102 protein-coding genes (2 of these 102 running past the window's edge) are annotated in these 115343 nt (G+C 49.9%); 70 read left to right on the top strand and 32 right to left on the bottom strand.

The genetic code is table 11. From position 1 onward, the window contains the following. Window positions 1-385, bottom strand: partial view of a glycoside hydrolase family 2 protein gene (locus WFK81_RS03600; RefSeq protein WP_336785064.1) — the 5' portion only. 1379 nt of this gene lie to the left of the window's left edge; only the first 385 of its 1764 coding nucleotides appear in the window; its start codon is at window positions 383-385; the stop codon falls past the left edge of the window. A 222-nt stretch (window positions 386-607) separates the two neighbouring features. On the opposite strand from WFK81_RS03600, the gene WFK81_RS03595 reads away from it, so the two are divergent. The 3 genes from WFK81_RS03595 (at window position 608) to WFK81_RS03585 (ending at window position 2602) form a co-directional block, all read left to right on the top strand. Continuing rightward, window positions 608-1096, top strand: coding sequence for a DinB family protein (locus WFK81_RS03595; RefSeq protein WP_336785479.1), 489 nt, complete (start codon window positions 608-610; stop codon window positions 1094-1096). Beyond that, complete coding sequence (locus WFK81_RS03590; RefSeq protein ID WP_336785063.1) at window positions 1089-1652, top strand: AAA family ATPase; 564 nt, start codon at window positions 1089-1091, stop codon at window positions 1650-1652. Before WFK81_RS03595 ends, WFK81_RS03590 begins: the two co-directional genes overlap by 8 nt. Window positions 1653-1744: 92 nt before the next feature. Further along, a complete protein-coding gene (locus WFK81_RS03585) occupies window positions 1745-2602 on the top strand; it encodes a sugar phosphate isomerase/epimerase family protein (protein ID WP_336785062.1) in 858 nt (285 codons plus the stop codon). 108 nt (window positions 2603-2710) lie between these two features. On the opposite strand, the gene WFK81_RS03580 is transcribed toward WFK81_RS03585, so the two are convergent. Continuing rightward, complete coding sequence (locus WFK81_RS03580; protein WP_336785061.1) at window positions 2711-3478, bottom strand: DeoR/GlpR family DNA-binding transcription regulator; 768 nt, start codon at window positions 3476-3478, stop codon at window positions 2711-2713. A gap of 224 nt (window positions 3479-3702) precedes the next feature. Between WFK81_RS03580 and WFK81_RS03575 the strand changes: the two genes are divergently transcribed. The 3 genes from WFK81_RS03575 (at window position 3703) to WFK81_RS03565 (ending at window position 6442) form a co-directional block, all read left to right on the top strand. Beyond that, window positions 3703-4746, top strand: a complete 1044-nt coding sequence (locus WFK81_RS03575; protein ID WP_336785060.1) for an oxidoreductase — start codon at window positions 3703-3705, stop codon at window positions 4744-4746. Window positions 4747-4905: 159 nt separating this feature from the next. Then, on the top strand, window positions 4906-5895 hold the full coding sequence (locus WFK81_RS03570; protein WP_336785478.1) for a cation diffusion facilitator family transporter: 990 nt from the start codon (window positions 4906-4908) through the stop codon (window positions 5893-5895). A 100-nt stretch (window positions 5896-5995) separates the two neighbouring features. Then, window positions 5996-6442, top strand: coding sequence for an Lrp/AsnC family transcriptional regulator (locus tag WFK81_RS03565; protein ID WP_336785059.1), 447 nt, complete (start codon window positions 5996-5998; stop codon window positions 6440-6442). Between the two features lie 73 nt (window positions 6443-6515). Here the strand turns inward: WFK81_RS03565 and WFK81_RS03560 are convergent, their stop codons facing one another. Next, window positions 6516-8051, bottom strand: a complete 1536-nt coding sequence (locus WFK81_RS03560) for an acetamidase/formamidase family protein (protein WP_336785058.1) — start codon at window positions 8049-8051, stop codon at window positions 6516-6518. A 317-nt stretch (window positions 8052-8368) separates the two neighbouring features. Between WFK81_RS03560 and WFK81_RS03555 the strand changes: the two genes are divergently transcribed. The 12 genes from WFK81_RS03555 to WFK81_RS03500 all read left to right on the top strand — a co-directional run bounded on the left by WFK81_RS03555 (window position 8369) and on the right by WFK81_RS03500 (window position 26234). Continuing rightward, complete coding sequence (locus WFK81_RS03555) at window positions 8369-9313, top strand: glycoside hydrolase family 43 protein (protein ID WP_336785057.1); 945 nt, start codon at window positions 8369-8371, stop codon at window positions 9311-9313. 133 nt (window positions 9314-9446) lie between these two features. Beyond that, window positions 9447-10046 (top strand): TetR/AcrR family transcriptional regulator, encoded by a 600-nt coding sequence (locus WFK81_RS03550; RefSeq protein ID WP_127491779.1) that lies wholly within the window; start codon window positions 9447-9449, stop codon window positions 10044-10046. 72 nt (window positions 10047-10118) lie between these two features. Beyond that, window positions 10119-11321, top strand: coding sequence for an MFS transporter (locus tag WFK81_RS03545; protein ID WP_336785056.1), 1203 nt, complete (start codon window positions 10119-10121; stop codon window positions 11319-11321). A 133-nt stretch (window positions 11322-11454) separates the two neighbouring features. Then, complete coding sequence (locus WFK81_RS03540) at window positions 11455-13962, top strand: GH39 family glycosyl hydrolase (protein ID WP_336785055.1); 2508 nt, start codon at window positions 11455-11457, stop codon at window positions 13960-13962. 205 nt (window positions 13963-14167) lie between these two features. Continuing rightward, window positions 14168-15415, top strand: coding sequence for a PTS sugar transporter subunit IIC (locus tag WFK81_RS03535; RefSeq protein ID WP_336785054.1), 1248 nt, complete (start codon window positions 14168-14170; stop codon window positions 15413-15415). A 37-nt stretch (window positions 15416-15452) separates the two neighbouring features. Further along, complete coding sequence (locus tag WFK81_RS03530; RefSeq protein WP_336785053.1) at window positions 15453-17735, top strand: beta-glucosidase family protein; 2283 nt, start codon at window positions 15453-15455, stop codon at window positions 17733-17735. Between the two features lie 153 nt (window positions 17736-17888). Further along, complete coding sequence (locus tag WFK81_RS03525) at window positions 17889-18530, top strand: class I SAM-dependent DNA methyltransferase (RefSeq protein WP_336785052.1); 642 nt, start codon at window positions 17889-17891, stop codon at window positions 18528-18530. Between the two features lie 44 nt (window positions 18531-18574). Further along, a complete protein-coding gene (locus tag WFK81_RS03520; protein ID WP_336785051.1) occupies window positions 18575-19492 on the top strand; it encodes a PLP-dependent cysteine synthase family protein in 918 nt (305 codons plus the stop codon). 16 nt (window positions 19493-19508) lie between these two features. Beyond that, window positions 19509-20645, top strand: coding sequence for a bifunctional cystathionine gamma-lyase/homocysteine desulfhydrase (locus WFK81_RS03515; RefSeq protein WP_336785050.1), 1137 nt, complete (start codon window positions 19509-19511; stop codon window positions 20643-20645). A gap of 936 nt (window positions 20646-21581) precedes the next feature. Then, window positions 21582-23399, top strand: a complete 1818-nt coding sequence (locus tag WFK81_RS03510; protein ID WP_336785049.1) for a sensor histidine kinase — start codon at window positions 21582-21584, stop codon at window positions 23397-23399. A 5-nt stretch (window positions 23400-23404) separates the two neighbouring features. Continuing rightward, window positions 23405-24928, top strand: a complete 1524-nt coding sequence (locus WFK81_RS03505) for a response regulator (protein WP_336785048.1) — start codon at window positions 23405-23407, stop codon at window positions 24926-24928. Continuing rightward, complete coding sequence (locus WFK81_RS03500; protein ID WP_336785047.1) at window positions 24921-26234, top strand: ABC transporter substrate-binding protein; 1314 nt, start codon at window positions 24921-24923, stop codon at window positions 26232-26234. The genes WFK81_RS03505 and WFK81_RS03500 overlap by 8 nt, the downstream gene beginning before the upstream one ends. 55 nt (window positions 26235-26289) lie before the next feature. On the opposite strand, the gene WFK81_RS03495 is transcribed toward WFK81_RS03500, so the two are convergent. From WFK81_RS03495 to WFK81_RS03485, 3 genes are all read right to left on the bottom strand, one after another. Continuing rightward, on the bottom strand, window positions 26290-27120 hold the full coding sequence (locus tag WFK81_RS03495; RefSeq protein WP_336785046.1) for a carbohydrate ABC transporter permease: 831 nt from the start codon (window positions 27118-27120) through the stop codon (window positions 26290-26292). Continuing rightward, the gene (locus tag WFK81_RS03490; protein WP_015846648.1) at window positions 27120-28001 is read right to left on the bottom strand and encodes a carbohydrate ABC transporter permease; all 882 of its coding nucleotides are present in this window, start codon (window positions 27999-28001) and stop codon (window positions 27120-27122) included. The genes WFK81_RS03495 and WFK81_RS03490 overlap by 1 nt, the downstream gene beginning before the upstream one ends. Before the next feature lie 199 nt (window positions 28002-28200). Next, window positions 28201-29586 carry an ABC transporter substrate-binding protein gene (locus WFK81_RS03485; RefSeq protein ID WP_336785045.1) on the bottom strand — a complete coding sequence of 462 codons (1386 nt, stop codon included), beginning with the start codon at window positions 29584-29586 and terminating at the stop codon, window positions 28201-28203. A 356-nt stretch (window positions 29587-29942) separates the two neighbouring features. Between WFK81_RS03485 and WFK81_RS03480 the strand changes: the two genes are divergently transcribed. Continuing rightward, complete coding sequence (locus WFK81_RS03480) at window positions 29943-31484, top strand: alpha-L-rhamnosidase-related protein (protein WP_336785044.1); 1542 nt, start codon at window positions 29943-29945, stop codon at window positions 31482-31484. Window positions 31485-32573: 1089 nt separating this feature from the next. On the opposite strand, the gene WFK81_RS03475 is transcribed toward WFK81_RS03480, so the two are convergent. Continuing rightward, entirely contained in the window at window positions 32574-35585 is a 3012-nt protein-coding gene (locus tag WFK81_RS03475) for a glycosyl hydrolase (RefSeq protein ID WP_336785043.1), read from the bottom strand. A gap of 513 nt (window positions 35586-36098) precedes the next feature. On the opposite strand from WFK81_RS03475, the gene WFK81_RS03470 reads away from it, so the two are divergent. Continuing rightward, window positions 36099-37112: a LacI family DNA-binding transcriptional regulator gene (locus WFK81_RS03470; RefSeq protein WP_336785477.1), complete on the top strand. Its 1014-nt coding sequence runs from the start codon at window positions 36099-36101 to the stop codon at window positions 37110-37112. A gap of 89 nt (window positions 37113-37201) precedes the next feature. On the opposite strand, the gene WFK81_RS03465 is transcribed toward WFK81_RS03470, so the two are convergent. The 6 genes from WFK81_RS03465 to WFK81_RS03440 form a co-directional block, all read right to left on the bottom strand. Then, window positions 37202-37981 carry an ABC transporter permease gene (locus WFK81_RS03465; protein WP_336785042.1) on the bottom strand — a complete coding sequence of 260 codons (780 nt, stop codon included), beginning with the start codon at window positions 37979-37981 and terminating at the stop codon, window positions 37202-37204. Further along, on the bottom strand, window positions 37978-38790 hold the full coding sequence (locus tag WFK81_RS03460; RefSeq protein ID WP_336785041.1) for an ABC transporter ATP-binding protein: 813 nt from the start codon (window positions 38788-38790) through the stop codon (window positions 37978-37980). The genes WFK81_RS03465 and WFK81_RS03460 overlap by 4 nt, the downstream gene beginning before the upstream one ends. Before the next feature lie 13 nt (window positions 38791-38803). After that, window positions 38804-39841 carry an ABC transporter substrate-binding protein gene (locus tag WFK81_RS03455; protein ID WP_336785039.1) on the bottom strand — a complete coding sequence of 346 codons (1038 nt, stop codon included), beginning with the start codon at window positions 39839-39841 and terminating at the stop codon, window positions 38804-38806. Between the two features lie 11 nt (window positions 39842-39852). After that, window positions 39853-41313: an aryl-sulfate sulfotransferase gene (locus tag WFK81_RS03450; RefSeq protein ID WP_336785038.1), complete on the bottom strand. Its 1461-nt coding sequence runs from the start codon at window positions 41311-41313 to the stop codon at window positions 39853-39855. 68 nt (window positions 41314-41381) lie between these two features. Next, a complete protein-coding gene (locus tag WFK81_RS03445) occupies window positions 41382-41885 on the bottom strand; it encodes a MarR family winged helix-turn-helix transcriptional regulator (protein ID WP_336785037.1) in 504 nt (167 codons plus the stop codon). 288 nt (window positions 41886-42173) lie between these two features. Beyond that, window positions 42174-43019, bottom strand: a complete 846-nt coding sequence (locus WFK81_RS03440; protein ID WP_336785036.1) for a helix-turn-helix domain-containing protein — start codon at window positions 43017-43019, stop codon at window positions 42174-42176. A 182-nt stretch (window positions 43020-43201) separates the two neighbouring features. Between WFK81_RS03440 and WFK81_RS03435 the strand changes: the two genes are divergently transcribed. Then, window positions 43202-45247: a beta-galactosidase gene (locus WFK81_RS03435; RefSeq protein WP_336785035.1), complete on the top strand. Its 2046-nt coding sequence runs from the start codon at window positions 43202-43204 to the stop codon at window positions 45245-45247. Between the two features lie 497 nt (window positions 45248-45744). On the opposite strand, the gene WFK81_RS03430 is transcribed toward WFK81_RS03435, so the two are convergent. From WFK81_RS03430 to WFK81_RS03415, 4 genes are all read right to left on the bottom strand, one after another. Further along, window positions 45745-45906 carry a hypothetical protein gene (locus WFK81_RS03430; RefSeq protein ID WP_336785034.1) on the bottom strand — a complete coding sequence of 54 codons (162 nt, stop codon included), beginning with the start codon at window positions 45904-45906 and terminating at the stop codon, window positions 45745-45747. 626 nt (window positions 45907-46532) lie between these two features. Then, the gene (locus WFK81_RS03425; RefSeq protein ID WP_336785033.1) at window positions 46533-47531 is read right to left on the bottom strand and encodes a Ger(x)C family spore germination protein; all 999 of its coding nucleotides are present in this window, start codon (window positions 47529-47531) and stop codon (window positions 46533-46535) included. Window positions 47532-47617: 86 nt separating this feature from the next. Beyond that, on the bottom strand, window positions 47618-48739 hold the full coding sequence (locus tag WFK81_RS03420; protein ID WP_336785032.1) for a GerAB/ArcD/ProY family transporter: 1122 nt from the start codon (window positions 48737-48739) through the stop codon (window positions 47618-47620). A gap of 4 nt (window positions 48740-48743) precedes the next feature. Then, the gene (locus WFK81_RS03415) at window positions 48744-50168 is read right to left on the bottom strand and encodes a spore germination protein (RefSeq protein WP_336785031.1); all 1425 of its coding nucleotides are present in this window, start codon (window positions 50166-50168) and stop codon (window positions 48744-48746) included. A 194-nt stretch (window positions 50169-50362) separates the two neighbouring features. Here WFK81_RS03415 and WFK81_RS03410 point away from each other — a divergent pair, with 194 nt between their 5' ends. The 3 genes from WFK81_RS03410 (at window position 50363) to WFK81_RS03405 (ending at window position 51863) form a co-directional block, all read left to right on the top strand. After that, entirely contained in the window at window positions 50363-50779 is a 417-nt protein-coding gene (locus WFK81_RS03410) for a hypothetical protein (RefSeq protein ID WP_336785030.1), read from the top strand. Between the two features lie 172 nt (window positions 50780-50951). Continuing rightward, window positions 50952-51185, top strand: a complete 234-nt coding sequence (locus WFK81_RS30935) for a chloride channel protein (RefSeq protein WP_442956026.1) — start codon at window positions 50952-50954, stop codon at window positions 51183-51185. Between the two features lie 291 nt (window positions 51186-51476). Beyond that, window positions 51477-51863 (top strand): hypothetical protein, encoded by a 387-nt coding sequence (locus WFK81_RS03405; protein WP_336785029.1) that lies wholly within the window; start codon window positions 51477-51479, stop codon window positions 51861-51863. 475 nt (window positions 51864-52338) lie between these two features. Here the strand turns inward: WFK81_RS03405 and WFK81_RS03400 are convergent, their stop codons facing one another. Beyond that, window positions 52339-53151: an aldo/keto reductase gene (locus tag WFK81_RS03400; protein ID WP_336785476.1), complete on the bottom strand. Its 813-nt coding sequence runs from the start codon at window positions 53149-53151 to the stop codon at window positions 52339-52341. 85 nt (window positions 53152-53236) lie between these two features. Here WFK81_RS03400 and WFK81_RS03395 point away from each other — a divergent pair, with 85 nt between their 5' ends. Then, window positions 53237-53677 (top strand): MerR family transcriptional regulator, encoded by a 441-nt coding sequence (locus WFK81_RS03395; RefSeq protein WP_336785028.1) that lies wholly within the window; start codon window positions 53237-53239, stop codon window positions 53675-53677. 309 nt (window positions 53678-53986) lie between these two features. On the opposite strand, the gene WFK81_RS03390 is transcribed toward WFK81_RS03395, so the two are convergent. Continuing rightward, entirely contained in the window at window positions 53987-54847 is an 861-nt protein-coding gene (locus WFK81_RS03390) for an SDR family NAD(P)-dependent oxidoreductase (RefSeq protein ID WP_336785027.1), read from the bottom strand. Window positions 54848-54996: 149 nt separating this feature from the next. Between WFK81_RS03390 and WFK81_RS03385 the strand changes: the two genes are divergently transcribed. Beyond that, on the top strand, window positions 54997-55890 hold the full coding sequence (locus WFK81_RS03385) for a LysR family transcriptional regulator (RefSeq protein WP_336785026.1): 894 nt from the start codon (window positions 54997-54999) through the stop codon (window positions 55888-55890). Between the two features lie 148 nt (window positions 55891-56038). Here WFK81_RS03385 and WFK81_RS03380 read toward each other — a convergent pair whose 3' ends face one another. Beyond that, a complete protein-coding gene (locus tag WFK81_RS03380) occupies window positions 56039-56497 on the bottom strand; it encodes a hypothetical protein (RefSeq protein ID WP_336785025.1) in 459 nt (152 codons plus the stop codon). Window positions 56498-56922: 425 nt separating this feature from the next. On the opposite strand from WFK81_RS03380, the gene WFK81_RS03375 reads away from it, so the two are divergent. The 6 genes from WFK81_RS03375 to WFK81_RS03345 all read left to right on the top strand — a co-directional run bounded on the left by WFK81_RS03375 (window position 56923) and on the right by WFK81_RS03345 (window position 62112). After that, the gene (locus tag WFK81_RS03375; RefSeq protein WP_336785024.1) at window positions 56923-57291 is read left to right on the top strand and encodes a UPF0158 family protein; all 369 of its coding nucleotides are present in this window, start codon (window positions 56923-56925) and stop codon (window positions 57289-57291) included. Next, window positions 57288-57845 (top strand): AAA family ATPase, encoded by a 558-nt coding sequence (locus WFK81_RS03370; protein ID WP_336785023.1) that lies wholly within the window; start codon window positions 57288-57290, stop codon window positions 57843-57845. Before WFK81_RS03375 ends, WFK81_RS03370 begins: the two co-directional genes overlap by 4 nt. Window positions 57846-57953: 108 nt before the next feature. Continuing rightward, window positions 57954-58598, top strand: a complete 645-nt coding sequence (locus WFK81_RS03365) for an HAD family hydrolase (protein WP_336785475.1) — start codon at window positions 57954-57956, stop codon at window positions 58596-58598. 316 nt (window positions 58599-58914) lie between these two features. Continuing rightward, the gene (locus WFK81_RS03360; protein WP_336785022.1) at window positions 58915-59571 is read left to right on the top strand and encodes a hypothetical protein; all 657 of its coding nucleotides are present in this window, start codon (window positions 58915-58917) and stop codon (window positions 59569-59571) included. A gap of 162 nt (window positions 59572-59733) precedes the next feature. Further along, complete coding sequence (locus tag WFK81_RS03355) at window positions 59734-60582, top strand: AraC family transcriptional regulator (protein ID WP_336785021.1); 849 nt, start codon at window positions 59734-59736, stop codon at window positions 60580-60582. Window positions 60583-61284: 702 nt separating this feature from the next. Next, entirely contained in the window at window positions 61285-62112 is an 828-nt protein-coding gene (locus WFK81_RS03345; protein WP_336785020.1) for a DUF6492 family protein, read from the top strand. 71 nt (window positions 62113-62183) lie between these two features. On the opposite strand, the gene WFK81_RS03340 is transcribed toward WFK81_RS03345, so the two are convergent. Continuing rightward, window positions 62184-63395, bottom strand: coding sequence for an alpha/beta hydrolase family protein (locus WFK81_RS03340; RefSeq protein ID WP_336785019.1), 1212 nt, complete (start codon window positions 63393-63395; stop codon window positions 62184-62186). Window positions 63396-63467: 72 nt separating this feature from the next. On the opposite strand from WFK81_RS03340, the gene WFK81_RS03335 reads away from it, so the two are divergent. From WFK81_RS03335 to WFK81_RS03315, 5 genes are all read left to right on the top strand, one after another. After that, window positions 63468-63599, top strand: coding sequence for a hypothetical protein (locus tag WFK81_RS03335; protein ID WP_336785018.1), 132 nt, complete (start codon window positions 63468-63470; stop codon window positions 63597-63599). A 378-nt stretch (window positions 63600-63977) separates the two neighbouring features. Then, window positions 63978-64709: a hypothetical protein gene (locus WFK81_RS03330; RefSeq protein ID WP_336785017.1), complete on the top strand. Its 732-nt coding sequence runs from the start codon at window positions 63978-63980 to the stop codon at window positions 64707-64709. A 12-nt stretch (window positions 64710-64721) separates the two neighbouring features. After that, window positions 64722-66410 carry a VWA domain-containing protein gene (locus WFK81_RS03325; protein ID WP_336785016.1) on the top strand — a complete coding sequence of 563 codons (1689 nt, stop codon included), beginning with the start codon at window positions 64722-64724 and terminating at the stop codon, window positions 66408-66410. A gap of 29 nt (window positions 66411-66439) precedes the next feature. Further along, the gene (locus tag WFK81_RS03320; RefSeq protein ID WP_336785015.1) at window positions 66440-67579 is read left to right on the top strand and encodes a toxic anion resistance protein; all 1140 of its coding nucleotides are present in this window, start codon (window positions 66440-66442) and stop codon (window positions 67577-67579) included. Between the two features lie 269 nt (window positions 67580-67848). Next, on the top strand, window positions 67849-68304 hold the full coding sequence (locus WFK81_RS03315; RefSeq protein WP_336785014.1) for a DinB family protein: 456 nt from the start codon (window positions 67849-67851) through the stop codon (window positions 68302-68304). Window positions 68305-68460: 156 nt separating this feature from the next. Here the strand turns inward: WFK81_RS03315 and WFK81_RS03310 are convergent, their stop codons facing one another. Further along, window positions 68461-68658 (bottom strand): hypothetical protein, encoded by a 198-nt coding sequence (locus tag WFK81_RS03310; RefSeq protein WP_336785013.1) that lies wholly within the window; start codon window positions 68656-68658, stop codon window positions 68461-68463. A 260-nt stretch (window positions 68659-68918) separates the two neighbouring features. On the opposite strand from WFK81_RS03310, the gene WFK81_RS03305 reads away from it, so the two are divergent. Continuing rightward, window positions 68919-70064, top strand: a complete 1146-nt coding sequence (locus WFK81_RS03305; RefSeq protein ID WP_336785012.1) for a copper amine oxidase N-terminal domain-containing protein — start codon at window positions 68919-68921, stop codon at window positions 70062-70064. Window positions 70065-70312: 248 nt separating this feature from the next. Continuing rightward, a complete protein-coding gene (locus tag WFK81_RS03300) occupies window positions 70313-70708 on the top strand; it encodes a hypothetical protein (RefSeq protein ID WP_336785011.1) in 396 nt (131 codons plus the stop codon). Between the two features lie 73 nt (window positions 70709-70781). On the opposite strand, the gene WFK81_RS03295 is transcribed toward WFK81_RS03300, so the two are convergent. Together WFK81_RS03295 and WFK81_RS03290 are read right to left on the bottom strand one after the other, a co-directional pair. Further along, complete coding sequence (locus WFK81_RS03295) at window positions 70782-71309, bottom strand: hypothetical protein (protein ID WP_336785010.1); 528 nt, start codon at window positions 71307-71309, stop codon at window positions 70782-70784. Then, the gene (locus WFK81_RS03290) at window positions 71309-71893 is read right to left on the bottom strand and encodes a helix-turn-helix transcriptional regulator (protein WP_336785009.1); all 585 of its coding nucleotides are present in this window, start codon (window positions 71891-71893) and stop codon (window positions 71309-71311) included. Before WFK81_RS03290 ends, WFK81_RS03295 begins: the two co-directional genes overlap by 1 nt. Window positions 71894-72390: 497 nt before the next feature. On the opposite strand from WFK81_RS03290, the gene WFK81_RS03285 reads away from it, so the two are divergent. The 4 genes from WFK81_RS03285 (at window position 72391) to WFK81_RS03270 (ending at window position 76571) form a co-directional block, all read left to right on the top strand. After that, the gene (locus WFK81_RS03285; RefSeq protein WP_336785008.1) at window positions 72391-72954 is read left to right on the top strand and encodes a histidine phosphatase family protein; all 564 of its coding nucleotides are present in this window, start codon (window positions 72391-72393) and stop codon (window positions 72952-72954) included. Between the two features lie 162 nt (window positions 72955-73116). Beyond that, window positions 73117-73581 carry an SMI1/KNR4 family protein gene (locus WFK81_RS03280; RefSeq protein ID WP_336785007.1) on the top strand — a complete coding sequence of 155 codons (465 nt, stop codon included), beginning with the start codon at window positions 73117-73119 and terminating at the stop codon, window positions 73579-73581. Window positions 73582-74213: 632 nt separating this feature from the next. After that, window positions 74214-75161 (top strand): WG repeat-containing protein, encoded by a 948-nt coding sequence (locus WFK81_RS03275; protein ID WP_336785006.1) that lies wholly within the window; start codon window positions 74214-74216, stop codon window positions 75159-75161. Window positions 75162-75986: 825 nt separating this feature from the next. After that, complete coding sequence (locus WFK81_RS03270) at window positions 75987-76571, top strand: NAD(P)H-dependent oxidoreductase (protein WP_336785005.1); 585 nt, start codon at window positions 75987-75989, stop codon at window positions 76569-76571. Window positions 76572-76606: 35 nt separating this feature from the next. On the opposite strand, the gene WFK81_RS03265 is transcribed toward WFK81_RS03270, so the two are convergent. Further along, entirely contained in the window at window positions 76607-77479 is an 873-nt protein-coding gene (locus WFK81_RS03265; RefSeq protein WP_336785004.1) for a LysR family transcriptional regulator, read from the bottom strand. 208 nt (window positions 77480-77687) lie between these two features. On the opposite strand from WFK81_RS03265, the gene WFK81_RS03260 reads away from it, so the two are divergent. Continuing rightward, window positions 77688-78719, top strand: a complete 1032-nt coding sequence (locus tag WFK81_RS03260) for an NADH:flavin oxidoreductase/NADH oxidase (RefSeq protein ID WP_336785003.1) — start codon at window positions 77688-77690, stop codon at window positions 78717-78719. A 46-nt stretch (window positions 78720-78765) separates the two neighbouring features. Here the strand turns inward: WFK81_RS03260 and WFK81_RS03255 are convergent, their stop codons facing one another. Then, window positions 78766-79668, bottom strand: a complete 903-nt coding sequence (locus WFK81_RS03255) for a LysR family transcriptional regulator (RefSeq protein ID WP_336785002.1) — start codon at window positions 79666-79668, stop codon at window positions 78766-78768. 202 nt (window positions 79669-79870) lie between these two features. Here WFK81_RS03255 and WFK81_RS03250 point away from each other — a divergent pair, with 202 nt between their 5' ends. Together WFK81_RS03250 and WFK81_RS03245 are read left to right on the top strand one after the other, a co-directional pair. Beyond that, complete coding sequence (locus WFK81_RS03250; protein ID WP_336785001.1) at window positions 79871-80338, top strand: DinB family protein; 468 nt, start codon at window positions 79871-79873, stop codon at window positions 80336-80338. A gap of 39 nt (window positions 80339-80377) precedes the next feature. Beyond that, window positions 80378-80782, top strand: a complete 405-nt coding sequence (locus WFK81_RS03245; RefSeq protein ID WP_336785474.1) for a nuclear transport factor 2 family protein — start codon at window positions 80378-80380, stop codon at window positions 80780-80782. A 72-nt stretch (window positions 80783-80854) separates the two neighbouring features. On the opposite strand, the gene dhaK is transcribed toward WFK81_RS03245, so the two are convergent. Next, window positions 80855-82615, bottom strand: coding sequence for a dihydroxyacetone kinase subunit DhaK (dhaK, locus tag WFK81_RS03240; RefSeq protein ID WP_336785000.1), 1761 nt, complete (start codon window positions 82613-82615; stop codon window positions 80855-80857). A gap of 1 nt (window position 82616) precedes the next feature. Continuing rightward, on the bottom strand, window positions 82617-83753 hold the full coding sequence (locus tag WFK81_RS03235) for a glycerol dehydrogenase (protein ID WP_336784999.1): 1137 nt from the start codon (window positions 83751-83753) through the stop codon (window positions 82617-82619). A 240-nt stretch (window positions 83754-83993) separates the two neighbouring features. Between WFK81_RS03235 and WFK81_RS03230 the strand changes: the two genes are divergently transcribed. Then, a complete protein-coding gene (locus WFK81_RS03230; RefSeq protein ID WP_336784998.1) occupies window positions 83994-85019 on the top strand; it encodes a PocR ligand-binding domain-containing protein in 1026 nt (341 codons plus the stop codon). A 31-nt stretch (window positions 85020-85050) separates the two neighbouring features. On the opposite strand, the gene WFK81_RS03225 is transcribed toward WFK81_RS03230, so the two are convergent. Continuing rightward, complete coding sequence (locus WFK81_RS03225; RefSeq protein WP_336784997.1) at window positions 85051-85920, bottom strand: helix-turn-helix transcriptional regulator; 870 nt, start codon at window positions 85918-85920, stop codon at window positions 85051-85053. A gap of 126 nt (window positions 85921-86046) precedes the next feature. Here WFK81_RS03225 and WFK81_RS03220 point away from each other — a divergent pair, with 126 nt between their 5' ends. The 8 genes from WFK81_RS03220 to WFK81_RS03185 all read left to right on the top strand — a co-directional run bounded on the left by WFK81_RS03220 (window position 86047) and on the right by WFK81_RS03185 (window position 96048). Beyond that, entirely contained in the window at window positions 86047-87093 is a 1047-nt protein-coding gene (locus WFK81_RS03220) for a Gfo/Idh/MocA family protein (protein ID WP_336784996.1), read from the top strand. A gap of 18 nt (window positions 87094-87111) precedes the next feature. Then, complete coding sequence (locus WFK81_RS03215) at window positions 87112-87843, top strand: ThuA domain-containing protein (protein ID WP_336784995.1); 732 nt, start codon at window positions 87112-87114, stop codon at window positions 87841-87843. 205 nt (window positions 87844-88048) lie between these two features. After that, window positions 88049-89056: a LacI family DNA-binding transcriptional regulator gene (locus WFK81_RS03210; protein WP_336784994.1), complete on the top strand. Its 1008-nt coding sequence runs from the start codon at window positions 88049-88051 to the stop codon at window positions 89054-89056. 80 nt (window positions 89057-89136) lie between these two features. Beyond that, window positions 89137-90912: a sensor histidine kinase gene (locus WFK81_RS03205; RefSeq protein ID WP_336784993.1), complete on the top strand. Its 1776-nt coding sequence runs from the start codon at window positions 89137-89139 to the stop codon at window positions 90910-90912. Continuing rightward, on the top strand, window positions 90890-92494 hold the full coding sequence (locus WFK81_RS03200; RefSeq protein WP_336784992.1) for a response regulator transcription factor: 1605 nt from the start codon (window positions 90890-90892) through the stop codon (window positions 92492-92494). The genes WFK81_RS03205 and WFK81_RS03200 overlap by 23 nt, the downstream gene beginning before the upstream one ends. A 75-nt stretch (window positions 92495-92569) precedes the next feature. After that, window positions 92570-93484 (top strand): ABC transporter permease, encoded by a 915-nt coding sequence (locus tag WFK81_RS03195; protein ID WP_127491635.1) that lies wholly within the window; start codon window positions 92570-92572, stop codon window positions 93482-93484. A 10-nt stretch (window positions 93485-93494) separates the two neighbouring features. Next, window positions 93495-94376, top strand: coding sequence for a carbohydrate ABC transporter permease (locus tag WFK81_RS03190; RefSeq protein ID WP_127491633.1), 882 nt, complete (start codon window positions 93495-93497; stop codon window positions 94374-94376). 64 nt (window positions 94377-94440) lie between these two features. Beyond that, the gene (locus WFK81_RS03185) at window positions 94441-96048 is read left to right on the top strand and encodes an ABC transporter substrate-binding protein (RefSeq protein ID WP_336784991.1); all 1608 of its coding nucleotides are present in this window, start codon (window positions 94441-94443) and stop codon (window positions 96046-96048) included. A gap of 95 nt (window positions 96049-96143) precedes the next feature. On the opposite strand, the gene WFK81_RS03180 is transcribed toward WFK81_RS03185, so the two are convergent. Next, window positions 96144-97526, bottom strand: coding sequence for a HEAT repeat domain-containing protein (locus tag WFK81_RS03180; RefSeq protein ID WP_336784990.1), 1383 nt, complete (start codon window positions 97524-97526; stop codon window positions 96144-96146). 189 nt (window positions 97527-97715) lie between these two features. Here WFK81_RS03180 and WFK81_RS03175 point away from each other — a divergent pair, with 189 nt between their 5' ends. From WFK81_RS03175 to WFK81_RS03120, 12 genes are all read left to right on the top strand, one after another. Continuing rightward, window positions 97716-98546, top strand: coding sequence for an AraC family transcriptional regulator (locus tag WFK81_RS03175; protein WP_336784989.1), 831 nt, complete (start codon window positions 97716-97718; stop codon window positions 98544-98546). An 82-nt stretch (window positions 98547-98628) separates the two neighbouring features. Next, window positions 98629-99327, top strand: coding sequence for an SDR family oxidoreductase (locus WFK81_RS03170; RefSeq protein ID WP_336784988.1), 699 nt, complete (start codon window positions 98629-98631; stop codon window positions 99325-99327). A gap of 169 nt (window positions 99328-99496) precedes the next feature. Next, window positions 99497-100648 (top strand): GntR family transcriptional regulator, encoded by a 1152-nt coding sequence (locus tag WFK81_RS03165; protein WP_336784987.1) that lies wholly within the window; start codon window positions 99497-99499, stop codon window positions 100646-100648. Window positions 100649-100781: 133 nt separating this feature from the next. Further along, window positions 100782-101336, top strand: coding sequence for a CBO0543 family protein (locus WFK81_RS03160; protein ID WP_336784986.1), 555 nt, complete (start codon window positions 100782-100784; stop codon window positions 101334-101336). Window positions 101337-101364: 28 nt separating this feature from the next. Beyond that, entirely contained in the window at window positions 101365-101883 is a 519-nt protein-coding gene (locus WFK81_RS03155; RefSeq protein ID WP_336784985.1) for a CBO0543 family protein, read from the top strand. A 192-nt stretch (window positions 101884-102075) separates the two neighbouring features. Beyond that, window positions 102076-103371: a glycoside hydrolase family 125 protein gene (locus tag WFK81_RS03150; RefSeq protein ID WP_336784984.1), complete on the top strand. Its 1296-nt coding sequence runs from the start codon at window positions 102076-102078 to the stop codon at window positions 103369-103371. Window positions 103372-103453: 82 nt separating this feature from the next. Next, the gene (locus WFK81_RS03145; RefSeq protein ID WP_336784983.1) at window positions 103454-104800 is read left to right on the top strand and encodes an ABC transporter substrate-binding protein; all 1347 of its coding nucleotides are present in this window, start codon (window positions 103454-103456) and stop codon (window positions 104798-104800) included. 107 nt (window positions 104801-104907) lie between these two features. After that, window positions 104908-105795 (top strand): carbohydrate ABC transporter permease, encoded by an 888-nt coding sequence (locus WFK81_RS03140; RefSeq protein ID WP_336784982.1) that lies wholly within the window; start codon window positions 104908-104910, stop codon window positions 105793-105795. Between the two features lie 12 nt (window positions 105796-105807). Then, window positions 105808-106731, top strand: coding sequence for a carbohydrate ABC transporter permease (locus WFK81_RS03135; RefSeq protein ID WP_336784981.1), 924 nt, complete (start codon window positions 105808-105810; stop codon window positions 106729-106731). A gap of 5 nt (window positions 106732-106736) precedes the next feature. Beyond that, a complete protein-coding gene (locus WFK81_RS03130; RefSeq protein WP_336784980.1) occupies window positions 106737-107894 on the top strand; it encodes a glycoside hydrolase family 76 protein in 1158 nt (385 codons plus the stop codon). Window positions 107895-107921: 27 nt separating this feature from the next. After that, the gene (locus WFK81_RS03125) at window positions 107922-108986 is read left to right on the top strand and encodes a glycoside hydrolase family 76 protein (RefSeq protein ID WP_336785473.1); all 1065 of its coding nucleotides are present in this window, start codon (window positions 107922-107924) and stop codon (window positions 108984-108986) included. Beyond that, window positions 108986-110044, top strand: a complete 1059-nt coding sequence (locus WFK81_RS03120; protein ID WP_336784979.1) for a glycoside hydrolase family 76 protein — start codon at window positions 108986-108988, stop codon at window positions 110042-110044. Before WFK81_RS03125 ends, WFK81_RS03120 begins: the two co-directional genes overlap by 1 nt. Here WFK81_RS03120 and WFK81_RS03115 read toward each other — a convergent pair. Continuing rightward, window positions 110037-110915: a helix-turn-helix transcriptional regulator gene (locus WFK81_RS03115; protein WP_336784978.1), complete on the bottom strand. Its 879-nt coding sequence runs from the start codon at window positions 110913-110915 to the stop codon at window positions 110037-110039. The genes WFK81_RS03120 and WFK81_RS03115 overlap by 8 nt on opposite strands. Before the next feature lie 178 nt (window positions 110916-111093). Here WFK81_RS03115 and WFK81_RS03110 point away from each other — a divergent pair, with 178 nt between their 5' ends. The 3 genes from WFK81_RS03110 (at window position 111094) to WFK81_RS03100 (ending at window position 114724) form a co-directional block, all read left to right on the top strand. Then, a complete protein-coding gene (locus tag WFK81_RS03110; RefSeq protein WP_336784977.1) occupies window positions 111094-112971 on the top strand; it encodes a beta-L-arabinofuranosidase domain-containing protein in 1878 nt (625 codons plus the stop codon). Between the two features lie 31 nt (window positions 112972-113002). Further along, window positions 113003-114001, top strand: a complete 999-nt coding sequence (locus tag WFK81_RS03105) for an aldose 1-epimerase (RefSeq protein ID WP_336784976.1) — start codon at window positions 113003-113005, stop codon at window positions 113999-114001. A gap of 567 nt (window positions 114002-114568) precedes the next feature. Continuing rightward, complete coding sequence (locus WFK81_RS03100; RefSeq protein ID WP_336784975.1) at window positions 114569-114724, top strand: hypothetical protein; 156 nt, start codon at window positions 114569-114571, stop codon at window positions 114722-114724. Window positions 114725-114999: 275 nt separating this feature from the next. On the opposite strand, the gene WFK81_RS03095 is transcribed toward WFK81_RS03100, so the two are convergent. Beyond that, window positions 115000-115343, bottom strand: partial view of a hypothetical protein gene (locus WFK81_RS03095; protein WP_336784974.1) — the 3' portion only. The gene runs 16 nt beyond the window's last position; only the last 344 of its 360 coding nucleotides appear in the window; its start codon lies beyond the right edge, outside the window — the gene reads right to left on this strand; the stop codon is at window positions 115000-115002.

The following is a 115343-nucleotide window of genomic DNA, read 5'->3' as shown; positions in this document are numbered from 1 at the left end:
CATCCGTAATATCGAAGGAGAATGCCGCATATCCGCCTTTATGCGAACCGATATAAACGCCGTTTACCCACAGCTTAGCCAAATAATCAACGGCCTGGAAATGAAGGATAACGCGTTTGTCTCCCGTTTGGGCCGGGATTGCAACGTTCCGCTCATACCATACGCATGGATGGAATGTCTCCTCGCCGATGCCGCTCGCTTTGGTCTCATATGTAAACGGGACTTGAATCGTCCGGTCCGCATCCAGCTTGCTGTACCATTTGCCGCGTTCGCCTTCAAACGAATCGTCGAAGCGGAAGCCCCATTCGCCGTTTAACAATTGCCATTCGTCGCGTACCCACTGCGGACGCGGATAATCCTTCACATACTTGTGCGAACTAGCCATAATCTTCTTTTCTCTCCTTTTAGTTAACCGTTAGGTTAATTTAATGATGAAATTAAGATGATTCTAGTTCATATTATGTGGAAAAGTCTTCCTTATGTCAATATTAAGGTTAATTTATTAATTATATAGTTAACTAATAATCCGATTTCGTTAGATAGATAATATTTTACAAAATATGCTAGTATAAAAAGGTGCTATCTCAAAGCGGGAGGAGTTAGAGTGATGATGAAACAACTTATTGTTGGGGATGCCGAACATGAACTGACGAATACGAGACGTATTCTGGAGCGCTTGCCTGACGAGCATATGGCTTGGAAGCCGCATGAAAAATCGATGACGCTGGGAGGGCTTGCCACGCATTTGATCAACCTGTTGAACTGGCAAGCCGCTATCTTACTTTCCCCGGAACTTGATATGTCTACTGTATCGGGGCGTCGGGAGGCTTTGCAAAAGCGCGAAGACGTGCTGGCTGAATATGACGCAAACGCAGCCAAGATTATCGGCTTGATAGCCGAATGCGACGAGAATAAATTAAGCGAAGAATGGACGCTGCGAAACGGTGACTATATAATTCTGCGGCAACCGCGGGCCATGGCGCTTCGCTCCTTTGGATTAAGTCACATGATTCATCACCGTGCCCAGCTTGGGGTATATTTGCGGCTCTTGGATATTCCGGTACCCGGCCTCTATGGCCCTTCGGCGGATGAATAAACCGTTGGTGATTATAGTGAACGGATTCCCGGGCGCCGGCAAAACAACGCTCGCAGAGCGGCTGTCCGAGGATTTGAAGCTTCCCTTGCTGTCAAGGGACGGGATCTACGAGACTCTGTTTGATGCTTTGGATTGCGATACCCATGGCTCTCCGCCGCTTTTGGCGCCGGCCGCGTTTACCTTTCTTTATTCCTTCGCAGGAACGCTGCTGGCTGCCGGACAATCGCTTGTTATCGAAGGCTTCTTCGGCCGTCCGGAATTAAGAAGCGCGGAGTTTCTTAAGCTGAAGGGGGAGTATGACTTCGAGCCCTTCCAAATCATGTGCAGAGCGGATGGGCAGGTGCTTCTGGAACGCTATTATGCGCGTATGGGATCAGCGGACCGGCACAAGGGCCATAATGACAAGGAATGGATCGAACAGCAGGGCAACAAAGAGCGGCTGTTAAACGAGAAGCTTGCGCCATTGTCTATTGGCGGAACGGTCGTTGAGATCGATACGGCAGCCGGGTTTGATTATGCAGATTTACGGAAGCGGATTCGCTCCATACTGAAATAGCAGGATTAGACGAGTTGATAGCAGGATCGTTACTGCCTCTCCTTCCGGCGATTCCCTATACTAGACTATATGTTTATTTAGGAGGAGAGCGTGTGAAGGAATTGTTGGATCCGAAGCTTGACGTGCAGATGTCATGGTGGGGAATGTCGGGCCTCGCTGCCGCGGAGGGGCGCAGTGTTGAGGAACAGGTAGAGATGATTGCGGAAGCGGGCTTTGACGGTATCAACGGATTTATCCCGGCTGCGCAGGACGAGGACAAATGGAGACGTCTTCTGGAGCGTTACGATTTGTCCTTTAGCGTGAATGCGTACCCTAAGACGGCTCAGGATATGGATCAATTTCTAGCGAAGGCGAAAGAATACGGCGGCATTCAGCATATTAACGCGCAAGTTCTGACGCCTTTCCTCATCAACGAGCCGGCCGTTCAGCTGCTCAGCTCCATGGATGCCTTATCGCGTCATGCCGGAATTCCTTTATTTATCGAGACGCACCGCGGTACGATTACCCAGGATTTGCTGCGAACGGTGGATTATATCAACGTGCTGCAGTCGCTTCGTTTGACGATTGATCTGTCGCATTATGTAGTGGCCGGCGAGCTTCATACGGTGTCCGATGAGGCGGAGCAGCTGATCCAGACCGTTCTGACCCGCAGCGCGGCTTTCCATGCGAGGGTATCTAACGGCGAGCAGGTGCAGATTGACGTAGGAAACAACGGCGAGCATCCGATGCTGCGGCATTTCGAACGCTGGTGGAGTTCGGGCATGAAGAGTTGGCTGTCGCAAGCGGGAGCGGGGGATGTGCTGCCTTTTGTAGTAGAACTAGGTCCGCCTTCCTATGCGATAACAACGGATGAATACGCCGGACGTACCCATGAAATAAGCGACCGTTGGGAGCAATCGAAGCTCTTTATGAGAACGGCCAGAAGGCTTTGGTCGGAAATAGGAAGATAGAACAAAGGGATCATCACGATGAAGTGACGATCCCTTTGTTAGGATTTGGCGAATACATACTCGTTTGTCAGAAAGCGGCTGTGCGATAATGCACAGCCGCTTTCTAGCTCATTTAGACAATGGGGAAGCGACAATCACCTGAATATTGTGGTCTTGCAGCAACTTATCGAAAGGAGCGGGCGGATTGGCGTCCGTAATTAGCAGATCGATAGCATCAAATGGGCATACGCGGTGAAACAGGTTCCTTTCAAACTTGGCCGAGTCGGCCAGAAGAATGACCTGATTGGCCCGTTTGATCATTTCCCGCTTGAGATACGCTTCCTCCTCCGTCGGGGCGAATAAACCCTCGGCTGTAATGCCGCATGTGCCGAGAAAAAGCTTGTCTACCCGGATGTCATTCAGCATCTCGACCGTACGCGGCCCAAAGGCGTACCGGTGCCAGGTATTCAGCATCCCGCCAAGCAAATGCGTAGCGATTTGCGGCTTGTCGCAGAGCACGCCGGCAACATCGATCGAGTTCGTGACAACCACATTTTCCGCGGTGGACATAAATTCGGCGACATATTGCGTTGTGGTTCCGGTATCCAGCATGACATACTCTCCGTCCCGGATAAGGGAGGCGGCCGTCATCGCGATGGAACGCTTGCTTCCTGCCTCGGTTAATCTGTCTTTGTAGCTGCTCACCGATTTGGTCATGGACGAGAGAATCGCTCCGCCGCGTACGCGGACAATCAGACCGTCCGCTTCCATCTTGACCAGATCGCGCCTCGCCGTATCGTAGGATACTTCGTACAGGGAACAGATATCCTCCATGCTAATATTTCGGTTCAGCTTCATATAATCAACGATTGATTTAATCCGTTCCTCTTGCGTCATCTTTTGCCCACCTTATTTGTCCATTCTTCTTCCATTATAAGCAACGGTACTTTTTAATGACAAGCAAAATGCGGAGAATGTGCATGTTTCGCTTGCAATTAATTCGTAAATGTAATTATTGTAATTAAATATATAAGTATAACAATTAAAATATCATTGAAATGGCGCATATCATCTTTTATACTGGTGGAGAATGAACAGAGAACGGAGAGGGAGTGCAAATGATGAGCAATGTGAAAGTTGGATTGGTTGGCTTCGGATTATCGGGGCAAGTTTTCCATGCTCCAATCATACAGTCAGTTGAAGGGATGGAGATCGCAAAAGTCGTGTCCGGAAATCCCGAAAAGGTAGGGCAACACTTGCCGAATGCGGAAGTTATCGCCTCGCTGGAGGAACTCTTGGCCGATGATAACATCGACCTCGTGGTCATTACATCGCCTAACCGGACGCATTATACCTTTGCGAAGCAAGCTTTGCTTGCGGGCAAGCATGTTGTTGTCGAGAAGCCTTTTGTCATCTCGTCGGAAGAAGCGGATGATCTGATCGAGACGGCAAGGCAGCAAAGCAAGCTGCTTAGCGTCTATCAGAACCGGAGATGGGATAACGACTTTCTCACCGTCAAAGGCCTGATCGAGGCTGGAGAGATGGGGGACATTGCATCCTACGAAGCGCATTATGACCGTTACCGTCCGGAAGTATCCAATAGATGGAGAGAAACGGCAGGCCCCGGTTCGGGAATGCTGTATGACCTAGGCTCGCATTTGATCGACCAGGCATTGCATTTGTTCGGCAATCCGGATACTGTATATGCCGATCTTATGGCGCAAAGGGCAGGTTCGGAGGTCACCGATTATTTCCACCTGATCCTAAGCTACGGAACGAAAAGAGTTATTCTGCACAGCGGTTCGCTTGTGATGCGGCATGGTCCAAAGTTCCAGGTGCATGGCAGCAAGGGCAGCTTTATCAAATACGGCCTGGATTCGCAGGAGGATATGCTGCGCAAAGGCGGCCTGCCGGGCCAGCCGGGTTGGGGTTTGGATCAGGAAGAGCGGTACGGTGAGCTTACGGTAACGGTTGACGGCAACGCCGAGACCGGCAAGGTGAAGACGCTGCAGGGCAGTTATGAACGCTTCTACGAGGGAATGTTTCAAGCGATAACGGCGAATAAGCCTGTACCCGTTGCGGCCGATGATGCCAGAAACACCATTAAAATCATTGAGCTGGCCATTCAAAGCAGCACGGAGAAGAGGGCTTTGCCTTTCCAATAAAAGCAGAAGTGCCTGGCAAGGGTGGCGATAGCCGTTTCGCCTTGTGCCAGGCATTTTTTTGTGAATATGATGAAACCACTTTTTTACAAGTTCGTATTGTAGTAAAGTAATTTTACCTATACTAGGAAGATGAGCAAACAATGGAGGGAACTTTGTAAAGTGGAATCGGACAGGAATAAGGACAGTTTTTGGAGTTTATTGAAAAAAGGGAATACGTCTTCGGCAACGGCGGCAGTCGGGAATACGGCAGTGGCTATCGTAAAAGGCGTAGCTGCAGTGATGACGGGCAGCGGCGCGATGTTCGCGTCCACCATGCACTCCATTGCGGATGCGGTGAACCAGGGCTTCGTATTTGCGGGCAGCGTGCTTGCCGAGAAAAAACCGACGCCAAGATTTCCGACCGGATTCGGCCGGGTCATTAACCTGTTTTGCATGATTGCGGTTATTGTCGTTACGGTTATGGCTTACGAAACGATCAGAGAGGGTTTTCACTTGTTGGCCCACCCGTCGGAATCGCATGGCTTCTGGATAAACTTTATTATCTTACTAATCTCCATTGGCGTTGACGGCTTTGTTTTACATAAAGCGATGAAAGAAATTGTGCATGAATCGCGTACAGAGGCGAAAGGTCTCTCTATTGTGGCGGCAGCGTTCAAAAATGTCGGACGGGCCGCACCTCCAACGCGTCTCGTATTTTATGAAGATTTAGTTGCTACGACTGGCGCTTTTCTTGCGCTCATTGCCGTCGTTGTTACTTCGCTTACGAGCTTTACGCTGCTGGATGGCGTATCGACCATACTGATTGGTATTCTGATGGTCGCGGTGGCGTTCCGCGTAGGCTACGATAACATGGTTGGCCTGATTGGCGTGGCTGCTCCTCGCGAAGTTGAAGACAAGGTTGCGAAGCTGATTTTCTCCCATGGGGAAGTAACCGATATTTATTCGATGCGTATTTTGCAGGAAGGCCGCTATTACCACGTTGAAGGTCTGATCGAGCTGAAGCCTGGGATGACGCTTGCGGAAGCCGATGATATCAAGTTCAAGGTGAGAGACACGCTCCTGCTTGATCCGGCGATCGCCGACGTTACGATAGGCATTATCGAAGATAATGGAGTCCGCAACTGGCAGCCGCAAAAGGCTGGCGTATAAAACAAACGAAGGTGCTGTCCTAAGGGCAGCGCCTTTTTCTATGCCCCTCACTGGAGATAGGCAAGTTCGATCTGTTACAATAACGACAAGAGGTGAAGGCATGCTGGATTCCATCGATAATCATATTTTGCAGAGGCTGTCGCAGAACAGCCGGATTTCATATACCGATCTGGCCAAAGAGGTAGGCTTGTCGGGGGTTGCGGTGAAGGAGCGAATCGACAGGCTTGTGAACCAGGGCATTATCGAGCAGTTCTCGATTGTCATCAACGCGGAAAGATTGGGCAAAAAGATATCCGCCTACCTGGAACTGGAGGTCGAGCCTGCGCATCTGGACGAGATTCTGGAATCGCTCAAGGCCAACGAGCGCGTTGTTGTTCTCTACGAGATGACCGGACCTTGCCTGCTTCACGTTCATTATCTGGTGGAGGATATGGAAGAGGTGGACCGATTCATGCATGAGTCAATCTATTCGTTAAAAGGGATATTGCGCGTTGAGAATCAGATTCTCCTCAAGCGCCATAAGAATCAGGACGGCCTTAATATTTAAACTGCCGTGACACGAAGAAACGCCGGGTGGCAGCCTGGCGTTTCTTTTTTGTTATTTAGGATTGGATGATAGCTTAATTGGTTTTGGACAGCTTGGATTGATAGAAGCTTGCGGAATAGTCGCTGATGACCGCTTTTCCGCCTGACAGCTGTACGGGAGCGGTCAGCTTAATCTTTTCGCCGTTATAGGTTGCGGTTGTTTGGCCGATGGTCATGGCCAGCTTATTGCCGTTATAGCTAATCGTTATCGTTTGCGTTGGCGTATTCCAGCCCACCTTGGCCCCAAAGCTTTCGAAGGCGCTTCGCAGTCCGACAGTCTTCTGCTCCGCTTCGCCGAACTGGCCTTTTGTAATGACGGCGTGAACGCCCCAGTTGCCGTCAACGACCTGCGTAATTCCAAAGTCGGTGGACACGGACATCAGGGAGTAGGCCTCGTCCTCCGTCAGATCCATTCCTTTCATCAGAAAATCCTTTGTTTTATGCGCAGCGTCCTTCATGGCCTTGTCGATCGAGGAATTGTTGTAGATATCCTTCTGGGCGTTTTCTCCGAGCTCTGCCAGGTAGTTGGCGTAGCTGAAGCCGTGTACGACCCATTCGTTCTCGTTCTCAAGGAGCGGGTAGCTTAGATTGTTAAGCTTTTTGTTCAAATCCGCTTTCTTATGCAAAATCACTTGAATGTCGCCGGTCACGGATGTCTCGATAGCCGTTCCGTTAATTTCCGCATCTCCTTGGCCGGCATGCGGATCGCCAACCTGCAGCAGCGCGCCGGGTACGGATACCGGATAATACATCGTAGCGCCTTCCGTTACGCGCCAGTCGTCAACGTTGCCGCCGAAGTAGGACGGAGGAACGGAGTCAACAACGTCCGCTTCCTTCGGAGCAACGCCCATCGTGCCGAAATGGAGCCTGACCGGAACCTTAACGCCTTCCAGTACGTTGAAGTTTTCTTCGACGGTATCGTGGTCGACAATAACGCCCGGATAATCGATGGTTGGATGCACCTTGCCGTCGGGATCGGTCTGCGGTGTCCACTTGAAGCTGTACAGCGCCGTAGCATAGTCGCTAGCGCCGTCCGAACTCATCTCATAGATCGTGACCACTTCCCGTTTCTTTGGTTCTTCCGCCATATCCCCGTACAAGTAGCCCCAGTTGGCGGCAGCGTTGACGCCAAAGGTTTTGCCTGCGTACTTCTCATTTCCGTTCGGACGGAGCTTCATGTCCAAGATTTTTACTTCCAGCACGTCGCCCGGTTCCGCTCCTTCAACCGCGATTGGTCCGGTCATAATATGTACGCCGGGTCCCCGCAGCGCTTCGTTCTTCTCGACTTGATCCCAGTGGAAAATATCCTCCACGCCCGCATCGCCTTTAATCATTCTCTCGTAATCATCGCCGGAATGATGGGTAATAGCCTCGACCGTTACGATATCGCCGGAGTTCACGGTAAGGACCGGATCTCCTTTCCCGATATTGCCCCAGCGTACATTCTCTGAATTCGCGGCAAGGTAATGCGTCTTTGGCTTGGTGTCAGCATTTGCGACATATAACGGCGAGCCAAACACCATCAAAGCAGATAAAGCGGTACATACCTTCCATGAAAAACGGTTTCTCATACTCATGTCTCCCTTTTTTTTCTTCTGTGTAAGTTTTCCTAACATGTTAGTGAGACTGAGTATAGCAGAAGAATATGGGATTAACAATATAAAGTTTTTGTCTAATCTAAGTTTGATAATTTAAGTGAATTGTATTTTTCCGTTTAAAAAGTTAATTGGCAGTCTCCGAAAGAGAAAAATCCTGATCGTTATGGCGATCCGAAATAAAGCACAATAGGTCAGTTCATAGCATGATAAGGGCTTATCAAGCCGCCTCTAGTACCGGATAATTGAAGCAAGAGCATGATACGAAGCAATTTTTTGAGGGGGACTAGATCATGTCAGTAGAACAAGGAAAAAATCAGCCTTACGAGGCTTATCTGTTTGTGCATTTTACCGGCGAGCATGAGAATGGCGAGCAGGTTTATTTTTCGGTCAGCCGGGACGGACTCCATTGGAATGATCTGAATGACAGCCAGCCGGTATTGCAATCCGGCATCGGCGAGAAGGGTGTGCGGGACCCGTTTATTATCCGCTCTCCGCTTGATAACAAGTTTTATATTATTGCGACGGATCTACGTATTGCGAATGACAAAGGCTGGGATACGGCGCAGCATCGCGGCAGCCGCTCGATTATCGTCTGGGAGTCTCCGGACCTGGTGAACTGGTCGAAGGAGAGAAGCGTGGAGATGGATCTTCCGGATGCGGGCTGCGTCTGGGCTCCGGAGACGATCTTTGACGAGGAAGCGGGAGAGCATCTGATGTTCTGGGCCTCAATGACGAAAGAAGGCGATCAGGAGCCCAAACAGATTATTTACAGCTCCAGGACGAAAGACTTTATTTCCTTCACGAAGCCGGAAAAATATATCGAACGCGGCAATCACGTGATCGATACGACGATTATCCGGGAGGGAAGCACGTATTACCGTTATTCGAAGGACGAGACAACCAAATGCATAACGGTCGAGAGCAGCGATTCCTTAGCCGCTTCCTCCTTCAAGGAGCTGCATTCGCCTGTATTGGACGAGCTGTTCGGAGTGGAAGGGCCGGAAATATTCAAGTTCAACGACCGGAACGAATGGTGCCTGATGGTCGATCAGTATGCCGCCGGCAAGGGTTATCTGCCGCTTGTTACGGAAGACTTGTCCAGCGGACAGTTCCGTATTCTGAATTCGGAAGAGTATAACCTAGGGGCTGCGAAGAAGAGGCATGGATCGTTCCTGAATCTGACCGGAGCCGAATACGAGGCCTTGGCGGCAGTTTGGGGCACGCCCGGACAATAAGAGGGAAGCTTGGCATGGAGCCGTCCGTGCCAAGCTTTTTTATGTTGGAGTTGCCTTTATATTCTTTATCCATTACAATACTGAATAAATGTTCAGTATCGAAAATCGGGAGTTTAAGCGAGGTGAGTCGGGCGTGAACAAGAAGCAGCAGCAAACCGAGCATACAAAGAGAAAGATAGCGGATGCGGCGCGGAATTTGTTCGTGCAGAAGGGCTATAAAGCAACCTCCATCGAAGATATCGTCAAAGCGACAGGCTGCAGCGCCGGCAATATCTATTATCATTTCAAGAGCAAGGAAGGGCTGTTCCTGCATCTTATTGACGATTGGAACACGGAGTGGGAGGAAACTTGGCTGGCGAAGGAGCCGCAGTACAAGACCACCATCGAAAAACTGTACGGCATGGCCGAGCATCTGGCGCATGACCAGCTGAATCATCCGCTTACCAAAGCCGTTGACGAGTTCTTTAACAACGCCGAGAAAAATCCGGAAGTCGAGGAGCGCATTAACGAGATGGTTAAAGGTTATATTGACTTTAACCGGGATTTGCTGCAGCGGGGGATCGACAGCGGCGAATTCCAATCCTCGAACGTGACCGGACTTGCGATTATATTGGATAGTCTGATGTACGGCCTGAATCAGCACACGCGAAGAATGGAACGGGAGGAAGCTCTGGCGGCTTACCGGCTGGCTATGGACGTGTTTTTGCACGGCATTGCCACACCGGCCCGCTAGGCCTTTTTTTCTGCAATAATCTAGAATGAATATTCAGTATTCGAACAGCTAGGAAATCGGGGGAATCATAAAATGACTTTATTGCTTAAAAATCGGGGTGCTCTGCTTATCCTGATGTTTAATTTGTTGCTAGTGTTCACGGGGATCGGGCTTGTTATCCCGATTATGCCGAAATTTATGGAGACGCTTGGCATTACGGGAGGGATTGTTGGCCTGCTAGTGGCGGCGTTCTCGCTGACGCAGCTCCTATTCTCGCCTCTTGCCGGGCGGTTGTCCGACAAATTCGGCAGGAAGAGGATGATCGTTATCGGCATGCTTGTGTTCGCCGTCTCCGAAGCGATGTTCGGGTTGGCGGAATCCTCGGTCCTATTATTCGTATCCAGGCTGCTTGGCGGGATTAGCGCCGCTATGATTATGCCGGCCGTTATGGCTTACGCGGCCGACATTACAACCAAGGAAGAGCGTGCCTCCGGCATGGGCTTTATTAATGCGGCCATTACGACCGGCTTTATTATCGGTCCCGGCATTGGCGGTTACATTGCCGAGTTCGGCATTCGGGCGCCGTTTTACGCTGCCGGCGCAGCGGGGGTCCTTGCAGCCGTGATCAATCTGATTATCCTTCCGGAGTCGAAGCCCGTGCAGGAAGAGGAAACGGAAATCTCGGCGTCCGGGAAGGAACAACGCGGCTTTCTCACGCAGCTCCGCTATTCGTATCGCGAGCCGTATTTCCTGGCCTTAATTATCGTTTTTGTCATGTCGTTCGGGCTGGCAAACTTCGAGACGGTATTCGGATTGTTCGTCGATCACAAATTCGGCTATGAGCCGAAGGATATCGCCTTTATTATTACGTTTGGCTCCATTGCCGGCGCGGTCGTTCAGGTTACGATCTTCAGCTGGATTCTGAGGACGTTTGGCGAGCGGAGAGTTATCTCCGTTTGTCTCCTGTTTGCCGGCTTGTTTATCGCATTGACGCTATTTGTTCATAAGTTCTGGCTGGTGTTTGCCGTGACGTTTATTATCTTCCTCGCGATCGATATATTGCGCCCGGCGATCAGTACGCAAATGTCGATGGTGGCGAAGGACCAGCAGGGCTATGTGGCGGGCTTGAATTCGGCCTTTACGAGCCTTGGCAATATTGCCGGACCAATTATCGCCGGATTCCTGTTCGATGCGGATATTAATTACCCTTATACGCTTGCTTGCGTCGTTCTGCTTCTATGCTTCGTTTTGACGTTGAGTGAAAGAAAACGCAGCCTGCAGGAAGCCCGGACGTAATCGGGGAGGGCTTGATCAGCTGATGTCGGTTTTTTTAACCGATGTCAGCTTTTTTATTTTAACGTCTAAATAAAAGCGAATTGATTTTCCGTTCCCCTTTGTCCCATAATAATAGCGGAAAGGGGAACGGAAGATGCGTTACCACTACGAGTTTGTCGAGACCCAGGACGATTTGCCGGTCCGGCTGTTTGTGAACAGCGTAAAGGACATCCGTTTTCATTGGCATAAAGAGATCGAGCTGGTCTACGTTCTGCAGGGCGCCGTTACCGTCTATGTCGATCAGCAACAATACCGCTTGGCTGAGGATGATATTATCGCGATCAACAGCATGTCCGTGCATAAGCTTGAATGCACGAACCTGGACAATGTCCTGCTGACGTTGCAGTTCGGCCCCGAGCTGCTGGATGACGAGGGGACCTTGTTTGCGTGCAATTCCATGAGCCAGACGGAATACACCAGGTACCGCTATGACCGGCTCCGCCGTTGCCTTGCCCGGATGGTTTGGGAATCGAACAAGAAAGGGCCCGGCCACCGCAATTATTCCATGGGAAGCCTGCAGACGCTCATTGGCCACCTGACGCGGTATTTCACGGCGGGAACCGGCGGCGGACCTCAGGAAAAAGGAAAAAACTATGACTATATGCGGCTTAACCGCATAATCCAATATGTAGACAAGCATTATAACGAGAAAATCACGCTTCAGACGATTGCCGACCAGGAGCACCTGAGCCTTCATTATTTTTCGCATTTTTTCAGCGATAAAATCGGCATTCCGTTTCAAAAGTATTTGACGCTTATCCGTCTGGAGAAAGCGGCAGCGCAGCTATCCGATACGGATAAAAGCATTACGCAAATTGCGCTGGATTGCGGCTTTGCGAACGTGAAGCTGTTCAACCAATACTTCAAAGGGAAATACGGAAGCACGCCGGGCTCTTACCGGGATACTCTTTCAAACGCCAAGATGCCGGACCCGGCTAGAAAGCCGCTGACGACGGAAGAGTCGTCAAGCGGCGACTACTACGAGACGGATACGATCTCGGCGATGGAGTCCTTGTACCGGTATTTGAACGACAGGGAGGGCAGTCCTCCGGTAGAGCATGATATGCCTTCCGACCAGCGGGATGTGGTCGACGTTCAGGCGGATGCCGGCATCCGGGAGGAGGCTTTCCTTAAGCATTGGAACCGGGTCACAACCGCCGGCCGCGCGGTGGAAGGGCTACGGGAGGACTGGCGCCGGCAGTTTGCCGGCATGCAGGGGGAGTTTCCGTTCACCCATATCCGGTTTCACGGCATCTTTAACGATGAGATGATGGTGTATTCGGAGGATGAGGACGGCAAGCCGGTCTATAACTGGGCTTATGTAGACAAGCTGTACGATTTCCTGCTGCAGTCGGGCATTCATATTTTTGTCGAGCTTAGCTTTATGCCCGCGCTTCTGCGCCGTTCGAACGAGACGATCTTCTGGTGGAAGGGCGGCATCTCTCCGCCGGCTGACCAGGAGAAATGGAACGGACTTGTCCGCGAATTCGTCAGGCATTGCGTGAATCGCTATGGTCATGCGGAAGTGAAGAAGTGGTACTTCGAAGTGTGGAACGAGCCGGATTTAACCGATGTCTGCTGGTCGGGGACGAAGGAAGAGTATTTCGCGTTCTATGAAGCGACGGCAAATACGATCAAGTCCGTCTCGCCGGAACTTACCGTAGGAGGGCCGGCGCTAGGCTACGGCTCTTTATGGAACGACAGCTGGGCGGAGCAGTTCATCGCGTATTGCCGCGACAGGGAAGTGCCGCTCGACTTTTTCTCGTTCCACGTGTATTCGGAGTATCCGTTCCAGAAGAAAGAGATTGGCAAGCTGACGACCATTATGCCGCCTTCTTATTTTTTGGACAGCATCAACCTGTTGAAGGAGAAAATCGGCTACGGTCAGCCGCATACGCCCGAGCTTCATATTACGGAATGGAACTTCTCGCTGTATGACCGCAATTTGCTGCATGATACGATGTTTATGGCGCCGTTTATCATTCATCATGCGCTGGCGACATTGGGAACGGTGGATTCCATTGCTTATTGGTCTTTTACGGACGTATTCGAGGAAAGCCAAGTGCTGCCTTCGATGTTTTACGGAGGGTTTGGGCTCATAAATCGGGAAGGGCTTCACAAGCCCGGCTATTATGCATTCCGACTGTTATCCAGGCTGGGCAGCCGGATAATCGCGCAAGGGGACGGCTATATCGTTACGAGGAACGAGAATGAAGACGTGCAAATTTTGCTGTACCATTATGTTCACGTCGATTCGTTATACGCGAGCGGGGACAGGACCGGCTTAACCGAGCTGAACCGGTATTCGGTCTTTGAGGAGAAGGGGCATAAGCGGTTCCGGATTGCCCTGGAAGGCTTGTCGGGCAGCTACAAGCGGACCCGGCATGTCCTGGACCGGGAGCATGGTTCGGTATTCGACGAATGGATTCGTCTAGGCTCGCCGGCTTTTCCTACGGAGGAAGAGCTGAAGTACCTGCATAGCAGAAGCGGACCGGATATGCGGACGGACAGGCTGGAGTTGAATGAGGAGGGCTATGCGGAAGAGGCGGTTGTGCCTCCGCATGGGGTTCAGCTGATTATGCTGGAGAAGCAGTATCGATAAGGAGCGAATTACGCCCCCGGGAATTACCCGGGGGTGTTTTTTGTCGTATACGGAAGGCTTCCGGAGAACAAGCTGGGAGTAATGAAGGGGATACGGCAAGAAACAGACCTGATCCCGGCAAATAAGAACGCGAAAGCGGTTTGGATTGATTTTATACTAATAAAGCGGTTTCATAGACCGACTACAACGCAAGGGGGAGACAGAGATGGACCGGTTCATGAATTGGATGACCAAGAGGTTTGCTCCGAAGGTAGAGGCCTTCACCAAAAATATTTGGGTAGACTCGATCCAATCGGCGATTATGGTAATCCTGCCTATGATCTTTATCGGCTCGCTCGTGACGCTCATTTCGATTCTGAATAATTACATCCCGGGCATGCCGGATTTGACGCCATTTACGACTTTCAGCTTTGGACTGATCGGTATATTTATTGCCTTTCTTACGCCCTATTTCGTTATGCACAAGAAAGATCGTCACAATATCAAGCTGATTGCCGGCGCAACGGGCATATCGCTGTTCCTGATGCTGCTTAAGCCAACCGTCGGCGATGACGGGACGATTAAGTTCATTCTGGAGAGGTTTGGCCCGTCCGGCATGATTACCGCGCTGCTCGTTGGAGTTGGCGTAGCGGCGGTTATGAATTTGTTCCACCGCTTCTCGTTATTCAAGAAGGATACGAAGCTGCCGGATTTTATCGTCGAGTGGTTTGATTTTCTGGTTCCGATTGCTTTATTGCTCGCGATTGGCTGGGTGCTGATCTATCAGCTGCACTTCGATATTTTCGAGATGATCGTCTCGGTGTTTGATCCACTTAACGCGATCAGCCAAAGCCTTCTTGGCTTCGTACTGTTCAACTTTATCGGGGTTGTCCTCTTTTCGTTTGGCGTTAGCCCGTGGGTCATGTCGCCGCTCTGGTATGCGATCTGGTTCCCGGCTATCCAGGAGAACGCCGCCCTGGTTGCCAAAGGACTTGATCCGATCAACATTAATACGTTCGAAACGTTCTTCTCCGGCTGGGTAGGCGTGGGTGGTCTTGGCGCAACGCTGCCGCTTGTCGTGCTGTTCCTGTTCGCCAAATCGCAAAAGCTGAAATCCATTGGCAAAGCAACCATCGTGCCTTCGCTCTTCAACATTAACGAACCGGTTGTGTACGGTGCGCCTGTTGCCTTCAACCCGATTCTGATGGTCCCGATGTGGATCAACGGCATCGTTATTCCGGTCATCGTCTATTTGGCGCTTGATTGGGGACTTGCCGCTATTCCGGCGCAGGTATTCCAGCTTTGGTATACGCCGCTTGGCTTGTCCACTTACCTGATCTCCGGATTCAACGGGTTAATTCTGCTCGCCTTTGTATTAATCATTATGTTTATTATCTGGTTCCCGTTCTATAAGGTTTACGATCTGCAGGAGCTGAAGAAAGAGCAGCATGCGGAAGAGATCCCAAACGTTTAAACAAATTTGCACAGCAAGAAAAGGAGGTTTTCTACTCATGAAAACATCAGCGGAATTATTGTCTTTATTGACCTTGGAAGAAAAAGCTTCCCTTGTTGCAGGCTCAAATATGTGGATGACGAAAGGCATCGAACGTCTCGGCATTCCCGCGATTCATATGTACGACGGCACCAACGGCATTCGTAAAACGAACAGCGACGAAGAGATGGGGGTTACCGGGCAAAACATTCCAGCCACCTGTTATCCGACAGGCTCGGCTATCGGTTCGTCCTGGAGCACGGAGCTGCTGCATGAGGTTGGCGTTGCGCTCGGCAAGGAAGGCCGGTCGATGGGCGTTGAGCTTCTGCTGGGCCCTGGCATTAACATGAAGCGCACGCCGCTTGGCGGGCGCAACTTCGAATATTACTCCGAAGACCCTTGCTTGTCCGGGGAGCTTGGAGCCTCCTTTATTAACGGCCTGCAAAGCGAAGGCGTCGGCGCGTCGGTGAAGCATTTTGCCTGCAACAATCAGGAGTTCGAGAAGATGGTTACGAGCTCCGAGGTAGACGAGCGGACGCTGCGGGAAATTTACCTCAGCGCGTTCGAGCGGATCGTCAAGAAGGCGAAGCCTTGGACGCTCATGTGCTCCTACAATCTGCTTAACGGTTCTTATGCGAGCGAGAACGAGCATCTGCTTCATGATATTTTGCGCCGGGAGTGGGGTTACGACGGGGTAGTCATCTCCGACTGGACAGCCGTTAACGACCGGCTTCGGGGCCTCAAGGCGGGTCTCGATCTCGAGATGCCGGGACCTGCCGATTATAATGCGAAAGCAATCGTTGAAGCGGTCAAAAAAGGCACTCTGGACGAAGCCGTTCTGGATAGCAGCGTTCGCCGCATTCTTGATCTGGTCGCCAAAACAACCGCGGGCTCGGAGCAGGCAGCCGAGGCAGCGGACTATCATGAGCTTGCGCGTAAAGCCGCCGCGGAAAGCATCGTGCTGCTGAAAAACGATAACGGCATTCTTCCGCTGGACCGGGAAACGCTTGGCAGCGTCGCGGTAATCGGCCGGTTCGCGAAGCAGCCGAGAATCCAAGGCGCCGGCAGCGCGAACGTTACGCCAACACGCGTAGATATTCCGTTTGATGAACTTGAGTCGCTTGCAGGATCCTCGGTCAAGCTGTCTTATGCCGAGGGCTATCCGCAGGAGGATATTGTTGATGACCGTCTTATCGCGGAGAGCGTAGCGATTGCGGCGGCTTCCGAAGCAGCCATCCTGTTCGTGGGCCAGCCTGAATTCGCGGAATCGGAAATGCATGATCTGAAAGGCATTGAACTGCCTGCTCATCAAGTGAAGCTGATTCAAGCGGTAGCCGCGGTTCAGCCCCGCTGTATCGTGGTGACCAGCAGCGGCAGTGCTTTGGCGATGCGGGCATGGGTGCAGCAGGTTCCGGGCGTTATCCACTCTTGGCTTGGCGGTCAAGGCAGCGGCAAAGCGATCGCCGATATTTTGCTTGGCGCAGCGAATCCTTCCGGCAAGCTGTCGGAGACGTTCCCGGTGAAGCTGTCGGACAACCCGTCCCATATGCGGATCCGCGGCGAGAACGGCAAGCTGCATTACCGGGAAGGTCTGTTCATCGGGTACCGCTATTACGATAAAAAAGAGCTGGCGCCCGAGTTCCCGTTCGGCCACGGCTTGTCGTACACTTCATTCGCTTACTCCGGATTGAAGACCGTTCAGCAGCCGGACGGCCAAGTAGAGGTAACGTTTAAGGTTGCCAATACCGGTTCGGTGTCAGGCAAGGAAGTCGTGCAGCTGTACGTCCATGACGAAGAATGCAAATGGACGCGGCCGGAGAAGGAATTAAAGGCTTTTGCTAAGATTGAGCTGGCGCCGGGCGAGGCGAAGGAAGTCTCTTTTGTGTTGGAGGAACGCGACTTTGCTTATTACAACACGAAGTTCGGCAAATGGGTAGCCGAGACCGGGTACTTCCTGATCTCCGTTGGCAGCTCGTCGCGGGATATCCGGCTGCGCGGACGTCTGCATTGCGACTTTGGCGAAGAGAAGGCAACCTTCCATCAGTTTAGTTTATTTATCGACTGGCTGAACGATCCTGTGGCGAAGAAGGTACTCGAGCGTTTCTTGGACGAGATGAACGCGCATATCGTGGACAAAATTCAGCTGAACGACGAGTTTGTCGGCTTCTGGGACGACTTCCCCGTCGTGAAGTTGATTCAGATGTTTGGCCAGAGCTGGCTTGGCGAACGCTCCCCAAATGAAGTCATTGAAGAGCTGATCGGACAGATTGAAGAGGAGCGCATGGCGCTCGGAAGCAAGTAAAGGAAGGGCCGCATTGCCGTTTATGGCGATGCGGTTTTCTTTTATGACTAAATCCGATTAATAAGGTTGGAAAAAAGAGAACAAGTTGAGCCCGGCTACATATGCTGATAGCAAGCAACACATTGTGGCAGCACGAGAGGGGCATGCGTACAGATGGGCAGAGAATTTACAGCGCTGTTTGACGAATGGTCGGAATCTTATGATCGGACGGTTGCCGGGGAAGATGTGGAGTATCGTGAAGTGTTTGCGGGATATGACCGCATCCTTGAAGCGGTAGCGGAGAGGGTTAGCGGCACGATTGTAGAGTTTGGAGTGGGCACGGGCAATTTGACGGAGAAATTGCTCAAGCGGAGCAATAAGGTGTACGGCATTGAGCCCTCGGAAGGCATGCGCCGTGAGGTGTCGAAGCGAGGACTGCCGATCCGGCTTCTGGATGGCGATTTTCTGGAGTTTCCGGAGCTGCCGGAGCCGATCGATGCGATTGTCAGCACCTATGCTTTTCATCATTTGACGGATACGGAGAAGGACCAGGCGATTGCCCTGTATAGTCAATTGCTTGCCCCAGGCGGGCGCGTAGTGTTTGCGGATACCTCCTTTGCAAATGCGGAAGAGCGCCAAGAGATTGAACAATCTGCGCTTGAAGCGGGATTTCTAAATTTATATCAGGATTTGCGCACGGAGTATTATACGTCTCTCGATGTCTTGAATAAGCTGTTCACGAATCACGGTTTTACGGTCGGCTTCACCCGGCTCAACCGTTATGTCTGGCTGCTGGAAGCGGTCAAGCTGGGCTGAACCGATTGCACCCCAGACGGGAACAGCAGAGGAGAGATGCTTGCATGGCTATTTATCGCAATGTCCGTGAGCTGATCGGAAATACACCTATCGTAGAACTGACGCGTTTTTCGTTACCTGAAGGGGTCCGGTTATTTGCCAAGCTGGAGCTGATGAATCCCGGGGGAAGCGTTAAGGACCGCTTAGGTCTGGCACTGCTGCGCGATGCGGCTGAGCGGGGCGAGCTGAAGCCTGGAGGAACCATTATAGAACCAACGGCAGGCAATACGGGGATTGGTCTAGCGCTTGCCGCTGTTGGCACGGACTATAAAGTCATATTTGTTGTACCCGAGAAATTCAGCATCGAGAAGCAGACGCTGATGCGCGCGCTTGGAGCGGAGGTCGTCAATACACCTACCAAGGACGGAATGCTTGGGGCGATTCGCAAAGCGGAGGAGCTGGTGTCGTCTATTCCGGGAGCGTATTCACCTGCGCAATTCTCGAATCCGGCGAACCCTTCGGCTTATTATGACACGCTTGGTCCGGAGCTGTGGCAGGAGCTGGACGGTAGAGTGGATGTCTTTGTGGCGGGAGCGGGAACGGGCGGTACGTTTATGGGGACGGCACGGTATTTGAAGGAGAAGAATCCGGCCGTAAAGACGGCAATCGTCGAGCCGGAGGGCTCGATATTGGCTGGCGGCAAGTCCGGACCGCACCGGACCGAAGGCATCGGCGTGGAGAAGCTGGCTCCGTTTATGGATCCCTCCTACTTCGATGCGATTCATACCATTACCGACGACATTGCGTTTGCCCGGGTGAAGGAGCTGGCAAGGCTGGAAGGCTTGCTTGTCGGCAGCTCCTCCGGCGCGGCGCTTGAAGCTGCTCTCAGGGAAGCGGAGCTTGCGCCATCGGGAAGCCATATCGTGACGATATTCCCGGACGGAAGCGAGCGTTATCTGAGCAAGCAGATTTACGGGGGATAGAGGAGGCGGCTTGACTTTGAAGCGATTAACGAAGCTGATTCACGGCGGTACGCCGGTTGACCCGCACACCGGCGCGGTAAACGTACCGATCTACCAGACGAGCACGTATAAGCAGGATGATGTTGGCGTGCACCGCGGTTATGAATATTCCCGTACGGGCAATCCGACAAGGCATGCGCTGGAGGAGCTCATCAAGGAGCTCGAAGGAGGAGCGCGCGGTCTTGCGTTCAGCTCCGGCATGGCGGCGATTCATACGGTGTTGTCGCGCCTGGACAGCGGGGATCATCTGCTTGTGACCGACGATGTGTATGGCGGGACGTTCCGAATTGTTACCCGGGTGCTTGCGCGACTTGGCATTGAGGCCACTTTTGTGGACACGGCAGATCTGGATGCATTAGGTGAGGCTGTTCGGCCGAATACAAAAGCCTTGCTCGTCGAGACGCCAACCAATCCGCTGCTGAAGCTGACGGATATCGCGGCTGTCTCCGCGTGGGCGAAGTCTCACGGGTTGCTATTTATTGTAGACAATACGTTTGGCACGCCGTATTGGCAGACGCCGCTTGCGTTAGGCGCGGACGTTGTTGTCCATTCGGCGACCAAATATTTGGGCGGGCATAGCGACGTTGTTGCGGGGCTCGTTGTTACGGCGGACGAGAAGCTCGGCGAAGAGCTCCATTATATTCAGAATGCCGTTGGCGGCGTGCTTGGTCCACATGATTCCTGGCTGTTGATCCGCGGCATGAAGACGCTGGGTCTTCGTATGGAAGCCCATGAAGCCAGTGCGCGCGAGATCGCAAGGTTTCTGGCAGAGCATCCGGCTGTCCGGAAGGTCTACTACCCCGGCTTGCCGGACCATCCGCAGCATGAGCTGGCGAAGCGGCAGGCGCTTGGCTTCGGCGGGATGATCTCGTTTGATGTGGGAAGCACCGAGAAAGCAGCGGAGGTGCTGCGGAAAGTTCAGTACTTTACGCTAGCCGAAAGCCTCGGCGCCGTGGAAAGCCTCATCTCCGTTCCGGCCCGGATGACGCATGCGTCCATCCCGAAGGAACGGAGAGAGCAGCTCGGCATCACCGACGGGTTGATCCGCATCTCGGTCGGCATCGAGGACCGCGAGGATCTGATCTCCGATTTAGCCCAGAGCCTGGAAGGCTAGCAAAGCGGGATCCGCTCCGATCGTACCGATCTGCTTTAACCCGCTCGCAGCACGAAACTTTCCTCTATATCGACGCATTGTCTCCGACCCCTAACTAACTAGAGTTCCGTCTGATCAACGGTCTTAACGATGCGCCGCATCGTTAAGACCAGCGCAACTGGCCAGCCCGGGCACCTTAACGATGTCGCACATCGTTAAGCGCATCAATAACAACGAAAAACCAGCCACGAAGGCTGGTTTTCGAATCCTTAACGATGCGCCGCATCGTTAAGCCCAGCGTAACTGGCTAGCCCGGACACCTTAACGATGTCGCAGATCGTTAAGCGCATCAAAAATAGCAAAAAACAAGCCCCTGAGGCTGTTTTTCGAATCCTTAACGATGCGCCGCATCGTTAAGCCCATTAAAATGGGCCAGCCCGTGCGCCTTAACGATGCCGCACATCGTTAAGCGCACCAAAAACAGTGAAAAAAGAGCCCGTGGGGCTGTTTTTCGGAACCTTAACGATGCGCCGCATCGTTAAGCCCAGCGCAACTGTCCAGCCCGGGACCTTAACGATGTCGCACATCGTTAAGGTCCCTATAGGCAAACCAACCAATACTAGCAAAAGAGGCTGTGCAGATCTTACCTGCACAGCCTCTTTTGCTATGCGGCCCCTCCCACAAGGATTTTCTTGGTTATTGTTCTTTATCTGACAGGTTAATGGCAAACGGAGTGTTTGTATGATTCTGGAGAAGTGCTAACGTTCGCTTTTGCTCTGGGATTCCTACTATGATTACTCTAATTGAGGGGAATCCCAGAGCAACGGCGATCGGAAGAACATACAAACACGCAGTTTGCTCTTTAACCTAGGTAAGCTCAGATAAATACAATCCAAAAAATCCTGACACCCCACCTAAAAAAATGCGCCGTGATAAACGTCCCAAATTTCGTTTACAATGAAGGAAACATCTTATCGGGCCGGATCGGCGGCCAAGGAGCCAAAGCGGATGCGATCCTTTTCCTTATCCTCGCTTCTAAGGCAGTACCGTCCCCGCAGACTTCGCACCCGAATTCTGCTGGCCGTAGTGTTATTGTCGGTGCCGCCGCTAATCATTCTAGGATATATTTCCTTTAATATTTCGAAAAATACGATCGTGCATAACCATCTGGACAACAACAAGCATAATCTGCAGGCGGCAAGCGAAGTGGCGGATCTTCTGTTCCGGAACGTCATTAACATGCACCGGCTCATTCTGGCCAACGATCAGCTTCGCGACGAGCTGAAGGCAAGCGCGGCGGACGAAAGCCACGTGCTTGATATCCGGACCGCCAACCGGCTGCAAAATCTCGTTGTACGCAACTTGATCGATACCCGTCACATCGACTCTATCTGCTTGTTCGACCGGGGCTTCCACTCCGTTTGTTACGGCAGCGTGGAAGCGAACGCGGGAATCTATGACGATGAGACAAGCCGGTCGGTGATTGGCCAGACGGATTGGTACAAGCGCGCGGAAGCGGCGAACGGCCGGGAAGTATTTTTCAGCTACAACGTGCTTCAGTCCATCAATTCGGGGAATGCCGGGACCTCGTTCTCCAGCGTGAAGCTGCTTCGCGATCCGGCGAGCTTCCGCGTCATCGGGCTGCTTATTATTAATTTGAAGAAAACGATATTCGAGCAGGCGATGGGAGACGACGGGGATTTTATCGTGCTGGATACATCCGGCAAGCTGTCCCGCAGCGTCTATGCCCAGAATGCTTCGATTGAGCATCTGATCGACCGCGAGGTTGGCGAGGACAGCGTCCTGCGCGAGCTGCATCAGCATGGCTATTTGACGGTTGGCTACCGAAACGCAACGACCAATTGGACCTTTCTTCATATCGTCAAAACCGACGTACTGCTGCAGGATTCGAACCGGATCGGTACGGTTACAATGCTTATTGCGGGCTTTATCGCGCTTATTGCGATTATTTTGTCCATGTTTGTATCGGGAAGCATTACCCGGCCGCTCTTGCAGCTGAAAAAAATGATGGTGGACTGGTCCAAGGGCTCAGGCGCCTCGGTTCAGGTTATCTCCTTCGAAGAAGACGAAGTTGGGGCGATTGGCGAGACGTTTCGCAAAATCTCCTCCGAGAACAAACAGCTCAGCGAAAGGCTTATTCATTCGCAGCTAAAGGAGAGGGAAGCGGAGCTGAGGACGCTGCAGGCGCAGATTAAGCCTCATTTTCTCTATAACACGCTGGATTCGATCTATTGGATGGCTATACTGCAAAACAACACGGATATCGCGAAGATGACGGTTGCTTTATCGGAGAGCTTCAAAATCAGCTTGAACAAAGGGAAGGAAACGATTCCGGTGTTCAAGGAGCTCCAGCATATCGAGCATTACATGACGATACAGAATCTCCGCTATAAGTCGCGGTTCCATTATATCGTTGATGTCGATCAAGGACTGATGAGCATCGAGATTCTGAAGCTGATCCTGCAGCCGCTTGTCGAGAACGCCATCTACCACGGCCTGGAGCCTAAGGTTGGGGAAGGAACGATCCGGCTGACGGGCAGAATGGAGGATGGCGCCGCTGTCTTTACCGTGGAGGACGACGGCGTTGGGATGGAAGACATCCAGGCAACGGAAACCGGGTACGGGTTAGTCAATGTCAGGGAACGAATCATGCTCTACTATGGTCACAGAAGCTCGTTAACGGTTCGCAGCGAACCGGGGAAAGGAACAATCGTCGAGATCCGGTTCCGGCCAAATGAAATCAGAGAGGGTTGAGAGTCATGTTAAAAGCCGTTATTTTCGACGATGAATATATCGTTACGCAAGGGCTTCAAATGATGGTGGACTGGTCCCGTTACGGCATTGAGCTGGCGGGTACGGCCGCCGACGGTCTCTCCGCTCTGCAGATGGTCCGGGAGCTTCAGCCCGATATCGTGATGACGGATATCCGCATGCCCGGCTTAACCGGATTGCAGCTGATTGAAGAGATCGCGAAGGAAATGCCGGATACCGCGTGTATCGTGTTCAGCGGCTTTAACGAGTTCGAATATATCCGCAAGGCGCTAAAGCTTGGCGTTATTGATTATTTGGATAAGCCCATTACGCTTGAAAAAATCGACGAAGCGATCGGCCGGACCATTGCCCGCATCGGCCATCAGCAGGAGCATACGCAGCTAAAAACCCAAGTAGCCGCCAACAAGGAAGCTTTGCTGGAGAAGGCAACGCTTGATTTGCTGCTGCTTGGGGAGCAAGCCGTTGCGGATTGGAAGGAGGCCTTCGGGGAAGCTGACGCCAAGCGGGTGAAAGGCGTCACCGTGCTTGCAGCCACGGGCAAAACGGAGCGGCTCGAGGAGCATCCGTCGTACCGATTGATTTCTTTCTCATACGGAAAAGAGTGGGTGACCGTCGTTTTTCATTACGATTTGCCGGCAGAGCAGCTATGGGAACAATTGACGCTCCGTTCACCGCAAATGGAGGAGTCGATTGGCTCCGGGCAGACCTATGCCGATGCGGCAGATGCGGCCAAAAGCTATAATGAAGCGGTACGCGCTCTTAGGTACGCCGTTTTCCTGGAGGAGAAAGGCTGGACCCGGTTCGAGCATGCGGAGGACAGCTTTCCGCACGGCTTAACCGAGTGCGAAGAGGATATTGTCTTCAATATGCGAACAGGCAATAAGGACGGCTTGCTGCGCTTATTGGATGAATACAAGCATTGCATGGAGGCTGAACGGCTTAGTCCCGAGTCAGTCGAGCAGGAGGTTCTCAAGCTGGCTTATATCGGGTATCAGGTAGCCAAGGAATCCGGCGGGGATATGAAGCAGCAGGCAACTGTAGCCTACAGGGAACTTGGCGAGATGTCATCCAGGGACCGGATGTTTGAATGGCTCCAAGAGCAGATGGAGATGTTCCTTCATTTCATGAAGGAGGATAAGCATGCCGCGAAGCATAATGCGGTGGAGAAGGCGCTTGCTTTTATCGAGAAGCATTACCTGGAGTCGTTCACCCTGCAGGAGGTGGCCGAGCATGTCGGCATGAATGCCACCTATCTCAGCCTGCTGTTTAAAGAAAAGGTGGGAACCTCGTATATCAAATACGTTACCAAGCTGCGGATGGAGCAGGCGAAGATGCTGCTGCACAAAGGCATGCTTGTCAACGATGTGAGCAAGAAGGTAGGCTATTATAATTACAGGCATTTTACGGAGCTGTTCAAGAAATACGCGGGCGTAACGCCGGGGCAATTCCGTGAAGGGCATGTCGGCGGCAAAACGCACGAGCAAGCGCAGGAGGTGGGGGAGCATGAATAGGCCGGCTGCGGCAATGGGCCTAATAACCGCGTTATGCGTATTTCTTGTATCCTGCTCGAGCGGCGGCTCGTACGGAACCAATGAAGATGAACAAATTACCGATCCGACCCGGGTTATTCATTATGTATCGTCGGATCTCGAAGAGCAGCAGCCCCGGATTATCAGCGAGCAGGCTCGCGAATACGAGAAGCAGCATCCCAACATTAAATACGAATTCGAGAACGTCAACACCTCGGACCTCGTTCAGAAAATCCAGCTGCTGGCGGCAAGCAACGATCTGCCGGAGGTCTTCTCCTACGAATCGGGCAGGCCGCTTGAGCAGCTGGCGGATAACGGATTTATTTTGGATATCGAGAAGGTGTTCCGCGAGCTTGGCCTGCAAAACGAATTAAACCCGGCAGCCGTGAAGCTGCTTAAGTCGATGGTCCGGGATAAAGGGCTGTACGCTCTGCCGCTTGAGATCAACATCGAGGGTTTCTGGTATAACAAAAAGTTGTTCGCCAAGTATGGCCTGGCGGTTCCGGAGACCTGGGATGATCTCCTTCGCGCGGCGGAGGTATTGCAGTCGCATGGCGTTCAGCCCTTCTCGCTGGCGGGCGGCAATAAATGGCCGATCACTCGGCTCATTAACAGCTATGTCATCCGGGTATACGGCTATGACGCGATGCAGCGGGTAGCACGCAAGGAGCTGAAGGTAACGGATCCGGGCTTTGTTAAAGCGGCCGATACGGTTCAGCGGATGGCTCAGCTCGGTTATTTCGGCAGGCATGTGAACACAACCGAGACGGACGAAGCGACAACGATGTTCCTCGAAGGAAAAACCGCCATGTATTATACGGGAAGCTGGAGCCTCAGGGATTTTAACAGCACGATTAGAAACAAGATTGGAACGGATGCCATCGGATTGTTTAACATTCCTTTGGTGAAAGGCGGAGCGGGGACCAAGGATGATTGGCTGATGAACGCGGGGTTAACCACTTCTCTATCGGCGGCAGCGTATGACGATACGATGAAGGATTGGCTGAAGGCGGTGTTTACCGGCTACGGGGACAAGGCCATGCAGGAATACGGCGTGATCACCGGCTTTAATGTGCAGAACATGCCTGACGATGTACCTAAGCTGACGCAAATGACGCAGGAGACGATCGACAGCGTTAAGAACGGCGCTTTATGGTTTGAGGCTTTATTTGATGCCGATACGCAGACGGTTGCCTGGAATAATGCCCAACTGCTAATTGCAAACAAGGATTATACAGGGAAGATGTACATGCAAGACTTGCAGGCTGCATTAGACAAGCAGCAATAGGCTGGAATGGGGAAACCCGCAGACCTGAAACGGTTTGCGGGTTTCTTTGCGCTTGTCATCCTTTGACCGCGCCGGCCGTCATGCCGGCAACGATTTTTTTGTTGAAGAAGATAAACAGAATAAGCGGCGGAAGAGAGATCAAGATAATATCAGCGAACAGCAGATTCCAGGACGTATTGTACATGCTGGTGAAGTTGTACAGGGTCAGCTGGATCGTGGCGTTTTTTGCCCCAGGGAAGAAGTAGAGCGGATTCACGAAGTCGTTGTAAATGCCAACCGACGACAGCACGATAACCGTTGAGGTTACCGGCATGAGAAGCGGCAGAATCATCTGGAAAAACATTCGCATGCTTCCGCAGCCGTCCACGATAGCCGCTTCGTCAATTTCCCGTGGGATCGTCGCCATAAAGCTGCGGTACAGCATAACGGCGAACGAAATGCCAAGCGCAACCTCGACCAGGACAATCCCGGACATCGTCTTGAACAGATGTATGGAGTCCAGCACCCAGATCGTTGGTACAACGGCGGGAGGAATCATAAGGCCGGCCAACACAAGAAACTGAATGATGCCCGACCAGCGGTCATTGCGGCGCTGCAGCACGTAACCGGTCATTGCGCTGACCACCACGAGGATAGCGATCGACAGCAGCGTGATAAGCGTACTGTTCACGAAGGACCGGATCACCATATGATCTTGCGCGATAAGAACTTCTTTATAGTTCGACCATTGAAGGGACGTTGGCCAGCTTAGATCAAGCTGGGCGGCGTCCTTTTTGTTTTTCAGCGAGTTGATTATGACAAAACAGAACGGGACCCAGAAAATAATGACGGACAAGACAATCGCAATAACCTCGAAAACAATGCGTTTCGTGCCTTTCAGCTTCATTACAGATCAACCTCCCTTTTGGACAGAAGCTTAAGCAGAGGGAAGGCCAGCAGGGATACGCCGATAAAGAGAATCACGTTGCCCGCCGTCGAGAGGCCGTAGAAGCCGCCTTGATATTGTTTATAAATGATAGAAGCGATCAAGTCCGTGCTGAAGCCCGGCCCGCCTTTGGTCATCGCCCATACGAGGTCGAAGGAACGGAGGCCCCCGATAAAGGCAAGAATAATAACCGAGTTCATCGCGGGTGCCACAAGCGGGTTCGTAATATGCTTGAACCGGTCCCAGGCGTTGCCGCCGTCGATCTGAAGCGCTTCGTAATATTCTTCGGGAATGGACATAATGCCCGCGATAAAAATAACAGTAGCCATGCCGACGCCCTTCCACACATCAACAAAGGCGACGGACAGGAGGGCGATACTCGTGTCGCCAAGCCAGTCGGGACCAACGATGCCCGCAAGCGCCAGGCTTTTATTAATCAGGCCTTGAGTCGGATGCATCATGCTGCTGAACGCAATGCCTACGGCAATGGTAGAGAGCAGCGTCGGAAAGAAAACAACGGAACGAAGATAACCTTTGATCCGGAGGCCGGATGTCAACGCCACCCCCAGCAAAAGTCCGAATACGACCTTGAGGCCGCAGGTTACAACCGCATAGATCAAGGTGTTGCGGAAGCCGATATTAAGCGACGATTCCGAGAAAAACGTCTTATAGTTGTCCAGGCCGATGAAATCCCAGTCCACCAGATCCCATCTCGTCATGCTGAAGAAGAAGGACATGATGGTGGGCAAGAGGAACAGCACGAAATAAATAATGCCCGCGGGCAGCAAAAATTTGTACGTATAAAACCTTTTGGAAGCCTTTGTTAGGGAAGCCTTCTGCATGGTGAATCTCTCCCATCTTACTATCTTTGCAAAAAGCCCTGTCCTGCCTTAAGGAGCAGGGCAGGGCTGCTGTTGTTACCACATCAGAAAATATAAGTATTTCGAACTCGAAATACTCATTTTCTGATTGGCGATAAAAACTACCTTTGAAACGCGGTCGCTCCTCTTCGGATGACTTCGATATAAGTTTTTATCACTATCACCAGCCTTGAATGCCAAGCTGCTTCGCTTGTTTCTCGACGTCTTTGTCGTACGCCTTGGCATTGTCCTCCGGCGACTTCATGCCTGCGCCGACTTCAACCGTCAGCTGCGGCAGGCTTGGTCCTTTGAGCGGGGACAGGAACTCAAGGGCCGGCGCGTTGTTGCCGTTATCGAAGTAAGGCATCATTTCTTTTACGCCGGCGTAAGCATCATCCGGCAGCGTTGCGCCTTTGATCACATAAGGACCTTCAGGTTTTGCTTTTGTTGCCAGGAGAGCCATGCCCTCGGGCGAAGCGAAGAAGTTGATCCATTTTTTCGCGGCTTCCACGTTTTTGCCATCCTTGTAGATCGCGATTCCGGCTGGCATCCATACGGTCAGAGCGGTTTTGTCCGCGCTGTCGGCAGGTTGGGCGAATACGCCGATATCGTCGATTTTGTCCGGATACGTTGCAAAGATGTTCGAGAGAGCGAAGGTCAGCATCGGGTACTGAACGCCGGTGCCGTCAACGAGCATTTTGAGCGCCTGATCATACGTGGTGGCGAGGTAATCTTTGTTCATGTAATCCTTCATCTCGGCAAGCTTTTGGAAGCTGCGCAGAGCCGCAGGCGTATCGGCGAACTTTGCTTTGTTATTGGTGAAATCGTCGGCAAACGTTGGAGCGTCCGCCGTTACGTTAGCATAGTCGGCCAGCACGATCAGCTGGGAGGTCCAGCTGTCCTTGTAGGAGCCGATGACCGCTGTTTTGCCTGCTGCTTTAATTTTCTCGTTATTGGCTTTCAGCTCATCCCAGGTTTTTGGAACGGACAGGCCAAGCTCCGCATACACCTTTTTGTTATAGAGCCAAGCGCCTGCCTGCGAAGCGCCGCTTGGTGCCGCATACGTTTTGCCGTCAACGCTGACGGTTGGCAGGAAGGAGTCCACCACGTTTTGCATAAACGGTTCGCTTGTCAGGTCAAGGAAATATTTCTCGGGCTGCAGCGCTTTGAACAAGGAACCGGAGTTGTAGAAGCTCAGATCGTCCATTTCGCCGGTTGCCAGTCTTGTTTTTACGAGGTTGTCGCCTTCGTCGCCGCCGGGACGGAGGTCGAATTCGGTCTTGATGTTGTAGCGCTTCTCGATTTCGTCGGCTACCGCTTTAATGCCTTCCGTAGAAGTCTGGTTGTCGATCATCAGCTTCAGCGTAACCGGCTTCTCGTAGCGTTCGGAAGAGGCGTCGCTTGTTGCCGCCGGCGATTCGGCTGCCGCGGTCTGGCTTGCTTCCGGGGATTTGGTCGCATTAGCGTTTTGGCCGTTATTATTGTTGCTGCCGCATGCCGTCAAAGCGGATGTAAGAAGTACGGCTCCTGTCAGGGCCAGAATCGTTTTCTTTTTAGATTGTGCCATTCAGATATACCCTCCTTGTTATGTTCGAGCGTAATCAAGCTGTTTCGTTTCGCTAGCGGTTCGGGTTTCCGGAGCCCTGTGGACCTAAGTGTAAAGGCTTTCATGACGACTTGATAAGCGCTGTTTTTTTTGGCTCATGTCGGATTTTTTTTGACAGCGCAGTAACGGCGCGGGGTTTCGCCGGGCGATCCAAATTAATCGTACGCGGAACCCAAAAATCGCTGACGTTGGCAGGCCTGGAATCTAAAAAAATCGGATGCTTATCCAAAAAGGTTGGCCCTTGTTGGATACCATGTAAGCGCATACGATTATAGGTAGAAGAAATTAAGACAGCAGGATACGGGAGGGATTTATAGATGCTAATCAATCAAACGATGGTCGATAAAGCGGAAGCGTTAATACCTGAATTAATGACAAGCGTGGTTGAGCCAAAATCCGTTGTTGAAATCGTGGCGGATGAGGAGGCTTTTCAAGGCTGGCGGGTTGAGCAGGCGGAGGATCAGGCGTGGAAGGAGCGGGTGCTCGGAAAAGGAGAAAGCTTTACTCTGGACTTTGGCGATCACCTTGTTGGTTATGTGAGCTTGAAGGTGAAGCCCGTCGGAAGCCCGCCGGATGCGCCGTTAAAGCTGAAGCTGACGATTGGGGAGATGCCATGCGAGATTGCGGAGCCTTTTGAGTCGTACGACGGATGGCTGAGCAGCTCCTGGCTGCAGGAGGAGACCATCTTTATTGATGTGCTTCCTGCAGAGATTAAGCTACCTAGACGGTATACGTTCCGTTATATCAAGGTGGATGTTCTGGATACGTCGAAAAAATATAACGTGTCATTCGAGCAGGTAGAGTGCACGGCGGTTACATCCGGCGATGTTGCCCGCGTTGCGCCGCTGCCGGATAGTGTATCAGGTGAATGGGCGGAGATGGACCGGATTGCGGTCAAGACGCTGCAGGACTGCATGCAGACCGTATTTGAGGACGGGCCGAAGCGGGACCGCAGGCTGTGGATCGGTGATTTAAGGCTGCAGGCGCAGGCGAATTATTTGACGTTTAACAACCATGATTTGGTTAAGCGCTGCTTGTATTTGTTTGCCGGCATGCGGCTTCCGGACGGTGCGGTGGGAGCTTGCGTGTTTGAGAAGCCTCATGCCCATGCGGATGATACTCGGCTTTACGATTATGCGCTGTTTTTTGTGGCTTGCCTGTACGACTATTATGAGGCATCCGGGGACAGGGAAACGCTTGAAGAGCTGTGGCCGATTGCCATGGAGCAGCTGGAGATTGGCGTGGAGAGGCTGGATGAGCGGGGAATCGTGCGTGATGACGAGACCTGGTGGAGCTTTATCGACTGGCATCCGGAGCTGAATAAGCAGGCGCCATCGCAAGGCGTATTGATCTATTGCCTGAAGCGCGGCTTGGAGCTGGCCCGTATTCTTGGTCTGGCAGACAAGCAGCAGTATATAGAAGAACAGATTGCACGAACGGCCGAGGCAGCCGTTACTCAATTATGGGATGAGGACGCGGGCTTCTTCGTCAGCGGCTCCGATCGCCAGATTTCTTGGGCGTCGCAGATATGGCTAGTCCTTGCGGACGTATTGCCGGCGGAGGATAACGCAGCGTTATTGGAGCGCCTGTTTGAGGAGCAGCCGGCGATCGGAATGACGACGCCATATATGTATCACCATCTGATCGAGGCCTTGTTCTCGGTTGGCAGCAGGGAGAAAGCCAATCGGCAGATGCAGGCTTATTGGGGCGAGATGATTAAGGACGGGGCGGATACGTTCTGGGAGCTGTACAATCCGAAGGACAAAAAGCTGTCGCCGTACGGCAGCAACCTGATCAACAGCTACTGCCACGCATGGAGCTGCACGCCAACTTACTTTATCAGGAAGTATCTGATTTAGTTGAGCAGCACCACGGCGTTTGAGACTCGCTAGATTGGAAGGCTGTAAGCTCCAAAGGTGGTTAACGGCGGTCAAACTAGCTAGAATGAAGGACTGTAAGCTCCAAAGGGAGCTTACAGTCAAGCAGAAGCGGAGGAACCCGGCCCAACTGTTGGCTGTAAGCGCCAAAGGATGCTAACGGCGGTCAAACTAGCTTAGAATGAAGGACTGTAAGCTCCAAAGGGAGCTTACAAGGCTGCGGAGGCTGAGGAACCCGGCCCAACTGTTGGCTGTAAGCGCCAAAGGATGCTAACGGCAGTCAAACTAGCTTAGAATGAAGGACTGTAAGCTCCAAAGGGAGCTTACAAGGCTGCGGAGGCTGAGGAACCCGGCCCAACTGTTGGCTGTAAACGCCAAAGGAGGTTAACGGCGGTCAAACTAGCTAGTTTTAAGGGCTGTAAGCTCCAAAGGGAGCTTACAAGGCTGTGGAAGCAGAGGAACCCGGCCCAACTGTTGGCTGTAAGCGCCAAAGGATGCTAACGGCGGTTAAACTAGCTAGATTGAAGGACTGTAAGCTCCAAAGGGAGCTTACAAGGCTGCGGAGGCTGAGGAACCCGGCCCAACTGTTGGCTGTAAGCGCCAAAGGATGCTAACGGCGGTCAAACTAGCTAGATTGAAGGACTGTAAGCGCCAAAGGGGGCTAACGGAGGTCAAATTAGCTGGATTGAAGGACTGTAAGCTCCAAAGGGAGCTTACAAGGCTGCGGAGGCTGAGGAACCCGGCCCAACTGTTGGCTGTAAGCGCCAAAGGGGGCTAACGGTGGTCAAACTAGCTAGAATAAAGGACTGTAAGCTCCAAAGGGAGCTTACAGCCCAGCAGAAGCGGAGGAACCCGGCCCAACTGTTGGCTGTAAGCGCCAAAGGATGCTAACGGCGGTCAAACTAGCTAGAATGAAGGACTGTAAGCTCCAAAGGGAGCTTACAGCTTGAATTCTGGTGGGGTGCGACTACAGTGCAAAGTCTGAAAGGCTGAAACCCGCCTTTCAGCACCAAACAGAAAAAGACCGCTTCGCGGCCGGGCACAAGATGCCCGGAGCGAACGGTCTTTTCTTTATTTGTACGGTACCGTCACGGTAGACTGCTGGCCGTTGGCGCTGCTCGCATTGACGCGAAGCGAGGATGTGCCGTTGCCAATCGCGCTCCACACCTTGATTGTGATAGTGCCGTTGTTCATGTTCGCGAAGGAGCCGGTTGCCGAGGTTGGTCCGCCGCCCTGCGTGTAATCCTCCCAGCCGGTAACGTCATTGGTTGCGAAGTAGCCGTAGGTTTCTACTCTCGTGGAACTTCCGTTGCCGTTAAAATCATAGGTGACTTGTACTTGAACGCCATTGCCAACGCTTGCACCCGAATCTAGGAACAGGTGGAAGGCGGTTGATTTGGTTGCATCATACGTCGCATTAATGCCGGTAATGGTGTAAGTGCTTGCGCTATGCGGATTACCGTCATAATTCGCTCCGCCAGCACTAGCAATCGTATCGCTGGCTGCCGCCGTTCCTGCCGTAAAGCTTAGGCTGGAGCCCGATTTCACATAGAGCACATTGCTCGAGAGTGAAGCCCCCGAGACGGTGTAGCTCACAGCATTACTTGTGCCGGCTGAAGTTGTAATCGTCACGTTATAGCTCCCTGCCGCAAGACTCGAAGGGACTGTCGCCGTAATCGAAGTATTTGACCAGCTTGTTACGGCAGCGGCAACAGAACCAAATTTAATAGCAGACGTGCCTTGCGAAGCTCCAAATCCGCTGCCCGTTACGGTTACCGTGCTTCCCGCTGACCCGGAAGACGGGCTGATGCTGGTGATCGAAGGTCCGCTTGGTACAACGACCGTTCCGAGCGAGGAAGCGACGGAGCCGGCAGGCACGCTCAAGGTAGCTCCGTCCGAGAACGTAACCGTAATGGCCGAGGTTCCCGGATTGTATGCGACGTAGTTGCGGGTCGAGCCTTTTTTGAACACGCCGTAGGTTGGCACATTTGCTGTTACGGAAGTATCCACCTGACCAAGCGCCTGCATGTTATACAGGAAGCTGTACGTATGCGCTTTGGTCTCGCCGTCCTCCGGCGTGTAGTTCGGATTCGCGTTAAACAGGCTGATCGCACCGTCCGCATCATACAGAGCTTGGTATTCCCAGAATATATCCGGCCACATGTTCCAGGCATTGCCCCCGCGTTCGGAGGCCGTTTGCGCCAGGAAGGCAGCGGAATAGGAAGGCTTGTAGCCAAGATACGCGGAGGCAGCGGTTACCGGCAAAATATTAATGCCGCGGATCGCCTGCACATCGGCCGAGAACCAGGTTGCATAGACGGACTTGCCGCCCCAGATCATCGAGGAGTAGTTGTGGTTATAACCGCTTTTGAAGTTGGTTCCATCGATATTAAACCAATATTCGTTCACCGCGTTGACCTCGGTCGTGTACAGGTAGATCCCCGCATCGCGGATAGCCGTATTTCCCGTAGCCTGCCCCCACAGGATCATCGCGGACCAAGCATTAATTGCTTCCGAAGACGATTCCTGGTTATTGCCGTCCGCAAACTCCGAGTTGCCCGATGCCCAGGAATGGCCGGCGTACGGATCGAAGTTGCGCATATAAGGGAAGCTGGTATCGGAGCGGTCCCAGTTGGCAAAGTCTTTAATCAACATATTCACCATGCCGCCATAGTTAGAGGTTGAAGCCCAGCTTGGATTGTTGCGGGCCACCTCAGCCGCTGCGCGCACCCAATAGCCGTAATGGAAGTGATGGTCATTCAAGGAATCATTCGAACCATAGCTGGCCGGGTAGCCGATAAGGGTACCCCAGTTGCTGTTGTAGTAGAACAGGTTGTTGGTTTTTGTCCCCGCAGTCAAATTGCTGCTCAGCGTTGTCTCGAGATAGTTCTCGAAATTCGTAACGGCTGCCGTATTGCCGGCCTGCTGGGCGATGGGGAGCAGGTTGGCGATCCGGCCCAAATATTTGCCAAGCCAATACGTATCGGTTGCCCCAACGGTATGGTTCGCTTCGGTCCGGACGGACTCGATATAGTTGTTCAAGGTTGCGTTGTTATAGCTGCCAACGGCAGGCAGGTAAGGGAGAATGCCCTGATAAGTAAGCGATGTTGTAAAAGAGGACCCCGATACCGTCTTCATCGTTCCTCTGACGCTGTCGTAGGTGTAAGGGAGCAGCGAGGCTGATGTATTTTTCCACTGGCTAGGATAAAGCGCCATAATAGTACCGGTCTGCGTGCCTTCCATGGCTTGCGTTGTGACGGAATAGGTTGTAGACACCTTGCTGGTCGAAGAGTTGTAGGAGTAGTTCGATGTTGTATTGGTTACGAAGGAGTAGGCGTATTGCTTGTAGGCATTTAGAGTAGCCGCCGTATTGTCCGGAAGAACGGCGACCGAGAAATAGCTCTTGCCGTTCAGCGAGTTGGTAAGCGTAGAGGTTCCAATGCCAGACCAGGTGGAGCCGGTAGGTCCAAATAACCCGTAGTGATGACCGTTAATCGTTACGCCCAGAACGCTGCTTGAAGCGCTGCCGGACCAGACGGTTGGTGCGGATGGGAAAGTGAGCTTAGGCAGGCCGCCGGAGTATGTACCGTAGATAAACGGCAGGCCGTGCCCGGTTGTAATCCGCATGGTTCCGCCGCTGCTGAACAGCATCGATACCGTCCAATCGGAAAAGGCGTCTACCTTGGCATCCGGGAAGTTCGATTGGGCGGAATGGCCAAGGGTGAAATCGTTGACGTACGCGCCAAACATGGCGTCTGCGCTGCCGGATTGCACCGGATAGCCGATGCCAAGCCCGTCTGCTTTTGCCTGAACGGCAAGAGGGTGAGGGAACATCACGTCCGAGTAGGCCTTCCAGGCGAGGGAGCTCCACCAGTCATTGGTTGGCATGGCCCCGGTCACATTAGAGGTTTTGTAGATTGTTGCGGGAGGTCCCGTCTGTCCTGCAGGCAGGCTATTCGTATAGCTTCCCGCGCCTACCGCAATCGTAGCGGCCGCTGCCGGCGAAGTAAACGAGCCTAGTATAGTGAATGCAAACAATGCGGTTAATACCATCAGTTTGGTCCATCTCATATCCTTCTTCATGAAGCTCCTCCTCAAAAAAAGGTCTGTGTTCTGCATTCTTCACCGATGCCATGAAGTTGTGCCCGGACACCACGGTCAGGCAACATCGCCTCCCTTCGTAGGTTAAGGACGACAAAAAAAGAAGACCTATTCTCCATAATCCATTGATTGCGGAACCGTCTTCTGTCGTTTACAGCATGAGATAGATTCTGTTTAGATGTCTAAGATGAGGGCAAAACGGAAGTGATTGCGATTGATGTGTGTGCGTAGCGAAACGAAGAGGAGTGTAGTGGAGCGATTTTCGAAAAGTTTTCGTAATTCCATCTTGATTATGGTCGCGATTGATTCCTTTGTAAAGAGGAAAGTGGGTATTTTTACAAAAATAGGGCTTAAATCCTGTTTTGCTAACGAAAGTTTTCGTAACTTCATAAACACATAACTGTGGTATTTCCGAAAATTAACAGGTGTGGTAGGATGGATGAAAGAAGAGAAGAAGGGTAAATCTGCCCACGGAAGTGAGAGATTGCGGTGAAAATAACGATAAAGACAATCGCCGAGCTGGCGGGGGTATCCGTGTCGACCGTCTCTAAAATCGTAAACAACTACGATGATGTCGGTACCGAGACGAGGGAGCGCGTGTTACGGATTATGGAGGAGCACGGGTATACGGCCTCCAATGCAGCCAAGGTTCCGAAACGTAAATCCCAGCTGGTCGGCGTTGTATACGCGGGTAAAATAAATGCCGAGTTCAATCACCTTTTCTTTGTGGATGTAATCAACGCTTTTAAGAAAAGAATAGGTCTGTTAGGGTACGACCTGCTCTTCTTCTCGAATGAGAGACTTGAAGATTCGGAAGGGGACTATTTGTCCCGCTGCCGGCATTATCAGGTGGACGGATGTATTATTATTTCCGGCGACGAGATTGATTCCGGAATCGGAGAGCTGGATCAGAGCGATATTCCGTGCATCGGAATCGATCTTGAGCTGACCGGTAACCGTTCCGGTTACGTCATGTCGGACAACAGCCATATTTCGAACCGGGCCGTGGAGCATTTTTACCTGCAGGGGTACAAGGAATTTGGCTTTATCGGCTGCTCGGGGACAAGCCGGATCTCCCAGTTCCGGGAGCAATCGTACAGGGAGGCCTTGCAGCGTTACGGCCTGCCTGTCCTGGAGCCGTTCTTCCGGAACGGAAGCGACTTTTTCGAGCATTCCGGTTATGAGGCGATGTCGGGGATGATTGAAGCGGGGCAGGTTCCGCGTGCGGTATTCGCGGCTTCCGATTTGCTTGCGATCGGGGCGATTCGGGCAATCAGAGAGAAGGGGCTAAACGTCCCGGGGGATGTTGCCGTTATCGGCTGCGACGATATTGAAGCTTGCCAATACATCACTCCATCGCTGACAACCGTAAGACAGGATAAGGAGAAGATTGGCCTTCTGGCGGCTCTAATGCTGTATGACCTGATGAACGGCCAGCTGCAGTCGAGCTCGGTTATGGTTGCGCCGGAGCTGATCGTGCGGCAGAGCTGCGGTGCCGCCGGATCATGAATAAGAGCTGTCTCAAGGTTCCGGTACGGCCGGCCTGGAGACAGCTCTTTTGTTACCACTTATCTTCGAGAGCTTCGATAGAGGTTTTCTCAGCGGCGGCGAAGGGCTGTTGTATTAATGACGCCGTACGGGAACAACAGCTTGCTGCCCAGCCAGCCGACGATGCGGTCGGTCAGGAAGCCCATCAGGCCAAGGCTGATCAATCCGACAAAGATCCAGTCTGTACGGAAGTAAAGTCTGGAGTTCCAAATGAGGAAGCCTACGCCTTCGTTCGCCGCAATCATCTCGGCGCCAATGATCGCCATGTACGAGGTACCCATAGCAAGCCGAATGCCGGTGAAAATATAAGGCGTGGTGGCCGGAATGACGACATGGAGCAAAATCTGCCATTCGGAAGCGCCCATGCTGCGGGCCGAGCGGATCCGGTCCTCTTCAATAGCGAGCACGCCGGTTAATGTATTGATGATGACGATAAATAGAGTCGCGTACATAATGAGGGCAATCTTCGACTGCTCGCCAATGCCGAACCATACGAGGAACAGCGTAATAAACGCGATAGGAGGGATAAACCGGACAAAGTTCAGGAACGGCTCCGCAAAAACGCGGATCGCGGTTACTTTGCCGATGGTAAGTCCAATCGGAATGGCAAGAAGGCTGCCAAGCGCCCAGCCGGCGAATACCCGGTAGAAGCTGATGCCGATATATTTCATTAATGAACCGTCACTGAGCAGCTCCCGCGCTCCTTGCCAGGTAGCGGCAGGACTCGGAATAATCTCCGGACCATAGATCCATGCGCCAACCTGCCAAACGATGAAGGTGATGACCCACAGCAGCGGAATCGTTACCCATTTCTTTTGCAAAACCTTCACGGGTACATGCCTCCTTCCAGCTCGGCGTCAAAGTGGGACTGGATATGGCGCTGAAGCTCGTTCAGCTCCGGGGAGGCCGGATCGCGCGGATAGCCGAGCGGAACCTGATAGATGCTGGAGATCTTGGCATTAGGTCCGGTAGACATAACGGCGATCCGTTGTCCCAGCAGCAGCGCTTCCTGAATATCGTGGGTGACGAAAATCACCGTCTTGCCGGTTTCCCGCCAAATCTGGCTTAATTCCTTCTGCATGATCCGTCTTGTCATCGCGTCCAAGGCGCCAAACGGTTCATCCATCAGCAGAATCGCCGGATCATTGGCTAATACGCGGGCAAGCTGAACGCGCTGCTTCATGCCGCCGGACAATTCGCGCGGGAATTTGTTCTCATGGCCGTACAATCCGACAAGCCGGATATAGCGGTCCGATATTTCCTTGCGCTGGTCCTTTGGCATCTTTTTCATTTTCAGGCCGAACTCAACGTTTTGCCGGACCGTCAGCCAGGGGAAGAGGGAGGAGTCCGCCTGCTGGAAGACAACCGCTCTTTCCTTGCCGGGCTTGTCGACTTCATCGTTCCCGACGCGCAGGCTGCCTCCGGTCTTGGAGACAAAACCCGCGATCATATTGAGCAGCGTGGATTTGCCGCAGCCGCTTGGGCCCAGAAGAACGAAGAACTCTCCGCCCTTCACGACCAGATCGATATCTTTGATAATGTAATGAACGGAGCCGGCAGTGCCGGGTTTCACGTCGGAATAGCTTTTATTAAGCCGTTCGATGGTAATCGTATTTGGAGATGGACTCGTATTCAACATTTGTCATCTCTCCTTATTTCTTATAGGTGAACTGATCGGGTACCGCCTGTTGCACGCTGTCCAGACTCAGCTTATCGGCGAGGTTGAAGTCGTTCTTAATAATGCCGGCTCCTACCATGTAATTTTTCTGATTCGTCAGACTGTCGAAGGATTTCTGGGTAAAACCAACGGTCCAGTTGTTCGTCGCCAAATCCCGGAGGGTTGCTTCCTTCGGCTGCTTGGTCTCCTTAAACAGGATGTCGGCGGTTTCATCCGGATTAGCCGCAATGTACTTGGAGGTCTCATCCAAGGCTTTCAGGAAGTTGACAACCGCCTTCGGATGATCCTTAATCAAGGAATTAGGGGCGATAATCGTTCCCCCGATCCGCACGGAGGTTTTGGACATATCGGTCAGCTCGTGGACGCCATCAATGGCTTTGAATTTATCGATCAGCGTAGCGCCTATCACCCAGCTGGCGTCGATTTCGCCTTTTTTGAGCGCCACGTAAGCCTCGTCGAAGCCGCCTTGCCCGATCTCCTTCGTATCCGCAGCCGCTACGCCGTTATCTTTCAGATACACATCCCACAAGTAAGGGAGGAACGTGCCGCGAAGGGTGCTTAGCTTTTTGCCCTTTAGATCGGCAGGGGACTGGATTTCATCCCGGACAAACAGCTTCCATTGGGCAGCCGATGCCTCAGTGTCCGTGCCAGTCGCGGCAATAATCGAGAAATCGCCTTTGCTTACCGCATTCAGCGACGGGAAATCCGCGCCCCAGCCGATATCCGCCTGCTTGATGAACAAGGAATTAATACCCTCCGCAGGCGTAGCGAAGGTAATGATGTCGGCATCTATGCCGTATTTCTCGAGGAAGCCTTTGCTTTTCGCCACGCGGAGCACCGGGTTGGTTGAGGTGTCGGCGATTTTGATCTTAATCGGGTCGTTAGCAGCTTCCGCCTGTTGGCTGTTTGTTGAATTCGCTTCAGCCGCAGCCGGCTTATTCTCCTTGCCGCCGCATGCGGCAAGGGTGAAGGCAACGGCCAGAACCGATGCGAGAATACCGAACTTTTTCATCTGACTTCGCCTCAGCTTTCTTCTCCGGATTCGGCCGTGCTTGAGTGTTCTTCGACGGTCGCGACGCAGAATGCGCCTTCGCCGTACTCTCCGGTGCCTATCACTTCCACAACCGAATCGGTTCCTTTTGCCGCGGCGCCCGGCACCCGGTAGTCGGCAACGTCGAGCGGAACAATCGCTTCTTCAACGGGCTTCTCGAGCTGAGGCACCCACTCGTAAGGGACGCGGTAAGCACGGTAGACCATGTTGGCGTTGATTTTGTTCTTGTAAGGGGAGATATACTCCCATACCAGTTCATGTTCGCTCGTCACCTCGAAAATTCGGCCGTCTGCGCCTTCCGTAATCAGCGTATTGCCGTTTGGCAGGCGCTGCGCAGAGCTGATGTACGGGCTGTAGAAACGATAGGAGTCGAGCGGAGCCATAAAGCCGGCTTCCGTTGGCGTATACTGCCATTCAATCTCGAGAGTGACCGGATTAATCTCCAGAATACGGGAATGATCGCGGACCGCATTTTTGATGCCGTAAGGAGATGCAGGGTTCGGAAGACCGTAACCGCCCCAGCCTCCGTTATCGAATACAAGCAGATTGCCCTCGCCAGGCAGTCCTTGCGGGATGATATGGGCATGATGCTGACCGATAATCCAGCCCAGATGCTTGACTTCCGGCTTCGAATAGTCCGGGCCAAGCTGCCAGACGATTTTGCCGGTTTGGCGGTCCGTAATGGCGATAATATTGGATTCCCTGGCATCCCAGATAATGTTGTCCGGGTGGAATCGCTCGTCGCCGGCATCGTAAAATTTGTTCGGACCTACCCATGACGCGGAATTGATATGCATCCAGTCGCCGCCCGTATTGCCGCCAAAGTGACGTCCGTTAGGATCGCGAAACAGAACGTTCTTGGCCGCTTCGTCAAAGCCAAGCTCTTCGAAATGATCGCTTACCGCCCATTGCCACAGGATATTGCCTTCCCAGTCCACTTCGAGAATAACGTCGTCGAGCAGCAGCTTATCGGAGATCTCCGGCTTGGTTACGTTGCGGTGAGCGAGAATGAGGGTGCGTCCGCCGTTTGTCTGCGGTTCCTGTCCCGGAGCATAGTAGCCAACCGGATTGCCTTCGCGCTGGTAATCATGATGCGCGCGCGCCATCCACTCCGGCTCGTAGCCCGGATCCTCTATGTATTCGAGGCGGTTGAATTTCCATACGATATTGCCGTTCCAATCCACTTGCACCAGGTCGGCTTCGTCTTGGAAGCCGTATTTCGGATCGCGTTCCTTGGTGCTGCCTACCACGTAACCGCCCGGTAAAATTTTGTTCGGGAAGCCGCGCAGGCCTTTCCACAAATGAACCTCTTTGCCGCTCATATCAATCAGCAGGGCACCAACGTTGGCCGCTTGGAAAATCGTATAGCCGCTCCATGCCTTCTCAGGCAAATAAACCGTTGCTCCGGTTGGATAAATAGTGGGATGTCCCATTCTCAACACTCCTAAAATGAATTGTGAAGCAATTCATGCTTCGTAAGCATTAGCTAAAGTAAAATAGATTAATAATTCAAAAAATAATTTTGATTGGGTTTGGCGGCAGGCGGTTTTATTGGTTGTTCTTCCGTTTTATCTTCCGCTTTTTGCTCTTCGTATTCCTTGACCATTGCCATATAGCGCTCCGAGAAGCCTTCCAGATTGGCATAAATACGTTCGAAAATTTCCTTCTGGCAGGCGAGCTCTTCCTCGTTAAAGCTGCCGAATAAGAGACTTACTCCACGCTTGCCAAGCTCCGGATACCGTTCTAACAGCTGCCGGCCTTCCTCCGTAATGTCCAGCCATACGTTCCTGCGGTCGCCTTGCAGACGCTGCCGCTGTGCGAAGCCTTTTGCTTCCAGCTTGTCGCATAGCGCCGTAATTGCGCCGGACGTCAGATCAAGCTGCTCCGCCAGCTCTCCAAGCTTTTGCGCGCCGCCCAGCTGAATGCTCCTGAGAATAAGGAAGCCGGGCAAGGCGATATCCTCCACGGATATTTTGTCGCGTTCCTTAACGAATCTGCGGACCATCCTCCTGAACAGCCAATCGTTTTCTTCCATTTGGGATATGAAATCTGTCATGTTTTGTTCTTGTAACCTCCTAGGGCCGCTCGTGATGATTCTTACTTCGAAAGCATAATCCGAAGAAAACAAAAAGGCCGCAACAGACGTCCCGTGATCAGGTACGTGAGTTGGGCCTTTGGTTATCCAATCGGCTTTATGAAATTAGTTCAACGTTAAAAGAATGAACGTTGAAGGATTATGGATTGATATTAACCCGATAATTCCGACGAGTCAAGTGGTATTTGAAAAATATTTTTACGCTTTATGCCTTTCCCTGAATTGAAGCGGTGTCATTCCTTCCTGATCCCGAAAGCATTTGCTGAAATAGCTGGTCTGGGAAAAGCCGGTTTCGAGCGCAATAAGCTTGACCGATAGGCGGGTTGAGGCAAGAAGCTGCTTCGCCCGCAAAATGCGCGCTTCGGTCAGAAAGTCCGAGAAGGACTTGCCAAAGGTTTGATTAAATTTCCGGCTGAAATAATGGGAGCTGTACCCGGCAATCGCGGCCGCCTGCTCCAGAGTAAAGGGCTCGTTGCAGTGGGCGCGCACGTAATTGGCTGCTGACCGGATTTTGTCTGAGGCTTGATGGACGGACACGTTAAGCTGACTGGCGGTTGTCTGTATTCTGGTGAGCAGCTCGTACAACGTAGAAGCAGCCGCGTATTCGTCGTCTACTTCATAGCTTCTGCCCAGCCCCAGGAGGCGTTCCATTAAGGCTTCAACGGGCGCAAGATCGAGCAAATGAAAGAGCCAAGGTTCGTCTAGACCTTTTCCGTCGAGCAACTCCTCCGGTCTTGCGCCGTAAAAATGCACCCATCGTATACTCCAGGGATCCCGGGCATCCGAATGATAAGTTTGCCTAAGACCGGGGCCGTACAGAAAACCTTGCCCTTGCGTGAGCTCGTAGGTCATGCTGTCCGTGTGAAGATAGCCTTTCCCATCCAGTACGATATGCAGATTGTAATATCTGTCGAGGTTGTTTTCGGTTGTGGCAAATTCACGGTTGACGGCATGCTCCGGAAATTCGCTGTAGCCGCCAATGAAGTCGGGAAAGCAGATGTGGCGGGGGAAAATCGGTTTTGGAAGAAAGATATGCTCTTTCATGAATACACCTCATTGTAACGCAATATTTTTATACGATATGTTCAATTAGAAGATAATACAGTCGTAAATGGGAAAACAGATGACAATATTTTAATACAGTTCGCATCTTTTTGTCATATCCTTCTGACTGGGCGTCTACTAGAATGGAGGTAGAAACAAGAAACGCTAAGGAGGATGTCATAATGGCAAAATCGATCCGCATGGACGAGTTAACATTAGGAGTATGCTATTATCCGGAGCATTGGCCGGAGGGGCTGTGGGAGGACGATTTCCGCCGCATGCGGGAGATGAATATCTCGGTAATCCGGATGGCGGAATTTTCTTGGGCGATGCTCGAGCCGCAGGAAGGCATATTCGATTTCAGCTTTTTCACGCGGGTAATGGATCTGGCGCATCGTTACGGTCTAAGAGTCATTCTGGGTACGCCTACCGCAACGCCGCCGGCTTGGCTGACGCATAAATATCCCGAGGTGCTGAATGCAACGAAAGAAGGCGTGCTGATCAAGCATGGCATGCGCCGCCATTACAATTATTCCAGCACGAAGTACCGGGAGCTTTCGCAGCGAATCGTGCGCAATATGGTGAACGCTTACAAGGACCATCCTGCGGTTATAGGCTGGCAGATCGATAACGAATTCAACTGCGAGAAAAACGTGTTTTATGCCGAAGCCGACCATGCCGCATTCCGGTTATGGCTCAAAGAAAAGTATGAGACGTTGGACAATCTCAATAAAGCTTGGGGTACGGTATTCTGGAGCCAGACCTATACGGATTGGGAGCAGCTGCATCTGTCGCAGACGGATTCGCCGAACCCGCATTTGGCATTGGACGAGAAGCGGTTTATTTCGGATAACGTTATTTCGTTCGCCAAGCTGCAGGTTGATATTATCCGCGAACTGGCGCCTCAGCATTGGGTAACGACTAATGGATTGTTCGGTCATCTAGACAATCATAAGATGACGGATGAGCTGCTCGACTTCTTCTCGTATGATTCGTATCCGCAGTTCAGCAGCGTTTTCTACAACGACAATGAAACCGCCCCACTGCTGGATCGCCAATGGAGCATTAATTTGACAAACGTCAGGTCCATCTCGCAGAACTTCTGCGTCATGGAGCAGCAGTCCGGGCCAGGCGGCTGGGTCGACCGGATAGAGATGGGAACGCCAAGACCGGGACAAATCCGTTTATGGTCGTATCAATCGGTGCTTCACGGAACCGATCTGCTCGTTTATTTCCGCTGGCGTACGGCAACGTTTGGTACCGAAATTTATTGGCATGGCATCAATGACTACCACAATCAGCCAAACCGGAGAGTGCGGGAAGTGGCGCAGGTTGGCGGCGAGTTCGCCAAGATCGGCTCTCTAATCGCAGGGACGGCGTATCAAGCGGAAGTTGCTGTTATGCAGGATTACAACAATACCTGGGATGGAGAGATGGATGTATGGCATGGCCCTCTGCAGTGGCAGAGCATGCGCTCCTGGTTCAAGCAGCTGCAGTACCGGCATATTCCGGCAGACTCCCTTTTCTTGCGTTCGAATACGACTCTCGAGGATTTAGCCAAGTACAAAGTAATTGTCTATCCGCATTCGGCGATTATGACCGATGAGACGGCCGAGCTTCTGACCCGCTATGTGGAGCAGGGGGGCAAGCTGTTCCTGGGTGCCCGCACGGGGTACAAGGATATGAACGGTCAATGCTACATGCGTCCATTCCCGGGTCCGGTTGCGGGATTATGCGGTATTACGGTTGAGGACTTTACGCTTATCAAAGGTAAAGTAAACGCCGCGGAGCTGCAATGGGAAGGCAGACTGTCCGAAGGCACGAAGGCGGTAGGCTTCAACGAGGTGCTTAGCGTTCAGAATCCGGATGCGGAAGTTGTCGCCCGTTACTCGTCCGAATATTATCAAGGGGAGCCGGCTTTAACCCGCAGGAACGTTGGGGAAGGTCAAGTCTGGTACTTAGGGGCTGCTTACAGCGAACCCGTAGTTGACGGGATTTTGGATGAGATTGGATTAAGCTCGCCTCTCGCGGACCGAATCACCGCCCCGGCCGAAGTCGAGATTGGTATTCGCGCTTCGGAGAATGCTTCTTACGCCTTCCTGCTGAACTATTCGGATCAGCCGGTTACGATTCAGGTGAAGCAGCAAGTAACAGACCTCCTGACCGGAGCAACAGTGGAAAACGATGTAGAGATGCCGGCTTACGGCGTTATGGTGTTGGAGCTTTAAGGTATGAGCCCCCGCGGGAATGTTCTTTCGGGGGCTTTTTGCTGCGCAAACAAAAAGCCTGTGGCAATCAGCCGCAGGCAACAATAGAGAATATATAAAGGGGGGTCTTGTCTCTTATTATAGTAACCGATAATGAAAGGAACCTGAGCGGAATATTACAGGAAGGTTACAAATGGGTCTAAGAGCAAGTTACCTGGATGTAAGTAGGCTGGTGTGGGGAAAAAAGTTCTTTAGTTAATCTCACTCGTTTAATATATGGGTGCAGAAAACAAAGCTGTTTAGCGGAATAGCGTCAGGCAGCAATATACAATGAATTAAAAATGCAGAGAATCTTAAGAACTCCTGAGGGATTTTAGGGGTTCTTTTGTATGATCATATGACAACTCATTAAGCTAACGGGCAGGATAGCGTGAAAGAACAAAAGAGGCTCCAGACCAGCAGGAGCCTCTTCTTGCTGTGGTATTAGGTTTTTTACTTTCGTTCTTGCGACAATAGATTTACTTGTCGCGGGATTGTTGGTTCGTTGGAAGCTTAGCTTGTTCAGTGGTGCTTGCTGCGACAGGCATAACGCACATTCCGGTACCGGGGTCGCAGTAGCCGATGGAGTCGTCCTTAACCAAGTGGAGCGTGATAAGCACCTCTTTTGGATCTTTAGCCATTGATCTGCCCCCAGACCTGATCCATGATAGCTTTTTGTGTAGGGATGACAACAACATCTATACAATAAAAGTCGCATAAACTGCGGCTTTTTTATTTTTTGTATAGAAGTTCTTGTCGTGAGCTCAAGACAAGAACTTCTATACATAGTCGCATTAGGACAAGAACTTCTATACAATCCCGTGCTCCTCGAAATTAAGTGCGAAATCAAAAGGCTGGAGTTTGGGGATTACGATTACCTGGTCGGTCATGTTGTTGTTTATATTGCTAGGCGCTCGCGTCAGGTACGTTAGGCAACGCAGAAGAAGATATTATAAATAGATATGTTTAGAGGGCTGCCCCGTGAGGGATGGCTCTTTTTTTATTGGAATGGCTGCGGCATAAGCATGGTCCACAAACGATTGGGGGTTTTTTAGGTATAAGACACAATCCTTCCTCCAGCAACAAGATTGTCCACGAACACGGAGGGAGTATTCACATCGAAAGCACGGTCAACGAAGGAACCATTGTTGACGTGATTTTACCCATCTACTCGTCATTCCTCAAAAGGGATTAGAATTTGAAACTATTGTGATCTCCCTCTGAATTCAATAAGACAGCAACAGTCTTTGAACAAGATTCCAACTTCCTATTTCACCTTCGTCAGAGGCTCTAAATGTAGCCGCACTCTTACATTAATCTTCATAGTAGACCAATGCCGATCCCATGTATCTCTCGTTATTGGTCTGGAGAATGGTTTAGCAGTCAACCCCCCGATCTGAAGGGGGTCAATCTGTAATTTTTGCATTTGGGATAGCAAGCGGATAACATTCTCCTCCAAGTACCGTTCGATTTTTTGTGTAAGAGCGGCATATTGGAAGTTATCCTCGATTCTTGCGAGTGAATTCAATTCATCAATTCTTCCCTTCACATCGATTTCGATGGACAGGGATGATAAATCCGGGGTTAGTTTCTTACGGGTATGCGCGCGAATATGTCCTAATGTAACCGAGAGGTCAGGAAGGACTAAATATCGTACGAATCTGTCCCTATACAACAATTGGTTGATTTGATCGTCCTTTCCACGTATCTCCGCAACCATACTGTCCTGGTCGAAAAATGCTGTTCCTTCATAAAGAAACTGTTCGCCTTCCGCGCGAAATACGGATAGCTGGGGATCGGAAACCGGAGAGTACAGCATTTTCATAAACTGGTGCAAATTGACGACAGTAATTTCTCCTTGTTTTTTCTTCTCGTAATGTTTGAACATACGATAAAGGTAATAATCAATATTGTCTGTTTCATCCAAGTGTTTGGCGAGGAATTCATTAAAGTTGCCTTTCGTGATGACTAAATACAACCGTTGCGAAATGTTCGGATCGGTCAGAACGGTATTGATAAGACGGGTCAGCCCCCGTTTCGCATAAGCTTCGTCCACGAACAACAAGCGGATTTGGCCGGCTTTCAGTTCGTTATAATAGGTCAAATTAAACCCTTTATTGCCTTCGTTTAATAGAGAGACCTTAAGATTAAGCACTCGTTTCTTCTCCTTGATTAGAGGAGGGACGATCGTGCTGATTGAAATCTTTCCATCTTCTCCTCCTCCCTGCACGGACCAGAAAATGATCGGCGTGATTTCTTCAATCATATTGTTTTCCGGTAAGAGGACGCAACCGCACGCGAGTATCAACAAAGAAGACGATAGCAGCACAAGCATTGCTCGCATGAACCATTTCATAACGTTTTCCTGGCTTTGCGCTTGATCGCGATCCAGACAAGAAGAGGCACTAACAAGTATGAGGCTGATCCTGCCCACATCTGCAGGTCGAGCCAAAAGGCCTGTTCGAGCCCGGGCTCCCAAAACCATATACTGATCGGGAGAGTGACGGCCATCGCCGCACAGCTGCTAAAGATCAGCCCAATACGCGTAGTGCTTGTCTTCGTCTTGCCCAGAAAACGAGATGCGCCATATATCATTAACAGGAACAAGGCGATTGAGTAAAGGACGCTGAACATATATGCCGAGATCAAGATAATATCGACCCTTTCAAATATAGGAGATTGCAGGTAGCGCCCCATCTCCAAGTTCGGGTATTTGATGGTTGGCAAGTATTTGGAACCGTAGAAGAGCAAAGCCGCAATGGAAATTAAGAGATACTCGACGACCGAGATGGTGTTAGCGATCGTCAAATATTTCAGCATTTTCTGTTGCGGATTCAGCCAGTATGAAATAGCAATTAAAAATTCAGGTCCAGAAAACGACGAAAAAACGAGCAGTAGGGATTTCCATGAAAACGGCTCTGGGCCAATCGGAATGAGAGGGTATAGTTCGTGAATCGAATTTGATTGCACCAAAAAAAACGGAATATACAGAAAAAAGATCCCAATCGTTCCAATGAACACGACTGTTACGAACCGTATCATGTTTTCCATTCCAAACAGCGCGAAATAGCAGCTAAGGATAAAAGGAAATACAATGTGCCATTCTCGGTCCATAGAGGGAAAAACAAATTGCTGCATGATAGCGGCATAACTGATTGAAATGAAAGAGATCTTGAACAAAAGGAACGGCAAGCTTGCCAAAGCTAACATTTTGATGCCTGTTTTTCCGAATAATTTTTCAAAACCCTTGTACCCTTGGGCAGAGTAGGGAGTTGCGAACCACTTGGACAGCATATATAGGCAAAATTGGGAGGCTATGCCCATTGCTACAATCGCCAATAACATATAAGGTTGCACGAGGGCTGAGGGCATGACAATCATATAATAAAGCATTTGAATCCTATTGGTAAGGAAGAGCGCGTAAAACCCGCTTTCTTGATGTGAGGTTTTTCGAAACAGCGATATAGCTTTCATGGGTTCATTTACTCCTTCTTCTAATACGATACTTGTTCAAAGGACGCAATGCTTCAGGACGATTGCGCATAGCGTGTAACGGCCCTCGGACGAAAAGATCGACCCAATCTCTCCAATAAAACGGTGATACCGGCGCCAAGTAGGGCTGGTTCAAGGACGTAAGCCCGTTCAGATGAGCAAGCAGGCCGACAAGTCCAAGCAAGATACCGGGAACGCCTAAATAGGTCGCGAGCATCAAGAATATGAATTGAAGCAGTAAACTGGATTTGGTGACCAGATAGTTTGGAACGAGAAAAGTGGATATCGCCGAAATGCCTGCCAATACGATTAACACTTTGCTTGCGAATCCGGCCGCTACTGCAGCTTGTCCTATAACAATTCCTCCGATTACCCCCAAGTTTTGGCTCGTTTTGGTCGGCATTCTTAGGCTGGCTTCCTTCATAATTTCTAGCGTAATAAGAATAATAAACGCTTCCCAGAAGGGGGATAGCGGCAGTTTGCTACGAGACTCGATGATTACATATAAAATTTGCAGAGGAAGCATTTGATAATGATGAGTCGTTAATGCCACGTAAAGTGGAATTAGCGTAATGGAAAGAAGGAAACTGAGATAACGTAACGGCCTCAAAAAGCTAGCTACTAACCAGCGGTTTATATAATCCTCTGGCGACTGAAACAAGTGAAACAGCGTAATCGGAGCGATTAAGGCGAAAGGAGTGTTATTGACTAAAATGACCAATTTTCCGATGCCTAGTGCATACGCGCAGGAATCCGGTCGATCGGTCTGAAGATATTGAGGAAAGATGCTGTGATAATGATCTTCCATAAACGCTGCAACATGTGAAGAGTCCAAAAACATATCGAAGTCGATGCTGGAAAGCTTTTTTTTCGCGACCGTAACAAATTCTGGATTGATTAGCCCGTCGATGTACATAAGAACTACGGTTGTTTGGGTTAAGGAGCCGACGGAGTATCTCTCTGTTTTGAGTGCTGTTAAAGGAAGTCTTCTTCTAATTAGCAAGATGTTTTGCTCCAGCAACTCGCTGAAACTGTCTTTTGGGCCAAACATTATTGTTTCCGTCTCTGAGGTTTCAATGGACCGGCTGAGCGAGTTGGGGAGCATAATAGTGTGCCATCGCCCGCTGGACGAGTCGTGAACCAGAACTGAACCCTTCATGAGATACTGGAAGGATTGCTCTAAATTGGATAAACGCGTAATTTGGGCGGTGGTCAGGCTTTTTTCTACCGAACTTTGGAATGATTGAACGAGAGGCACAAGAATCGATTCGTTAAGACGCTCCTGATCGATTAAAGTTTCAAGATAAATAAATGTCAAACGAAGTCCATCGGTAGTCTCTCGATCAATTATCACCGCGTCCTCCATTAGGGCGAGGCGCTGCTTTAAAGCTTCTAAAGAAATTGTTGTCATCGTATCGTTCACCTCCTGAATCAGCCCGCGCTGAGATTACCTTTATTATGCTTTTCTGTATCGCGATTTAAACTAACAATTGGAAATCTTTATTAGTGAGACTTACTGACTTAGAAAGAACTATAATAATGAACCTGCATAAAATGAGATGAGATTGGTCATTTGACTACTTCATCAAAATGTGGAGGTTATAAATGTTTATGTTTTTCCATACCGATCGACAGATGATGCCGACGATGCCGCCTCATCCTATTCTTTTGGAAGCAAGACAGGTCGCTTCAAATCAAATTTTATTGACGTATGATAAGCGGGCTGATATAGCGTCAGCGACAAACGTTTCGAATTATTGGATTCGGAGTAATATGGCTGTCGGCATCGCGAGCGTAGGAATGAAAGATGCGCTAACAGCAGAGAACGCCATACGCCCCGATATGGCAATGATAACACCTGCTGATAATTCCATGATGAGATTCGCCTTGACATTTCGGGTAAACGCCATGTCTGGCGTAATGTACACTGTGCTCCCTTGTTTTGTGAACTTGGAGGGTATGACTGGATATAGAGGAGAAAACTGGGCCACCTTTAGCAAAAATATGTTTATTGGCATGTAATTCAAATGCTGCACTTTAAGAATCTATTCAGTTAATCACCGCCCAATAAAGAGGCGGTTTTTTTGTTCGAAAATCAACAATCAGTCATAACAGAGCCTTAAGCAAAAAAAGAACAAGCTCCTCAAAAAGGTGAGGTGCTTGCTCTTTATGGACTTTTTCAGCGGCCTCTGATATTCAGCGGGCTTTTTCACTAATTTACCTTAAAAGCTTATTGTTTTTTGAAATACAATGGAAACGACTTAAAAGCATTACAGAATGGGTGAAACCGGCTCTGGGGGGACTTGCAGTCGGTATAGTTGGTTATTTGTACCCGCAAGTGCTGGGGGTTGGTTACCCTACAGTGGAAAGTGCTTTAGGCAATCATCTTGGTTTTGGTATTTCGATAGTTGAAGCAATTGAAGGCTAGCGAACTTGCAAAATGATGTCGGGTGACAAGAACATAGTAACATTGTAAGCAGCATAAATTGCGGCTTTTTTATTTTATGTTATCAAGTTCTTGTCAAAATGAAATGACAAGAACTTGATAACATTTCCGATAAGATCCTTCATTGGGCCAGCTGCAGATAACAAAATCAGCGACAGTGTTTATTAAACTAACGGGCAGGATAGTTCCAATATTTGGTCGAACCTTTTAAGACAAGCCTATTCATCGAATTGGAAATGGAAGCACTTGTTATACAATTGGGGCAAATACTAAATGAAGGTGCGTGTGTTTGGAATGAAACCAAAAAAACTTAATGATATTCTTGAAAAAGCAAATGAATTAAACTTTAAGATGTCTTGTGATATTGAAACAGGTCAGTTATTACGTGTTCTCGCTAGCTCAAAACGAGAAGGCATATTTTTAGAACTTGGAACTGGAGCTGGAGCTTCAACAACATGGATATTAGATGGAATGGATATGTCATCTCGATTGATATCTGTTGAAATGACGAATCAATACAGAATATTGCAAAATCTGTTATTGATGATGAGCGGGTACAGTTTATTACGGCAGATGGCGGTGTTTTTATTGAAGAAAGTAAAGGAAAGAAGTTTGATTTTATTTTTGCAGACACTTGGCCAGGAAAGTATTATTACTTAGAAGAAACTCTAATGATGGTAAACTCCGGTGGATTCTATATAATTGATGATTTGAACCCGGTAGACACATGGACTGCAGGCCATGAAGAAAAGGTTAAAAATTTGATAAGTACTATGCGGAATTTAGAAGAATTTCAAATTGTCGAACTTAACTGGTCAACGGGATTAATAATAGCAACTAGAAAATGAGGCGTTAAGCTATCGGTGAACGATAGTTGAATGACCAATTTAACAAAGCTGCCGGCACATGATCGGCAGCTTTGTTACGTTAACGGGCAGGATAGCGTGGTTTAGGGTATAATTCACAGCCCCAAGATAGTGAGAAACCCATCTTTTAGTAAGCCAATTTTAAAGGACGATGTATACCGATACAAGCAGTTTTACTATTTCTACAATTTAAATAAAAAAGGACAGGGAGACCTGTCCTTTCTTTACAGATGAGGATAAATGCATGATGAGTTTATGCTTATTCAAGTTTACAGATCGACTTTCCAGTTCCCCATCATCTTGGCGACTTCCGGATCGCGGTACGATAAGAAGAGACTTTTCTGCGTATCGAGAGTGGAAATTTGTTCGATGTCGTCCGTGCTCAATTCAAAATCGAAAATATTAAAGTTTTCGATGATCCGTTCTTTTTTCACCGATTTCGGGATTACAACGACTCCACGTTGAACAAGCCAGCGAAGCACGACTTGGGCGACGGACTTGTTGTGTTTTTCTGCAATTGAGGCTAGCACTTCGTTCCCAAACAAGTTGTTAAGTCCTTCAGCTAAAGGTGCCCAAGATTGGTGCTGCACTCCCTGCTCTTTCATAAAAGCGGCGCTCTCGATCTGGTGGTAGAACGGGTGCGTTTCGACTTGATTGACAGCTGGCACGATTTCGTTATGCACGATAAGGTCCATCAAACGGTCAGGCAGGAAATTGCTAACCCCGATTGCCTTGATTTTGCCTTCACGATATAGCTCTTCCATCGCATGCCAAGCGCCATAGTAATCGCCGAAAGGCTGGTGAATAAGGTATAAATCCAGATAGTCGAGTTGGAGCTTCTTCAGGGATTTGGAAAATGCCAGCTTGGCACTCTCGTAGTTGGCATCCTGAACCCAAAGCTTGGTTGTGATGAACAGATCCTCACGTGGTATACCGCTGCGCTTGATTGCACGCCCCACCGCTTCCTCATTTAAATAACCTGAGGCAGTATCGATTAGGCGGTAACCAGCCATTAGCGCTTCATATACGGCTTTCTCGCATTCTTCAGCATCATGAACTTGGTAAACACCGAAGCCGATGATCCGTTTGCGTTACACTAAGCTTAGAACCTTCGTGTTACACGAAGTCAAGCTATTATAATATTTATTTTCCAAGGGGCGATTTCACATGTATACAGTCAAAGAGGCCGTTCAAATAACGGGACTCACCGAGCACGCAGTACGCTTTTACACGGATAAAGGTCTGGTGCCAAGCGTACAACGTAATAAAAACAATATTCGGATGTTTGATGACGAATCGATTAACTGGCTGCATGGCATCAAATGCCTCAAGCAATCCGGGATGCCGATTGAAGTTATCAAAATGTACATTGATCTTTGTCTTGAAGGGGATACGACCCTCTCGCAACGCTATTCACTCATGATGGAGCATAAAAAGGAGGCAATCGCAAGGCTTGAAGAAGCCAAACAGCACGTTGCCCATTTGGAACAAAAAACTTTACTATATCAGGCCATTCTGGAGCACCGCTCTCTAGACACGATGAATCCTGGTAACTGGGACAAAATCAAGCATATGCATAGCGACGTATTTTACTCGCCTGCTTTTTAAACGTAAGATGTCGCATGAGACCTAACCCCTTTGAATAATTTACTCGGAATTTCTTAATGATCCACACCCGTCTAAATCCAACTAACAAGGAACTATAGCTCAATACAACAGGACGGCAGCTGACCCTCAAGTCAGCTGCCGTTTCATTAACGTAAAGGGCAGATTATCGCAAATTTAGGATTCTTATGACGCACCATCGTGTTGGGCATGATCTTACAGCTTGCCGTTCAATTCAGAACATTATCAACTAAGCAACTGATTCGCCATCATAACGACACTTCAATATTTTTGCTATACGCGAATGTAGTGCTATTTTGAGGTATCGGAATTAAGTAAATGGTCTGTCGGGTTGCCTTGCGCTTCGTTCGATACAGCCTCCCATGCCTCCCAAGCGGCTAATCGATCGGCATAGGCTCCGCGTACCAAAGGCAAGACTCCAGCACCGACCGCAAACCGCAGAGGCGGGTCCTGGGCGTCTACGATTTGAAGAATCGCTTCGGCTGTTGCCCGCGGATCGCCTCGGTGTTCAGTCGATAAACGACCGAACACCTGATTTCGAAGTTCGGCGTAGACTTCCAATTCCTGTGATGTCTTCATGGACAAGGGACTTCCAAAATCGGTTGCAAATGCGCCAGGCTCAAGTAACGTCACCTTAATGCCGAAGCCTTTAACTTCTTGTGAGAGGCTATCGTGCAGTGCTTCGACTGCCCATTTGGAAGCGCAATAGAATCCGATGAGCGGTGCCGCAACAATGCCCATGGCGCTTGAGACTCCGAGAATGTGCCCGCTGCCCTGTAGTCGAAGCAAAGGCAGGGCAGCTTGGATGACCCGAAGAGTACCAAAGTAATTGGCGTCAAATAGTTCGCGGACGTCGGATTCGCCAGCCTCCTCAGTCGTGCCAACCAACGTGTATCCGGCATTGTTTAAGACGACGTCCAGCCTGCCGAAATGCGCATGTGCCTGTTGAACGACACGCTTGACCTGACGAGCATCCGTCACATCGAGCGCTAGGGGGAGAACGGCTTCTCCAAAACGTTCCTTAAGGTCGACGATGCTTTCCAGTGTGCGAGCGGTCGCGGCAACCTTATCCCCGCGAGAGAGTGCGGCCTCAGCCCAAATGCGCCCTAATCCGCGAGAGGCTCCTGTAATGAACCAGACTTTGTTTTCCATTGTTTTCTCCTCCAATATGTTCCTATGTGTAGTATCTTTTGTTCTCTGTCGTTCTTGTCTAATGTTACGGCTTACCAGCTTGATACGGAACTTCAAATAGGTTAGCATGGTATTAACTATTGGTTCATGCAAAAGGAGGGAATTTCTGAATGAATGAACAACTGAAGACGTTTGTTCAAGTGGCGGAGTCCGGAAGCTTCTCTAAGGCAGCCGAACAGTTATTTATTTCTTCTACCGCGGTGATGAAGCAAATGAATTTGTTGGAAAGGCAAACCGGAACCCCTCTTTTTAACCGTACCAACCACGGTGTCAAGCTCACAGAGGCAGGCGCAGCTTTTATCAAGGATGCAGAATTTATGTTGCAATATTATCAAGAATCTCTGATTCGTATGCGTCAGGCCGCACAAGCAAATCGGCATATTGTTCGGGTCGGCACTTCTATGCTTAACTCATGTAAGGTTTTGATTGATCTGTGGAATGGAATTAGCGACTTATCGCCGCAAATCGGAATAAGTATCGTTCATTTCGAAGATGACGCACATACCCTCCCAACCACTTACCGTACGATCGGCCAATCGTTCGATATCATGGTAGGGCCATTTCTTGCAGACCGCTGGAAGGATTACTACCGTGTGCTTGAATTGGGGAGTTACCGTTTTTGCTTTGCCGTATCTCGGCAGCATAGGCTGGCTTCTCAGAAAACACTTTCTGTCACAGATTTGTATGGGGAGAGATTGGTTGTGGTGAACGGCGGGAACTGCTCAGTCATTCATGACATACGTGATTTTCTGATAAAAAATCATCCTCAAATACGAATTAAAGAGGTTCCGCGACTCTACGACCTTGATGGGTTTAATCGCTGCGAGGAAAGCAATACGGTGATGCTGACATTGGAGGCGTGGGCAGATATTCATCCATCCTTGGTGACGATCCCAAGTGATTTGGATTTTGCAGTTCCATATGGATTGCTATATTCATTACATCCATCGGAGGTAGTCAATCAATTTATAGAAATCATAAAAGAAATGAATGCTAGCAAATAGGGGGACGCATTCAGCTAACGGGAGACTATAGTTGAAAAAAGGCTCTGCTAAATAGGCAGAGCCCTTTCAGTATTTATTGAACTGATCTGGCTGTACTGGAAGGAATTTATTCCTCTAATTTGTACCCAATCACCTATTTAGAGACTAATTACAGATAGACCTTTCCAGCAAGATGCACGGGACCAGTTATGGTAACGGCATTTTGACCAACATGTTCTACGGTCAGAGCATATTGCTGGAATGTACCAACTAGACCAGCAGTTGTCGATTCCGTATGCTGCAGGGCTGTCGTGAAATCAAGCGTTACCCAAGGGCCCTCATCTCTTGTTCCAATAAAAGCAGAATCTGTTGTCTGGAACACAATAGGAGCAGGAGCTGCGGTTCCGCCTCTCCGAATGCGAAAGAGCAGCTTCGGTACAATTGTGAGCAGCAGCAGTTGTGCTTCCCAGCCAATTGTTGCTTTTAGTTCAATCCGGTTGTTGATGTTGCTGATTTGGAGAAAGACTGAAGTCAACAGGTATTCTGCACCCGGTGAGATTAAAAACGGAAGCGAACCCGTTCCTGCAGCAACATCTTGATATTGGTGATCTACAATATTAACAGACATACTATCACCTCCTTTCATAACGGACCAATTACGGTAACCGTATCGATTCCAGCTGTTTCAGCCGACAGATTTAGGACTTGAATAATCCGTTCAGTCCGGGGGATATCACATGATAAAGAAGTGTGATAATGATAGAAGAAGCGGTTTTGGTCCAATAACGGGAATTAGCTTTTGAATATTTTTTGGGAGATAACCTTAGTGCAACGGGGAGATCTTGGCTTTCTAGCAGACGGAGGTTCAATAGAGCTTGCCTTTTCATATATTAGATTCATAGATTTAGTACTATGCAATGTACAGATATACTAAGGACCATGGTATATATTGCCGACAGTCACTTCCTGTTGAACTAATGGGAGACTTTAGTCAGTGAGATTGAAATTGGTTTAGATGATACGTTTACTTATATAGATGTTACGACAGGTGAAGTGATTACGTTAACTAGAGAAGAAATTCGAGCTGCTGAAGATGAACGGCCGCTTGAAAATTTTCCCGAATGGCAAAGAGAGAACATTGAAAGAGCAAGTTGCATACTCGAGGATGAACAAGGGAAATTTGCTGACTTCACGTTAAAAAACGACTATAACGAATATGAACTCATAGAAGAGTTCATAAGGACTGTTGAAGATGAAGATATCAATGAAGCGCTTAATGCAGCAATTACTGGGAAGGGCGCATTTCGCAGATTTAAAGATAAAATAATAGAATTTGGTATTGATAAGCAATGGTACACCCTCTCCGCTTGTTCAAATTGTGATATTATTATTGAAATATCTTCCAAGAGGGTGGTTGGATGAAATTTGTTATGATATTTGGTCCGCAGGCTGTAGGGAAAATGACAGTGGGGCATGAACTGGAAAAGGTAACTGAGCTAAAGTTGTTCCACAATCATGTAACAATTGAAATGTTAGCTCCCCTATTTGGTTTTAATAGTGAAATGTGGAGATTAGTAAATAAATTTCGTCAAGACATATTTGAAACCGCCGCTGAAAGTGATATGTATGGAATGATTTTTACTTATGTATGGGGATTCGATTTGCATGGTGATTGGGACTATGTTGAGAAGGTTTGTAAAACAATCGAAGATAAAGATGGCGAAGTGTTTTTTGTTGAGCTTGAAGCCGATCTTGAGAAAAGAATTGAGCGTAACAAAACTCCTCACAGACTTGAACATAAACCAACAAAAAGGGATGTTGCTCGTTCTGAACAGGATTTATTACAGACAATCGAGCAACATCGATTAAACTCCTTCGAGGGAGAAATTAAAAGAGAAAATTACATCAGAATAAACAACACGAATTTAACTGCTTGTGAGGTTGCTGAAATCATTAAGAACAGATTCGCTTTATAACGATTTTTTGTTGGACTAACGGGAGACGATTGTAAAATAATGCCTAATTACACACGGCAGCAGCTGATAAATGGGGAGTTCATAATAGATGTTAGGGGGATAAAATTGATTAAGGCAATAGTTTTTGATTTTGACGGCTTAATTATTGATACGGAAACGGTTTGGTATCATGCTTACAAAGAAGTGCTTCAGGGCTACAATGTGGATTTTCCCTTGGAGGTATTTGTTAAATGCATTGGTACGGATGATGCAACGCTAAATGCATTTATTGAAGATAAGTTAGGATTAGAAAACATCGAGATTATTATGAAATTAACCAAAGAAAACCACAAATCGAGAATGGAGCTGCTGGACATCAGAGAAGGTGTGAGGGAATATCTGATTGAAGCCAAAAATCTAGGGTTAAAAATAGGCTTGGCTTCAAGTTCCTCAAGGCAATGGGTTGAAGGATTTTTAAAACAACTTCATATACTTGATTACTTCGAAGTAATCAAGACGGGTGACCAGGTCGAAAAAGTTAAACCAGACCCGACTTTATACATAAAAACACTCGAAGCCTTGAATATTAATGCAAACGAAGCTATTGCGTTCGAAGATTCGGCAAATGGGGCAAGAGCTGCAATAGCCGCTGGTTTAAAATGTGTGATTGTAACGAATGAAGTGACAAAGGAAATCAACTTTGAAAAATTTCACTTGAGAATAAATTCAATGAGGGAAATGAGTTTAAGTCAGGTCATTTCACACATAACATGAATCTATGTATTTCGGACAAATTAACGCTTTGTTAAACGGGAAACGTTAGTTCAGAACAAAACGATGGCAGCTGATCTTTTGATGATCGGCTGCCATTTTTTCGTAATATAGGTCTGGTTATTCAAAAGTAAAACGGACACCATTAGGTGCTGTTTAAAAGGACTTCCTACGGCAATATAGGAATAAAGTTGCCTATTTTTTTGTCACAACGGCAAAAGTCATCTTGGATTATAATAATCATATAATGAGGCGAGTTGATGTGGCGCCGCACCTCGCGCTAGGCACTTCTTACATCAAAACACGTAAGGAGGTATTTATGAGAAAATTATTCCTTATTGTTATGTTGATATCATCTGTTGTGTTGCTTGTTGTTGGGTGTAGTCAAGGTCAATCTTCACCTTATGGTACGCCTGTTCCTATCAAAAATTTAAAATGGGGCATGAATGAGGAAGAGGTAATGAATGCTTTAACAATCTCTGAAAAAGATATTACAAAAGTAAATACAGGGCTTGCTCATAACGATCAGATTAATTTTAATAATCAGATTAAATTATTTGACCACTCTGCTGAAGTTAGCTTGACCTTCTCCTATCACATCCTAATTGGAATTACAGCGCAATTTAAAGCAGAAAATGTAGCAGACGTAGAAAAAGCGATAACGAAAGAGCGGGGAACTGGAATTTACAAATATAACGGAAGAAATGAGAAAGCCGAGGTAACCTGGGCTGACGACATACTTGAAAATAATAAAACGTGGAAAGCTGTTGTGGAAGAGATCTATAAAAATCTTGGAATCAAGGTTAGTGATGATCCCATGAAAGACGGAATATCCGTTGGTCAGATGCCGATAACAAGTTGGAATCTAACTATTGATAAAAACAGCCCCCGATATGGGAATATGTTAATTAATGGTGATGCCGCAGCGATGTTAAATTATCCAGAAAAATATACTCCAGAATTAATTCTTAAATAGGCATAGTAAAATGCAGTCATTTTGATTTTCCGAAAGAGATCGGATCCTAGAATCTATCTCATAACGATAGGGGATGCGAACGATACTGACAATTTGGTGCAGGAAATGCACGGAAAGTCATTTTTAATTGCGATAGTATTTAACTCGAAGGGAGGGAGAACGATGGATTGGTTGGAGAGGATGAAAAGCGCCATGGATTATATTGAAACAAATTTGGCGGACAATATCTCATATGATGACATAGCGCAGATTGCCTGTTGCTCTACGTATCATTTTCAACGAATGTTCCCGTTCATCACCGGAATCTCGATATCCGAGTACATCAGACGTCGACGTTTGACATTAGCGGCTTTTGAACTGCAGACAACCGATGCAAAGGTGATCGATGTTGCCATGAAATATGGATACCAATCGCCGGAAGCGTTCGCACGGGCGTTCAAGAATCTCCATGGGATCATGCCGATATCTGCACGCGATAAAGGCGTTTCCTTAAAAGCCTATCCTCGAATGTCCTTTCATATCTCAATAAGAGGAGATGTCGAGATGAATTACCGGATAGAACAAAGAGGAGCTTTTGAGATGTTCGGCGTTTATGGTCATGTTAGTCAGGATTTGCAAACGGCATTTACTGATGTTCCTCAGTTCCGTAAACAATGTGATGAGGACGGCAGTGTGGATCTAATGAACGAGTTGTTGGGGCGGTTTGGTAATACAGTGCTGCACGCTGCCTTATATGACCATACGGGAGAATCATTCAAGTACATGGTATGCTATCATTTACCGAAGGGACTTGAAATTCCGAAGAGATTTACAAAGCTTTCTGTTCCAGCTTTAACATGGGCTATTTTCCCGGAGCCGCAATGTGATTTACAAAAACTATGGGAACGGGTATATACCGAATGGTTCCCGACATCTGGATATGAACAGGTTGAGGGTCCACAATTTGAAATGTATTATGGAATGCCAGGGCATACGCAGGGTGAGATCTGGATACCCGTAAAGAAAAAATAACGATGGTACTAACGAAGAGTTTTAGTTCCAAGGATGAAGCTGCCGGCACGATCGGCAGCTTCTTATGTTAACGAAACACTGTAGTTCAGAACAACAAAGCGGCAGCCGATCAGGAGATCAGTTGCCTATAGCATAACATCACAAACGTCACTCGGAATTGGTAAAATAATTCCCGTTTTCTGGCACAATCGAGCAGGCACTGCCTCTGGGGTTATGGGGGCGTACTATTCCAGATACATAAGCAAACATGTATCTTCCTTAGATCTTCTTATCGAACAGGGACATGAATATCGAAAGGAACGGTAAAGTACGAGTGTCCGTTTCAGCTAATGGCAGTGTTGTAGAGGTGACTGGTACCGCGGTTTATGTGAATGAGTTTGATATTTTAATTTAATCTATTTTATTCTAAATGGAAAACCAAATTCATTGAGGGACGGAGAACGATAGTTCAGGACAGCACGACGGCAGCTAATCACATGATGAGCTGCCGTTTGGCTTTAATATTGCTTCGTTCAGTCACGCCGTATACCGTATTGAGAATGATAAAATCGTCGAATACTGGATTCAGATCGACCGCGAAGGCATTCGAAAGCAGTTGGAAAAAAATGCAGCGGAGTAGGTCCCCCCAAAAAGCCCAATCTTAAAGCCCCGTTCCGGCATATGCTAGTTACGTCCGACCAGCCTACACGGGAGATGATCTCCATGCCTCTTAAGCCCGAGTCCGGACGCGCATCCAGCTTCCGGATCGACGTGCTCATTCCGGCCATCGAAAAAGATTTAAAGACGCTTCCTCATGTCGTAGAAGGCGTAAAGCGCCATGTCCGCCATCCGATCGGGCAGGTGTTGATCGTTGCGCCCAAAAAAGGGGCGATCGTCGACCTCTGTCGGAAAAAAGGGTACCGTTTTATCGACGAGAACACGGTGCTTCCGCTTAAAAAACAAGACATCCGATACAGCTCCAAGCATTGGGAACGCTCCGGCTGGCTGCTTCAGCAGCTGCTGAAGCTAAGCGGCGACAGGCTCGCCGGCACGAAGCATTTTCTCGTCATTGACGCTGATACCGTCCTCATTCGCCCGCATACGTTCCTGTCGGGAGGGCAAACGAGCTACTATACAAGAAGCTGGAGCCAGCCCCAATACTTCGTTACCTACAACAAGCTGATGGGCAAGAAGGCTTCCGCTCCCCGTTCCTTCGTGGCGCATTACATGTTGTTCGACAAGCAAAAGCTGCGGGAGCTGAAAAACGACATCGAGCGGCGGCACGGAAAACGATGGTACAAAGCAATAATGGAAAGCATGAACAAAAAAAAGCAGTTCGCCTTCAGCGAATATGAAACGTACGGCAACTTCGTGTTCGGCCGCTATCCCGGCTCCGTCCGGCTGAAGCCTGCGCTTAACCGCGAGCTGCATTCGGAAGCCTCTTCCCTGACCGAGAATAAACGCCGATCGCTTGCCGCGAAATACCGTTCCGTCAGCTTTCACGAACGGAAAATGTATTCACGGGCTGCGAAAAAAACAGAAGGTTTATAGAAGACGCAACCGGCCACACAATCCGTAAGTGCCCAACTTTGCTTTATAGCAAGGTTGGGCACTTTGAGCAGCTAAGGATTCAGCAGGACCCGGCTGTCTTTCTGCGACTTTTCTTCGAACCGTCCCTCCGGTGGCTGCCCCTTTAAATGCTGATCCAGATATAATTCGACGTATTTCAGAATCAGTCGATGGCTTTGCTTCGGATCGGGCGCTTTGGCTTTCCATTGCAGAAAGGGGGAGTACAGGAAAAGATCCGAAAAGCTTGAATGCTTTACCCCTTTAAGCTGCAAAATTTGACCGCCCTCGGATACCGCTTGGTCCCTTCTACGGTGAAAGCCGTCTACCCAGCCCTTATATACTGCTCTTTGTATTCCTTCTTCCGACAACTGCTTGTCGCTAGGTTTCGGCAGACCTAGATCATTCAAATAATTATCGGTGCACATCCATAGAAAAGACTGGTCTGCGGCAATCGGGGATTGTATGCTTCCGTAAAAGGATCCGTCCAGACTAATTCCCACCTTAAACCTTTTGTCCTTGCGAAGTGTGGCAAGGGCAGCATCTCCGCCGAAAGAATGTCCGGCAATTGCCGTTTCCTCCAGATTAAGACGCTGTGTGAAACGTTTATCCATAATTCCCCGGTTAAGTTTTTCTAACTGATCTAGGACAAACCTGTCGTCTTCCGCCCAAACATTATCAATGATAGAATCCCAAGCCGGAAGCTGAAATTCCGAAGGAGCCTTTTGGGACATTATCCGTCCGTCGGGAAAAACGGTCGCAAGCGTACCGTAGGTGTGCTCAACAACGGCTACCACGTAGCCTTTGCTTGCCAAGTCCGTGACTAGATAATGGTAGGCGTACCGGGAGCCGGGCCAACCATGGGAGAAGATAACGACGGGATACTGGCTTTGATTACTGGCAATGTCAGCCTCCATGTAGGTATACGTCTTCGCAAGGCGTATGTAATTCAGAAAGAAGGACGGAATATGCCAGCGCTGCTTCGCGTAGTGGCTCAAGCCGGTTAGTTCGGGAATATACGGAGCCTGCCGCATGCTTCCTTTTAGCTGTACCGGATACCAGATTTGAACGTTCATCTCCCGGTATTTGTTCGTCTCCCCCGGAGTCTGCTCAAGCCTGCTTGTGTCGATCCAGTGATACATGACTGTACCGACCGGGTTATTTCCCGATGGAGCCTCTAGCGAAGGAACGGGGATTAGATAAGGCAATGCCCAGCAAATCAGCAGCAATCCGATTGTAGAAATCAACCCCAGACGGATCGGGGACATGCGCTCTCGCTTGAATAGTGTCAGAACAGCTGTCACAAACGCGTAGAGAGTACATAAATAAGCGGGAACCATTTGCCAGCGAAATCCTTCGGTCACGAAGTGAACGGCCAAGGGAAAGGGCAGAAGCATACGGAAGAAGCGAAAGAAGGATTGATTTCGGTTCTTTATCATCATAACCATGACAATGGCCAGCATAATAAGTAGAACGGACTCCCAGCTTCTCATTGGTCCTCGGTGAGGCTTATATATAAGGTATGGTTCATGTAAGGAATGCCCTTTCTCCAAACGTTATTTATTAGTAATAGTATAGTGCTAAATCATTTTTTTTCCAAAAAAATCGGCGCTCTTCCCGGGACTCCGGGATCGCGCCAACTAGCTCATATTCTCGCATTTTCCTGAAAACGGAAACGTCTGCAGCTGCGCACGCGTATATGTTGACTAATAGATAGTTTTTAAAATCGTTGTATGAATATGCTAGGAATTAAACTGCCATCCATAAATTTCTAGCCCCAGGATTTAACATTGTTGTACAATGATAACGAGACGGGATCATTATTTCGGCAGAGGGGTGTTCGATTGGGCGTGACCAGATACATAAAGCTGCTTGGTTTGACACTTGGTGTCATAGCGTTGAATATTGTCGTTTTCTCCCGGGGATTTATCGGAATCGAGATTGGCGGCAATGCGCTCTCTTCGGCAATCGGCGTGACTTTTCTCGTCGCCAGCGCCATCACGCTGACCTATGGGTGTTACTTCCTCCTATTTAAAGCTCCGGCAGCTCTGCCGGTGAAGGAGATTAAGACGCATGACGATTATGTAGAGGCATTATCTCGCTTCAGGCGTATTAAAGTTTTAGAAGAAGATATAGGTTTGGCATTGCGTCAATTGGAACGCATGCGAAAGAAAAAGAGCACGCTGCTCGAGGTCCTGAAACAGCGATTCGATCCCGAGGAATTAAGCTATAAGAAGTTCTCTTCCGTCATTTATGAGGTGGAGAAGCTGTTCTATCTGAACGTCAGGAGCATTCTCAATCGGCTGAATACGTTCGACGCGTCGGAGTTCGAGAGCGTCTCGGGCCGTAAACCGTCATCGTTATCGCCGGAGCTGCTGCAAGCCAGAAAAAACGTGTACGGCGAATACCTAACCTTCACGAAGCAATCGCTCGGCACAAACGAAGAAATTTTGTTGAAGCTGGACCAGCTCATGCTGGAGATCTCCCGCTTGGATAGTTTGGAGCCGGGCGACATTGACGGCATGCCGTGCATGCAGGAAATCGACACGTTAATCAAACAAACCCAATACTACAAGAATTAAGAGGTGGCCTGGATGCAAAGAAAGAGTAATTTTTTGTTGATCTCCGTTGTTCTTCTGGTGGTCGTCTTCGGGCTTGTTTATGCCGGGGTAACCTTAACCTCCAATCTGGGCAAATCGAAAGCGGAGGTGACGGCCGAGAATGCCGGGGATCGTCTGAGCAAGCTGTACAAAAAAGTTTCCCCAACTATCGAAACACCAGTGAAAGGCCAAATCGACCTAGACCCCGCCGATGTCGCCGCGGCCTTACCCGACATCAGCAAATTTCCCATTACGGTAAACAATACGAACGACAATTTCGTCGAAATTTTCTCGTCCACGGAAAAGTCGGGAACGGGCGTCGACGGATGGCTGACGGACGTGGCGACCGAGTTTAACAAGGCGAATATAACCGTGGACGGGAAGCCCGCGTCGGTCAAGATTCGCAATATCGCCTCGGGCACGGCCGCGGACTACATCAAATCCGGCAAGTACGTCCCCGATGCGTTCACCCCTTCGAATGAACTATGGGGCGAAATGGTTAAGGCAAGCGGGGTTAACACGCAGCTCGTGACCAATCGCCTAGTCGGCAATGTACCCGGAATCGTCATCGCCAAAGCGAAATACGACGCCATGATCGACAAGTACGGCTCCGTCAATATCCAATCCGTCACGGAAGCAATCGCCAATAACGAGCTCTCCATGGGGTATACCGATCCCTTTGCGAGCTCCACGGGCTTGAATTTCCTGGTAACAGCACTTCATACCTTCGATAGTACCAACATGTTGAGCGATAAAGCGGTGCAAGAGTTTGAAAAGTTCCAATCCAACGTGCCGTTCATCGCCTCCACGACCATTCAGATGCGCGATGCGGCCAAATCCGGCGCTTTGGACGGATTCGTCCTTGAATACCAGACATACGTCAACGCAGCGGATTTAAAGAGCGGGTACGTATTTACGCCGTTTGGGTTCAGACACGATAGTCCGCTCTACGCATTAGGCGATCTGCCGCAGGCGAAGCTGGATATTCTCAAGAAATTTGCCGAATTCGTGACACAAGACAAGTATATGAAAACCGCCCAGGAAAAAGGATTTAACGGTCTTGAAAGCTACAAGTCCGAACTTGCCCCCGTGGATGGCGGCATGCTTATATCCGCGCAGAAAGTATGGAAAGAGAAGAAGAATAGCAGTAAGCCGATCACGGCCGTTTTCGTCACCGACGTTTCCGGCAGCATGGACGGCGAGCCGCTTAATCGTTTGAAAGAGTCGCTCTTGAAAGGGCAGAAATATCTAGGCAGGGACAACAGCATCGGCCTCGTCTCGTATTCGGATGGCGTCACCATCAAGCTGCCGATCGCGAAGTACGACACGAATCAGCAGTCCTTGTTCGTCGGAGCGGTGAATAGTCTGCAGTCCGGTGGCGGGACGGCCACCTTCGACGGGATCGTCGTAGCACTGAAGCTTCTTGAAGATCAATTGGCCATCGACCCCAATACCAAGCCTGTCATTTTCGTCCTAAGCGACGGCGAGACGAACCAGGGCTATACGCTGCAGGACATCAAGGGATTAATCGAGACGTATAAGGTACCGATCTACACGATCGGCTATAACGCTAATATTCAAGCGCTGCAGAATATCTCCAGCATCAACGAAGCGGCCAGCATTAACGCGGATACGGACGATGTCGTGTACAAGATTGGCAATCTATTCAACGTGCAAATGTAATCATTCAATCATTCTGAGGGGGGATTTCAATGGCATTTTCGATGAACGTATCTAGTCCAGAGGAGCTGGCGGCCGAGATCGAGCCTACGATACAGCCATTACCGGAAGAAGAAGCAAAGCTGAAGGAAGAAGCGGATTCGAACGTTAAGATGATTATGGCGATGGATGTCGAGTCTCTGGACCAGCGCAAGGAGATCCTTCAATCGATCGACGCCTACGGTCTGAACACCATGAAACGCTCTTCCGACAAGAACACCCTGCTGCAGGTATCGGTGGGCAATCTTGCGAAATCCGGAGATGAGGGCGGCCCCGTTGCGAAGGGACTGGCCGAGTTGCACACGCAGCTGAAGGATCTGGATCCGAGCATGATCGACTTTGCCAAGAAGGGATTTCTCGGCAAGCTATTCAATCCGCTGCGGGCGTATTTCCTCAAGTTCGAGAAGGCCGACGATGTGATTGCCGACATTGTGGTGTCGCTGGATAAAGGCGGTGCCGTGCTCAGGAACGACAATACGACGCTGGAGCTCGAACAGCATGAAATCCGAAAGCTAACCAAGACGCTTAAAAAGGAAATCCAGCTTGGGATGCTAATGGACGAATCCATCGAAGCCCAGATCGAAGCGGCCAAAAGCCGTGGCGAAGACCCCGAGAAAATTCGGTTCATAACCGAGGAAATCCTGTTCCCGATGCGCCAGCGCGTCATGGATTTGCAGCAAATGCTCGTCGTCAATCAGCAGGGAATCTTGGCTTACGAGGTCGTTATCCGCAATAATAAGGAGCTCATCCGCGGCGTGGACCGAGCAAAGACCGTCACGATCTCTGCTTTGAAAATCGCCGTTACGGTAGCGAGCGCCCTGTATAATCAAGGCATCGTTCTCAAGAAAATCGAGCTTTTGAATCAGACCACCACGAACCTCATCGCCGGCACGTCCCGGATGCTCAAGGACCAAGGAGTCGCCATTCAACAGCAGGCCATTGAAGCAACGGTCTCGGTTGATACGTTAAAACAAGCGTTTGCGGACGTCTTGTCCGCGTTCGATTCGATCAGCTCGTACAAACAGCAGGCACTTCCGAAAATGAGGGAAACCATCAATCAGTTCAGAACATTGGCCGACGACGGCGAGAAGCATATTTTGCGTCTTGAGAAGGGCAATGCTTTGGGGCTGTAAAGCAGTATTTGAGATAGAACAGCTCCTCCTAAAAAGCGACCGTAACGGGTCGCTTTTTGGCTTTTCAGGATGGCGGAATTATCGGTTTAGCTTCAATAGATGTGGTAAAATAAGGATGACATTTTAGATACTGAGTTTGAACGGAGACCCGATTAATCCGTATTTGCCGGGCAGCAGTATTCTTGCGGCCAGCAAGGAGCTTTATTCGGAAATATTGGACGTCTCCAAAAGAATCTTGTATACATAACGACGACGAGGGGGAAACCGAAATGAAGACGATCAAACGTATGATGGATCACCTGTACTGGGCGGACGGACGCATCTTGGATGCGCTCGAGGAAAGCGAGACGAAGAACAAGGACCTTCTGAAGCTGGTGCGGCACGTAGCGGTCGCGGAACAAGTCTGGCTGTCCCGATTGCAGGGCAAGGGCAGCGAGCAATATTCGTTGTGGGAGGAAACGGAAGACCTGACGGAGATCCGGACGATGTTCGAAGAAAATACCGAGCAATATCGCGCCTATATCGAAGGGCTCGAGGAATCCGGGTTGGACGAGATAATCGACTATGCGAACCAGAGCGGGGTTCCGTTCCGAACGTCCGTCCGGGACATCCTGCTGCAGGTTCTCTTGCATGGGCAATATCACCGGGGACAGATCAACCGGGCGCTTCGGATCGAATCGGCAGAACCTGTTCAAGTCGATTATATCACCTTCGCGAGGCTCTAAATGAACGCGGGAGTTTCTTGAAAGCAAAGCCGGCAAAACAGGTCGATAAAACAGCCTGCTGCCGGCTTTGCCCGATATCCGTTTAATCTTATGTATCAACCAAGCCTAACTCTTAGGCTTGGTTTTTTGGTTATTAAGCGATTTTTGCCCTGCGCCCTACGCACTTGCTTGACTCCATTTGTAGAAGCCGTACCCCTGCCTCTCATAAAACTCTAAAAATCCGTTTCCGGCTTGTATAGGTTCAAGCGTTACCTTAATCGATTTAGTAGTATCGTGCATATGAATGAGCTTACCCACCCATTCTCCATTTAACATATCTTCTTTCACCTGTTGCATTGTTTGACTAACGTACATGCAGTTCCACCTTTCCTGTGCCTTATATTAGCGTGACAGACTACCTTTTACCTTTAACTATCATTTCAGGTATTCATAGTTTTTGCCGCTACTCGATTATATAGAAGGTGGTGGATAAAGAATGTCACTTTGCGTTGTCGCATATTAGGTAGTTTTATCGATTGCATTGTTTAACCATAATTGCCGAATTGTAAAGGCTGTAACCTTTAAATTCATCGTTGCGTCTAGTTAGTACATCTGAGCGGAAAGGAAGAATATTAATGATGCATAAAAAATATCCCATACTGTCGAGTCTCCTTATTGCAACCGTGCTTTCGGCAGGCAGCGCCCCGCTAGCGCACGGAGCAGAAAGCCAACCTGCCGCGGCCGCGCCTTCAGCCGTTACTTTTAAAATTAACGATGTTCATTATAGCAATAATACGGGCGAACATAGCCTGCTCTCAGCTCCTTATCTAAGCAACGGAAACACGATGGTTCCCGTTAGAGCCGCAGCCGAATCTCTCGGCGCATCGATAAGCTGGAATAACAAAGACCGGTTGATTACGTTGTCCGGAAAAGGCTTCGGAACCATTAAATTCACCTTGAATTCCTCTTATGCGGTGAATGCAAAGGGACAGAAAATCAAGCTGCCCGAGCAGGTTCGCCAGGCAATGGGAACCGTCTTTGTCCCGGCACGAGCGTTGGCATCCCTTATGGGTATTCGTTTGCAATGGGAGCCTTCAGCCCATACGGTTACTCTTACCAATCAGGCGGATACTCCCGTTCGTCTAGACTTCAATTATCCGTTTACGAAGGATACGGAAGGATGGAAGGGCGGTTTTGCCGATCTGCCGATCAGCTATAACAAAGAGATTTACGAGCTCGACTATTCGCGTAGCTTGATTCCTGTCCCGAACAATACTTCTAATTACGGCTTGAAGCTGGCCGGGCATAATCGCAGCGATGACTTGTTTATGTATCTTTCCAAAGGCATTGGAGGCTTCAAACCAAATACTTCCTACAACGTTAACTTGAAATTTGCGATGTACACCGAAGCCGGAGGTGGATCGATTGGTATTGGCGGCTCGCCTGCGGAATCTATCTTCTTAAAGGCCGGTATCCTGTCGACTGAACCGTTGTCTGTGCCAACCTCGTCTTTGGGTGAAGAATATTACAGAATGAATGTAGACATCGGCAGCCAGGGAAGCGGCGGCAAGGATGTCAAGGTCATCGGCAATGCGGCTAAACCTTATGCGGACAAGGAAGGGTATCAGCGTGTTGACTTTGATTACAGCGCCAAGGTGACGGCAAACGCCAAGGGCCAGATCTCTCTACTTATTGGCGCGGATTCTGGCTTCGAAGGGCTGACTACCCTTTACTTTGACGATATCAAAGTCAGCGCTCAGGCCAATGGCTCCGGGAAATAAGACTAGAGCAAACAAAAAGCCTGCGGCAATCAGCCGCAGGCAACAATAGAGAATATATAAAGGGGGGTCATGTCCTTTATTATAGGGGCCGATGATGAAAGGAACCTGAGCGAAATATTACAGGAAGATTACAAATAGCCCTGGACCTGCAGACTGAGGTAGGCTGTAAACGGGTAGTTTAATGCAACTAATTTGGCAAACCCACGTCTGACTATTGGTAATAATTGCAATGTATCGGAGGTGCTTAAATGCTTAAAAAATATGTTGTAATATTGATTATATGTGGCACTTGTTTATTACTTGTTGGATGTAATCCAAGTAAAGAAGAAGTGGTTCAGAACTTAATCCCTGAAAAGCAATGGGAATATGCCCTTCACGTTTTTTATTACCATGAAGATGTTGGGCAAATAGGGAATGAACTTACTCGTTTTCAGAACTCCTCACCAGATTTGCAAAAAGAATTTATGATACAGCTATGGGATCATTACCAAGAAAGAAATAAAAAATGGACGCATGCTCTGGGTATTAAAAAATTCCCTACTTATCTCATACTCAATAAAGATGGAATTGTTCTAAAAACACAGGATATGGAAATTGCAAAGAAATATCTTGCAGAACATAACGGGGGCAGAAGAGTTGAGTAAAGTGGATGTGCTTAATATAATAAAAGCCCTCATCTCGAGGGCTAAGTCAGTTTAGGATTCTTACAGCAAACCATTACTTCCAAATGCCCGTTTGAATCTTGTCTGTTGCTGCGGTCTCTAGATTTTGGATGAATCTAATCATTCTTTCATCGCTCTGATATTGTGGAAAGTTATTCTTTAGGCGTTTGATTGTGTCCCGACAAGCGTTTTGAGAAGAATTATTTCCCATCATTCCTTTATGGTCTTCCATAAATTTTATGGATTCCATGGAATATGAGGGGCTCTTATCGAAACGTACCGAGTGGTACACGCTTTGTTTAATACTCTCCCACATTCCTTCGGTGTCTTCAATTTCGGCTTGATATTCGGCAAGCTTTAAAAAACTCCAAGAGCATATCAAATCACTATAATTAGGAGTCTCATGAGTAAAACTCTGATGAAGAGTGGCATGAAGTTTTTGTAATGCTACAACATATTGCAAATTATTCTCTTTCCGTAAGCATTCTCCTAATGTTCCGGTAACCAAAGCAAATCCAAAAGCTGTATGCCATAGATGCTGTTGAAGTCTTGACTTTGCTCCGCTTATATCGCCTTTTTCCATCATAAAATTAGCGATTTCAGGGTTGAAGCAACCGTGCGTATTATTTCTTTCCAAGATTGAAATCGCCTTATCAAACTCTCTGATGGACCCATAAGCAAACGCAATGTTCTGTTCGATGTTTTCTTTTTTACAGGTGTATCTGACGGCTGTACGGACAAAGCCTTGTTAAAATAATCAATGGACTTTAGAACGGTTTCCTTATCTGGGCTTTCTGATGATGTACCTTTGTTTAAAGTTAGATGCCCCATTTGCAATAGAATCTCAAAATCGTTGGGATACTTCTTTAATGCTTCCTCAGCAAGAGGCAGTCCAATATTAAAGTCAGATGTTTTCGTAATCTCCTTTATTCGATCTCTATAATCCTGGGCATTTTTAGGTTCAACTTTATAATCAAGCAATGCATCAACCGAGACATTAAAGAAGCTTGCAATTTCAGGGAGTAAGGTAATATCAGGATAAGTGTTCCCATTTTCCCATTTTGAAACGGCAGCAATCGAAACTCCTACTGCGTTAGCAAGCTGTTCTTGGGTAACGCTTTTCTCTTTCCTCATATTTATAATTTTGGAACCAATGTTTAATTTCATTGCCCGTCTCCTTAGCATCATATTATCAGCTGATGTATTTATCATATCATTGACCTTAGATACTGATAATGGAGCATTTTTTAAATCCAGTTGATACAAATATTAACTACTGGTTAAGGTTCAAAGCAATCTTTGAGAGATTGTCTGAACAAGGAGGGATTGGATGAGGTTGGGAAATGTTCATAAATAACAGAGGACTATGTTTAAATGATTTCGGTTATAAACCTAGAAGGTGATACGAAGCGGAGAGGATATTGTTATACCAGTTGAATATATAGCTTTAGTGGCAAAACAGCCGTTGCGCTAACGGAGAACGATAGTAGAATACACACCTTGGCGAGGCTGCGATATATTCGGCAGCTTTCCACGTGTTAAAGGGCGGTCATTCTTGTTCTCATAAATATAATAAATGACACCTCTCACAATTACTGATTACATCTATGACATCGAACACACTATACTTAAGATAATCGGTTTTTAAAGTTGGGGGGCAGATGATGGAGTTTTTATTTATTCGACACGGTCACGGAGAACACCTTAAAGATTATCCCAATCGGTTGAACACTCTACATCCTAGTCTGACAGAATACGGCGAGTTTCAGGTGACACAACTGCGAGAAAAAATAAAAATTAACCCCGATGATTTGCTGCTTGTCAGTCCAACTAAACGTACAATTGAAACAGCATCGATATTACACAATAGTTTAGACTTCATTATTTCCCCTTTTGTTGGCCCAAGAATGTTCCCTCAAAATCCGGAGTCCCTTTTTCTAACTTGTGATCAAATTCTTTCTAAAACAGAAATTACAAACTTATATGGAGATGTTAAAATTCTTGATTTTGCTTTGGACTGTTGGAAAGAAGGTATAAATAGGATCGACCAAGATGTTTTCGAGGGATATGCAAAGCAATTATTAGCCTGGATCCCACAAATTTATAAGAGAGTACTTATTATCTCGCATGATGGTACCATAACGAATTATCGGATATTGCTTGGGGAAAAAGGATTAACAAGAAATGATTTTCTTGGTGAGGCAGGAGTCTACAGGATGGTAATTTAGCCGTTTTATCTTTAAGCTAACGGGAAACGATAGTAAAAAAACACCAGTAAAGAAGCTGTCGACACGATCGGTGGCTTCTTTACTGATTGATTATTCGAAAAGTTATAAGAAGATTGTAAAAATTTAGTTGACGAGATACATTTAAGGTGAGGTGGTGCGAAAGTGAAGAGAAATCAAACCAGTGAAGTGACTTCACTAAATCTTGGTGTCACTGATGAAATGATAAAGGCGGCCGCGGAAGAACTAGGAGTGGAATTTCCCGAACAATTAAATGAGATTTGGAAGGTATCAAATGGATTGGAACTACCAGGAGGCTGGCGATTTTACCCCGTTTTTGATAGATCCAATCCTCGTAAAACTTCAAACCATATAGTTTACGAAAACACAAAAGCACGTTGGGATTACATGTACGAAGAACTTATTTCAATAGCATCAGGCGATACAGGGAATCAGTTGGTACTTAAAAAGTCGAATTCAACATTACTGTTTCCAGATGTCTACATATGGAATCATGAAACAAATAAGATAAAGAAATGGAGTAAATCGTTAGATTATATTAAAGAAAAAGCACAAAAGAGAATTGATAACATAGAGTCACAAATTCAAAAAGCTGCTAAAAGGAATTAAACTACAAGGAACGATAGTGAAGTTGCCAATAAGGAGGGTGAGTAATGCCCAAAATGCTTTGTAGTTGTGGAAATATTCTACGATTCGGAGACATCCCATGTAAAATCCAGTACAATTTTATCTCAGACGTTGATTACGATAAAGTGCAGGGACTAGTTGATTCTGAAGAGCTATACACTCAAATGAAAATGTTCTTTGTTTGCGAGGAGTGTAAAAGACTTTGGTTCTTCTGGAATGGATTCGATAACCCCCCTCAAGAATATTTACCATCGAAGTGAGCGTTCAACTAAGTTGAATAGTTAAACTGATAAAGAAGCTGCCGGCACGGTCGTATGTGTTACGTAATAGTTGTAAATAAAATGTACTTTAGATAGGTGCTAGGTGCTGCTCTGAAATCAAATGTTACAGATCCGGAAGTATACGCTAATATAAATGTCCGTACTTACGGTACTGCAACTTACAAAGGCAGGGTTTTAAAAGAATTTAAAGCAAGGGATATATAATCTCATTTCAAAGTTGTGTGGCTCTCCAACGATATATAAATTGAAACATTCATTGCGCTAACGGGGAACATTAGTTTAAACAACACAATGTCAGATGACTATTTATTGTTGAAAATGAGGTATAAGTGTATGCAAGATATTATAAAAGAGGTTAGATACCCCGTAGAAGTGAATGGAAAATGGGGGTTTATTGGTAATGATTGGAACCTTGTTATCCCGGCAATCTATGATGAGGTTGATTATTTCTCAAATGGCGTTGCCGCTGTATCATTAGATGGGAAATGGGGATACATTACTGTTAATGGTCATTCTTTGTTGGATATAAATTATGATCAAGCAGGTCCTTATTCAAATAATCAGGCATGGGTTGAAGTTAATAATAACTATCTAATCATTGATAACAGTGGGATTGTTCTAAAAGAATATACATATGAAGAAGTTGATGAAATTCTCTCATTTTCTGCAAATCTATATCTATTCGAGAAAGATGGAAGGTATGGTTATTTAGATAATCGGGGTATAGTGATCAATGCTATATATGATGAAGCAAGTCCATTTGATAATGGTGCTGCCTTTGTAACCCTTAAAAATGTATCTTTTTTTATTGATATTAACGGTGAGGTAATTAATTTTAATAATGATTATAAGTTCCAAGAAGCTTTCTCTGAGGGATTGGCTCTTGTGTTAAATGGAAACGAATACGGCTATATAAATAGATCCGGGAATCTTATAATTCCATTTAGTAAACAACTAGGAAGTAGCTTCAGCGAAGGAATGGCTTTTATCTTTGACTCTAAAATTATGAAGTATGGATATATTAATACATCAGGTACTGAAGTTATAAACTCTAAATATGATGCTGCGTTACCATTTATTAATGGACTGGCATTTGTAAGGGAAGGGAAGGAAGCAAAAGTAATTGATATTAATGAAAACATTAGGTACTCTCTTCCAGAGAAATGTTCTATTGACGTTGATTCTTATCTAAAAGGCCTCTTATTCTATAATATAACTGTCGATGGAAAAGAAATGGTTATAAATAGAATGTCAGGTGAAATTCGAGACTTCAGTGAATGATTAACTACCGCACATATAAGGATTCGTGAAGATCCTCAAAATAATTTCCGAAACGAAGAATCGATGGCATACCTCGAGTTCTAACAATAATATCTTAAGCTAACAGCGAACTATAGTTCAGAATAACAAAGCGGCAGCCGATCAGGAGATCGGTTGCCGCTTTGTTCAAGTAAAGGGAAACATAACTAATTCCACCCAGTTATCTGCATAACATTTTTTATAGCGGTAACAAAGCCGCCAATCGGCGGCTTTTATTCATTCGGAATTACTTCGATTTTTTCTTGGCTGCGGATCTGCCTTGCTTCTTCGGATCATTCGAGGGCGGGGCCGCATGCTGTGAGCCGTTAGGTTTAATCACATCAGTCATCGTCCAGTACTCCTTTCTTAAGAATTGTCATTAGTTATATGTAGATATCCCTGCTTTATCCGAAAAGCGATAGGGATATGGGGGAATTTGTTTGATACGCATAAGTACTGGGAAGAGGCTCAATGCATGCATCTTGAATTACGCTAAAGGAGAACGATAGATCCATCAATAAAGCTGCAGCCGATCAGAGGATCAGCTGCAGCTTTTATTGAAGTAAGGGGCAGATTAACGCAACGAATTGAAAAATTTTACTTCTAGGTACTGACTGGATATTTTACAAGGTGGGGAACTAATCGCTCTATGTCTTCCTGAAAAGAGCTAACTCTTTGGGCAATCTCTTGGTCTTATAAACCAATATGTTCTGTCAACTCATAATTTTTCGGACAACTGCAGGATTTGTGTTGACGCTGGACATTATATGAAAGTTAAGACAAATGATAAGACGGAGGTTATGTTAAATGAAACATCTGATCGTTTATGCCCATCCTCATGAAGGAAGCTTTAATCATGCCATTCTAGGCACGGCGGTGAAAGCTTTAAAAGAGGGAGGGCATGAGGTAATTGTCCGGGACTTGAACAAGCTTGGTTTCAATCCGGTACTTTCGCCTGCCGATACAGCCGCGCTCCGGGAAGGCAACCCGCCCGCGGATATTAAGACGGAACAAGCTTATTTGGAAGTGGCCGATTTCATCACCTTTATTTATCCGATTTGGTGGACGGGTCTTCCGGCTATTATAAAAGGTTACGTAGACCGCACCTTCTCTTACGGTTTTGCTTATCAGTACAATAGCGAAGGCGGAATCGATAAGCTGTTTGCGGGTAAAAAAGGCATTATTATTAACACATATGGTACCCCGGGCGAGATCTACGAATCCATTGGCATGAACAATTCCTTGAAGCAAACCTCCGGAAGCGGAATTTTCGAATTCACCGGCATTGAGGTTGTCGAGCAATTTTTGTTTGGCGGCGTAACGTCCGTTGCAACCGACGAGGATCGCAAAGAGATGCTGGCCCAGGTCGCGAAAAAGTTCAGCTCGCTGTAATAAGCAAAAAAGCCGCAAATTTTGCGGCTTTTTTTTCATTTCCGGATAATCGAAATAATCTCCTGCAGCTCGGGCAGATGCTTATGCTTGCTCTTATAGCCAATTAACAGATCATTCGTGACAGTGAGATAATCGAAGCAGGTATGAATATTTGCCTTCGTGTTCTCCAGCAGATAGGTTGGGATAACGCTGATTCCGGCTCCCATCTCGACGGCTTTAATAACCGCATGCAGATTTGGAATCACATGCTTGGGCTTAATAAGGGGACGTCTCTTGAAATGCTCTCTCCATAGACGCCTAATAATCGGAAGCTCCAGCCCGTAGGAAATCCATCGCTGCGCGGACAGCCATTCCTCGATTTCTTTTGGGCTGCCAAGCTCGGGGATCTCAAGCGAAGCGGGTGTAATGATCGTAAACGTCTCTTCCATTAACAGTTCATACTCAATGCCGGGCACGATAAATTTCTTGGGAGTAATAATGAGCTCCACTTGATCTTCCTTTAACAGCTCAAGCAATTGATCGGCGGTTCCGAAGTAAGAGACGCTGCACAATCCGGAATTTGCAACCTTGGGAAGAACCAGCTCCTGAAAATACTCCAGAGATAAGCCAATGCGGAACACTTTATTGTTCGGCAGGGATGTGGATTTCAGCCCGGCCGTTGTTTCCTCCAGAGATTCAACTAACGGCGCAACCCGGGAGTATAGCTCTTTGCCCCGTTCGGTTACGACAAGTCTCCTCGATACGCGCGTGAATAAGGCTTCACCAACTTCAGCCTCCAATGCGGCCAGGTGCTGGCTCATGGCGGGCTGCGTCATCATTCTGGTCTTGGCGGCTTCGGAGACGGAGTGGTGCTTGTATATGGCAATAAAGCTTCGGTACCATTCGAAATCGACCATCGTATTGTTCATCCTCTATCGTTCATCAATAAACTGAATTATAAATTTTTTTATGGTTTAATGCAATTTATATAATTAGTTTTATTGTAGGCGTGAAGGTATAATGGGCTCTGTAGCATTCTTTTACAAAAAGCCTGATCATGAGTTGTCCAAACCTGGGTACATTATGATGTAGCCGGATTGGAGCCGTGGAACTATAGAATAGAGGAGAGATTGTACTTTGAAGCACTTATTTACTCCGTATCAGATTAAGAGCTTGTCCTTGAAAAACCGCGTCGTTATGCCGCCGATGTGCCAATACTCGGTAACGGCCAAAGACGGGATCGCAAACGACTGGCATTATATGCATTACGTAAGCCGCGCGGTTGGCGGTACCGGATTAATTATTATCGAGATGACCGACGTCGAGCCGGACGGACGCATTACAGATTACGACCTGGGCTTATGGTCGGATGACCACATTCCGGCATTAGCCCGCATCATAGATGCCGCGCATCAGCATGGAGCGAAAGTAGGCATCCAGATTGCCCATGCCGGTCGCAAAGCCGAGGATGCGGAGGTGCCGGTGGCTCCGTCTGCTATTCCTTTTGACGAAAACTCCAAAACGCCTCGGGCTTTGACTACCGAAGAAGTAGAGCAAATGGTGGAGAAATTTAGACTTGCCGTGCGCCGTGCCGTACAGGCTGGCGTAGATACGATTGAGATTCACGGTGCCCACGGCTACCTGATCCATCAGTTTGTATCCCCGTTCACGAACAAAAGAACGGATAAGTACGGTCAGGATCTGGCGCTGTTCGGTAAAGAAGTCATTAAAGCAGCAAAAAGCGAAATGCCTGCCGATATGCCATTAATTATGCGGATTTCCGCGCGTGAATATGTAGAAGGCGGTTATGGCATCAACGAAAGCATCGCTTTTGCGAAAGAGTTCAAAGAAGCAGGCGTCGACCTCTTCCATATTAGCGCGGGCGGAGAAGGTCCTATCGCGGCTGCGGGCAGACCTGGAACCCATGTCGCATACCAAGTGCCTCTCGCTAGAGCGATTAAAGAAGCTCTGAACGTTCCGGTCATTGCGGTCGGCAGACTGGATGAACCGTCCCTCGCCAACTCGGTGATCGGGAACGAAGACGCGGACCTCGTAGCCGTTGGCCGGGGGATGCTTCGCAATCCATACTGGACCCTCGAAGCAGCGGCCGTTCTCCACAAAGAGATCGAGCTTCCAAGACAATACGAGCGTGGTTTCCCGCGCGGTTAATAGAGATCTCAAAAGCGGTGCAGGACTAATCCTGCACCGCTTTTGCCTATGAAGACTTAGCATGATGGATCGCATTCTCGATGTAGGCTCTAACGGTTTTGATGAATGTTCGCATAGCATATCCGATATATCTGTCTCGGCGATAAATGAGGCAGATATCCTGGGAAGGTGAGGGATTCTTCAAATGCACGACTTTAATGTCGGGATGATGCAGATTTTCAAGCAGCAATCGCGGTAGAACACAAGCGCCAACCCCATTTTGCACCATTTGGAGGAGGGAGGATAAGGTTGTCGTCACCATATGAGGCTGCAGAGCGAACCCGTTGTCCATGGAATAACGGTCGATCAGCATGCGGCATTGATGGTCGGACGGGAACATGACCAGCTTCAGTGTTTGCAGCTTGTTGAAGGGGATAATGCTCTCGGTTGCAAGCGGATCATTCCTGCTTACCGCCAGTGAGAATTCTTCGTGAAACAAGGGGATTGAAGTGAGGCGTTCGTCTATAACAGGCCCAATAGTAACTCCTATATCAATGCTCCTGTCCAGTACTTGTTCGGTTACCTTCATGGTCTCCAATAGAGATAACGAGACGGTTGGATAGGTTTGGTGGAAGTTTAGCAGCAAAGCGTTAAACATGAGATCCGCATCACCGGGCAAAACGCCAATCGATAACGATCCTCCTCGCATCTGCTTCAGGTCAGCGATAGCGTCGCTCGCTTGTTGAAGATGTCCGAGCACGGCGGCGCCATGTTCATGGAGAATCGCTCCCGCTTCCGTCAGCACAATCGTTTTTCCGATTCGATCGAATAACAGGACTCCTAATTCCTCTTCTAATCTCCTTATCTGCTGACTGATGTTGGGAGCGCTGACTCCCATTTTTTCAGCTGCTCTCGTAAAGTGAAGCTCTTCGCATATCGCCATAAAATACTGCAGTTGTTTGAACTCCATAGCTCCTACCTGCCTTTCATCGCAATGCGGGTATTTGATTAATGAATAGTGTCACGCTATCTTCCGCTTGTGTCAATATATAATGGTTAACTTATACTTAACGTTTCGGTAACGCCTGCTGCATTGATGGAAAGTTCCGTGTGGAGGTAATCTTGAGATAAGAAAGCGAACCACATGAAACTTTATTAGGAGGCGGTTAACGATGACACAATCCGTAATCAATACCGGTAAAATGCTGCATCAGATCGTGATTGGCAAGCTTCAGGGTGTGACGGAAGGCTACTATGACAGGCAACCGGAAGGCTTCAACAATACCATTCGATGGAATGTCGGTCATATTATCTATTGGATGGATAAGTATTGTTCTCTAAGCTTTGGTACTCCCTCGTCTATTCCTAGCTCGTATGAAACGTTGTTTAACTCGGGAACAAGACCTTCGGATTGGACGATTGTAACTCCGTCTACGGAAGAGCTTACCGAGTTATTAACGGCACAGTTTTCCCGCCTGTCTGAGCTGACGCCTGAAATGCTGGAAAAGAAGCTTTCAGCTCCTTATGTATTTGGACCGTTTCAATTCAACACGGCCGGTGAGTTATTCAACTTCGCCCTTATTCACGAAGCCATTCACCTAGGAACGATATCCAGCCAGTTGCAGGTTTTGTCGCGCTAATTGCTGTGAAGCATGAATTACATGAAGGAGGGCTCTTCCATGCATAAGTCCACAGGTACGCGTATATCCCGGACGTATGATGCATTTGATGCTTTTAAGCATGCTTTCGAAACAGGAAAGACCATAAATTTTCTTCAGAAGGTAACGGAGGATTTTCGTTTCCGCGTCCCACTACCTTTGGAGGGATGGAATAACGAGCAGTATGGCGAAGAGAGGTTCGAGGATCTGATTAGGTTCGAGCGCTCCGTATTGCAAGCATATTTCACCCCTATTCTTGTGCTAGAAAACGAAGACAGCGGGATTGTTGTATTTCGCGCCGAAGGGGTATTAAACGGAAAGTCTTATCTCAATGAGCTTACTGTCGTCTTTGAGTATGAAGAAGACAGGATCCGGTCATTTCGAGAATATGTAGGCACGCCGTTAAAAAACTACGAGGCCCCATAATGATGAGTTGAACAAAGCAGCAGCCTAGGAATTGCATTTCATCCTAGGCTGCTGCTTTATTTTATTCGCTTATTATTTCAACACAACCGACAATCCCGTGAAAATAACCCCAAGCGCGTATGCGCCCGCATCGGGATAACCGATGCTGCGTTCGCCGACGGTGCCGGCGCGGCCCATGCGGGCAACGATCGTCTCGGTTTGCTTGGCGCCTTCGACCGCTGCTTCGGCAGCGGCAATGCCGGCAGCCTTCAGCTCGGTTCCCGCTTCCGCAGCGGATTTCCAGCTTTCCGCGTAGGGAATCAACGCGTCGATAAGCGTCTTGTCTCCTACAACGGCGCCGCGGCCAAACGATCTTTCGCCGGTTGCCTGAATGCCCTTCACTACAGCATCCAGAAGCTCAGCTACTTCGGCAACAGTCAGCTCCGTTTTGCCTTCGGCATATTTGCCGCCCGCGCGGAAGGCCGAGCCCCAGATCGGGCCGGATGCGCCGCCGCAATGCTCCATGATGATCAGGGAGCAGGCATGCAGGAAGCTGCCGATATCCTCGGATTCGCCCACGATATCCTGCCATTCCGCTTTCAATTGCTTGAAGCCTTTCGCCACGCTCATGCCAAAGTCTCCGTCGCCGGCATGGGAATCCAGCTCGCAGAAAGGAACTTCGTTCTCGATAATAATCTCGCTCATCTTATCAATGAGGTAAGTCATGTTGCGGAGGGACAGCTTTCCGTTCCGGGCTACGGCATAGTCTTCGCTTGTTTCAACGCGGTAAGACACGTTCTCTGCGTTTGTTGCCTGTTCCTCCAATGCCACATAGGACACGGGCTCCGAGGCACCGCCGCGTACGATGAAGGCAGGCGTATCGCATTCTTCGTTCAGCAGCTGCTTCAGCTGCTCGTCCAGCTTCATGATGGACAGGGATGCACCCGCCATATCGATGCTGGTCATGTAGTTGCCGACAAACACCTTGTTAACGGCTATGCCTTTTTCATGCAGCTCGCGCATAACGGCATTGTTCAAGAGGTACAGCTCCTGAAGCGGAGTCCCGCCAAAGCCGTTAACCAGAACGGCAATTTCCCCGGTGGATCCGGCATTCATGCCCAGGCTGGCAAGCAGCTCCGATACCATGCGCTGTGCCAGCTCGTCGGCGGAAATCCGCTTCTCTCTGCGGATCCCAGGCTCGCCGTGGATGCCAACGCCATATTCCATTTCGTCTTCGCCAATCGCAAACGTTGGCGTTCCTTTAGCCGGAACGGTGCAGGAGGTAAAAGCAAACCCGATGCTGCGGACATTGGCAATCGCATTCTCCGCCGCAGCTTTTACTTCGGCGAGGCTTCGTCCCGCTTCCGCCGCCGCGCCGGCAATCTTGTGGACAAGCACCGTACCGGCAACGCCGCGGCGTCCAACCGTATACAGGCTGTCTTCAACGGCAATGTCGTCGTCCACTTTGACGTAATCGACCTGAATGCCGTCTTCCGCCGCAAGATGAGCGGCATTCTTGAAGTTCATCATGTCGCCGCTGTAGTTCTTGATAATAAGCAGCGTGCCTTGCTCGCTTGCCGTAGACTTAATCGCCTGATAGACCTGGATTTGGGAAGGGGAGGCGAAGACGTCGCCGCAGACCGCCGCATCCAGCATTCCTTTGCCGATAAAGCCGGCATGAGCAGGCTCGTGGCCGCTGCCGCCGCCGCTGATCAGCGTCACTTTCGCGGCGTTGATGTCTTTTTTCTTCATGACTTTATATTTGGAGTTGAATTCAAGACCCGGATGCGCCATCGCAAGTCCGTTACACATCTCGCGGACAAGCGTCTCCGGCCGATTGATGATCTTCTTCATCTTACGACTTCCTTCCTTGTTTGAAAGCCTGGCCGAGCTGATCGGCAACGATGATCGCAGCGGCTACGGCTTCCTCCGTAATCGGGAATGGCATAGCATGAATCGATTCTTCCGGGATGCAGGCAAGCGCCGCAACCTTTGCAAGCTCCTCGTCCGTAATGCTGTCAACGCCGATGTCGGAGAGACATACCGGCAGTCCAACCGCGGCGCAGAATGCAAGCACTTCGTTTACTTCTTCCTTTGGTGCGTTCTCCAGAACAAGCTGCGCGATCGTGCTGAAGGCAACCTTCTCGCCGTGGAAATAGTGATGCGTGCCTTCGAGCACGGTCAGTCCGTTATGGATCGCATGGGCTGCCGCAAGGCCGCCGCTTTCGAAGCCAAGACCGGAGAGCAGGATGTTGGTCTCGATGATGTTCTCAAGCGCCGTCGTTACTTTGTTGCTGTCGGACGCCAACTTCGCTTGCACGCCGTCCTCGAGGAGCGTCTCATAACAGAGCTTCGCAAGCGCAAGCGCCGCTTTGGTTCCGCGGGCGATTGGCGCCGCGCCGGCATGCACGCCGTTAGGCAGGCCGGCATTTACTTTGGAGAAGGAGCGGGACGTTGCTCGTGCTTCAAAGTAAGTCGACAGCGCATCGCCCATGCCGGATACGAGGAAGCGGGTAGGGGCATTCGCAATAACGGTCGTGTCGATCATGACAACGCTAGGGCTGGATTTGAAGTAAGCGTAATCCTCGAAAGCCCCGTCATTGGTGTAAATAACGGCGGAATGGCTTGTTGGAGCATCGGTCGCGGCAATCGTCGGAACGATAATAAGCGCTTCGCCTTCGGCTACGCATTTCGCGGTATCGATCGCCTTGCCGCCGCCGAGGCCAATCGTGCAGGAGCAGTTTTTCTCTCGGGCAAGCTCTTTCAAACGGGCGATTTCCTCACGGGAGCATTCGCCGCGGAATCCGCTTTCAACCAGCGTAATATGGAATTTATTAGAAGTAAAGTCCAGCTTGTCCTTTACGCGCTTTACATCATCGGGATGAGCAATAAGAAGGGCGGAATCGCCGTACGATTGAACGAAAAAGCCGAGGTTAAGCAGTTCGTTTTCACCTTGAACATATTTGCTTGGGCTGATAAATGCTTTTCTCATCTTGGATATACCTCCTGAAATGAATTCATACTTCGTAAGCATGAGCCATGGTAAGCCTTAGCTTACGGACTTCTCTCATTATAAAATCAAGAGGCGGGAGGAAGCATTGTACGATAAGCGCAAAATAAAGCAGATTACGATGGTGTTTTTATGCTCGAACCTTCCTAAAATTGTACTATTTTGTCCTGGCGGCGGGTTCTAGTATAATAAAGTTATCCCTTCAGGTTTGGAGCGATCACAATGAACGCAAGATACGATCTGAAACAAATTATGGATATCGACAAATGGCATAAGCTTCAGGATTCCATGTCTCTAGTAACGAAGATGGCGATTATTACGGTGGATTACAAAGGGAATCCCGTCTCCAAGCATAGCGAATGCCAGGCGTTCTGCCGCGAGGTGCGGAAGGACCCTGCGTTATCGTCTTATTGCCAGAAATGCGATGCGCGCGGGGGACTCGAGGCCGTCCGGTCGAACAAGCCTTATATTTATCAATGCCATTTTCAAATTCTCGATATCGCGATTCCGATTGTGGTGGATAATCAATATATTGGCGCGGTAATGGCGGGGCAGGTGAAGCTGAGCGATCCCGAAGTGCCGATTGAGCAGATCGTGACAAGGCCGCCCAATGTCGAGACGGATAAAAAGTTCAACGCTCTGCAGGAGCAGTACCGGTCGCTGCCGGTGTTGTCTTACGAGGAAGTAGAGAAAATCGCCGATATGCTGTTCCATCTGTGCAACTATATTGTGGAGGAAGCGATTCGCAAGAGCGACATGCTTCAGATGTACCGGGACTCCTTGTCCCGGGAAAATCCGGCCGGCGCTCCCGTCCATGCGATGGATTCCTCTTATGAGCATATTCAGGCGCTGCAGAGCGAGCTGTCCCATACGCTCATTGAGAAAAAGCTGAAGAAATCATCCGGCGTCTACCAGGCAGGCAACTCGATTCTGCAGCCGGCCTTTGACTATATTTACCGCCATAAGCACGAGAATGCGGACCTCAAGGAGATGGCTGCCTTATGCCATGTCAGCCCGAGTTATTTCAGCCGAATCTTCACGAAGGAGACGGGCGAGAATTTCTCGGTGTTTGTCCCGCATCTGAAGATCGGGTGGGCGAAGGAGCTGCTCGAGACAACCGAGCTGTCGGTCAATCAGATCAGCGACGAGCTTGGCTTCGCCGACGCGGGTTATTTTATCAAGACGTTCAAAAAGTTCGAGAGCCTCACGCCCGCCGCTTACCGTAAAATCTACCGGGATAAGGCCTAGCCGTTGCCTGTCTCGAAACGCCGTAACCGTTTCACCTTGTCCCTTTGTAGTAAGCAGGGGAAAGCCCGACGTATTTCTTGAACACTTTGCTGAAGTAATAGATATCGCTGAAGCCGACCAGCTCGGCGACCTCGCCGATGGTCATATGCGTTTTCTCCAGCAGCTCCCGGGCCCGGTTCACTCTTACTTTATTGACATAATGCGTGATAGAGCAGCCGGTAATCTTGTTAAAGATCCGGTTCAAATAATCGAAATTGCAAGCAAAGCGGGCTTCGATATCGGAGCCCGTTATTTTGTCCGGGTAATGCTGGTGAATGTAATCCAGCAGCTGGTAAGCGGTAGCCTCCCCTTTAGTGGTCCGTTTCCTTGCGCTTTGCAGATGCTCCGCAAGATAAGCGCGGGACAACTGGACGAACAGCTCCGCCAGTTTGAGGGCCGTCATGCTGCGGTTATAATTTTTCCGCCGGTATAGCTGCCCCATCTCATTCAGGTGATTGTACACTTGACTCCGCGCGTTTAGGTTCGCCAGGTTAAAATGCTTCGGGAAGCCATGGCTGCAGCCGGCCTCCGGTTCCTGATCCTCCAAGAAGAAGCTCCTCGCGTAACTTTCCATATCCCCGATATGAACCGTTTGAATATCCGGATGCTTGAAGTGAATGTAGTAATAGTCGCATACATGCTTCTCGAATCCTTCGTGATCCAGATTCGGCTCCAGCATAAATACGTCCCCTCTGCGCAATACGTAACGCTCGCCATTCTCCTCGATGTGCAGTTCTCCGCTTTTGATGATGTACAGAATATATTCGTCGACGTTCCGTTGGAAGTGAATCCAAGGGCTCGTGTAAGCCACGAATCCAAGAAACGTAACGGTAGGGACAAGCTCCATATTTACGGACAGCATAACATTCCCCTTTTTCTAAAAGTCGCTATTGTACAAAAAGTGTCTCGATCCGCCATTTTCAATCATTCTATCACAGGCTAATCTGATGGTGTGGTTTTTAATCCGGGAATCGTTGGGATGGTGCGTATGAGTAAATTAAAAATCGGTATTATCGGACTTGGCGGCATTGCCGACTTTCATAGCGAAGGCATACTCGCAAGCGGGGAGGCCGAGATTTGGGCGATCTGCGACGAGGATGAGAACCGCCTTGCCGCAAGGCGCGCGCAGTGGAATATTCCCGAGGATCGTGCTTACCTCAGTTATTCCGAGCTTCTTCGCAATCCGGAGGTGGATGCCGTCACCATCGGCACGCCAACCGTCAGCCACTTCGCCATTGCGATGGCAGCTATCGATTACGGCAAGCCTTTTGCATTGGAAAAGCCGGTCGGGATGAACGCGGAGGAAGCGGCCGCCTTGAAGGCTGCCTTGCAGAATAATCCGCTGCCTCATATGATCTGCTTCTCGTACCGCTATAAAGCAGCCGCCCGATACGCTAAGCAGCTAATCGAAGAAGGGAGACTGGGCACGATCCGCCACGTTTATAGCCAATACTTGCAGGATTGGGGTATCCATGAGGATATTCCGCTTGTATGGCGGTTCGTGCAATCGATTACCGGCTCGGGAGCTTTTGGCGACCTAGGCTGCCATATCCTTGACCTGACCCGCTTCCTGGTTGGCAATACGCAGCGAGTGATTGCCGACGCGGACACCATTATCAAACGGAGGAATCTGCCGGACGGCTACGGCCAAGGCGAGGTAGACGTGGATGACTTCTGCCATGTCCTTTCCCGGATGGAGGGCGGCATATCGGCTTCCATGCTGATTTCCCGATTCGCTTACGGGCGGGGCAATTATCAGCAGATTGAGATTTACGGCTCCAAAGGCGCCCTTGTGTATAACCTGGATGAGGCAGATTCGCTTCAGGTGAAGCTCAAGGAGGAAGGCGACAGCGAGTTCCGCCCTGCCGACATTCCGGTCCACTGCCGTTCGGGGCAGATGCAGGCGTTCTTTAACCTCTTGAACGGGCGGGGCGACGGGCTGGACGCAACGATAGAGGATGGCTATATCAACCAGCTGGCCGTAGACGCGATTATTCAATCATTTACCGAAGAACGTTGGATCACCATTCAATAACAGGAGGCACTAACGAACATGAAGCAAATTAAAGTAACCGTATGGAATGAGTATCGCCACGAGAAGCATAACGAGCATGTAAAAGGCATTTATCCGCAAGGCATTCATAATGCCATTGGCGGATACCTGAAAACTATTGAAGGCCTTGAGGTTGCAACCGCTACGCTAGACGAGCCGGAGCACGGTCTCACGGACGACGTATTAAACAACACAGACGTGCTGATCTGGTGGGGGCATCTGGCTCACCATGAAGTGCGGGACGATATTGCCGAGAAGGTAAGAGACCGCGTGCTTCAGGGCATGGGACTGATCGTGCTCCACTCGGGCCATGCATCCAAAGTGTTCGAGAAACTGCTCGGCACGAAGACCGGCGCGCTCAAATGGCGGGATGACGGCGAGAAGGAACGGCTTTGGGTTATTGAGCACGGCCACCCGATTGCCGACGGACTTGGCGAATACATCGAAATTCCGAAGGAAGAGATGTACGGCGAGCGCTTCGAGATTCCTGCGCCGGATGAGCTGGTATTCATCTCCTGGTTCGAAGGCGGCGAAGTATTCCGCAGCGGCTGCTGCTACAGAAGAGGCAAAGGCAAGCTGTTCTACTTCCGTCCGGGCCATGAAACGTTCCCGATTTATCATCAGCCGGAGATTCTTCACGTGATCAAAAATGCCGTTCATTGGGCCGCTCCGACGCAAGGCGCGGCAGCAGCGTACGGACGCGTAGAGCCGTTAGAAAATATAAGTAAATAATTTACTATTTCGCAAATATAAGAGTGTATAGATTTTTCTCTATACGGGACTTATATTTCACCGCGAAACGTCAACTGCACCTCCTAAGGAAGGTGTAGCCGTTTACGCTAGGATTGACAGAAAGTTTTTCAGGGCCATATACTTTGAGGTAACCGGTTACGTAAAATGAACGGGGCAATACTTCAAGGAATGAGATGGATGGTCTATGATACCGACAATCAGAGATGTTGCTAGAGAAGCCAATGTATCAATCGCCACTGTTTCCAGGGTTCTAAACGGATTAACGGGCTATTCTGATAAAACCAAGCAAAAGGTGATTAAGACAATAGAAGATATGGGCTATCATCCCAACGCCATAGCGCGTTACCTGAACAACAGGCGCACCCAGACGATTGGGGTGATGTTCCCCGCTGTCACAAACGAGTTCTCATCAGCGGTTCTGCAGGGGATCGAAGAGTATGCGCTGGAGCGGGGCTACAGCGTGCTTGTATGCAATACGGCGGTAGACGGGAACCGCACGATGAAGTATCTGCAGGTGCTTCGGGAACGGCAGATCGACGGCATTATTTTCGCAAGCGAAGTGCTTAAGCATGAATACAAGCAGATGCTGGATACGATGCAGGTGCCGATTGTGCTCGTCTCCTCCGAGAATGAGGATCCGAAGGTTCCGTTTGTAAAGGTCGATGACCGGCAGGCCTCGTACGATGCGGTACGTTATCTGATCGATAAGGGGCATAAGGACATCGCGATGATCGCCGGTACACCGGAGGATCCGATAGCGGGCATACCAAGATTGCAGGGCTATAAGGATGCCTTGAATGACAAAGGAATTCCGTTCCGCAGCTCGCGGGTTGCTTACGGGGATTTCCATTATGACAGCGGGCAAGCGGCGATGGAGACGCTGCTGGAGCAAGAGCGCGGGATAACGGCCGTCTTTGCCGCAAGCGACGAAATGGCCGTTGGAGCCATGAATGCTGCCATGCAGCTAGGCATCAGGGTGCCTGAGGATTTGTCCGTGATCGGCTACGATAATATCCGGCTGTCAAGGATGATCTATCCGGCGCTGACGACAGTTGGGCAGCCATTGCTGCAGCTAGGCCGTAATGCGGCCGACAAGGTCATTGCGATGATTGAAACGGGAAAGATCGTCCCGAGCCTTATTGTTCCGCATGAGATTGTGGAAAGGCAGACGGTCAAGGATTTGCGTACATAAAACAGGAAATGCGTGGCGGGCCAATGCAAGAGGTCTGTCACGCATTTTCTGCTCTTAGATTGGGTACGGGAGGTTCCACCATGTTTGGCAAATCCATGAAAAAAACGAAAAAGCTAAGTTCGCGGTTTGTCCTGCTGTTCTCGGCCGTCACCTTGCCGCTTCTGCTTATTCTGCTGGCTGCAGGTCATTACGCGCAGGATGTCGTGCTCACGCAGGTGGCGAATTCCTATCAGAATCTGGTGAATTCCAATCTGAATATGATCGACCGGAGCCTGGACGATATAACGACGAATATGGTCTACAACGTGGACCATGACGAGAACTTTCAAAAGTTCGGACAGACGGGGCTGTCGGACTCCGAATACTATTTTGCCCAGATGGAGCTGATCCAGAGAAACTCGGCTTATCGCTCCTATTACCATACGGTAGACATGTTCTATGTGTATTCGAAGCCCAATAACATTCTGGCGACAACCAATGTCATCTCGGACACCGACCATGACCAGGTCAGCAGCTGGATTACGCAGACCCTGAATAACGCCGAAGAGCTGCATCCGCTTCTCTATCAATGGAAGATCGTTAAGATTGGGCAGGACTATTATTTGCACAGGGTTGTCAGCGACGATACGACCAATAACGCTTATATTGGCGCTTTGATCAGCATGAATACGTTAAAACTGCCTCTTCAGGATGTGCGGACGGGCGGCGACGTGCTGTTTGCCGGGGAAGACGGGATGATTCTGTCCAAGCCGTCAGGCAGCTTAAGCAAGGATTTTCGGCTTCCGGCCGATAAGCTGGCGAGGAATACATCCTTCTCCTATTCGGACGGAGGCAAGAAGCTGTTTGTCATTACGAGCAAATCGCCGCTCAGCGGAATCAGCATGGCCGTTGTTCTGCCGTATTCGGATCTCTTGAAAGGGCTGAAGCAATTCCAGACGATTATCAATTTGCTTCCGCTGTTTGTCCTGATTATCCTGCTTGTCTATCTCTTTGTATTCCGGCGTATTATCCTCGCCCCGATTCTCCAACTGCTCGGCACCATCCGGCGGGTGAAGGACGGGGATATGGAGATGAAGCTGCCGGATTCGCCGATTACCGAGTTTGCGATAATTAATCATACCTTTAATAACATGATGGACGAAATTAAGGATCTTAAGATCGACGTGTACGAGGAGCGGCTGAACGCGCAGAAGGCGGAGTTGAAGCATCTGCAGACGCAGATTAATCCGCATTTTTTCCTCAATACGATGAACATTATTTTTCAGCTGGCGGATTTAAAAAGATACGAGCTGGTGAAGAAGACGGTCCGCCATATGGTCGGCTACTTCCGGTTTATGCTTGGAACAAGCCGGGATACGATTACCCTGTCGCAGGAGCTTGAGCATATCCGCAACTATTTGGAGATTCAGAAGATGCGGTATCAGGATACCTTCGAATTCGAGATCGGGTGCGCGGAGGAGCTTCGGGATGCCCGTATTCCCTCGTTGCTCGTGCAGCCGTTCGCGGAAAATGCGATGATTCACGGCATGAGCGTCAAAGGGGAGCCTTTCCTGCTTCAAATCACCGCCTTGCGGGACGCCGAGGACTCCGGTCTGATGCAGATTGAAGTGAAGGATAACGGCAAAGGGTTAAGCGAGGAGCGGATGGAGGAGCTGGCTTCGGAGCAATACAAGCCTTCCTCGGATGATAATCATATCGGAATCTGGAATGTGAAGAAGCGGGCGGCGATGCGTTACGGCAGCCGGGCCCGGATCAGCTTCCGGACAAACGAACCAAAAGGATTAGCCATACGGCTGACTTTACCTATCGATCACACAAAGGAGCGGGATGAGCATGGCGCAGATGCTGGTCGTTGATGACGAGAAGTTTGCGGTGGACGGCATTTGCGAATGTAATGATTGGTCTACGTTAGGCATTGAAGCCGTGTTTACCGCCAATCACGCGGATGCCGCAAGAACAATCATGAAGGAGCAACGCATAGATATTCTAGTCTGCGATATCGAAATGCCCGATGAGGACGGATTGTCGCTGGTCCGCTGGGTGAAAAAACACTCCCCGCATACCGAGTCTCTGTTTCTTACATGCCATTCGGAGTTTACTTACGCCAAGCAGGCGGTTAACCTCGGCAGCTTCGATTATTTGCTGAAGCCGGTCGACGGCGAGGAGCTGGTGCAGGCAGTCTCGTTAATGCTGCAGGCGGTTAAAGAGAAGGAAGAGAGCGTGCAGCATCATGCCGAGTACCGCAAATACGCGGAGCTGTGGCGCAAGCAGCAGCCGCTGCTTGCCGAACGCTTCTGGCAGGATCTGTTGTCGAGGCGTCAGCTCTCGTTCGGAGATTTCCTTGAGCGGGGGCTGAAGGATGCCCAAATCGAGCTGGAAGCGGACGGCAGAGTGATGCCCATTCTCATCAGCATCGAGGAATGGCATAAGCCGCTTGATGCGCGGGATCAGGAGATTATGGAGTACGCGGTGAAAAAAGCCGCCGGAGAGCTGTTCCTTTCGGGCTGCGCCGGGGATGTGATTACGGACCGGGGCGGCGTAATGTTTGCGATGGTCTACACGGCAGGCGCTGCCCGGCCTGCGGGCAGCTGGCTCGAGACCGGCAGACGATTCATCGAAGTATGCCGAACCTATTTCTACTGTCAGATCACCTGTTATATCGGGAAGTTCGTCAGCCTTCAGGAAGTGTCCGGGTTATGCGAAGGGCTGAAGGACAAGGAGCGTCATAACGTCAAGGAATCGCAGGCGGTCATTATGTACGTGCCGCAAGGCAGCACGGCCGCGCCGCTGCTTGTGCCGGACAATATCAACGTAACGGAATGGTCGACCTATATGCTGAACAAGGAACGGGACAAGGTGATCTCCTTAATTAACCGGAGCGTGGATAAGCTGGAAGCGGGTCAAATTCATCAGAACCAGTTGGAGACCTACCATCTGGACACGCTGCAGGTCGTTTACGGCTTTATACACGTAAAGGGAATCAACCCAAGCCAGGTGCCCAACTTCCCGCTGTGGGCATCGGCTCAAATCCGCAGCTTGTCCCAATACAGGCATTGGGCGGAGAATATCGTCTCAGCCGTCATGGATGCGGCCTTTACTGCATTAGAGAGCAACAGCGTGGTGCAGAAGTCGGTTCAGTATATGAAAGAGAACGTGGAGGAGGACATCTCCCGCGAGGATGTCGCCGCGCATGTTGGTTTGAATCCGGCGTATTTGTCCCGCCTGTTCAAGAAGGAGACCGGGCAGAACCTGATTGATTACCTCATCGAGACGAAGATGGCAAGAGCCAGACAGCTGCTCGATACGACGGGAATGACGGTCAGCGCAATCGCGCAGCAGGTCGGTTATTCGAATTTTTCGCATTTTACGAAGATGTTCAAGAAGCAATACGGGGTTAATCCGCAAGAATACCGCAATGTCACAAAACGACTAGACTGAGGTTACAAAAACGGTAGGGGGGTCTGCCGGGCGGCCGTATACTTAGGACATACAAACAACAAGAAGGTGAAACACATGCCCGTGCTGCGACGGCTGCTGAAGCATCGCGCATTGATTATTCTCGCAATACCGGGGATTATCATGCTATTTATCAATAACTATCTTCCGATGTTCGGCATTTTCCTGGCGTTCAAGGATCTGAATTATACGAAGGGCGTATGGGGCAGCGATTGGGTAGGACTGCAGAACTTCAAGTTCCTGTTTGCCTCCAATGACGCATGGATGATCATTAAGCACACGATTTTGTACAATGTCGCTTTCCTGGTCATCAATACGGCATTGGCCGTACTGCTTGCGATTCTGCTCAATGAGGTCAGGCGGAAGGTGCTGTCGAAGTTTTTCCAGAGTGCCGCCATTCTTCCGAACTTTGTATCGATGGTTATCGTTGGCTACCTCGTCTACGGCTTCCTGAATCCGGAGCTTGGCTTTATTAACAAGTCGATTCTCGAACCGATGGGCAAGGAGACGATTGCCTGGTATGCGGAGCCGAAATATTGGCCGTATATTCTCACGATCGTCAATACGTGGAAGACGGTCGGCTACTCCGCCATCGTCTATCTGGCCGCGATTGTTGGCATCGACCAGGAGTATTACGAAGCCGCCCGCATTGACGGGGCGAGCAAATGGAAGCAGATGACCGGCATAACCGTACCGCTCATCACGCCGGTCATTATTATTCTGACGCTGCTTGCGGTAGGCCGGATTTTTAACGCGGATTTCGGCTTGTTCTACCAAGCGACGATGGCTTCGGGGATGCTGAAGGAAACAACCGAGGTTATCGATACCTACGTCTACAACGCTTTGCTGGTAACCGGCGATACGGGGCTCGCATCGTCCGCAGGTCTTCTTCAATCGGTCGTTGGCTTTGTGCTTGTTCTTACGGTCAACTATATCGTGAAGAAATTCAGCAAAGAAAACGCGTTGTTCTAGGGGGCCAAGCATGAAGACGAATAATCGCACAAACCCGTTTATCCTGTTGTTCTTAACCTTGTTCAGTTTGTCTTGTCTCATTCCGTTCTGGCTTGTTTTTATGGTATCGGTGACCAATGAGAACGATCTAACGCGAAACGGCTACACGTTCTGGCCCAAGCATTTCGACTGGGAAGCCTACCGTTACTTGATCCATGATTCCGCGAATATCGCGAGAGCGTACGGGGTAACGATCACGGTTACGCTTACCGGCGTTGTCATCAGTCTGCTGATTACTTCGGCCATGGCCTACGCCTTGTCTCGAACTGAGTTTCCGTATCGGAATGCACTAGGTTTCTATGTATTCTTCACCATGCTGTTCTCCGGCGGACTACTGCCTTGGTATCTGGTTTATACCCGGTTCCTTCATGTGCAGGATACGCTGCTTGCGCTTATCATACCGGGGTTAATCGGCGGCTTCAACGTCTTTATTATCCGGACGTTCTTTACGAACAGCATTCCGCCGTCCCTTGTCGAGTCGGCTAAGATTGACGGCGCGAGCGAGTACCGGACGTACTTCAGCATCATATTGCCGCTATCCCTGCCGGTTATGGCCACAATCGGGCTGTTCACTATCGTTTCCTACTGGAACGACTGGTTCACAAGCCTGGTGTTTATCAATAACGAGAAGCTGTACTCCTTGCAGTATCTGCTTAACAAAACGCTGATGAACGCTTCGTTCCTGCAAAGCATCGCGAACAAGGCCTACAGCAATACCGCCAATGTGACGCAGCCGCTGGAATCGATCCGGATGGCGATGGCGATGGTGGCGATCGGACCGCTTGTGTTCGTGTTTCCGTTCCTGCAGAAGTATTTCGTCAAAGGGCTGACGGTAGGCGCAGTCAAAGGCTAAGTCCGAACTCGCTTCGGTTTAGTATACAGAACTTAAGCTTGATCATTTTGGGGAGGTCACTTTAATGAAAAGGTTTAGACAAAGCTCGTTTGTTCTTCTGACGCTTATCCTTGCGATTGCGTTTGCCGCAACGGGATGCTCGTCGACGAACAAAGCCTCAAACGGCAACAAGGAAGAGAATACGGCTTCGAGCTCGGCGAATACTTCGGCGGAACCGGCAAAAAACGCAGCGAAGGCGCTTGATCCTTATGAGGTCGTGATGGTGTACCCGGACGCGCCGCAAGCGGATCTGGCTAGCGTACAGACCGGAATGAACGATTATTTGAAGCAAACATACCCGGAATTAAATATGACGGTGAAGCTGAATCCGATTGACTGGGGCGCTTGGAACGACAAGACGAACCTTATGATGGCCTCCAACGAGAAGTTCGACCTGCTGTTCACGGCCGACTGGTTAGGCTATAACCAGCAGGTATTAAAGGGCGGATTGCTTCCGCTTGACGAGCTGCTTGCCCAATACGGCCCGGATATCGAGGCGGTGGAAAAGGATTACCACGAGCCGGCCAAACGCGGCGGCAAGCTGTACGGCATTCATACGCATCAGGAGCTGGGCGGCTCGCAAGGCGTCTATCTCGACAAAGCGCTGGTCGACAAATACAACATGGACTTATCCGCTCTGAAATCCGGCAAAGTAGAAGATCTGGAGCCTTTGCTTCAAATCATTAAAGATAATGAGCCAGGCGTAACGCCGCTGGCGGCGCCAAGCTTCCCGCTTGAAGCTTACTATTCGTCGGGCACGCTGGATACGATCTCGAGCGTAGCGGCGGTAAACACATTAAATACGGATCCGAATAGCCTTGATGTCATTAATTCTTTTGAAACGCCTCGTTACAAGGAGCTTGCCGACTTGACCCACAAATGGTTCAAAGCGGGTTTTATTAACAAAGACGCGTTGACTCCGGGGCTTGATGCGTGGAAGAAAATCCAGGCTGGCAAAGCTTTCGCCCTGGTAGGCGATATGGAGATTTTGGCTAACATGGAGATCGGCTCGGTAGCTAAAGCGCCTAACGCATCTATTAAAGCCGGCCATGAAATGATCCAGATCCCGTTAAACGTCGACAGACTGCAAACCGGCAAAATGACGGCAACGATGCAGGCCATCTCCAAAACGTCGAAAGACCCGGCCCGCGCCATGATGCTGCTGAACCTGTTCTTCAAGGATCAAAAGCTTCTGACGCTGTTCAACTTCGGCGTAGAGGGTAAGCATTACGTGCTGAAGAACGGCCAAATCGCGCTGCCTGACGGCAAAACGACAAATGACGTGGGCTTCTATCACGATATTATGTGGCAGATCGGCAATCAGATGCTGAACTACACCCGCGAAGGCGAAGACCCGAACAAATATCAGAACTACGAGAAGTTTAACGAGATGGTCTCGAGCCGTCCGGCCCGCACGTTTGGCTTTATCTTTGATCCGGAACCGGTGAAGAACGAAATTATCGCCATCGACAATGCCAACAAAGCTTTTGTTGACGGACTGAAGTCCGGTCAGCTGGATCCGGAGGAGAACATTCCGAAATTGCTAGAGAAGCAAAAAGCGGCAGGCGTGGACAAAGTCATCGCCGAAGCGCAAAAACAGCTTGACGCTTGGCGCGCGGCAAACGGCAAATAACAGGGGCAGAGCATAAGAAAAAGGTTAGGCATTCGCCCAACCTCAGACCGTAACGAAACCTGCGTTTATCAAACGTCAGGTTTCTTTTTTTTCGATCAGAACGTACTGGCAGGCGTCGTGTCGGAGCACCAGCGCGCGTTGAACAACTCGTGCAGCAGCACCTCGTTTGCTTCTTTCGTGCCGATATAGCGCAGCGCTTCCAGCGCATGTCCGCGCACGTAACGATTGCCGTCCCCAAGCGCTTGCGCCAGCGCAGGCACTGCGGCAGCCGCAGCCGGTCCGATCCGGACGAGCGACAGCCCGGCCGTGAAGCGCACCTGCGTATCCTCGTCGCGAAGCGCTTGGATAAGCGCCGGAACAACCGCGGCCGGATCCGTGCTCATGATGCCGAGTGCTTCAGTCGCCGTGCGGCGGACCGCCGCCGAAGGATGCGCAAGCAATGCGGTGACCTTCGGCACGGCGTTGTCTGAGAAGCCCCGCAGCTCGGAGAGCGCAAATGCGGCATGGTTCGCCGCCGTCTCGCTCTCCAGTTCCAAAGCCTTCGTCAACCCCTCGATCGCTTGGGCGCCAGCGACCGACAAGCCGTAGGAGGCGATTCGGGACACGCTCTCAGAGCCGTTTCGCAGCGCCTCCAGCAGCGCCTCGATACCCGCTTGCCCCCGTGAAGCCAGTTCGTAGGCCGCAATCTGCGCGGAAGGTTCCTGGCCAGAGAGCAGCTGGGAAAGCTCGGCTATAGCCGCTGCTTCCTCCGGCTTCGTTCCCGCAAGCGAAGCGCTTCGACCGGACATCCAGTTCCATACGTCATTGTAGATTGGATTTGCCGCGAACTCAGCCGGCAGCTCCTCTTTCTTATGATCCCAGCTCGGTCCGGCAGGAGCCTGCGTCCGCATGAACTCGAACTTCAGCATGAAGCGTGGATTGCCTAGCAGATTCGGCGTCGAGCGGTGCCAAATATCGTAATGAATCAACGCGAACGTTCCTGCTTCGCCGCTTGCCGTCGCTTCTTCGGCCATTTCGTCGGATGCGAAATTCCGCAAGTCCTGATACTGCGTGCCGGGCATAACGCCTGTCGGCCCAAGCTCGACCGGCGTGTCCTGCGGGAAGTACATGATCATGGCCCACCACGGATGGTGATTGCGCAGACGGTCGTAGCCCCAATAGCTGTCCTTGTGCCAGGCGCCGGGTTTCGGGATGGAATTGTAGTGCCCGTGACGGTGCGTATGCAGCAGGTAGTTCGGACCCAGCACGCTCGTGAGCGCCCCGGTAATGACCGGATTCTCGAATACGCGCTGCATATCGCGAATCCGCGGCAAAATATTGTTTCCGGGATTGCCTTCGCTGTCGTAAATGTCATTCAGCTGCTTCACGAGCCGCTCGTGAAACTCGCGCGGAAAATCCGTCTTCAAAATTAAATATCCGTTTGCGATAAACGATTGTACTTGCTCGTCGGTCAGCAGCAGAGGCTGTTGGTGCGTCATGGTTTCATCGTCCCTTCCAAGGTATGTCATGCAACAAACCGATTATAGGATCCATGCTATCGGCTGCCAATGGATGAGGTTAAGAATAAAGGTTCCAAAACTAAGGTCTTCGTTCCCTGCTGCCGGAAAATCGACTATGATGAAGAAAACGCGGCCTAAAGCCGCACGAAGCTGAACTGGAGATTTCACATGACAAATAGAAGAGAGCATGGCGCTTTAACCGACCTATTGCACGGACTTCAAATCGACGTGCTGGAAGCGCGAAAAACGCTGGTGACCCATGATTGGAACGATTTCGACTATGTGCCCGAATACAATAAGCTGTATTTCATTCTAGAGGGTGAAGGCTGGCTGAAAGTCGGAGGCACGGAGCTGACGCCGTCGCCAGGGGATCTATGTCTGCTCCCTGCCCATACACGGCAATCGTACGCGACGTTGAAGAATCGGCAGCCATTCCATAAATACTGGTGTCATTTCTCGGCTGCCATTGGTCCGTTTGACCTGTTTCAATGGATCGGCGTGCCGCTGTCCGTTCCGGTAGCGGACAGAGAAGAGATGGCCGAGCTGTTCAAGCTGCTGGGCAGCCTGCATGCCAACAAGAATTTCATCGCCAAGCTGCGGGAGAAGTCGATCATGCTCGAGATTATATCCCGGTATTTGGAGCATGTGCCCATCAACATTTTGCAGCACCGTTCTGAGGACATGAAGCGGCTTCAAATCATTCAAGCCTACATCGACAGCCATATGGACGGCAATCTCAAGGTCGAAGACATGGCCAAGGCGGCCCACCTGCATCCCAATTATTTTATCGCGTATTTCAAGAAGCATTTTGGCTTGTCACCTCTTAAGTATGTCAGCATGAAGCGCGTGGACAAGGCCAAAATCCTGCTGTCGACGACGAGTCACAGCGTCAAGGACATCGCCTTGCAGACCGGCTTTAAGGAAACGAACCATTTCGCCAAGTTTTTCCGCAAGGAAACCGGGCAGAGTCCGACCGAATATCGGCAATTCAACGGTTAAAGCTTCGAAAGGAAAACGATAGGGCAATATGTTTTTTTTATATGTTATAGTAAGAGTAATGGAAGATTAAGGAGGGATTTTTATGTTTAATATCCTTATTACGGGTGCCGGCCGCGGACTTGGCGCAGAAATAACTGCCGAAGCGCTGGAGCGCGGGCATCATGTTCTTGCAGGCGTGCGAGATACCGCTGCGCAAGGCAAGCTTGCTGAACTTGCCGCTCAATACGGCGGGCAGCTGGAGCTTGTGCAGCTGGATGTTGCGGATGAAGCGGGAGTGGCCTCGTTAGCAGGGACGTTGCGGCAGCAAGGAAAAGCGATTGGCGCAATCGTCAATAACGCCGCCATCCTCGTAGAACGCAATACGCCGATTGAGGACTTGAATATCGAGGAAGTCGCGAGAACCTTCGATATTAATCTGTTTGGACCTATGCGTGTCGTGAAGCATTTCCTTCCTCTCGTAACGGAGAAGCGCGGAGCCATTATCAATATTTCCTCCGAAGCGGGCAGCATCTCGAATGCTTATCCGGGAGATTACCCGTACGGCATCTCGAAGACGGCGCTCAATATGTTCACGCAGCAGCTTCTGTCAGCCGTGAAGGAGCGGGGCATTCAAGTGCTTAGCGTGCATCCGGGCTGGATGAAGACGGACATGGGCGGGGAAAATGCGCCTACCGATCCGCGCCAAAGCGCGAAGGGAATTCTCGATATGATCGAAGGGCAGCTCGTGCCGCAGGGCAAGTTCAATTTTGTGGATTATACGGGCAAGGAAATGCCGATCTAACAACGTAAGTATTTTATTGAGAAAGCCTGTATCCCGACCGGGGTACAGGCTCTTCGCGTTGTCGTTATTTTGCAGTTGATATGTCAATTCAGCTTGGCAAATAATATATATCATGATATATTGTTATATAATAAACACTTGTCAGAGGGAAGACGGGGGAACGAACAGGATGAACGAATCATCGAAGCCGATGTATGAACGGATTTTCGAAGCGCTCCGAGAAGACATTATGGAGAAGAAATACGTACCGGGCGACCGGGTTCCTTCGGAGAAGGAGCTTGGCGACGAATACAATGTAAGCCGAATTACGAGCAAGAAAGCGCTGGAGCTCCTGGCTAACGAGGGCTACATTATCCGGCAGCCGGGGCGCGGCTCTTTTGTATCGGATCAGCCTGCACCGCAGCCGAAGCAGCAGGCGGCAGCCGGAACTCCGGCCCAGAAGATGCGCAAGGAAGACGGCAGGCTGCTGATTGGCCTTGTGATTACCGACTTTGCGGACAGCTACGGCAACGGGCTTATATACGGCATGGAGGAAGCATCCCGCGAGCATAATTGTTACCTGGTTCTCCGGCGTACGTTTGGCATGCCTTCCCTTGAAGAGGAAGCGATCAAGGGACTGCTGGAGCTTGGCGTGGACGGACTTATTATTTTCCCGGCGCAGGGCGAATATTTTAATGCCGAAATCTTGAAGCTGGTCATTAACCAATTCCCGTTTGTGCTTGTCGACCGCCATTTGAAGGGAATTTCCGCCAGCTCCATTGCCACGGACAATGTAGGCGCCGCCAAGGACGGGACAAACCATTTGTTTGAGCTTGGACATAAATCGATTGCATTTCTGACGCCGCCGCCGGTAGATACAACCGCTATCGAAGAACGGATCGAAGGATTTATTCAAGCCCATGCCGAGAAAGGGATTGTGGTTGACCGGGAAATCTGGGTGGAGAATATTACGTCTACGCTTCCGAAGCATAATACGGAGGAGAACAAGAAGGAGGATATTCAGAAGCTGATCAGCCATCTGAACAAGCATCCGCAGATTACGGCGCTGTTTGCGACGGAATTCAATATCGGGCAGATTGCCTACCAGGCGGTGCAGCAAATGGGCAAGTCCGTGCCAAAGGACTATTCGATTATATGCTTTGACTGTCCGGAGACCAACGGACGTTACCCGTTTACGCATCTGAGCCAAAATCAGCATGAGATGGGGCGTGTTGCTTTCGAGAACGTGCTTAAGCTTTGGGGCGGGCAATCGGTACCGAATAAAATTTTGCTGGACGCTTCGCTTGTTGTCAGCGACTCGACAGGTCCGGCCAAATCCTAATATTAGAATAGATGAAAGCCTCTTTTGCGGAGGCTTTTTTTTGTTTGCCCTTTTTCATGGCGGACACGTTAAAAGCGGCGAATAACAAAATAAGGTTGGAGCACAATATTTTAACAGGGGGTGATGGAGAATCGTGGATAAAGAGAAAGTCGCTGATCTCATTGATGAAAATTATTATAAGATCGAAGAACTGCTTGATCAAAAAATGCAGATCTGGTCCGACTATGTGGTCTTCTCGGGTCTCTGGTGGCTGGGTGTTATTCTGAGCGTTGCGCCTTGGATATTATGGATCCTGCTGCGAAACAAGCAAAGCACGGACCGCATCTTATATGCTGGCTTTCTGAGCACAATCCTGGCACTTATGCTGGATGTATTGGGTGACCAATACGGATTGTGGCATTACAGGTTTAACGTCATCCCGCTTATTCCGACTTATTTCCCTTGGGATGTCACCTTAATGCCTGTGGGCATCATGTTTTTATTACAGTTAAAGCCTGAAGGCAGCCCTTACTTAAAAGCGCTGGTATTTGCCTTAATAACCTCTTATGCTGCAGAGCCCTTTTTCCAGTGGCTTGGCATATATCAACCAATGAAATGGCACCACACGTATTCCGTTCCGATCCAGTTTGGTCTCTATTTATTGGCTCACTACTTTAGTCGCCGACAAAAATTCCAAGAGCTGGCCTGAGCTCGACCTATAAAGAGGGGCAATCGATGTGCATTTGATTCTGGGGGTTATTACCGTAATCGCAGCGTGGAGATACGGGGACTGGCGGCATTGGCAAAGATATCATCACACCATGATGTTTATTGTCATTGGGAACCTGCTTTATAATTTTTTGACGGCCGGCCACTTCCTGTGGAAGCTGAAGCCGGACTTTTTTCCTAACCACAGCTTGACCGAAATGGTATACACCTTTGTCATTTTCCCCGCTACGGCGTTAATGTTTATCTCGAATTACCCTGACCGGCCTAACAAAATCATCGGCCATTACGCAAGGTATATCGGGGTTTACGTAGGGGTGGAGTGGTTCTTTATGCTGACGGACCGGATTGTCTACCAGTACGGTTGGAGTCTTGGCTGGTCTATCTTTTTTGACTTCACTATGTTCCCTTTGCTGTGGATCTTTCATAGGAGACCGCTTGTCGCCTACGGAATCACGTTTGTTCTCTGCGCATTCTATGTCTGGTATTTCAAGATCCCGGTTAACGTTCCCGTTGAACAACGAAATTGATTGCTATGTCGAAGAGCCTCCGGTCTGGAGGCTCTTTTTTGCGTCTGCAGTCCCGGTTGATTAGTATAAAGGTTGGTATAACCTTTTTAAAAATTATATATTGACATACCATATATATGCCAATATAATAGCAATATCAAATGAAAGCGTTTTATAAAAAGCGTTCAAAGGAAACGAGGAGGCGCAAAACTGATGACGCAATCGACAGAAATTCCCGCATCCTTAACGCGGCTAGTGGAGCGTATCAAGGAAAAGACGGCGGATCATCCCAATTGGGCAGCGATATTCGAGAAGGCCATTCACAATACGCTGCAAACTACGATCCAGCGCATGCCGGACGGCACGACATTTGTTATAACAGGCGATATACCAGCTATGTGGCTTCGCGATTCCGCCGCGCAGCTTCGTCCGTTCCTGGTGCTGGCGTCGGAGGATGCCGAGCTCGCCGATCTGATTGAAGGTCTCGTCCTGAGGCAAATGGATTCGATCCTGCTTGATCCTTATGCGAATGCCTTTAACAATGGGCCAACCGGCAAAGGGCATCAAGACGATCTGACCGATATGGGGCCTTCCATCTGGGAGCGCAAATACGAGATCGATTCGCTTTGCTACCCGCTGCAGCTCAGCTACCTGCTCTGGAAGAACACCGGCAGAACCTCGCAATTTGGCGATACCTTCCGCCAAGCCGCGGATGCGATTTTGCATCTCTGGGCAACGGAGCAGCAGCATGAGAGCGCATCGCCTTACCGGTTCCAGCGCTTTAACTGCGCGCCAACGGATACGCTGCTGCGCGAAGGCAAGGGCACGGAGACTGCTTATACCGGCATGACATGGAGCGGCTTCCGCCCAAGCGACGATGCTTGTACATACGGTTACCTTGTGCCGGCTAATATGTTTGCGGTTGTCGTGCTGAACTATTTGAAGGAGATCGCGGAAGAGGTGCTTGGCGATCGGGAGCTTGCGGCAAGAGCGGATAAGCTTGGTGGGGAGCTTCATCAAGGTATCCAAGCCTACGGTATCACCAACCATCCGAAATTCGGAAAAATTTACGCATATGAAACCGACGGATTAGGCCATTACAATTTTATGGATGACGCAAACGTGCCAAGTCTTCTGTCGATTCCCTATCTCGGCTATACCTCGCAGGAGGATCCGATCTACCGCAATACGCGCGATTTTGTGCTAAGCAGCAGCAATCCGTATTACTTCGAAGGCGAAGCGGCAGCCGGAATCGGCAGTCCGCATACCCCGGACCGTTACATCTGGCACATCGCTCTGGCGATGCAGGGCCTGACAACGAATGACCGTTCCGAGAAGGAAAGACTGCTCAGCCTGATGGAAGCCACAACGGCTGGAACCGGCTTTATGCACGAAGGGTTTCATGCGGATGATCCGTATCAGTTCAGCCGTCCATGGTTCTCGTGGGCCAACATGATGTTCAGCGAGCTTCTGCTTGATTATTGCGGGATTCGAGTACAAACGAAATAAAAGCGGTTTCATGGAGAGCAACGCCTAGCGGCGGCTTTCTTCGAAATATATGGTTTGTTACTAAAAAAGGGAGGCATGAAAAGTGAAAAAATGGATCACGATGATCGCCTTGGTCACGGTAGTAGCAACAGCAGCCGGCTGCGCAAAAACAACGACAAGCAGCAACGGCAACAGCTCGGAGAGCAGCAACGCGAATGCAAGCAGCAACGGGCAGGCGGATAACGCTTCAAGCAACTCCGGCGGCGGCAAAGCCGTAGAGCTGACGTTCTGGGGCGACTGGGCCGGTGACGGACAGAAGCAATTCCAGACAATGGTTGATGCTTTCAACAAGTCGCAGGACAAGGTTCACGTAAAATATGTGCTGCAGCAGGATCTGATTACGAAGTTCCTGACGGCCGCCACATCCGGCGGCGCACCTGACGTGCTGCTCTGGGACAGATGGCGTACGCCGCTGTACGCGCCGAAAAACGTGCTTCACCCGATCGATGATTTCATGACGAAAGACGGCTTGAACAAGGACGATTTCTACGGCGAAGCGCTGAAAGAATTGTCTTATGGCGACAAGCTGTACGGCCTTCCTTTAACCGTTGACGCCCGCGCGCTTTTCTATAACAAAAAACTTCTGGCCGACGCAGGCGTAACGCAGCCGCCTACAACTTGGGATGAGCTTGAGCAGGCGGCGATCAAGACAACCAAATGGAACGGAAGCAAGCTTGAAGTAGCAGGCTTCTCGCTTGCCGACAACGGACTTTTTAATATGTATCTTCAACAGGCAGGCGGCTCGATGCTGACCGACGATGGCAAGAAAACGAACTTCAACAACGAAAAAGGCTTGTCCGTGCTTGCGTTCTGGGACCGCATGCTGAACCAGGACAAAGTGTATAAGGTTGGCTTCGAGCAAGGCCTTGGCGAAGGAACCGACGCTTTCGCAACCGGCAAGGTAGCGATGACTTACAACGGTCCTTGGATGCTGAGCACGTACAAGAAATACGGCAAGGATCTGGACTTCGGGGTTGTGCCTCCTCCTGCAGGGCCTAACGGAGACAAAGGCGGCGTGATGGGAGGCTTTGGCCTCGTTATTCCGGAAGCCTCGAAAAATCAGGAAGCGGCGTGGGAATTCATCAAGTGGTGGACGGCAAACAAAGACAACGCGCTTCTATGGGCGAAAACAAGCTTGAACATTCCTGGCTACAAGCCGGCGCTTGACGATCCGTTCTTCAAGGAAGATCCGCTCTGGCAGCCATTCCTCGATACGCTCGAATTCGCGAAGACTCGTCCGGCTCACCCTGGCTACTCCGTCATGGAGACCGAAGCGCTTATTCCTAACCTGCAGCTGTACCAGCAGAAGAAGCAAAACGCGGAGGATACGCTCAAGAAAGCGCAGCAGCGGGGAGACCAGCAGCTCGCGGACAACGAAGACGTGAAATAATTGAAGGTCTCCCGGTGGAACCGACCGGTTGATAAAGGGAGGGAGACCTCCCTTTATCTATTCCGGCAGGCCAAACGGGATTTACTACGAAGGAGGGAGGAGTGCTGATGTCTTCAATGGGCAAGCTGAATCAGCATCAGGCCCGCATGGCCTACCTGTTTATTACGCCAACGATGCTGCTGTTTTTCGCTTTTACCATTATTCCGGTCGTCATGGCGCTCTACTTAAGCTTTACGAACTACGATGTGGTCAGCCGGATGGAATTCGTTAAGCTCGACAACTACAAGAAGCTGCTTGAGGATGATCTGTTCTGGACGACGTTTAAGAACGTATTCTTCTATTCCGTTATTTTCGTGCCGCTCAACATCATCATTTCCTTATTGCTTGCCATGCTTCTGAACTTCAAGCGGTTCGGCGTCAAGCTATTCCGTACGTTGAATTATCTTCCGACCTTAACCTCCGCCGTTGCGGCGTCCACCGTCTGGATCTGGCTGCTCCATCCGGAGTTCGGCCTGGTGAACAACCTGCTTAACTACGTGGGCATTACCGGTCCGGCTTGGCTCGCTCAGACCGAGACGGCGATGTTCTCCATTATTATGGTGACGTTGTGGCAGTCGGTCGGCTCCAATATGATCATTTATATCGCCGGCCTGCAAGGCGTACCGGATTACTTGTACGAATCCGCCAAGCTGGACGGAGCGACGGCTTTTGCGCGTTTCCGCTATATTACGTGGCCGCAGCTTCGGCCAACAACCTTCCTTGTCAGCACGATGGCGATTATCGGGGCGCTGCAGTTGTTCGACCAGGCCTTTGTCTTGACGCAGGGCGGTCCGGGCAACGTGACGAAAACTCCGGTATATCTCATTTATAACCAGGGCTTCAACCAGCTCAAGATGGGTTATGCTTCCGCCCAAGCGTTTGTGCTGGCCGTGGCGATTCTGATCTTTTCCTTCATTAACATGCGCATCAATAAATCCGAGGAACCGATTGTGTAAGGAGGCACGCAAATGGCACAGCCTATTGTCAAATCCATTGCAGTACGCGCACCCAAGCCGCCTTCTTATACTCTCAAAAGGGTTCTGGTCGGCGTGTTGTTCTACGCGGTTGCGATAGTTATAGCGGCAGCCATGTTTCTGCCGTTTTTCTGGAGTCTGATTACTTCGTTTAAACCAAGCAACGAGATCTTCTCGGTGCCGATCAAGTGGATTCCGTCCACGCTTACGTTAGAGCATTACCGGTCGGCGTTTACGACCGTGCCGTTTGCCGGTTATTTCGCAAACTCCTTTATCCTGGCCGCAGCGGGCGTATTATGCAACCTGTTCTTTGGGTCTATCAGCGGCTACGCCTTTGCCAAGCTGAACTTCAAGCTGAATAAACCGCTGTTCCGCATCCTGCTGGCGGCGATGATGATTCCCGGCATCGTAACGATGATTCCAAGCTTCTACGTATTGAAGCATTTCCCGCTGATTGGCGGCAATGACATCCTTGGGGCAGGGGGTAACGGCTTCCTGAACTCCTTCTGGGGAATTATTCTGCCGGGTGCGTCCGGATCGTTTGCGGTCTTCTTCATGCGGCAGTTCTTCCTGACGCTGCCTTCCGACATGATGGAGATGGCGCGGATCGAAGGTGCCGGAGAGTTCCGGATTTTCTGGAATATTTATTTGCCGCTGACGAAGCCGGCGCTTGCAACCCTTTCGATCTTTACCTTCCAGGCGGGCTGGAACAGCTTCCTGTGGCCGATGATCGTCTTGAATGATCCGGCAAAAGCAACGATACAGATGGGACTGCAGGCGTTCTCGTTCAACCATCAGACCGATTTCGGTCCCATGATGGCCGGTGCGCTGATCGCGATCCTGCCGATTCTCGTCTTGTTCCTTCTGCTTCAGAAGTATTTCGTACAGGGCATTGCCTTTACGGGAACGAAAGGCTGATCGCATTGAATCGTAACAAGCGGTATTTATGGCTGGCCGGCGCTGCGGCAGTTATCGTCATCGCGTTGGTCTGGTCATTGATCTGGAAGGATAAAACGGCAGCAACCTCCGTCATTTGGCAGGAGCGGGCAGAAGAAGCGCAGCTTGAGTTGACAAAGTCCTTCTGGGACGACAAGCGAGGGCTTTACAACAATGCCGCACCATGTATCGCTCAGCTATGCTCCGATCCGTTTAACTATTGGTGGCTGGCGCATGCGGTGGATGTGCTGGTCGACGGCTATGAGCGCAGCGGCGATGAACGGTACGCGGAGCAAATCGCCAAGCTGTATCAAGGTCTGCTTGACCGCAATGCCGGCGTGATGATCAACGATTATTACGATGATATGGAATGGATGGCGCTAGCCTGGCTGAGAGCCTATGACGCTACCAAGGACGAGAAGTATAAGAAGGCAGCGCTTGAACTGTGGGAAGAGATTAAAGGCGGCTGGAACGAGGAAATGGGCGGCGGCATCGCTTGGCGCAAGGAGCAGACCGATTACAAGAATACGCCGGCGAATGCTCCTGCGGCTATTTTGGCGGCACAGCTGTACGGGCATTTCCATAACGGGGAAGATTTGGCCTGGGCGAAAAAGATTTACGACTGGCAAAAAGAGACGCTTGTGGATCCGGATACCGGTCTCGTATGGGACGGAATCAACCGGACGGGCGACGGCAATATCGACAAGGAATGGATTTTCACGTATGGCCAAGGCGTCTATATCGGGGCCGGCGTGGAGTTGTTCAGGGCAACGGAGGATAAGGCTTATCTGGTGGATGCCCGCCGGACGGCGGCTCATTTGAAGGAAGCGTTCCTGTCTCCGGCAACCGGCATGCTTCCATCGGAAGGCGACGGCGACGGAGGCTTGTTCAAAGGCGTATTAATCCGTTATTTGGGAGAACTGATCGCCGCTGATCCGGATGGACCGGAGCGTAAAGAATGGATTGACATGCTTCAGACCAACGCGAACAGCTTATGGCAATACGGCAAAGCGGAAGACAAAGCGGTATTCAGCAATTCATGGGCCGAAGCGCCGGCTGGCGTCGTGCAGTTAAGCACGGAACTAAGCGGAATGATGCTGCTCGAGCAGATGGCCGTATTGGAGAAAAACGGACAATTACAGTAGGCAGAGGATACGGGGAGAGTGAGAGCAATGGTGTGGGCAGCAAGAGCGGAAGAAGCGCAGCAGGCATTGGAGCAGTTATATTGGAACCCTTCGATTAATATGTACGATATCGAAATTCCGTGCCCCGACGGCGCTTGCAATACGATTTTTCATTACTGGTGGATGGCGCATGCGGTGGATGCATTGGCGGATGGACTGAACCGGACGGGAAGCGACTTCTACCGGGAGCGGCTGGCTGCGTTCCATGAGGGGATCCTTAACCGCAACGGCGGCGCGTGGCCAAATGAACTGTACGACGACATGGAATGGATGGCCATCGCTTGGCTGCGGGCTTATCAAGCGACGGGCGAAGAAAAATATAAAGGAGCGGCCCTTCTCTTGTGGGAGGATATCCAAACCGGATGGAATGAGCATGCGGGCGGCGGAATCGCTTGGCAGAAGCCGCAGCTCGATTACAAGAATACCCCTGCCAACGCCCCTGCCGTGATTTTGGCGGCAAGATTGTATCAGGCGTTTGGCCGGGAAGAGGATCTGGCGTGGGCTCACAAGATCTTCAATTGGCTGAAGGCAAGCCTCGTGGATCCGGAGAGCGGTTTTGTCTGGGACGGCATGAACCGGACCGGCGACGGGTCGATTGATAAGGACTGGAAATTTACTTACTGCCAAGGCGTCTACATTGGCGCGGCGGTAGAGCTGTACCGGATTACGGGCGACTCGGCTTATTTGCGGGACGCGGATCGTACGGCGAAGGCAGCTGCTGACGAGCTGCTTCAGGGCGGTCTATGGCCGGACGAAGGCGATGGAGACGGCGGCTTGTTCAAAGGCATTCTGATCCGCTATCTGGGCGAGCTGGCTTCCGTATCGGAGGAGCGGGCAGAGCTGTCGGCGCTGCTGGAGCAGCAGGGCCAGGCTCTCTGGACGCGTGGCGCCGATCCGGCGCGCAAGGTGTTCAGTACCTTCTGGAGCGTTCAGCCGGAGGAGCGCGTTACGTTAAGCACGCAGCTTAGCGGCATTATGCTGCTGGAGCAGCTGGCTGTGCTGGAGAAGCGCGGTTTGACAAGCACGGCACAAACCGAGGAGGTACAGTCCTGATGGCGGCACAGGGAAAATGGGCAGAACGCGCGGCAATCGCGCAGGAGGATTTTCGCCGTCTGTTCTGGAATAAAGAGCGCGGCGTAATGGATCAGGTGGTGCCTTGCAACGGCACTTGCAATGACCATTGGATTTATTGGTGGCATGCGCATGTGGTAGACGTATTGGTAGATTCCCTGGAGCGCACAAAGTCGGAAGAGGATGAGATTCTGCTGGAGCGGGCATTCCGCGGGGCAAAGAAATGGAACGGCGATACGCTGCTTCATAACTACTACGATGATATGGAATGGATGGCGCTTGCGCTGCTGAGAGCCTATAGTGCGACGGGGAAGTCGTTCTACAAGGAAGGCGCACATGAGCTGTGGGAAGATATCAAGACGGCGTGGAACGATCATATGGGCGGCGGCATGGCTTGGAAGAAGGATCAGCTGGACTACAAAAACACGCCTGCGAATGCCCCGGCCTCCATTCTGGCTGCGCGCCTCTATCAGTTGGACCGCCGCGAAGAAGACTTGGAATGGGCGAAGCGGATCTACCAATTCAATAAGGAACGGCTTGTTGATCCGAAGACCGGCTTTGTCTGGGACGGCATGAACCGGCTGGGCGACGGCAAGATCGATTACGATTGGAAATATACGTATTGCCAGGGCGTCTTTATCGGAGCCGGCATAGAGCTGTACCACTGCACGGGGGATGAAAGCTATCTCGTTGATGCACAGAGAACGGCAGGGGCAACCGTCCAGGAGCTGGTTGATCCGGAGACGGGCATGTTGCCGCGCGAGGGGAACGACGACTGCGGCCTGTTCAAAGGCATTCTGATCCGTTATCTGGTTAACCTCATCCGTATTCAGCCTGATTTGTCGCTGCCATGGGTTAATTTGATCCGGCATAATGCGGGCTCCTTATGGGAGCGGGGACGCTCGGAAGCCGGCTTGTTCAGCTTATCCTGGGCAGGAGAGCCGGAGCCGGTAGTTCAGCTAAGCGGCCAGCTAAGCGGCCTGATGCTTCTTGAGGCGATGGCGGAGCTGGAGAGAGACGGCTTCCTCGCGCCTAGATAGAAGCAGGCGGCTTGCTCTGGCGGTACAGCATCCGGAACTGCTTTGGCGTCTTGCCGGTACGTTTGTGGAAGCAGCGAACGAAATACGGGAAGGAGCCAAAGCCGGTATCCTCGGCAATTGCGCCAACAGGATCGTTCGTATGAATAAGCAGTCTTTTAGCCTGTTCGATCCGGTATTGGGTCACATAATCAAGCGGCGTGCAGCCAAACGTTCTTTTCATGCACAAGGCGATATAGTTGGCGTGAAAATGCAGCTCCTCCGCCATCCGCTTATAGCTCAGCGGGTCGCGGTAATGCTTGCGCAAATAGAGGGCTGCATCCTCGGCCAGCTGCAGATGGGAGCTTTGCGTTGTCTCTTCTTTGCTGTCCTCCTGAAGCTTAAGGAGAATCGCGTGGAACAGCTGCTGCTCCTGCCAGCGGGAGTTTCCGGCCGGATTCTCATACAGGTGAAGAAGCTCGCGGAACAACTCTTCTGCTCTTCCGAGGCTTTGGACCGGGCCGGAGCGCGGCAGATAGAAGGAGAAGTATTCGATAGGCGGATAAAGAGGCTCTTGCTCAGGCGGCAAGGGCTCTTTGTCGTAAGGCTCGGGATGCCACTGTCCGGTCGTCTGGAAATGCAGCCAGTAGAAATGAGTCTCTTCCCTGCAAGGGATGGCGGTATGATGGTCCAGGTCCGGACGCAAAATGCCGAAATGACCGGCTGGCAAGGTGAGTTCGTTCTCCTCCTCCGCCAGGTACAGACATCCTCTGGTCACAAACAGAAGGTCGAATACGCCGATGCTGCTGCGGTCGGGATGCTTTCTGCCCGGCTGGTACGTGTCTTCCCCGATTTGAACAAAGTGGGGCATAGGCGGACATTCAAAATGAAACATTATCAGAATCCTCCGATTGAACAGGAATGAGTCCAGTATAAGTAATTACGGGAGCTTCGTAAACTTACCTCCGAATCTATTAAGTTGTAATCGGACAATTAGTAGTTGCGATTGTCTATCCAGCCCGAGGCCGGTCTAATGGTATATTCGAAGCAGACGAATGGGAGGGAGCTTAACCATGAAAAGTATCTTTGAGGCTTTGCCGCTCGGCAGCATTCAAGCGGAGGGGTGGCTGTACAACCAGCTTCGGATTCAGGCGGACGGATTAACGGGACATCTGGAGGAGCATTGGCCGGACGTTGGCCCGGATAACGGATGGATTGGCGGCAACGGCGAAAGCTGGGAGCGCGGTCCGTATTATTTGGACGGCTTGCTGCCGCTTGCGTATATTTTGAACGATGAGACATTGATCGCAAAGGCAAACCGATGGGTGGAATGGGCGCTGAACAGCCAGCAGAAGAGCGGCATGTTCGGGCCGGCGCGAATCGAGACGGTCAATAATGACGTAAGCAAGGAGCAGGATTGGTGGCATTACATGATCATGCTCAAGGTCTTTACGCAATACGAGGAAGCGACCGGCGATGCGCGGGTTATTCCGTTCCTGACGAAATTCGCGGATTACGTAGCCGGGAAGATTGAGGAGCAGCCGCTGCAGGGATGGGCCAAAGCGCGCGGAGCGGAGCTGCTTCTCTGCCTCATCTGGCTGTATAAGCGCACCGGCAAGGAAGAACTGCTGAAGCTGGCTTCCATCGTGAAGGAGCAGACAACGGATTGGACCGATATCTTTTACGATTTTCCGTTCTGGCGGAAGGTTGAGCAGTGGGATTGGAGAACGCATGTCGTTAATGTGGCGATGGGACTCAAGACGCCGGGCGTGCTCTACGAGCTGACCGAGGACAGCCATGAGCTGGAGGCGGTGTACCGCGGAATCGAAAGCCTGATGACTTATCACGGTCAGGCGCATGGCATGTTCTCCGGCGACGAATGGCTGTCGGGCACGCATCCAAGCCAAGGCGTGGAATTATGCGCGGTAGTGGAATACATGTTCACGCTGGAGCAGCTGACGCGGATTTTCGGGGACGGCAAATTTGCCGACGTATTGGAAAAGGTAGCCTTTAACGCTTTGCCTGCCGCCATTTCGGCAGATTGGACTTCCCATCAATACGATCAGCAGGTAAATCAGATTATTTGCAACGTAGCTCCGCGTGCCTGGAGCAACGGTCCTTATGCCAACGTCTTTGGCCTGGAGCCGAATTTCGGCTGCTGCACGGCTAACATGCACCAGGGCTGGCCTAAGCTGGTTTCCCATTTGTGGATGAATGATAATGAGGGCGGACTAGCTGCCGCTTCTTATGCTCCTTGTTTTGTCCGTACGGATGTCGCGGGCGGCGTGAAGGCCGAGCTTCGCGTATCCGGGGAGTATCCGTTCCGGGAGCGGGTAAAGGTAGAGCTTCAGCTGGAGCGTCCGGCCAGCTTTGCGTTAAGGCTGCGTATTCCGGGCTGGTGCGAAGCGCCGGTCATTACAGTAAATGGCACCGCCGCTGCGCTTGAAATCAAGCAAGGTTATGCGGCCATTCACCGCGAATGGCAGACGGGGGACCGCATTGAGCTGTCGCTGCCGATGGAGCCGAAAACCGTCTCCCGCAATTTGTATGCCGTAAGCGTGGAACGCGGCCCTCTTGTGTATGCCCTTCCCGTGGAAGAGAGCTGGCAGCTTCTGCGGAAGCGCGAACGGTTCCATGATTATGAGCTGTATCCGGCTTCCCCTTGGAAATACGGCTTGCTTGCGGATACGACATTCAAAGTGGTCACGAGCAGCGAGGAAATTCCGTACCAGCCTTTCCTGGCTTTAGAGTCTCCTGTTAAGCTCGGGGTGTTGGGTCAGCTGGTGCCGGATTGGAAAATGGAGGGCAATAATGCAGGAACTCCGCCAATCGCACCGAATACAGATGATCAGCCGATCACCGAGCTTGTGCTTGTTCCGTATGGGGGAGCAAAGCTTCGGATAGGCGAATTCCCGTTAATCGGCGAACGTAAGACAGCGAGAACGCGATAAGAAGGAAACTAACAGACGAGGTGTAAGAAGAATGACGGTAAATCAAGCAAACGAAGGATTATTTCACGGCGAACGCGCGATTTGGCTGCGTTACGGCCAATTTGAGGCTGCTCTTCTTCCTGAGATTGGCGGCAACCTGATTGCTTTTCGGGATGTGGAAAAGGAATACCGCTTCCTGCATGAACCAACGCCCGAGGAGATGGAGAGCTTCAAGGCAAGACCGATGATCCATGGCATTCCCGTGTTGTTCCCGCCGAACCGCTATGAGGACGGCAAATTCCCGTGGGAGGGGAAAGTTCATCAATTTGAAGTCAATGAACCGGCTACGGGCAACCATCTTCACGGTTTTCTTTATCAGACGCCATGGCAGGTAGAAGATTTCGGCGTTAACAAAACGGAGAGCTATGTGGTCGTATCGGTTCAGGTCAATGAGAACCATCCTTCCTATGCGAGCTTCCCGTTCAACTATACGATCCGCCTCCGTTATTCATTAAGCGAGAATGGCCTGCTGCAGCAGGTTACGGTCCGCAATGACGGCGAAGAGGTAATGCCTTGCCTGCTCGCTTTCCATACGTCGGTGAACGCGCCGTTCGTGCCGGGCGGAGAGGCTAAGGATTACCGCATCCATATGACGCTTGGCGAGCGTTGGGAGCTGAACGAGCGGATGCTGCCAACGAAGCAGTATCAGGTTCTGAAGGAAGAAGAGCAGCTTATGCGCGACAGCGGCGTATATCCGTTCTTCGAAGCGATGGATAACCACTATACGGCTCGCCCGCAGAACGGACGCAACCGGATGGAGCTGACCGATACAAAAGCGGGCATCAAGCTTGTTTATGATGTAGGCACCTCCTACAAGCAGTGGATGATCTGGAATAACAACGCGACGGAAGGCTTCTTCTGCCCAGAGCCGCAGATTAACCTGGTGAACGCTCCCAATGTGGATCTGCCGGCCGATGAAATCGGCCTTCTCAGCTTGGCTGCGGGAGAGATTTTCGAGGAATCCAGCCGGCTTTATGTTATAAAGGGCTAAGGCTAATAGCGTAAGCGCGAGGGGCTGCCTCTCGTCATCCGTGGGATGATGAGGGGCAGCTTTTTTTGTCTGCGTATGTCAGGCTGCTCGCTTAATCGCCCAACCCCGTGATCGTCTGGTTGCCGATTTCTGCACACTTGTTCGCCTTCACGTTGCTCGACCGTTCGCTTACTCGTCTATTGCCGAATAACCTGTCGTCGACTCTCCTCTCGTCGACTCTCCTATCGCAGACTCGCCTGTCGTCGACTCTCCTATTGCCGAATAACCTGATCCGTCTGACTGCTAACGAAACTACATAACGCTATTCGCTCCAAAACGAGGACTTTGTAATTCTAACGAAACTACATATCGTTATTGACGGTGTATTGGTGCAATTTGACCGTCAAAGTGCCAAATAGCGATATATAGTTTCGTTAAAACTGGCGAGAGGATGTTTTTCGCATTCTAAGGCTCTGTAGTTTCGTTAGCGTGGCAATGCGCAACTTCGGCGATCCTTATGCGTTAAAACTTTCATACGAATAAGGATAATATTTACAAAAACTAGCAATCGATGGTGGAGGAAATGTTATGGGGATTTTTTTGATCATTGCATTCGTTATTATTCTGCTGGCCGTGCTTAATATTGACGGGAAGATGAAGAAGCAATTGGAGAATGAGAAGCTGATTATAGAGAAGCTTGATGCTCTGCTCCATATTCAAACGAATAGAGACAAGATGGAATAGAAGTACGGTTATGGACATTAATCTTCCCGGGTGGTACTGCTATGAAAATGCAATCTCTAAAAAATGTTTTGACCGTGTGCGAAAATATAGAATGTCGAGAAGCAGTGTTTGGATCGACAGTCCTATTAATGAATCCTTTAAGCTCGTGGTGACAATGCCATCATGCACCATAGAATCTCCATATACGGGAAACCCTGCCCCCAATGCAGTAAGCCGTTGCGCACACCGCAAGCAAAAATGTGTATGGCATGTGGAGAGAGGGTTAATCTAGCGGGCTAGTACCAAAGAAAATGCAGCCGATCGTTACTCCGATGGGCTGCATTTTTAGGTTGTTTTACAAGCCTCACGCCAGGAGGAGCGTCTATTGTATCGTAACCGGTCTTATCGGAGGATAGGAACTGGCCGGCGCGATGGAACCTCCAGGTATTGTCGGTTGAGAGAAGCAGATTGCGATCCCCGTACAGTTCCGCTATAACGCCCATGCGTAAGTCTCCGCTGTTATAAGCCCGGTTCATCAGATGCTGCTGGTGGGAATACTCTCCATCGGTAAAAGCGGCATTTTCCTTGTGTGCAGCATGGAGGTGAAGATCCGTAAATTCGGGATCCGTAATCCAGCTTG

This window comes from Paenibacillus sp. MMO-177, assembly GCF_037147795.1.
Classification (GTDB): domain Bacteria; phylum Bacillota; class Bacilli; order Paenibacillales; family Paenibacillaceae; genus Pristimantibacillus.
The sequence above is the reverse complement of the archived record's forward strand: the minus strand, read 5'-3'. Positions and strand labels throughout refer to the sequence as shown.

What these genes read in the sequence shown, in the direction of transcription:
- WFK81_RS03595 (WP_336785479.1), top strand. Translation starts at nt 608, where the DNA reads ATGATGAAACAACTTATTGTTGGGGATGCCGAACATGAACTGACGAAT.
- WFK81_RS03590 (WP_336785063.1), top strand. Translation starts at nt 1,089, where the DNA reads ATGAATAAACCGTTGGTGATTATAGTGAACGGATTCCCGGGCGCCGGC.
- WFK81_RS03580 (WP_336785061.1), bottom strand. Translation starts at nt 3,478, where the DNA reads ATGACGCAAGAGGAACGGATTAAATCAATCGTTGATTATATGAAGCTG.
- WFK81_RS03575 (WP_336785060.1), top strand. Translation starts at nt 3,703, where the DNA reads ATGAGCAATGTGAAAGTTGGATTGGTTGGCTTCGGATTATCGGGGCAA.
- WFK81_RS03565 (WP_336785059.1), top strand. Translation starts at nt 5,996, where the DNA reads ATGCTGGATTCCATCGATAATCATATTTTGCAGAGGCTGTCGCAGAAC.
- WFK81_RS03560 (WP_336785058.1), bottom strand. Translation starts at nt 8,051, where the DNA reads ATGAGAAACCGTTTTTCATGGAAGGTATGTACCGCTTTATCTGCTTTG.
- WFK81_RS03555 (WP_336785057.1), top strand. Translation starts at nt 8,369, where the DNA reads ATGTCAGTAGAACAAGGAAAAAATCAGCCTTACGAGGCTTATCTGTTT.
- WFK81_RS03545 (WP_336785056.1), top strand. Translation starts at nt 10,119, where the DNA reads ATGACTTTATTGCTTAAAAATCGGGGTGCTCTGCTTATCCTGATGTTT.
- WFK81_RS03540 (WP_336785055.1), top strand. Translation starts at nt 11,455, where the DNA reads ATGCGTTACCACTACGAGTTTGTCGAGACCCAGGACGATTTGCCGGTC.
- WFK81_RS03535 (WP_336785054.1), top strand. Translation starts at nt 14,168, where the DNA reads ATGGACCGGTTCATGAATTGGATGACCAAGAGGTTTGCTCCGAAGGTA.
- WFK81_RS03530 (WP_336785053.1), top strand. Translation starts at nt 15,453, where the DNA reads ATGAAAACATCAGCGGAATTATTGTCTTTATTGACCTTGGAAGAAAAA.
- WFK81_RS03525 (WP_336785052.1), top strand. Translation starts at nt 17,889, where the DNA reads ATGGGCAGAGAATTTACAGCGCTGTTTGACGAATGGTCGGAATCTTAT.
- WFK81_RS03520 (WP_336785051.1), top strand. Translation starts at nt 18,575, where the DNA reads ATGGCTATTTATCGCAATGTCCGTGAGCTGATCGGAAATACACCTATC.
- WFK81_RS03510 (WP_336785049.1), top strand. Translation starts at nt 21,582, where the DNA reads ATGAAGGAAACATCTTATCGGGCCGGATCGGCGGCCAAGGAGCCAAAG.
- WFK81_RS03505 (WP_336785048.1), top strand. Translation starts at nt 23,405, where the DNA reads ATGTTAAAAGCCGTTATTTTCGACGATGAATATATCGTTACGCAAGGG.
- WFK81_RS03500 (WP_336785047.1), top strand. Translation starts at nt 24,921, where the DNA reads ATGAATAGGCCGGCTGCGGCAATGGGCCTAATAACCGCGTTATGCGTA.
- WFK81_RS03495 (WP_336785046.1), bottom strand. Translation starts at nt 27,120, where the DNA reads ATGAAGCTGAAAGGCACGAAACGCATTGTTTTCGAGGTTATTGCGATT.
- WFK81_RS03490 (WP_015846648.1), bottom strand. Translation starts at nt 28,001, where the DNA reads ATGCAGAAGGCTTCCCTAACAAAGGCTTCCAAAAGGTTTTATACGTAC.
- WFK81_RS03485 (WP_336785045.1), bottom strand. Translation starts at nt 29,586, where the DNA reads ATGGCACAATCTAAAAAGAAAACGATTCTGGCCCTGACAGGAGCCGTA.
- WFK81_RS03480 (WP_336785044.1), top strand. Translation starts at nt 29,943, where the DNA reads ATGCTAATCAATCAAACGATGGTCGATAAAGCGGAAGCGTTAATACCT.
- WFK81_RS03475 (WP_336785043.1), bottom strand. Translation starts at nt 35,585, where the DNA reads ATGAAGAAGGATATGAGATGGACCAAACTGATGGTATTAACCGCATTG.
- WFK81_RS03460 (WP_336785041.1), bottom strand. Translation starts at nt 38,790, where the DNA reads ATGTTGAATACGAGTCCATCTCCAAATACGATTACCATCGAACGGCTT.
- WFK81_RS03455 (WP_336785039.1), bottom strand. Translation starts at nt 39,841, where the DNA reads ATGAAAAAGTTCGGTATTCTCGCATCGGTTCTGGCCGTTGCCTTCACC.
- WFK81_RS03450 (WP_336785038.1), bottom strand. Translation starts at nt 41,313, where the DNA reads ATGGGACATCCCACTATTTATCCAACCGGAGCAACGGTTTATTTGCCT.
- WFK81_RS03445 (WP_336785037.1), bottom strand. Translation starts at nt 41,885, where the DNA reads ATGGTCCGCAGATTCGTTAAGGAACGCGACAAAATATCCGTGGAGGAT.
- WFK81_RS03440 (WP_336785036.1), bottom strand. Translation starts at nt 43,019, where the DNA reads ATGAAAGAGCATATCTTTCTTCCAAAACCGATTTTCCCCCGCCACATC.
- WFK81_RS03435 (WP_336785035.1), top strand. Translation starts at nt 43,202, where the DNA reads ATGGCAAAATCGATCCGCATGGACGAGTTAACATTAGGAGTATGCTAT.
- WFK81_RS03430 (WP_336785034.1), bottom strand. Translation starts at nt 45,906, where the DNA reads ATGGCTAAAGATCCAAAAGAGGTGCTTATCACGCTCCACTTGGTTAAG.
- WFK81_RS03425 (WP_336785033.1), bottom strand. Translation starts at nt 47,531, where the DNA reads ATGATTGAAGAAATCACGCCGATCATTTTCTGGTCCGTGCAGGGAGGA.
- WFK81_RS03420 (WP_336785032.1), bottom strand. Translation starts at nt 48,739, where the DNA reads ATGAAAGCTATATCGCTGTTTCGAAAAACCTCACATCAAGAAAGCGGG.
- WFK81_RS03415 (WP_336785031.1), bottom strand. Translation starts at nt 50,168, where the DNA reads ATGACAACAATTTCTTTAGAAGCTTTAAAGCAGCGCCTCGCCCTAATG.
- WFK81_RS03410 (WP_336785030.1), top strand. Translation starts at nt 50,363, where the DNA reads ATGTTTATGTTTTTCCATACCGATCGACAGATGATGCCGACGATGCCG.
- WFK81_RS03405 (WP_336785029.1), top strand. Translation starts at nt 51,477, where the DNA reads ATGAAGGTGCGTGTGTTTGGAATGAAACCAAAAAAACTTAATGATATT.
- WFK81_RS03395 (WP_336785028.1), top strand. Translation starts at nt 53,237, where the DNA reads ATGTATACAGTCAAAGAGGCCGTTCAAATAACGGGACTCACCGAGCAC.
- WFK81_RS03390 (WP_336785027.1), bottom strand. Translation starts at nt 54,847, where the DNA reads ATGGAAAACAAAGTCTGGTTCATTACAGGAGCCTCTCGCGGATTAGGG.
- WFK81_RS03385 (WP_336785026.1), top strand. Translation starts at nt 54,997, where the DNA reads ATGAATGAACAACTGAAGACGTTTGTTCAAGTGGCGGAGTCCGGAAGC.
- WFK81_RS03380 (WP_336785025.1), bottom strand. Translation starts at nt 56,497, where the DNA reads ATGTCTGTTAATATTGTAGATCACCAATATCAAGATGTTGCTGCAGGA.
- WFK81_RS03370 (WP_336785023.1), top strand. Translation starts at nt 57,288, where the DNA reads ATGAAATTTGTTATGATATTTGGTCCGCAGGCTGTAGGGAAAATGACA.
- WFK81_RS03360 (WP_336785022.1), top strand. Translation starts at nt 58,915, where the DNA reads ATGAGAAAATTATTCCTTATTGTTATGTTGATATCATCTGTTGTGTTG.
- WFK81_RS03355 (WP_336785021.1), top strand. Translation starts at nt 59,734, where the DNA reads ATGGATTGGTTGGAGAGGATGAAAAGCGCCATGGATTATATTGAAACA.
- WFK81_RS03345 (WP_336785020.1), top strand. Translation starts at nt 61,285, where the DNA reads ATGCCTCTTAAGCCCGAGTCCGGACGCGCATCCAGCTTCCGGATCGAC.
- WFK81_RS03340 (WP_336785019.1), bottom strand. Translation starts at nt 63,395, where the DNA reads ATGTCCCCGATCCGTCTGGGGTTGATTTCTACAATCGGATTGCTGCTG.
- WFK81_RS03325 (WP_336785016.1), top strand. Translation starts at nt 64,722, where the DNA reads ATGCAAAGAAAGAGTAATTTTTTGTTGATCTCCGTTGTTCTTCTGGTG.
- WFK81_RS03320 (WP_336785015.1), top strand. Translation starts at nt 66,440, where the DNA reads ATGGCATTTTCGATGAACGTATCTAGTCCAGAGGAGCTGGCGGCCGAG.
- WFK81_RS03315 (WP_336785014.1), top strand. Translation starts at nt 67,849, where the DNA reads ATGAAGACGATCAAACGTATGATGGATCACCTGTACTGGGCGGACGGA.
- WFK81_RS03310 (WP_336785013.1), bottom strand. Translation starts at nt 68,658, where the DNA reads ATGTACGTTAGTCAAACAATGCAACAGGTGAAAGAAGATATGTTAAAT.
- WFK81_RS03305 (WP_336785012.1), top strand. Translation starts at nt 68,919, where the DNA reads ATGATGCATAAAAAATATCCCATACTGTCGAGTCTCCTTATTGCAACC.
- WFK81_RS03300 (WP_336785011.1), top strand. Translation starts at nt 70,313, where the DNA reads ATGCTTAAAAAATATGTTGTAATATTGATTATATGTGGCACTTGTTTA.
- WFK81_RS03295 (WP_336785010.1), bottom strand. Translation starts at nt 71,309, where the DNA reads ATGGAAAAAGGCGATATAAGCGGAGCAAAGTCAAGACTTCAACAGCAT.
- WFK81_RS03290 (WP_336785009.1), bottom strand. Translation starts at nt 71,893, where the DNA reads ATGAAATTAAACATTGGTTCCAAAATTATAAATATGAGGAAAGAGAAA.
- WFK81_RS03285 (WP_336785008.1), top strand. Translation starts at nt 72,391, where the DNA reads ATGGAGTTTTTATTTATTCGACACGGTCACGGAGAACACCTTAAAGAT.
- WFK81_RS03275 (WP_336785006.1), top strand. Translation starts at nt 74,214, where the DNA reads ATGCAAGATATTATAAAAGAGGTTAGATACCCCGTAGAAGTGAATGGA.
- WFK81_RS03270 (WP_336785005.1), top strand. Translation starts at nt 75,987, where the DNA reads ATGAAACATCTGATCGTTTATGCCCATCCTCATGAAGGAAGCTTTAAT.
- WFK81_RS03265 (WP_336785004.1), bottom strand. Translation starts at nt 77,479, where the DNA reads ATGAACAATACGATGGTCGATTTCGAATGGTACCGAAGCTTTATTGCC.
- WFK81_RS03255 (WP_336785002.1), bottom strand. Translation starts at nt 79,668, where the DNA reads ATGGAGTTCAAACAACTGCAGTATTTTATGGCGATATGCGAAGAGCTT.
- WFK81_RS03250 (WP_336785001.1), top strand. Translation starts at nt 79,871, where the DNA reads ATGACACAATCCGTAATCAATACCGGTAAAATGCTGCATCAGATCGTG.
- WFK81_RS03245 (WP_336785474.1), top strand. Translation starts at nt 80,378, where the DNA reads ATGCATAAGTCCACAGGTACGCGTATATCCCGGACGTATGATGCATTT.
- dhaK (WP_336785000.1), bottom strand. Translation starts at nt 82,615, where the DNA reads ATGAAGAAGATCATCAATCGGCCGGAGACGCTTGTCCGCGAGATGTGT.
- WFK81_RS03235 (WP_336784999.1), bottom strand. Translation starts at nt 83,753, where the DNA reads ATGAGAAAAGCATTTATCAGCCCAAGCAAATATGTTCAAGGTGAAAAC.
- WFK81_RS03230 (WP_336784998.1), top strand. Translation starts at nt 83,994, where the DNA reads ATGAACGCAAGATACGATCTGAAACAAATTATGGATATCGACAAATGG.
- WFK81_RS03225 (WP_336784997.1), bottom strand. Translation starts at nt 85,920, where the DNA reads ATGCTGTCCGTAAATATGGAGCTTGTCCCTACCGTTACGTTTCTTGGA.
- WFK81_RS03220 (WP_336784996.1), top strand. Translation starts at nt 86,047, where the DNA reads ATGAGTAAATTAAAAATCGGTATTATCGGACTTGGCGGCATTGCCGAC.
- WFK81_RS03215 (WP_336784995.1), top strand. Translation starts at nt 87,112, where the DNA reads ATGAAGCAAATTAAAGTAACCGTATGGAATGAGTATCGCCACGAGAAG.
- WFK81_RS03210 (WP_336784994.1), top strand. Translation starts at nt 88,049, where the DNA reads ATGATACCGACAATCAGAGATGTTGCTAGAGAAGCCAATGTATCAATC.
- WFK81_RS03205 (WP_336784993.1), top strand. Translation starts at nt 89,137, where the DNA reads ATGTTTGGCAAATCCATGAAAAAAACGAAAAAGCTAAGTTCGCGGTTT.
- WFK81_RS03200 (WP_336784992.1), top strand. Translation starts at nt 90,890, where the DNA reads ATGGCGCAGATGCTGGTCGTTGATGACGAGAAGTTTGCGGTGGACGGC.
- WFK81_RS03195 (WP_127491635.1), top strand. Translation starts at nt 92,570, where the DNA reads ATGCCCGTGCTGCGACGGCTGCTGAAGCATCGCGCATTGATTATTCTC.
- WFK81_RS03190 (WP_127491633.1), top strand. Translation starts at nt 93,495, where the DNA reads ATGAAGACGAATAATCGCACAAACCCGTTTATCCTGTTGTTCTTAACC.
- WFK81_RS03185 (WP_336784991.1), top strand. Translation starts at nt 94,441, where the DNA reads ATGAAAAGGTTTAGACAAAGCTCGTTTGTTCTTCTGACGCTTATCCTT.
- WFK81_RS03180 (WP_336784990.1), bottom strand. Translation starts at nt 97,526, where the DNA reads ATGACGCACCAACAGCCTCTGCTGCTGACCGACGAGCAAGTACAATCG.
- WFK81_RS03175 (WP_336784989.1), top strand. Translation starts at nt 97,716, where the DNA reads ATGACAAATAGAAGAGAGCATGGCGCTTTAACCGACCTATTGCACGGA.
- WFK81_RS03170 (WP_336784988.1), top strand. Translation starts at nt 98,629, where the DNA reads ATGTTTAATATCCTTATTACGGGTGCCGGCCGCGGACTTGGCGCAGAA.
- WFK81_RS03165 (WP_336784987.1), top strand. Translation starts at nt 99,497, where the DNA reads ATGAACGAATCATCGAAGCCGATGTATGAACGGATTTTCGAAGCGCTC.
- WFK81_RS03150 (WP_336784984.1), top strand. Translation starts at nt 102,076, where the DNA reads ATGACGCAATCGACAGAAATTCCCGCATCCTTAACGCGGCTAGTGGAG.
- WFK81_RS03140 (WP_336784982.1), top strand. Translation starts at nt 104,908, where the DNA reads ATGTCTTCAATGGGCAAGCTGAATCAGCATCAGGCCCGCATGGCCTAC.
- WFK81_RS03135 (WP_336784981.1), top strand. Translation starts at nt 105,808, where the DNA reads ATGGCACAGCCTATTGTCAAATCCATTGCAGTACGCGCACCCAAGCCG.
- WFK81_RS03125 (WP_336785473.1), top strand. Translation starts at nt 107,922, where the DNA reads ATGGTGTGGGCAGCAAGAGCGGAAGAAGCGCAGCAGGCATTGGAGCAG.
- WFK81_RS03120 (WP_336784979.1), top strand. Translation starts at nt 108,986, where the DNA reads ATGGCGGCACAGGGAAAATGGGCAGAACGCGCGGCAATCGCGCAGGAG.
- WFK81_RS03115 (WP_336784978.1), bottom strand. Translation starts at nt 110,915, where the DNA reads ATGTTTCATTTTGAATGTCCGCCTATGCCCCACTTTGTTCAAATCGGG.
- WFK81_RS03110 (WP_336784977.1), top strand. Translation starts at nt 111,094, where the DNA reads ATGAAAAGTATCTTTGAGGCTTTGCCGCTCGGCAGCATTCAAGCGGAG.
- WFK81_RS03105 (WP_336784976.1), top strand. Translation starts at nt 113,003, where the DNA reads ATGACGGTAAATCAAGCAAACGAAGGATTATTTCACGGCGAACGCGCG.
- WFK81_RS03100 (WP_336784975.1), top strand. Translation starts at nt 114,569, where the DNA reads ATGGGGATTTTTTTGATCATTGCATTCGTTATTATTCTGCTGGCCGTG.